Origin of the sequence: Microcoleus sp. ARI1-B5 (assembly GCF_036705795.1) — a bacterium.
In the GTDB taxonomy this organism is placed as follows: Bacteria; Cyanobacteriota; Cyanobacteriia; order Cyanobacteriales; family Microcoleaceae; genus Microcoleus.
This window is the reverse complement of record NZ_JAUBVK010000004.1, coordinates 230,634-345,976: the sequence shown is the minus strand read 5'-3', so window position 1 is coordinate 345,976 and position 115,343 is coordinate 230,634. Positions and strand designations below refer to the sequence as shown.

The following is a 115,343-nucleotide window of genomic DNA, read 5'->3' as shown; positions in this document are numbered from 1 at the left end:
ACATTCTCCTAAGTGATGAAAAGATTATTCACCTTTTCCAATAATCTAAATCATCAGGATAGAGTCATGTTGCCATTTTGGCAGGTTTCAAATTGAGCTAAGCGGACTCCAATAAGTTCTGGGTTGAAATCAGCCTGTAGATATCTGTATTAAACAAAGTGTGGTCTTAAAAATTTAAATAGATCAATACACTAAACGCCTCAGCAACCCGGTTTCTGCGAGCAATATTGGTGTGGAAGCGCTGTATTTAGGAAGAAACCGGGTTTCTCTCCCGCGTGTGTAAGTCCTAAAATATCAACAATTTGAGTTGGTAAATCAGCACCAACACCAAGATTCCTTGTCTTAGGCGAAATACGAAGCTAAGCAATCTCTTTGAGGCTGAGATTGTTTCGATCGCGCGGCTCGCCCAGTAGATATTTTGGTTAAAATGCGTCCAGGATTGTCAATAGCGGTTAAGTGGACTCTAGGGGAGCCATTGTCAGCCCCGCACGGCTCAATTGCATATGATAAAGTTCTGCTTGCTCTTGCGGGCCTACCCAGACGGTGGCCTGGCCTTCGTGGTGGATTTGGTTGGCTAGTTTCCAAGCTCGATCGCTCGTCATGCCTGGAATGTATTTTGTCAGACATTCCACAACGTGCTGAAACGTGTTGAAATCGTCGTTGAGGACTATTACCCGATAGTTAGGATAGGGCTTGCGGGTAACTTGACTCGATCGAACGGGTGCTATGGTTGGTGAAGAGGTCATCGCGCGAACAGCCACTGAAACTACAAAATTTGTAAAAGAGTTACCTATCGCACTATAACACAATTTCAGATTGTTTTAACCTGACTCGGCATTTCGAGATCCTGCGGGGATTTTCGATTTTCGATTTTCGATTCAAGAATTGGGAACACTACCGACAAAGAAACCGGGTTTTTTACCTGAATCTGCGGGCTAAAATGAAGGATTTCCGTCAAAAAACCCGGTTTCTGACCACCAGTGCGTCCAGGACTAAGCTGGTTAAACTACCGTTAACTCTCGATCGACCTCAGGCTCAGAAGTGTCGCCGTCAGAATACGCTTGCAGCAGAAGTTGCTTTAAATCTTCAATCAGCGGATAGCGGGGGTTAGCTCCGGTACACTGATCGTCAAAAGCACGATCGGCCATTTCCTCAACGCGAGCAAAAAAGAAATCATCGCTCATTCCCTGACTGGCAAGAGCCTCCTGAATCGTGGTAGGAATATCTACCTGACGCTTGAGAGCTTCCACCGCTGCGATCAACTTCTCAACTTTTTCATCTTCTGTATCGCCGCCCAAATTCAGATAGTCCGCAATTCGAGCATAACGCCACTTGCTGTTAGGATACTTGTTTTGAGAAAAAATCGCTTGTTTGAACGGAACATCCGTTGCATTGTAGCGAATTACATGGGAAATCATCAGCGCATTCGCTAAACCGTGAGGGACGTGGCAAGTTGCACCTAATTGGTGAGCCACTGAGTGACAAACCCCCAGAAAAGCGTTGGCAAATGCCATCCCGGCGATCGTAGCAGCATAATGTACTTTCTCCCGCGCTTTCGGATCGTTAGCACCATTTTTGTAAGCGCTGGGCAGGTATTTAAACAGCAAACGAATCGCTTCTAAAGCCAAACCATTTGTATACTCAGAAGCCAACACAGAAACATAAGCTTCTAAAGCGTGGGTCAGCGCATCAATGCCGCCGTAAGCAGTCAGTTTTCGGGGCATATTCAGCGTAAGTTCTGGATCGACGATCGCCATACTCGGAGTCAGAGCATAATCTGCAAGCGGATACTTAATCCCCGACCGTTCATCCGTAACAACCGCAAAAGGCGTGACTTCCGAACCCGTTCCCGAAGTAGTTGGAATTGCCACCATAATTGCCTTCGAGCCCAAAGGCGGCAGTTCGTATACCCGCTTGCGAACATCCATAAACCGCATCGCCAATCCTTCAAACTCAATTTCTGGATGCTCGTACATCAGCCACATTACTTTAGCAGCATCCATCGGCGAGCCACCACCAAAGGCAATAATCGCATCTGGATGGAAACTATTGCAGATTTCTAAACCTTTGCGAACAGTAGCCAGGGAAGGATCGGGTTCCACATCGTAAAATGTGTAGTGATCGATGCCGATTTCTTCCAAACTATCTGTGACTTCCTTAATCAATCCCAATTCAAACAAAGGTTTATCCGTCACGATCAAAGCACGTTTCTTACCTGCAAGATCCCTCAAAGCTACAGGAAGACAACCCGACTTAAAATAAATCTTGGGAGGAATGCGGAACCACAGCATATTCTCGCGGCGTTCTGCTACGGTTTTGATATTGAGCAGGTGATGGGGTGTCACGTTGACAGAAATGGAATTATCGCCCCAGCTACCGCAACCGAGGGTAAGGGAGGGATCGAGGCGGAAATTGTACAAATCGCCGATCGCACCTTGAGAAGAAGGGGTATTAATCAGCACCCGCGAAGTCTCTAGTTTGCTTTCAAAATAACGAATGTGGTTCTGATTGTGGGGAGCGGTGTAGAGTACAGAAGTATGTCCGTGTCCGCCAAAAATTATCAGCGCTTCGGCTTTTTCTACTGCTTCAGTAAAGTCCTTGGCGCGGTACATTGCGAGAACCGGCGAAAGTTTTTCACAAGCAAATGGTTCTTCTTTACCGACGGCCTCAACTTCTCCAATCAAAACCCTGATGTTTGACGGCACTGTCAAACCCGCAATCTGGGCCACTTTTTGCACCGATTGTCCGACAATTTCGGCATTCAATCGACCATCAATTAAGATTACCTGCCGCACTTTTTCCCGTTCTTCTGCATTGAGGAAATAAGCACCGCGCTTGATAAATTCCAGTTGCACTGCATCGTACACCTCATCCACAACAACCACCGATTGTTCCGAAGCACAAATCGTGCCGTTGTCGAAAGTTTTGCTGAGCAAAATTGAGCTGACAGCCATTTGGATGTGGGCGGTTTCATCGATGATGGCGGGAGTATTTCCCGCGCCGACACCGAGGGAGGGATGTCCTGAAGAGTAGGCAGCTTTTACCATTCCCGGCCCACCTGTTGCCAAAATTAGTTTGATATCGGGGTGCTGCATCAAAGCTTGGGAAAGCGGCACAGTTGGCTCATCAATCCACCCAATAATATCCGGTGGTGCTCCTGCTGCTACAGCAGCATCGAGGATGATTTTTGCCGCCGCAGCCGTACAGGATTTTGCCCGGGGATGGGGCGAAAATATAATGCCATTTCTCGTCTTGAGTACGATTAAAGACTTAAAGATGGTGGTGGAAGTCGGGTTAGTTACAGGAACGATTCCCGCCAGCACTCCCACGGGTTCGGCAATGCGTTCGTAGCCAAAATGCCGATCGGACTCGATGATACCGCAAGTCTTGTCGTTTTTGTATTTGTTGTAAATCATTTCCGAGGCAAAATGATTTTTGATTGCCTTATCTTCGATGACTCCCATTCCCGATTCTTTGACTGCTGCCTTGGCTAAGGGAATGCGGGCGGCATTAGCGGCTAAAGCTGCTTGCTTGAATATGCGATCGACTTGTTCTTGAGTGTAGGTGGCAAATTCAGCTTGGGCTGCTTTCACTTTTTGAATGAGCAATTCTAATTCATCTACATTGGTAACTTTCATGTTTTTTCTCCTCAGGTCTTTTTCGAGATAATTATTGCCTAACTTTGTGAGGGTAGGGGAACCGCAGATTAACCGCAGATTAACGCCGATCGACGCAGATATTTTCAAGATTGTTTGTGATTTTTGCACGAGGTATTTTCATTAATTAAATACCGCTAGCTCCGATCGCATTTACCCCGCGACTGCGAAAAATCTCAACTGTTTGTTGGACGAGCTCCGGTGAAGCTGGAGGTGTATCCTTGAGCTCGTAATCCAGTTTTAATTGTTCCCATTTGTATTCTCCCATTTTATGAAAGGGTAATACTTCGACTTTTTCCACATTGGCCAGATTGGCAATAAAATCCGCTAGTTTTTCTACGTTTTCGATGTCATCGGTGAGGTGAGGAACTAGAACGAATCGAATCCAGGTTGGCTTATCAATTTCGCTGAGATATTTTGCCATTGCTAAAGTAGGCTCGATGGAAACGTTCGTGACTTTGTAATACAGTTCGGGAATGTAGGATTTGATGTCCAATAAAACCATATCGGTCATTTCTAGAACTGGTTTAGCAACTTCTAAAAGACAGAATCCTGATGTGTCTAGAGCTGTATGCAAGCCCATTTGATGACAGCGGGTAAAGATTTCTCTGACAAAATCCGGCTGCATCAACGGTTCGCCGCCGCTGACGGTAACGCCTCCTTTCCGCAGGTAGGATTTACATTTTGTAATTTGATCGATTAAATAATCGACGGTTACTTCTTTACCGTCGTGGGAATTGCGACAGTCGGGATTGTGACAGTACAGACAGCGTAACGGACAGCCTTGGGTGAAGACGATAAACCGGATTCCGGGGCCGTCTACGGTACCAAATGTTTCGATTGAATGAATGCGACCAATTCCAGACATTTAATTTGCGGTTGATTGATATTTTGAGAGCGAGAGAGCGGTGTTAACAATAGCCTGAAAACTTTCGGATTTTTCGTTGTGTTGCTGAGGCTCGATCCCCCTAAATCCCCCTTCCCAAGGGGAGTAGGGGTCGACTTTGAGAAGTGGACGGTTGCCCTTTAATCCCCGGATAGTTGGGGTAATTCAAGAATACTCTTGTTCCCCCCTTCTTAAGGGGGGTTAGGGGGGATCTGGCCTCATGGTTCAAGCGAAACTAGAAGAAAAAAGACTTATGCAGAACCAATCATGTAGGCGCTTCTTGAGTCCGCGCAGACGGATTTCGTTTGACTCTCGACAGCGGTTTCAACCGCCGATTCCAATGGGATTTAGACCCGTTCGTGGAAAGTCCGTTTAATCACATCTAATTGCTGTTCCCGGGTAAGTTTGATGAAATTAACCGCATAACCGGAGACGCGAATTGTTAGCTGGGGATAGTTTTCTGGATGTTCCATCGCATCTAGTAATGTTTGCCGATCGAGCGCGTTAACATTGATGTGATGGCCGCCATCGTGGAAGTAACCGTCTAGGAGACCAACTAGGTTATTAGTCCGATCGTCCTCCATTCTGCCCAAGGCCTGCGGTAGAATCGAAAAAGTATTCGATATGCCATCTTGACAATCACTGTAAGGCAGTTTTGCCACAGAAGATAAGGATGCGATCGCCCCACAGGAATCTCGGCCGTGCATCGGGTTAGCACCGGGAGCAAAGGGTTCGCCGGCTTTACGTCCGTCGGGAGTGCTACCAGTTTTTTTGCCGTACACTACGTTAGAAGTAATCGTGAGTACCGATTGAGTCGCTACAGCGCCACGGTAGGTTTTGTGCTGGCGAATTTCGTTCATGAAGCTTTGCACAAGGTCGATCGCCACACTGTCTACGCGATCGTCATTATTGCCGTATTTTGGGTATTCTCCTTCGATCGAGTAATCTACGGCCAAACCTTGCTCGTTGCGAATCACCTTAACTTTAGCGTGTTTAATCGCCGAGAGCGAGTCCGCCACCACCGACAGTCCCGCAATTCCGCAGGCCATTGTCCGGTAAACATCGCGATCGTGCAATGCCATTTCCAGCCGTTCGTAGCAGTATTTGTCGTGCATATAGTGAATGACATTCAGCGTATTGATATACGTTTTTGCCAACCACGCCATCATTTCTTGGAACCGCGTTCTTACCTCGTCATAATCGAGATATTCGGTAGTAATCGGTGGGAACTGCGGCGCGATTTGGTCGCCGGACTTCTCATCTTTACCGCCGTTAATCGCATAGAGCAAAGTCTTGGCCAAGTTAACTCGCGCGCCGAAAAACTGCATTTGCTTGCCAATTCGCATCGCGGAGACACAACAGGCGATCGCATAATCATCGCCGTATTGAGGACGCATCAAGTCGTCGTTTTCGTACTGAATCGAACTCGTCTCGCTGGATACCTTCGCACAGAATTGTTTGAAGTTCTCCGGCAAGTTTTCCGACCACAACACGGTGAGGTTTGGTTCTGGTGCAGTACCGAGGTTTGAGAGAGTGTGCAAGAATCGGAAACTGTTACGAGTTACCAATGTTCTACCGTCCTTGCTGGTACCGCCGATCGCCTCTGTTACCCAAGTTGGATCGCCAGAAAACAGAGCGTTATAGTCGGGAGTTCGCAAAAACCGCACCATGCGGAGTTTCATTACAAAATGGTCGATCAGTTCTTGCAATTCTTGTTCGGAACTCGCGCCGCGAAGCAAATCGCGCTCGAAATAAATGTCTAAAAACGTCGATACGCGCCCGAGAGACATCGCTGCCCCGTTTTGTTCTTTCACTGCTCCCAAGTAGCCAAAATACACCCACTGGACAGCTTCTCGTGCGTTTGCCGCCGGACGGCCAATATCAAAGCCGTAGCTAGCAGCCATTTCTTTTAACTCAAACAATGCCCGAATTTGCTCGGATAACTCTTCGCGCAAACGAATTGTTGCCTCGTCCATCGCGTTTAGTTCGAGCGATTCTTGCTGTGTTTTTTTATCATCAATCAGGCGATCGACACCGTACAAAGCCACGCGCCGGTAGTCACCGATAATCCGCCCGCGTCCGTAGGCATCGGGCAAACCTGTGATGATACCCGAACGTCTCGCCAGACGCATCGAGCGCGTGTAAACATCGAATACACCATCGTTGTGAGTTTTGCGATATTTCGTAAATATTTCTTCTGTTTGCCGATCGAGCTGATAGCCGTAAGCTTCTAAACCTGCCTTAACAACGCGAATCCCGCCAAAGGGCATAATCGCGCGTTTCAAAGGTCGATCTGTTTGCAAACCTACTATTTGTTCTAAGTCGCGATCGATGTATCCTGCTGCATGAGCCGTGATGGATGTGGGAACTTTTGTATCAACATCCAATACACCTTTTTCGCGCTCTTGCTTCATTAGTTCCAGGACTTTGTGCCAAAGCTGCTGGGTTTTTTCTGTTGGTGCTGTGAGAAATTCTGCATTCCCTTCGTAGGGGGTGTAATTCTTTTGGATGAAGTCTCTAACGTTGACTTCCTTTGTCCAGTTGCCTTCAGTAAAGCCGTGCCATTCTACTAACATAGCTTGCTTTCACCTCTATTTTATGTTAGCGATCGATTTTTTCTCCTCCGACCGCTATATCTACTATATATTTAAATCTCAATATTTTAAATGCCCTGTTCGATCTTTGTTACAAAACTTTACTTCCTCATACCCTAGGAAGAATTAAGATAGATAGTATCCAGAAATTCCTCTTAAATTTGTGAGGAAGCTCTGACAAAATTGGCTCCCGAACTAACAGTTAGACAACGGAAATGTTGTTTAAGTGCGGGTCGGTTGGGAACGCGCAATGATTTTTTTTCTCAGGAACCGCGAACACCAGAAGAAGATGAATAAAAAGCAGAAAAATAGCAGAAAAATAGTTCGGATTTGATTCGAGAATTGTTATCGAAAGCAGAGCCAGATTAATTGCTGATTAATTGAAGTAGGGTATTATGCAGATAAATTCAAGAACTCAAAGCACTGCGAGCGATCCGGCTCACGATATTTGGAAAGAACAGCGTCATCCGCTCGATGGGATTTTTAGACCTCGCTCCGTGGCTGTAATCGGTGCAACAGAGAGAGAAGGAAGCGTCGGACGTACTCTCCTGTGGAACTTGATTCGGAATCCGTTTGGCGGAACAGTTTTTCCGGTGAATCCCCAGCGCCACAGCGTCTTGGGCCTCAAGTCTTATCCTGACATTGCTAGCGTCCCGGAAGTAGTGGATCTGGCGGTGATTGCTACGCCTGCTGCTGGGGTGCCGCAAGTGATCCGCGAATGTATCGCTGCTGGGGTGAAAGGAGCAATTATTGTTTCTGCTGGGTTTAAAGAGATTGGTGCGGCTGGGGAGGCTTTAGAACAGCAAGTTATGGCCGAGGCGCGTCGGGGCGGAATGCGGATTATCGGCCCAAATTGCCTCGGCGTGATGAATCCCGTGCTGGGGCTCAATGCTACTTTTGCAGGTACGATCGCCCGTCCGGGTAATGTCGCCTTCATCAGTCAAAGCGGCGCCCTCTGTACTTCGATCCTAGACTGGAGTTTGGGGGAAAATGTCGGTTTTAGCGCTTTTGTATCGATCGGCTCTATGCTCGATGTCGGTTGGGGCGATCTGATCGAGTATTTCGGGGACGATCCCCATACTCACAGTATCGTTTTGTACATGGAATCGATGGGTGATGCTCGTTCGTTCCTGTCCGCCGCCCGCCCAGTGGCGATCGACAAACCGATCATCATTCTCAAGGTAGGACGTACCGCCGCCGCCGCCCAAGCCGCCGCTTCCCATACGGGAGCTTTGACCGGTAGCGATGACGTGCTTAATGCTGCTTTCCGCCGCTGTGGCGCCTTGCGGGTACATACGATTTCCGATTTGTTCGACATGGCAGAAATTCTGGCCAAGCAACCGCGACCGCAGGGAAACCGCCTGTCGATCGTCACCAATGCAGGAGGCCCGGGGGCGATCGCCACTGATGCCTTAATTAGCGACGGCGGTGCGCTGGCAGATCTGGCACCGGAGACGGTGCAGCAGCTTGATGAGTTTTTGCCGCCTCAGTGGAGTCATCACAACCCGATCGATATTTTGGGCGATGCTAGTAGCGATCGTTACGCCAAAACTCTAGAAGTTGTCGCTCCCGATCCCAATAGTGACGGATTGCTGGTCATCCTGACGCCACAAGCGATGACAAATCCCACCCAAACCGCAGAAAAACTCAAGTCTTACAGCCAACTCGGAAAGCCCTTATTAGCAAGCTGGATGGGCGGTGTGGAAGTGTCAGCGGGAACGCAAATTCTCAATCAGGCAAATATTCCGACTTTCCCCTATCCCGATACCGCGGTCAGGTTATTCAACTATATGTGGCGGTACACATACAACCTGCGCGCTATCTACGAAACGCCTTCTCTCTCGGCTGATTGCGATGTCTGGTGTCCCGATCGATCGGCTGCTGCAAATATTGTGACTTCTGCACGCAAAAGCGATCGCACTTTGTTAACAGAATACGAATCAAAGCAGTTGCTCTCGGCTTACGGGATTCCCACCATCGCCACCTCCATAGCCACCAGCGATCGCGAAGCTGTAGAAATTGCCGAGAGCCTCGGTTATCCAGTGGTGCTAAAACTGCATTCTGAGACGATTACTCACAAAACCGATGTCGGGGGCGTAAAACTAAATTTAGGCGATGCTAACGCTGTAATTAGTGCCTTTGAGGCGATCGCCCAGCGGGTACGAGCGATCGATCCTGCAGGGTTTCTCGGCGTAACCGTGCAGCCGATGGTGCATTTGGAAGGCTATGAACTCATTTTGGGTAGCAGTATCGACCCACAATTTGGGCCGGTGATGCTATTTGGTTCCGGCGGACAATTAGTGGAAGTCTTTCAAGATCGATCGCTAGCACTTCCCCCTTTAAATACCACCCTAGCGCGGCGGATGATGGAGCAAACGCGCATCTATAAAGCTTTGCAAGGAGTGCGCGGCCGAGCGGCAATTGACCTGGTACAACTCGAACAGTTATTAGTTCGTTTCAGTCAACTGATTGTAGAGCAACCTCAAATTTCCGAGATTGATATTAATCCGCTGTTGGTTTCTCCTGAAGGTGCGATCGCTCTTGATGCCCGCGTTGTTCTCCAGACAACGGAAAACGCCATTTCACCCGCGATTCGCCCCTATCCTACGCAATACGTTCAAACATGGTCAACAAAGGGCGATCGTCCCATCACCATCCGTCCGATTCGCCCAGAAGATGAGCCGCTGATGGTGCTGTTCCACGAAGAACTTTCGGAAGAGAGCGTGTATTTGCGCTACGCTCACATGGTAAAGTTAAAGCACCGCATCGCTCACGAACGTTTGACCCGGATTTGTTTTATTGACTACGATCGGGAAATGGTGTTAGTAGCCGATCGTCTTGACCCGGAAACCTCAGAACACCGGATTTTGGGAGTAGCGCGTCTGAGCAAACTCCACGGCACAAACGAAGCCGAATTTGCCCTGATCGTTAGCGATAGGTATCAGCAGCGCGGTTTGGGAACAGAATTATTGAGGCGGATGCTGCAAATTGGTCGGGAAGAGAAATTACAGGCGATCGTTGGCTACATTCTCAATAGCAACTACAAGATGCAGAGCCTCTGTAAAAAACTAGGATTTGAACTCCAACCAGACCGAGGCGAAGGAATGTTGAAAGCTGTTTTTGTCTGCTAATAGCAAGTTAGGTTAAATCATATCAATTCCGGCGAAGCCGGAATAATATCAAATCCGCGCTTCATAGTCCCGATCGAGTTGAATCAAGCTGCCAAAAAATATTAGAGCAATTTTCAGTTTTTTGATTCACACTCAACACTCAACAGTCACGGACGGTGCAACCGGAATCGATATAATTCTCATTCATCACCGCTTTAGTCCTCACTACAAACCTATAAAGTTTGTAGTGAGGACTAAAGTCCTCAAACTCAGATGCTACTAAGCCGCAGCCAAATTTGCTGCTGCGAAATCCCAGTTAGCCAAATTATCCAAGAAATTAGCAATGTAATCGGGACGGCGATTTTGGAAATCCAAATAATAAGCGTGTTCCCACACATCCAAAGTCAGCAAAGGAGTTTGACCGTGTGCTACCGGAGTGTCAGCGTTAGCAGTTTTGGTAACTTTCAAAGTGCCGTTGTCCAAAACCAGCCAAGCCCAGCCGCTGCCGAACTGAGTTGTCGCAGCAGCCTTAAATTCTTCTTTGAATTTGTCGAAGCTGCCGAAGTCGGCATTTATTTTATCAGCTAAAGCTCCTGTCGGAGTGCCGCCGCCGCCCGGTTTGAGCGAATTCCAAAAGAAATTGTGGTTCCAAACTTGACCTGCATTGTTGAAAATGCCGGCTTTGGATGGATCTTTAGCAGATTCCATCACAATTTCTTCCAGGGATTTGCTGGCTAGTTCGGTGCCTTCAATCAGTTTGTTGAGATTGGTCACGTAAGCAGCGTGGTGCTTGTCGTGGTGGAACGAAAACGTGTTTGCCGACATATGACCTGACTCTAAGGCGTCAGCGGCGAAGGGTAACGGTGCAAGTTCAAATGCCATTGTGTTCAATCCTCTCTTGGTGGCTTTTTTTGGTTGACTTTCCGGCTTTTGTATGATTTGAGCCCTTAGTCGCTAGCTTGAGTTTATCAAGCTGTGGTAAATAATTCTTTACAATTTTCATATTTTATCTCAGTTGCAGCATTTTAGAATTTTGACTTCTGCTTTTCAACAGTCAAATCTCCCAATAGCAGCTCTCATTTACCACAAACCTTGGCGAAATGTCAACCCACCTGCGCGATAAATAAAAGTTTGTGGGAAATTGTCAACAGAGGGAAGTTTAATGATGGTTATAAATAAATTAAACCTGTTTTTTGTCACAGATAAGCTCAATTTAACTTAAGCTGTAAGCAAGTCCAACAGAGTCCAGGAGCAGTCAATGGAAAACCGTTCAAATAACCCGATTAATCACTCCCCGCAATGGCTGAATCTGAAACTAATAGTCAGCGGTCTGGAAACAGTTCAAGACTTAATTGTAATTTCTTTGTGTATCGGTTTGTTCTGCTTCATGGTGCTCGAACTGCGAGAAATGTTTTTCTCGCTGCTGCCTCCTTTGAATTTTCAGGAAGTGACGGCAGACATTCTATTTTTATTGGTTTTGGTGGAATTGTTTCGGCTGCTAATTATTTACTTGCAAGAGCAGCGCGTTTCGATTGGCGTGGCAGTGGAAGTTTGTATTGTATCTGTTCTGCGAGAAGTTATCGTGCGGGGAGTCCTGGAAACTCCCTGGGTTCAAATATTATCAACAGGCGCATTCTTGCTAGTTTTGGGAGTGTTGTTAGTAGTCCGAGTTTGGTTGCCGCCAACTTTCGAGGGAATTGACCCGGAACGCCGTTTTGCTAGCAGAAAGAGGAATCTGTCAGAGCCTGAATCTTCTGCCGAGCCTGTTGGACTCAATAGCAAGTTTAATTCTCACTGATTGTGGCGACACAGGCAATTTTAGATTGGCTCTACAGCTTGTCACTTTACCAGGGAACTGTTCCCGTAAAATAAACATGATAACGTTCGCAGCATCGGAATGCAAGTCCTCTGAAAATGCAGGGGAAGGACTTGCATTCCGAACGATCGAACCTATTTGATTGCGGGTTTTAGAGGTGACACAATATTAGCCGTTAGCCTGCAATTCGCCTAAACGAGCCAAGACTTCTTTCGAGTGAATCGCCGGATTGACTTTGACAAAGGTTTCCCGCAACACGCCTTCAGGGTCAATAATAAAACTGTGCCGCGCCGAGATGAAACTCATCCAAGAACCGTAAGCTTTACTCACTTGGCCGTCGGTATCGGCTAACAGCGGAAATTTCAAACCTTCAGAATCGCAAAATTCCGCGTGGGAGTTGACATCATCAGCGCTGATGCCGATAATTTCAGTATTTTTTGCCAAGTATTTCGGCAAGTCTTGCTGGAATCGGCGCGCTTCGATCGTACAACCGGATGTAAAATCTTTGGGATAGAAGTAGACTACCAGCCACTTACCGCGATAATCGGACAGGGAGACTTGTCCGCCGCCGCTGTTTGTCGGCAAACTAAAATCTGGGGCGGCTTGATTCACCGCCGGCAGCTTGCCGCCGAGGGCAAAGGCAGGAGTGGCAAAATTGAAACTCAGAAAGACTAGACAAATTGCCAATAAAGTGCTAAAAAACTTGCGCCGGGAAATCATAAATTTAGAAGTAGAACTGTACTTAACACAAGTTTACAGTTTTCTGATTAAATGGGTAAGGGCAATTCGCGGATTGCTTGCAATACTAAATCCGAGTTATTCACCCCTTTTATGATTCAGCGGTTAAAACCGCTTCTCGACAGACTTGCGCCCGCCGACGCGGGCTAAGAAATAAAGGGGATATTTAGCCAGGATTTGGTAGAAACCCCAAATATCACTCACTCAAATAGCAATTTACTTATGAGCGCTGCACTCCCGTTAACAGGCAAAGTTACAGTAGTCCAGGTAATTAATGGTCAACCCGTTACGATCGAAGTAGACGGCACTAATGCCCCGATTACTGGGGGAAATTTTGTTGATTTAGTTGAACGGGGCATCTACGACGGGGTGATGTTTCACCGAGTTGTGCGCCAGCCCGATCCTTTTGTGGTGCAAGGGGGCGATCCGCGCAGCAAGGATACTAGCATTCCGGCGGGTCAATTGGGAACGGGTAATTTTATAGACCCGGATACGAATCAGGCGCGTTTTATTCCTTTGGAAATTAAGCCACAAGGGGCGGCACAACCAGTTTACAACCAAATTGTGACCGAAAAGCCACAGTTGGCGCACACGAAAGGGGCTGTGGCAATGGCTCGTTCTACTGCTTTGAATTCGGCTTCTTCGCAGTTCTATTTTACTTTAGATGCTTTGCCGTTTTTGGATGGGAATTATGCTGTTTTTGGCAATGTAATTCAAGGTTTTGACACGGTTAATGCGGTGCAGCAGGGCGATCGCATTTCTAGCGCCAAAGTCGTTGCAGGGATTGTCCCCAGTCGGGTTTCGAGTATTATTACCAATACTGCTGTGTTGAATAGTTTTGTCAATAATACCAATTTTTTAAATCTGCCTTTGCGATCGCTCAACTTGCCTAATACCCCTAACAACTATCAAGTCACTGCCCAAGATTCTCAGCAAAACCCCAGCGGCGTGCGCGGAGGTAGCGCAAACGATCGCATCATCGGTTCACCGATTAATGATGCAATTAACGGCGGCAAAGGCAACGATACTCTCACCGGCGAAGCAGGCGACGACTTTCTCAGAGGTGGCAAAGGTAGCGACTCCATTAGTGGCGGTGTTGGTAACGATATTATCAACGGAAATTTCGGAGACGATACTCTCAATGGCGATGCTGGTAACGACTTTTTGCGAGGCGGTCAAGGGAATGATATCTTAAATGGTGGTGATGGCAATGATATTTTGATTGGAGATACAGGCAACAATACTCTCACAGGAGGTAGTGGTGCAGATACTTTTGTTTTGCTCGGAGTAGATCCTGCTTCTCTTCCTTTTATTACCCTACCCGTGACAATTCAGACAATAGTTGATTTTCGACCACAGGAAGGCGATCGCATTGCTTTGACAGGAAAATTATCGGATACCACATTCACTCAATCTGGCAGCGATACTTTAATTAACTTAGCTGGGTATCCTGCTCTTGTGAAAAATGCTACCGTCGATTCCGTCAAAAATGCAGTTTTTGCAATTCCTTTGTCTCCGATTATTCCTCGTCCTAATGACCTGCCCACTGGCGATGCAGCCTTAAGAATTGGGTAGTTTTAAGTGAATTGGGTTGAGTTCAAATCGACCCAATTTATAATGCTTTTCGGATCGATATCCATATTTTTTATTAGATGCCAGCCCCCGGTCATACAATCTATTTTCTATTGCTTCTTCCCTAATTCAACTAATAACATAGCTGTCTAAGTTTAGCAACCGCATCTTGATAATAATCCATTCTAGCCTGCTGCTTAAACAGCCCTGCCGCTTTCTGAAAATCCTCAAATGCTCCCTGAACCTCTCTCAATTTATATCGAGTCACTCCTCGGTTGAAGTAAGCTTTCCCAAAATTGCGATCGAGCCGAATTGCTGATTCAAAATCAGCTAGTGCAGCCAGGGAATTTTCCATTTGCAGGTGGATAGTGCCTCGGTTAAAGTAAGCTTGGGCTAAATTGGGGTTGAGCAGCAGTGCGGAGTTGTAATCTGCGATCGCCCCAGTATAATCTTTTAAACCAGCCAGCATAAACGCCCGATTGCTGTAATACTTGGCTCGGTAAGGATTGAGTTCGATGGCGGTAGTTAGATCTGCGATCGCAGACTGTTTGTCGCCTAATTTGTAGCGGGCAACACCGCGATCGTTGTAAGCTGGCGCGAAGTTCGGATTAATGTTAATTGTGGCGGTGAACTTTTTAATCGCAGCGTGCAAGTCTTGTTGTTCGAGATTTTTTAAACCCTGAGTGTAAACCTGTTTGGTGCTAACCTTTAAATTTGGCTCTTGTCGCGCTTGGGCTTGCTCGCCCGAAAATACTTTGCCTGCAATATTAGCGAATCCCAAAGATTCGATCGAATTGAAAATAGTTGTGACAGCTAATTGACTCGGGAGAATGGCGATAGTAGGCATGGGAGGGCGCGTGTTTAACTGTATGCTCTGATTTTCCTCAATACTTCAGCTACTGACGGTGATATCCGTACTCTCCGGCACGTGATAAGTTTGATGAGATTGGGTGATGCGCGGGCATTGACTGGTGTGATCTGAGTTGGGCTTAGTTAGTGATGCCGATCGCAACTGCGGGAAAATAGCGTCTATAACTGCCTAAATCGGCGATTTTCAGGGGATATGGGCGGTTTGGGACGAACCGTCTTCAGAAGTTCCTAGCGGGATTGTTTGGAGGTAAGCCTCTGCCGAATCGTCGCCGCTGCCCGCCACCAGCATTACCGTGTAGCGATATTCCATAAGTAAATCCCGATCGAACTTGGGGCCATCTAATACCCGGTTTTTACGAAAAATATGAGTTTGACAGCGAGGCATCTGTGAAACAACCGGGTTTCTCGGAAAAATCTGGTTGGGCGGCGTGAAATCTAGGAAGAAACCCGGTTTCTAACTCAAGTATTAGCGAGTTTCTCAAAGAAACCGGGTTTCTCGGAAAAATCTGGTTGGGCGGCGTGAAATCTAGGAAGAAACCCGGTTTCTAACTCAAGTATTAGGGCGTTTCTCAAAGAAACCGGGTTTGTAGCTCGATCGCCCGTGACAGCTTGAGTTAAGGTGGTGGCTGCGCCAACCCCGATCGACATTTCACTAATATTTTTGAGTAATATTGCCGGTGAAAGTTGCCGGTTCTTTGGTATGCTTTGATTACACATCAAGAATCTATTGTGCAAATTAGTGTCAATGAAAATAGTTCTGAGGTTAAAAACTTTCTTCGCGGCAGTATTGGCGATCGTCCTGTTCACTCTCTACTTAACTCCTCCTGTGATGGCCGCGAATGCCGAGGATGTGAGTCAGCTATTAAAAGATAATTGGTGCGTCAGCTTTCTGTGGAAGCAATGCGATTTGAGCGCTGCCGATTTGCGAGGAGCTAATCTCCAACAAGCCAACTTGAGCGGCGCCAATTTGTCCGGCGCCAACTTGTCCGGTGCTAATTTAAAAAATGCTGACCTTTCTGACGCCAATCTAAGCGGCGCAAATTTAGCAAATGCTGATATTTTGGGTACGGATCTCAGTCGAGCAAATTTGACCGAAGCTAATTTCAACCGCACCAAATTGTGGGATGCTAATCTGACTTTGGCAAATCTGAGCCGCGCTAATTTACAAGACGCTAATTTGTTGGATTCTCGACTTTGGGGAACCAATCTTACCGAAGCTAATTTAACTGATGCGACGCTGCACGGTGCTGACTTGCAATATGCTAATTTGGCAGACACTAATTTGACAAATGCTGACTTGCACAGCTTCTTTTTCCGAGGTTCCAAACAAGTCACAAATCTGAGCAATGCTAATTTAGAACGCGCTAATTTAACGGGAGCAAATCTCAGAGGTGCGGTGCTCTCTGGGGCAATAATGCCCGACGGCTCTATTAATAATGAAAAAATTGGCTTTAATTTAAAGTAAAGTCGGTCTGAATACAGTTGACAGTTGACAGTTGACAGTTGGCAGTTGACAGTTGACAGTTGACAGTTGACAGTTGACGGTTGACCGACTAATGACTGATGACTGATGACTCATGACTTCTTCCTTAATTCGATCGCCAAACTTCATCCCAAGGCCCGCCCCCAACTTCCAAACCGGACAAAGAACTTTGAGCCTCTAAGATAATTTTAGAACTCTGCTTGCCATTTTTTTCGACATTTTGGCCCAACAATTCTCGCAGTTGCAAGCGCAAGTTGCCGTGCGTCGTATCGCGGCAGCAAAAAGCCAAACCCTTGGCTGTAGGAGTTCGCACGTAAGTACCAGAACTATTTGTAGTGCCAATTAACTCAACTTCAAACTGACTGTTTCTCGCCTGCATTTTCCAGCTTCCCCAAGGTTCAATATTCCAACTAACTTGGGAATTCCAAGGCACAAATTCGTAGAATTTGCCTCGGTAATGCAGACAAATCATTGCCACCGATTCCATCCACCACAGCACGCCCCGCTTGCCGCCGCCAGCAGTTAAAGCTAAATCGCTTTCGCCTTGAAAAGAATTGCAATTAATCCAAAACCACTTCTGGGGAAAAGCACCGCCCCAGTTTTTTTCGGTGTAAGCGGGAGCATCTTTAAATTCGTAGCGTTCGCCGTTCCAATCAATCCAGCCTGTTGCTAAACCGTGAGCCATTAAAATTTGCCATCCAGGCTCAAATACGGGCAGAAAAGATAGCATTCCTGCCGTGGATTTCTGGAGTTCGTCAGAGTTTCCCCAGCCGTAAACTGGTTGAATTTCATATTGCCAAAAACAGTGAGTGCCGCTTCCGGGATCGTGCAGATAACCTTGATTTAAGGTAGCAGTAGCTTGATAGCCTTCTTCGACGCGGCTGTCGAATACTTGCGGTTGTAAATATTCGGGTTTAATCTGCAAATCTGTTTTGCGCCAATGTCCTAAACCCAATGTGTCTCGGTGCGCCCAAAACTTATTTACATCGGGGAAGGTGCGGCACAAATAGCTATCTTTTGGGCCGAGAATTTGGGCTGCACCGCCGCTGTATGGTTGACCGCCTCTGGGGTCTTCGATGGAATACATGAAGGCAAAGGATTGTCCGTGAATTGGTAATGTTATTCGATAGTACCAGCCTTCAAAAAAGCGCCTGGAACTGCCGTCCCAGTGGTAGCCGCTGTGGGGAGTTTCAATAGTTTTGATTTTTGAGGGTGAATTTGACATAAAATTACTAATAGCAGAAAAAAGAGTCATTAGTCATTGGTCATTAGTCATTAGTCATTGGTCATTGGTCATTGGTCATTAGCTAGAAGGAAGAAGCAGGCTCAGTACATTACCGATTACCGATTACCAATTACCGATTACCAATTACCAATTACCGATTTGCGATTACCGATTACCAATTACCAATTACCGATTTGCGATTACCGATTACCAATATAATAGGATATTAATTATGTCTTTAGCACTTTGGCGCTCGCCCTTAGCGCGATCGCTCCACCGCAACCGCAGTCTTGTTTATGCCCGCTACTTGCAACTAGCAACGGTTCGTCCTGACGGGCGTCCGGCCAACCGCACTGTGGTGTTTCGAGGCTTTTTGGAAAACACCAACCAGTTAAAGTTTATTACAGATATTCGCAGTCAAAAGGCAGAGGAAATTAATCTCTATCCTTGGGGGGAGATTTGCTGGTATTTCCCTAAAACTCGCGAACAATTTCGGATTGCTGGACAACTGATTTTGGCAGGGGCAGATTGTCCAGATGCAGAGTTGTGCGCCGCGCGCCGCACAGCTTGGCAGGAGATTTCTGAGGGAGCTCGCTCGCAGTTTGCTTGGCCTCATCCGGGGGAAGACTTGGCCCTGGCTACTGCTTTTGATTGTGCTTCCCCAGATGCGATCGCTCCGCTGCCTAATTTTTGCTTGCTGCTGTTGGAGGCGGAAACGGTGGATTTTTTGGAGTTGCGGGGGGAACCGCAGAACCGATCGCTTTATGCACGCGACGCGGAGGGAAATTGGTTTGTGCGATCGGTCAATCCGTGAAAAATTAAAAATTAAAAACACAGACTGGCATTTTTAATTTTTAATTTTCAATTCATCCCAATTTCCAAAAAGAATGCAACTGTATGCCCTTCCAAATATTATGCAGTCAATCATTCTCCATTCTTTAATCTTCAATGCTTCAATGCTTCAATGGTATCAAATGCCGGTGCCGTCGAAAAATTCTTGAATTGCTTTATCTTTTAACTGACAAGCGGTAGCAACAGCTAATTGGTTTGTTTCCGCTACAGCTACATGACTGCTTTGATTGAAAGTTGGGAATGCTGAATGGGAATTGGGAACAGAAGTTAAGGAGGCAGATGGTTGAGTCTGCAAAGTTTTTAGTTGCTGTTCCAGGGACTCGATGCGATCGACTAAAGAGCGAATTACCGCTGCTTCCGAATCCGGCAAACTGCCGTGTTCTAGGGGATTGACGCGCACTCCCGATCGGTAAACGATGCGGCCGGGAATCCCTACCACCGTGCAGTCAGACGGTACATCGCGGAGGACGACGGAACCTGCGCCGATGCGAACGTTGTTGCCAATTAGCAGGTTGCCGAGTACCTTGGCGCCGGCACCGACAACTACATTTTCGCCGACGGTAGGGTGACGCTTGCCGCTTTCCTTGCCTGTGCCGCCGAGGGTGACGCCTTGGTAAATGAGGGCAAAATCGCCGACGATCGCGGTTTCGCCGATCACAACCCCCATACCGTGGTCGATGAAGACGCTTTTGCCGATCGTTGCCCCCGGGTGAATTTCAATTCCGGTCAAAAAGCGAGCAATGTGGGAAATCAAGCGGGGGATGAAGGGAAGTCCCAGCACGTAAAGCCAGTGTGCGAGGCGGTGCAGCACTAGGGCCTGAAGACCTGGGTAACAAAACAAAACTTCCAGCCAGTTGCGAGCGGCAGGGTCGCGATCGAAAATTATACTGAAGTCAGCTCTAAGGGTCTTTAGCACTTTCGGAGTTACCAATTTTGGTTAAACACGGCACTTTCGATCTTACATTTTACTCGACGGGGGAAGTTAGCGACGGATCGGTCGATCCCGGGAGTGGGAGATTGGGGGAGTGTCCGAGGGGGAGATTGGGGGAGAATTTGAGGATATTCGATCGTTCGGTATCCAACAGCGCCGCTGCGTTCTATTCCTGTACTGAGATCGTATAGTTAGACTTGACTCCGGGTTCGAGAGTACCGACCCAAATTTTGTAAGAGCCTGCTTGCCAGTCTGAATCTACAATGCCGGCATCTTTATTCTGACCTGCATCGTCTCCGCAGCGCACGGCGTTACCGGGGCCTTGTACGAGTAAGGTTGTGTCGTTGCCTCCGCTGTTGACTTGGATGGTGAGTTTTGAAAAGTTTTGCTGCAAGACTATGATGTGGTCGGGAGTGGGAGTGGCAAAACCCAAACATTTGTTTTTGTGGCGATCGGCGTTGGCAATGGCAGAGAGAGAGTACGATCCGCCTGTGGAACCTCTCAAAACTGCTGTGGGTGACTCAAAACCTCGCGATAAAGTTAATGTGCCGAAATTGGCTGTTTCTGCTAAAACTGGTAGGGCGGCGATCGCGCAGGTGGTAGCCAAGATCGCACCGTTTTTGAAATGGGTTCGCGGATTAAACAACATGGCAATACTCCTGTCTCACAACTTAAAATCACAACTCACAATTTACCCATCGCAGCCCCAACAATCCCAACTAGGAGAGGATGAACATTTTTTTTTAATTAGTTCAAAACCTCTTGGCTTATGTTCCTTATTTCTATCAGGACAACACCTGCGCGATCGCCCGAGCTCGTGCCACTCCGAGTTCTGCCACACGCGATCGGCTCACATCCGCAATTGTACGGTGTCACTCGATTTTAGAGCCGGCCATTTTCGATTTTCGATTGACTCGCAGCGCAGTGAATCACCGGAGGTGGAACTTGGGTCTAAAATTTTGGGTGGCCCGATCCGAGTGTCGGAAACTTGTATCCGTTTTTGGGTGGGGGTCAAGATGCTCAATTTGATACTCCTAGCCTTGCTGTTGGCGATCGGTTCGGTATTGACACAGATTTTGGTATTGTTGCCTATGGGTCTCTCCGGCTGGTTCCACCTCCCTAGTTGGCTGAGCCTGACTTTGATTTTGCTGTTTATTTCTTGGTGTTTGGGCGATTAGTCAGCAGCAGTGGCTCATGAGTTATTAGTTATTTGTTAACCGCAAATTATTCATCATTCCGCTGCGTTTAAAAGTCAATGCCCGATCCCGGTCTCATGGTATATAGTTCATAATTGACAATCAGCACTCTAAAATCTAGGATTTGACATCTACCTATAGAATGATGCAACGAGAAATTTCTTGGCTATCTGAATTTCGCTCGAATGACAAAACTCTGCTGGAAACTCCTAAGAAACAGGATCGTCCGATACACCGGGCGATCGTGTTAATGCTGGTGGCAACCGGTTTGCTGAGCCTGCACGCTAGCCGGCTGGTGGAATTGCAACTGGTACAAGGCAAGCAAAACCGGGAACGAGCCGAAAACAATCGCGTTCGCCTAGTGCCAATGCCGGCGAATCGCGGACACATTGTCGATCGCAAAGGCAAGCTGCTAGCTGCAAACAATTTAGCTCGATCGGTATATTTGTGGCCGAAAGAACAAACGCCGGAAGAGTGGAAAGTGACAGCAGACAAGTTGAGTCCGCTGGTGAAAATCCCGGCCAAAGAAATTTTACAGAAATTAAAACAGGTCGATCCTCTATCCTACAGACCTGTGCGGATCAGGCAAGCGATGCCGCCAGAGGTGTTTGTGCCGCTAGCAGAACAGGTGGGACAAATGCGGGGAGTGGAAGTGCGGCCAGAAGCGAACCGCTACTATCCCGAAGGCAGTTTGGCGGCTCACGTTCTCGGATATATTGGCGAAGCTACCGCAGAAGACTTGAAAGCTCACCCGGAATATCCGATGGGGATGATTGTCGGTCAGATGGGCATAGAAGCGAGTTCTAACAAGGAAATTGCGGGAGTGTGGGGCGATCGGCTGATCGAGGTAAATGCCCAAAATCAAGAATTGCGGCTGATGGGAGAAACACCGCCCAAACCGGGCGAGGCGGTGCAGCTAACCATAGACTTGTCCATGCAAAAAGCAGCCGAAACAGCGCTCGGGAACCGGCGGGGAGCAGTAGTAGCCCTGGATGTCAAAACCGGCGGGGTATTAGTTTTGGCCAGCCACCCGACTTTTGACCCCAATCTGTTTACGCGAAAAATCACTAAGGATGACTGGGCAACTCTTCAAGACGAGGCAAATCCATTTTTGAATCGCGCGATGCAAGGCTATCCCCCCGGCAGCACTTTTAAAATTGTGACTTCCGTCGCGGGGATGGAGTCGGGCAAGTTTTCGCCGGACTCAATTCTTGGTACTTCGTCTTACATTACTGTGGGGGGAATTGATTTTAACGAACACAGCGGCGGTTACGGCGACATCGGCTTTCGGGATGCCTTGGCTTTCAGCAGCAATACGTTTTTTTATCAAATCGGGATGAGTACCGGGCCCGAGGAAATTGCTAAGTGGGGACACCGCTTGGGAATTGGCAAGGATACGGATTTGAAGCTTTTGGGGCTAGGCGGCGGCGATCACGGTCAAATGCCGACGCCGGCCGAGAAGGAAAAAATCTATAAAGAACCTTGGTATGCTGGTGATACGGTGACAATGGCGATCGGTCAGGGGTTCGTGTTGGTGACTCCTTTGGAGGCGGCGGTGATGGTGAGTTCGATCGCCAATGGTGGTAATCGCGTCAAGCCGCATCTTTTGACTTCTCTGACTGGCAAGCCTGAGACAAAACCAGTACCTACGGGGATTAAACCTTCGACGCTTAAGGTGATTAAGGAGGGACTCGTGGCAGTAGTTACCGAGGGTACGGGACGGGGGCTCAATGACGGTTCGATTCCGCTAACGGCGGGCAAAACGGGGACTTCGGAGGTGATCGGACAGAAGGATCACTCGCTGTATGTGGCCTATGGGCCTGCTGACAAGCCGGAAATTGCGATCGCCGTGGTTGTGGAAAATGGCGGTTTTGGTTCTATGGCCGCGGCCCCGATCGCCAAAGAGGTGTTTCAAGCTTATTTTGGCAAGCCTAAAACACCACCCAACCCCTTAGTAGTCACCCCTGAATAGTTAGTAGTCAGTAGTCATTAGTCAGTAGTCATTAGTCATTAGTCATTGGTAATTGGTAATTGGTAATTGGTAATTTGAACCAACTGTCAACTGTCAACTGTCAACTGTCAACTGTCAACTGACAACTGACTAATTCAGTCGCATAAATACTGTAGCTTTGCGAATTCCTGCGACTTCTCCCGTACTGGTGACGGTGAGCGATCGCAAGTGGTCGAAAAGTGGTCTGGCGGAAAGTTCAATTAACCTCAACAGCGGGATTTGTTTTTCCCAAATTGCTCTGCTTGAGGGCCAGTCTAAATACAAATAGCCGTCGTTAGCTGGCGGCAGCGGTTCGATGCTGGTTTGAAAGTCTTGATTTGCCACCAAAGAGCCTGTTTCGGCTGCTTTGAGCGCGCCGTCCATTGCTTCTACTGAGGTGGTGAAAATTTCGTATTTGCCGACTGTGGCTCGAACTCCTTTTGCCTCGGTTTCGATCGCACTTTTTCTATTATTTTTTTTATCGTAACTCTGGCTCGTTGTCAACTGCGTCCAAGCGGTAATTTTTTGGTTTCTGAGAGTGAAGCTGCCGATGCTGTATTCTTTGCTGCGGGCAATTTCATCGAGTTTGTCGATCGCATCAAGAGAATCAGCAGATTTCTCGGCTGCAAAAATCCAGTCTGGAGTGTTTGACGAACTCGGAACCACTGCTAAAGCGTATTCTCCTTGTACCCAGTTAAATATATCCTGCGGCAAATTGACGCCCCAATTTTGCTGAATATCTGCGATCGCGCGATCGACTAATTTTGAGACTTCTGCATTAGCGGACGCCGCCGATGACAAATCACCCCAAAAATTCCTTAAATCGGTGCTGGCAACGGCAAAAGGGCTGTCTGAGGGAATGTATTGCAAGGCTTTGACTGGTTCCGAGAGTGTTGGAGAAGCTGTGTTTTCTCCGGATGTCACTAAAGCAGTTTGAGCCAGCAATCCGCGGCGGTTGACTCCGACAGCAACTGCGAGGGAATTCGGGGAAACTTGCGGATTTTGCTCGGTTGCTGGCTGCGGGAGATTGACAAATCCTAAAGCTATTCTGCCTTGAGTTAGCTGCTGCAAAGCTTTTTGATAGTTGGGACTGTTGTTGAGATTCAAGTTGGCTGATTCTACGTTATTAATTGCATCTCGCAGCAGGTTCGGACTGTTGGCAAATAACACAAAACTCAGGTTATTTCCCGAATCCGAACTGCCGCCGATGGCTGCTGTTGCAAAGCTGGGAGGCAAACTTGAATTAGGCAGATACAGCGGATTGAAAGGCGAAAGCTGAGATGTTTTTTTCTTGGCTATTGGTGGTTTTTTATAATTGATTTTTACGCCTTTATATAGTTCCGACTGCACTGTTTTCTCCTTACGAGATTGTTTTTGCCAGTAGGAGTCGAGAAATTGTTGGCTGCGATCGGCATTTTGGGAGGAAACCGCCAGCAGAAATCCGGTTTGTTGGCCGTTGCTGCGATCGCGATCGTCGAAATCGGGATTTGTGAGAGCGAGGGTAATTTCGTCACCTATCCAAGGTTGGATATCTCGACTGTAATCCAGACCAGTATTGGCGAGGAGGCTTTTCTTGATTTGCTCGAATTCAGCGTGCGCGAGGCTTCTTTCTTCGGGAGTGGCAAAAACTTGTCGCAATGCTTCGAGGCGATCGGGATTTACCAGCATTGAAACTAACACAGGTGCTTGTTTCGAGACAAACACAGCCGCAGCCGGAGTAGTTGTCGGCCCGCCGGCGAGCAAATTTAGGGGAGTTTTGGTTGACAGCCAGTAAAAACCGCCTGCACCCAAGGCTAAGAGTGCCAAGACGCCAGCAATGAGGAAAGAAAAGAACGATCGCAGCTTCATACAACAAGGACTAATGACCACAGTCTACTATTAACTACAGTAGCGCATGACCGCAGCTATTGACATCTGCAAAATATAGAGGCGGTGTCTGTGAGAAACCGCCCCAATATTGAAAGGCTATTGCCCCTCAGTTTATTTTTTCTAACTCAATGATTGTGCCAATCTAGCTGTCAGTTCTTCAATCGACAATTGAGGTAAGTCTGCCAACAGCGATGATAAATTCTCTGGAGATAAATCCAGCAAATCATGGATAATACTAGCCGAAATTTGTGATAACTGTTCCGCTTGAGGGAAAGATTTTTTCAAAACAGTTTCAGCCAACAAATTTTGGACTTGTTGGTGTTCGTGTTCTCCCGCAGGCAGAGTAGATAATTGCACTAACAGCAAGGTGAAATCGGCAACAGGCAAACCCGAAATAGGTAGAATTAATGCGACCGTTCGTGGGTCTAACTCCCCAAATCTGACCTGCAAAAAACTCTCCAAAATCATCCGCTGTCCTTCTTCCTGACCTTGTTGTTTTGCTGCTTCTAAATGTTGTTGAAAAAGAGGTGCGATTGCCATAACTAACTCCTGATCTTCATCATCCCCTGCGGGAATAGTTGGTGTATTCGCTTGCAAATTTGCCTGCAAGATGTACAATAATTCTAGCGCGTTAGCTCGGAGTTGATTATTCACAGGCAATGCACTTAGTTCTGCGATCGCCTGCTGCTGCACCCGTCCGCGGCCCAACATCCGCAACCACATAGTCTCGGGACTTCTCGGTAGCTGGTGAATCGCGATTAGTCCGACTCTCCAAACCTCAGTTAAAAAATAAACTCCTTTCCCCCAGCCCTCAGACTCTTCGGGAGTCCTAAAACCAAAACTGTCCAGTAAAAGTTCCGAAGCAGTGGGAGTTAAAATCCACAACCTCGGCAATTGTCTTTCTTCTAAACGCTGGTCTTCTCGATTAGCCACCCGCCCCAGTTGGGCTCTACTATTTAATAGTTTTACCACACAACTAAAGATTCCCTCAGTATTAACCGGATTGCGAAACGGCTCAATCACAGCTACAGTAGCAGCCATCTTACCCAATAAACCCAAACTCTGGACATATTCGCCCTCAAAAGAAGTTGGTTGAAACCAGACATCAATTTCTCTGACTTCAGCGGTGACATCTTTGCTGGTTTCTACTTCTCCCAGAGGCGACAATAACTCTTGAAGATATTCTTTAGCAAACTGGTCGTGGGGAAACTTAGTCATAAAGTCAATGTTTTGCACTCTTTGCTATTTTACACAAACAAATAGTCACCCATACAAACCTAACTCAAATGTTAACAATATCAACGTCCCCTGAACAAAGAGTTTTACTACCAAATATCAGTTGGAAATTATATGAAGATTTGCTCGCGGAACTGGGAAACAAACGTGCCACCAGAATCGCTTATCATCGAGGTCAATTAGAAATTATGGTGCCGCTACCGGAACATGAAAATCGCAACAGGCTGATCGATCGCCTAATTGTAACTCTCATAGAAGAACTAAATCTTGAGTACAACCCCTTTGGCTCGATGACTATTAAGAAACGCAAAAAATCTGCGGGCAAAGAACCAGATTCATGCTATTATATCCAGAATGAAGCACTGGTCAGAGGCAGAACAGAATTAGACTTTGCTCGAGATCCGGCGCCTGATTTAGCACTGGAAATTGATATCACCAGCAGTTCCTTAAATCAATTCGATTTATATGCAGATTTAGGTGTACCCGAAATCTGGCGGTACGACGGACGAACCATCAAGTTTTATCAATTGCAAAATGGCGAATATGCCGAGTGCGATTTTTCCCTCGCATTCCCGATGCTACCGACGGCAAAAGTTGACGAATTTATCGATCGCGCTCAAACAGCAGGCGCAACCGCAGCAGTGCGAGAATTGCGGGAATGGGTGAAATTAACTATCGTTGGATGATGAAATCGCCCGACGATCGCGCACTCGCCTAGATGTGACAATCCACAACATGACGGTGGAGGACGCAGCGCCGTGTCCTAATTCCGGGAATGCTTCAACAGTTGACAGTTGACAGTTGACAGTTGACCTGTGGAGAGCGACCTCTACCTAGAAGTCCGAGGATTGGAGTAATGAATAGTCTGATTTTAATTTCTCCCTCACTCGTGAGAGGCTTTCAACCAATTATTTCTGGTAAAAAATCAATAATTGTGCAGCTTACCACGGCAAGCCTCGCGCATCGGAAAAATCTGCATCGAGAACCGCCCCCGGATCGAATACAGCACCAGTCAAATCAGCTTTTCTAAACGACGTTACCGACAATTTTTCGATTTCTTCAACAGCGATAAAAAAGCCGATCGCCGTTAACCCAAGAATTACCCCAGAAACCAAAAATAAGACAATTCCCCTGAGAGTATCCCCGCCCAAAAATGTCACAATACCGTTAGCCCCGATCGCAGCAGCAGCCCCAGCCACAGCCCCAGCCACAATTCCCGCCTCGCCCCGAGTCGCAGCAATCGCCGTAGCAGCCGTCCCCGCCACCGCCACAGCCCCCGCATCCGCCCCGCCAATCAGTCCAATTACAGCCCCAGCCGCCGTCACTATCACCGCTGTCACCCCAGCCCTAGCAATCAATTTTTTTACCCGCCGGCGGCTTTGTCCGGTTCTGACACCCTGAAAATTTGCTCCTCTCAAAATCGCCCCGGTGAAATTGCAGCCTCGAATGTCGCAACCGCTGAAGTTGGCCCCTGACAAGTCCAGCCCTTTAAATGAACGGTTCCGCAAGTTTTGGTTGGCAAAATTGAGATTTTGAGTCATAAGGAAGAAGGAAGAGGGAAGAGGGAAGTACGAACCGCGTTGGCGTAGCCTGCGCGTAGCGCTTAGACGCGAAGGACACGAAGGAAGAGGGAAGAGGGAATATGGAATCTTCCGCAAGGGTTTGAGGAATTAAGAACATTTTAACCGTCGGGTGCGGTTGCAATAGCAGAAAACAAGATATATGTCAATTATTATCCGATATTTGGTAACTTCTCAGTTTCCCTGTATAATCGATCGCGTGCTGAAAGCTACTCAAAGCCACAAAAAACTAATACTGCCTTTGATATTAAGTTGCCAATGAATGCTATTTAATCATTATCTGCGCAGCCGTAATCGATCTAGTCACTGGTTGGCTGACTTGGGAAAAATTCGGTTTGTTGGGGTTTCATTTGTTAGTGACATTAGTAATATGGACACTGCGCTAAAGATTAAAATTGCGAGGGAGGCGGATCTTGCTTCACTCGTGGGCCTCGCTGCCGCATTTCGCGATCGTCTGGGCCAATCAACTCCCTCGGATACTGACTTTCGCGAATCGATCGCCCGAATGTTGAATGACGCTAAAACTGAGTTTTTTCTCGCCTGCGACCTGCAGGAAAATAACATCGGTTACGTACAGTGTCGCTACCGATACTCGGCTTGGATCTCAGGCCTTGAGGCTGAACTCGAAGATGTCTTTGTAGTTCGGGAGGCGCGGCGGCGCGGGGTGGGGCGGCGGCTGGTAGAATTCGCGATCGATCGCGCGATCGAAAGAGGTTGTAGTGCGATCGGTCTCAATACAAACGAACGCAACGAAGATGCGATCGCCTTGTACCGACGGCTCGGCTTTCGCTCCTTGAGACCTCTGTGGGGAGGTCAGCAGTTATGGTTCGATCGGTCTCTCGAATAGTTCAAACATGGGGTAAAAAACAATGCAGCGCCCTCAATCCATACTAGAACTTAAAATCTCAACACTGCGTTATAAAAAAAACTCCCCGTCCTAGAAATTAGCATTAAAAAATCCCTAATAGGGGTGTAAAATCTACAAAACGATCGCAATTATTATGCCAAACCTCCCATTTTCCCCGGAACAGATTGCCGCCGAAAGACTCAAACCCGAAGAATATGAAGAAATCGTTCAGCGTCTCGGCCGCCATCCCAATAAAGCTGAATTGGGAATGTTCGGTGTCATGTGGAGCGAACACTGCTGCTACAAAAATTCGCGGCCGCTATTAAAACAGTTTCCCACAGAGGGAGCTCGCATTCTTGTCGGCCCTGGAGAAAATGCCGGTGTTGTAGACTTGGGAGACGGCTTGCAACTTGCTTTCAAAATTGAATCCCACAATCACCCCTCAGCAGTCGAACCCTTCCAAGGTGCCGCAACCGGTGTCGGCGGCATTCTCCGCGATATCTTCACAATGGGTGCTCGCCCGATCGCACTTTTGAATTCCCTCCGCTTTGGCAATTTAGATGATAGCAAAACTCAGAGATTGTTCAAAGGCGTAGTATCGGGAATTAGTCACTACGGAAATTGCATTGGGGTACCCACAGTTGGGGGGGAAGTTTATTTCGATGCTGCTTATTCCGGCAACCCGCTAGTTAACGTCATGGCCTTGGGTTTAATGGAAACTCAAGAAATCGTTAAATCCGGGGCATCCGGCATCGGAAATCCCGTGCTTTACGTCGGTTCAACTACTGGCAGAGATGGCATGGGAGGAGCAAGTTTTGCTAGTGCAGAATTGACCGACAAATCAATGGACGATCGCCCCGCAGTCCAAGTAGGAGACCCGTTTCTCGAAAAGTCCTTAATTGAAGCTTGTTTGGAAGCATTCAAAACCGGTGCAGTCGTCGCCGCGCAAGACATGGGCGCGGCCGGAATTACCTGTTCGACATCAGAAATGGCCGCCAAAGGTGGCGTCGGCATTGAATTTGATTTAGACAAAGTTCCGGTTCGAGAAAGCGGCATGGTTCCCTACGAATACCTGCTTTCGGAATCGCAAGAACGGATGCTGTTTGTTGCCCAAAAAGGACGGGAACAGGAATTAATTGATATTTTCCACCGCTGGGGATTGCACGCCGTAGTCGCGGGGACAGTTATTGAAGAGCCGATCGTCCGAATTCTCTTTAAAGGCGAAATCGCTGCTGAAATTACCGCGACTGCTTTGGCAGATAACACGCCAATTTATCACCGCGAATTGTTGACAGAAGCGCCAGAATATGCTATGAAAGCATGGGAATGGACGGCGGATAAGTTGCCGGAATGCACCGCGCTCGGTATCGATGTTCAAGGTAATTTCCAAACTTGGAATCAGATTTTGCTGACTCTTTTGGATACTCCCACGATCGCTTCTAAACGCTGGGTTTATCGCCAATACGACCATCAAGTGCAAAATAATACTGTGCTGTTACCGGGCGGTGCGGATGCTGCTGTTGTCAGATTGCGACCTCTAGAAACCTCCCAATCTTCCCTTGCTAAAGGGTTAGAAGAACCCCCCCAACCCCCCCAGGCTTCGGGGGGGCTACAGAGAGAAGATGGTGTTTCTCAAGCTTCTGAAACCAAACAGGAAGAAGAGGTAATTCCTCTATTTAAAAAGAGACAAGGTATGGAAACTCCAGAAATTTCTCCCCCCCTTACCAAGGCTATGCCGGGGGGGGTTATTCCCGGAGTGGCTGCAACGGTTGACTGCAATTCTCGCTATGTTTATCTCGACCCTTATGAAGGTGCAAAAGCGGTAGTGGCGGAAGCGGCGAGAAATTTGAGCTGTGTGGGTGCTGAACCTTTGGCGGTGACGGATAATCTCAATTTTGGCAGTCCTGAAAAGCCTGTGGGATATTGGCAGTTAGCGTCGGCTTGTCGCGGAATTGCTGATGCTTGTCGCGAGTTGGGAACTCCTGTTACTGGCGGCAATGTTTCTCTTTACAATGAAACGGTTGATGCTGAGGGGAATCCTCAACCAATTTATCCGACTCCGGTAATCGGAATGGTGGGGTTGATTCCGGATTTGACGAAGATTTGCGGCCAAGCTTGGCAAAAAGAGGGAGATTTAATTTATTTGTTGGGAATTGGTGCATCATCCCAAAATTCTGATGTGCAAACTTCTCCGACTTTGGGCGGTTCGGAATATTTGGCCGCGGTTCACGGTACGATCGCGGGTAAGCCTCCTGCGATCGATTTTGAGTTGGAAAGACAAGTGCAAAAAGCTTGTCGGGATGGCATTCGCAGCGGTTGGGTACGCTCTGCTCACGATTGCGCGGAGGGAGGAATTGCGATCGCCCTCGCGGAATCTTGTATTTCTGCTAAAATGGGTGCGGAAATTCATCTCAGTTTCAATTCGGAAAAGGTCGGCCGCTGGGATGAAATTTTGTTTGGTGAAATGGGCAATTGCATTGTAGTTTCAGTGGCACCGAAAAATCAAGAAATTTGGGAGTCTTACCTGCAAGAACATTTGACCAAAATGTGGCAGAAAATTGGTTTAGTTGGCGGGGCTGAATCACCTTTGCGGGTTGTGAGTGCTGACAATCAAGCGTTAATTGAGGTTGGGATGAGTGAGATGGGCGATCGGTTCTATAATGCGATCGAGCGTCGGATTGCATCTGTTTGACAACGTGAAGTTTCGCTCCCCCTAAATCCCCCTTAAAAAGGGGGACTTTAAATACTCTTGTCCCCCCCTTCTTAAGGGGGGCTAGGGGGGATCTCCGGGTTTAAAAACACGCCCAAGAACCCCGACTTCTTATAAAATTCACGACGATTTTGGCAAAAACTTATTACAGAAGTCGGGGTTATTGCACACTATAGCAATTCTTGCAGGAGTCGTAAATTTTTTACCCCACCCCAACCCTCCCCGAACCCGCGGGGAGGGAGTAAGAGATTCACAAATGATTTAGGATTGCTATATACAATATAAACAGTATCATTCATACAATAAATGATTTGCTGTATCAATCCCGACTGCCCCAATCCTCAAAACCCCGACGGGCAAACATATTGCATCAGTTGTGGTATTGAACTCGTACCCATCCTGCGAAATCGTTTCCACATGATCAAACTCCTCGGTCAAGGGGGCTTCGGCAGAACCTATTTAGCAGAAGATATTGATCGACTAAATCAACGCTGTGTCGTTAAACAATTAGCACCAAATGTCCAGAGCACTTGGGCGATTAGCAAAGCGGTAGAATTATTTCAGCAAGAAGCCAGACAACTGCAACAGCTAGGACAACATCCCCAAATTCCATCACTAGATGCCTATTTTCAACAAGACAAATACTGGTATCTCGTACAGCAGTTTGTGGATGGAGATAATTTGTTAAACCTTTTCCAAAAGCAGGGAATTTGGCAAGAAAGCCAAGTTAAGCAACTATTACTCGAACTTCTACCTGTTCTCAAGTTTATTCACGAACAAAAAATCATTCACCGAGATATCAAGCCTGACAATATTATGCGCCGTCGCAGCGACGGTGTGTTAATGCTGATTGATTTCGGAGTTTCCAAACAGTTGTCGGGAACAGTGATGTCGAGACTGGGAACGCAAATTGGTACGCCTGGTTATTCACCATTTGAACAAATGAAAGGGGGTGAAGCTTATCCAGCCAGCGATTTGTTTAGCTTGGGGGCGACGGCTTTTCATCTACTGACGGGGGTACATCCTTATGGTTTGTGGACGGAACACGGTTATAGTTGGACTGGAAATTGGCAGCAACATTTGAAAAATCCTATAGACAAGGGATTGGTATTGATTTTATCTAAGTTGTTGGCAAAAGATATCCAGCAGCGCTACCAATCAGCAGAGGAAGTTTTAATAGACTTTCAATGTCAGTCAACGCCAAATTTTATAGAGACTTTAAAAAGGTTTGACTTGGAAACGGTGACAGTTGATGTGCGGGGTAATATAACTAGCCGTCAACGCCGTCAAGCACAATTTTTTAGGGAGAATTTAGGTGGCGGTGCAACCTTAGACATGGTAGCAATTCCTGGTGGCCGTTTCGTGATGGGTTCTCCCAATACGGAAACAGGGCGATATGACAGTGAAGGGTCGCAGCGTACTGTTAATATCTCTCCTTTTTTTATGGGTAAATATCCCATTACTCAAGAACAGTGGGAAGTAGTGATGGGGAATAACCCTTCTGATATCAAAGGTTTGAAACGTCCTGTAGAACAACTAAGCTGGAATAATGCTCTGGAATTCTGCCAGAAAATTTCTCAAAAAACTGGCAAGATTTATCGCTTACCTTCGGAAGCAGAATGGGAATATGCTTGTCGCGCCGGAACTACAACGCCTTTCTATTTTGGCGAGACAATTACCCCGGATTTAGTCAATTATAACGGCAATTATCCCTACAGTAATGCACCAAAGGGACTTGACCGCAAACAAACAACCGATGTCGGCAGTTTTTCGCCGAATTCGTTTGGTTTATACGATATGCACGGCAATGTTTGGCAATGGTGCAGCGATAAGTGGCATGACAATTATAATGGCGCACCGAGTGATGGAAGTTCTTGGGAAACTGGAACAGGTCATCACCGGGTACTGCGTGGCGGTTCCTGGCGCAGCCTTGCGGTCGATTGCCGTTGTGCCTATCGGGGCGGGAACTCGGCGGACTACTGGTGGTGGGGCAGGGGTTTTCGCGTGGCGGTAGCTTCGGTTTCTTCCTCGTCCTAGTTTCCGCGTAGTAGTGGTAGGGTGCGTCGCTGTGAACAATCTACAAATCAAATCGACAATCTCGCAGCGACACACCGCGAGAGTCAGTCAATCGATTTTAGATTTTAGATTTTAGATTTTAGATTTTAGATTTTAGATTTCAAAGATCGACCCCACGGATGAATTCGGGGGCTTGTGAAGAGGATTCGGAGATGAGGCCGGGGCGGGTTTATTATGTTGTTGGTTCCGACATAGATGGTTGGTAAAACCCGCCCCTACCGCAGAATTAAGCCTACCGAGCTTGATAACTGATAGAGATATCGCCTTACAATATCAAATAGCTACACAATTCCTAAATCCCCAAATTTATATGACTATCGAAGAATTAGAAGTACAACTCCTGGCCTTAACGGCGATCGAAAAAGCTGAGGCGATCGGCATTTTAACTCAAAGCCTGAAAAACAGCGGCCGCCCGATTACCAAAACTCCCGGCGTGATGGGGGGTGATGCTTGTATTGACAAAACTCGCATTCCCGTTTGGTTGCTCGCCAGCTATCGCAATGACGGCGCTAGCGATGCTTTTATCCTAGACTGCTACCCCCATCTCAGTGCTGCTGATTTGGTAAATGTTTGGGCTTATACTGAAGCTTATCCTGAGGAAATTGAGTCAGCAATTCGACAGCAAGATGATGCTGACGAAATCTTAGATACACCTGAAAATATCAAATAAACCTATGGCACGTCTCTATGCAGACGAACAATTTCCCCGACAAGTTGTGCAAAATCTGCGGTCTTTGGGGCATGATGTGCAGACTGTTCAAGAAGCAGGAAATGCTGGACTACCTGATGAGGATGTATTAGCATTTGCGACCAGTGAAAATCGAGCTGTTTTGACCGTCAATCGGCGCGATTTCTTTCAACTGCACAAGCTGAAACCTGACCATTGCGGTATTATTGCCTGCACGCGAGATGACGATATGCCTAGACTGAGTGCGAATATTAATGATGCGATATCTACTGCTGAGATACTGACGGGAAAAGTGATTCGTGTCTATCGTTCTGGGCCGCCGTCCATATCTTAATTGAATTTAATAATTCTATGACTGCTACAGCCGATCGCCCTTTAAAACATTTTTGCATAGAAGACTTGAAAAGTGCCGACCTCGCAGGCATTACTCTAATCCCCCAACCTTTAACCTTGCGCTTAGACTTTACATTCGGAACCGGGATTTATGACACTTCCATCGAATTCTATCAACTCGTTCATCAGGTAATCTCTCAACCAGTCAACTCCGACTCCGAAGACTCTTGCTTCTGGGTGGGTAACGCAGAATTAAGACAATTGACAGAAGATAAGAGTCAAATTTTATCTACTTTGTCCTATCCTTTTCAAAATCAAGCAGGTTTGGTTGAGACAGGTTCGTCGCCCCTTTTCTACTTTCGGCTGGAAGGGGATATTTGTATCGAAGTAGTTTGCGGTAGTTACAAAATTTTTCAAGAATTGGAATCGGCGGTTGAAACCGCGTCTACACCAACGAAAACCTGATGGTGCGCGGGTTGCAGCTTTAGGGTGCGTCGCCATCTACAATCTTCAACTAAGATCGCAAATCTTATAGCGACGCACCTACAAAATACGACATTACTTAATACTCGATCGCGCCAAAAATGACTTTACATGGCCGCACAGATTCCCATGATAATATAGTATGTCAATTCCCTGAAAAAGTCAAGCTCGATCGCCCTTAAATCCTAATATTTGAAAAAGTCCATCAAGCAAGCTTCTAATTTATTTTCCATTGCACGATCGCCGATCTCTTCAGTCTCGCGTTGCGCCGACTTCGTTTGACAATCGCCGAATCCCTCGCCGAATCCCTCGAAAAATCTCGCCCCCCGTTAATCAAGGTTAGTATAGGATTTGGGGGCGATCGATACTACAATGCCATTAAACGCCGCATCGCTTCTGTCTGCAATGCTACACGAGTTGGAAATAATGACAGATCCGTGGCAAGATTAAGGGAATGTTAAGTTATGCGACGCTTTCGCAAACAAGATTTCCCGCTGAAACTGTCCCCCTAACCCACCTTCCCCATTAGGAACCCACCCATCTATGATTCCCAACCATTCCTTCGCGGCTGACGAGCATTCTAGCAAACCCGACAAGCCCGAGGAAGCTTGCGGCGTTTTCGGTATCTACGCACCGGGTGAAGATGTCGCCAAGTTGACCTACTTCGGCTTGTATGCTTTGCAGCACCGAGGTCAGGAATCCGCCGGAATTGCTACTTTTGAGGGTGAAACAGTCCACCTGCACAAGGATATGGGACTGGTTTCCCAAGTCTTCAACGAATCGAATTTAGGTCATTTGCCCGGTAACTTAGCCGTAGGGCACACTCGCTACTCTACTACGGGTTCGTCGCGGGTTGTCAACGCTCAACCCGTTGTCGTCGAAACCCGTTTGGGGAGTCTCGCCTTAGCACATAACGGGAATCTTGTCAATACTAAAGAATTGCGGGAAGAGTTGATGTCTCGCAACTGCGAGTTTGTCAGCACGACGGATTCAGAGGCGATCGCAGTGGCGATCGGTTGGGAGGTAGACCAGGGCAAAGACTGGCTGGAAGCTGCGATCGGTGCCTTTGCTATGTGCCAAGGAGCCTTTAGTTTGACGATCGCCACCCCAAAAGGCGTCATGGGAGTCCGCGACCCCCACGGCGTCCGCCCGCTGGTAATTGGCACGCTCCCCACAACTCCGCTACGGTACGTTTTAGCATCGGAAACTTGCGGCTTGGATATTATCGGGGCTGAATTTTTGCGGGATGTAGAACCGGGGGAATTGGTTTGGATTACAGAGGAAGGTATGGCTTCTTTCCACTGGAGCCAGCTGCAGAAGCGCAAACTTTGTATCTTTGAAATGATCTATTTTGCTCGACCAGACAGCATTATGGAAGGTGAAAATTTATATACCTATCGACTGCGGATCGGGCGTATGTTGGCAGCCGAATCCCCCATTGATGCTGATATAGTTATCGGCGTTCCCGATTCTGGAATCCCGGCAGCGATCGGCTTTTCTCAAGCTTCAGGCATTCCTTACGCCGAAGGATTAATTAAAAATCGCTACGTCGGACGCACTTTTATTCAACCGACTCAGACAATGCGCGAGTCAGGAATCCGCATGAAACTCAACCCTCTCAAAGATGTGTTGGAAGGAAAGCGGGTAATTATTATCGACGATTCGATCGTGCGCGGGACTACCAGCCGCAAAATTGTCAAAGCTTTGCGGGATGCGGGCGCGACGGAAGTTCACATGAGAATTTCCTCGCCGCCGGTGACTCACCCTTGTTTCTACGGTATCGACACCGACAATCAAGATCAGTTGATTGCTGCTACTAAGTCAGTCGCTGAAATCGGCGCTCAAATTGGGGTGGATTCCTTGGCTTTCTTGAGCAGGGAAGGAATGCTGAGTGCGACTAATGAAGACACGAAAAGTTTTTGTTCGGCGTGTTTCACCGGCGATTATCCGATCGAGATTCCGGCCACGGTAAAACGGGCGAAGCTCATATTAGAAAAGGCTGCAACCTAAAAAACCAAACAGCGAGAAAGCGATCGCCAGTCAGTCGATTTTAGATTAAAGACTTGAAGAATTTTAGATTTACTTGCAGCACAGTGAATCTGATATCTAAAACTTTAGTCTAAAATTTTGCTGTATCCACGACGATTGTTTAGCGCTTCTATCCGTTTTTGGGTAGATCGCTTTCCGCGATTTAGGGATTGAAAAAAATTTTCTGGTAAGTCATTGCCAGAGTGTGTGTAGAAATGTTAAATTAACTTAGCTCTAGCAACTCTGGCAGAATTTGTGAACTGTAGGGAGCGATCGGTTGGGTAGAACTTGCGTGAAACCCAACACTCCGATTTGAGATTTGGGATTGGAGAAAAAATCTAAAATCTCAAATCTAGAATCGATCGCCTCAACCTACACTCTCGTTGACAAGATCTGCTGGAAATGCTGTATGCTACCTGCGAACGGGAGGTAATTCCTCCAGAAAGTGCGATCTCAAATAGAAGTCGCATTTCGCACAAACAACGGACACATAGGATTTTTTCAGATAACAGGGTCGATCGCACAAATTTTCCCCACACAAGTATTCTACAAGCCAACTTGGTTGAGAATCGCGGGCGGGCTATTCATGCGGAACTAAAGAACTTTAGAAACCCTTGCAGAGTAAAAAATATGGCTCGCCCGGAGCCCAAAGTGAATGTTAAAAGGCGGAATGCGGTTTCTCAAGTCAGCTTAAATCGGAAACTTCGTGCAATCAAATACTGTTCTCAATCAGCCGAGCACTCAAGGCTCATCCTCTCGTACAACAGAGTTACCTTTTACTCTTGGTGATATCAAAGCCGCCATTCCAGCCCACTGTTTTGAGCCCTCGGTTTCGAGATCTCTAGCTTATTTCTTTTTGGATCTGGGGATGATCGCAGGTTTATACGCGATCGCCTACACCTTAGATTCCTGGTTGTTTTACCCAATCTTCTGGTTGATGCAGGGAACCATGTTTTGGGCATTGTTTGTAGTCGGCCACGACTGCGGGCACGGTTCATTTTCTAAGAGCAAATGGCTCAACAACCTGATCGGACACCTCTCCCACGCTCCCATTCTCGTACCCTTCCACGGTTGGCGGATCAGCCACAGAACTCACCACGCGAATACAGGCAGCTTGGACAACGATGAAAGCTGGTATCCCGTGTCGGAGAGCAAATACAATCAAATGCCCTGGTACGAGAAGCTGGGACGCTTTTATTTGATGTTATTTGCTTATCCAATTTATCTGTTTCGGCGATCGCCCGATCGAATCGGTTCTCACTTCATGCCCGGTAGCCCGATGTTCCGTCCTTCCGAAAAAGCGGACGTGTTGACGAGTTCCGCATCCTTAGTGTTGATGGTAGCCTTTTTAGGCGCGCTAACCTATCAATTTGGTTGGCTGTTTTTACTCAAATTCTATCTAGTTCCCTACGTAGTATTCGTAATCTGGCTGGATTTGGTAACATTCCTGCACCACACAGAAGCGGATATTCCCTGGTATCGCGGTAATGATTGGTATTTCTTGAAAGGTGCGCTATCTACGATCGATCGCGATTACGGAATCATCAATTCCATCCATCACGACATCGGCACTCACGTAGCCCACCACATTTTCTCGACGATGCCGCACTATCACTTGAAGGAAGCAACAGAAGCCATCAAGCCAGTGTTGGGCGATTATTATCGCAAATCAACCGATCCAATTTGGAAGAGCTTTATTCGCTCTTACTGGGATTGTCACTTTGTCTCCGATACAGGTTCTGGAGTTTACTACGAATCGCCTAACACTCGGCGATCTGAAGTTAAGTAACTTCAATAAATAATAGAATACGCAAAAACCCGGCTTCTTAAATAAACCGGGTTTTTCATTTTTGGGCGTGTTTGAAATTTAATATTATCTCCCGGAAAACAACCAATAATTGGTTCGATCGTTCGGAATGCAAGTCCTCTGGAAAAGAAGGACGCTCAGTCCGATGCGGAGAACCAAATTTATTGCGGTTGTTATACCAATTTTAAAAAAGAATGCAACAGTATTCTTGTTCCCCCCGCAATACAGCGGGGGGGCTAGGGGGGGTCGAAGAGTGTTGCACGATTTTAGAAAAATGGTATTGTAAAACTTCATTGAGTTTATAAGCAACCATGAACAACAATGGTATTATATTGTTGTGAGTGTTGAACCAGGAATACGCATAGCCCAAAAAAACGGAAGTCTCAAATGCAGCTAACAGAGAGGCACATCATTAAATCAACGGAACACCGTTTCGCCCAAATTGACGAACTAGCTTTCAAGTCCAAAAACCTCTACAATGCCGCCAATTACGTCATTCGTCAGAGCTTTATTTATGGATGGGGTTATGTCAGTTATAACGAAATGAACCGATTGATGAAGTCTCATGAAGCCTACAAGGCTTTGCCTGCTAAAGTAAGCCAGCAAATCTTAATGGTGTTAGACAAGAATTGGAAATCGTTTTTTGAAGCAGTTAAAGCTTACAAGGCTGATTCTTCAAAATTCATGGGTCGCCCGAAATTGCCAAAGTACAAAGACAAAACCAAAGGGCGAAACCTTCTCGTCTACACGATTCAAGCGATTAGTAGTAAACAGTTGAAGAAAGGAATCATTAAACTTTCGGGTACTGAACTTTTAATCAAAACCAAAGTCGCTCCCGCTCGGATTTGCCAAGTTAGGCTGGTTCCGAAATGTGATTCCTATGTAATTGAGGTAATTTATGATGAACCGGAGTCAACCCTTGGCAACGCTAATTCTGTAGCTAGTATTGATTTAGGACTGGATAATTTAGTGGCGTTAACTTCAAATCAACCGGGATTTATCCCTTTGTTGATCAACGGGCGACCATTGAAATCGATTAACCAGTTCTACAACAAACGCTCTTCACGATTACAGTCTCAGTTAAAAGGGAACCGCAAAACTTCACCCCGGATTCAGCGCTTAACTCGTTGTCGCCATCAAAAAGTTGATAATTATTTGCATCATGCTAGTCGCTTGATTGTTGCCATTTTAAATACAAAACAAATTGGGACGCTAGTAATTGGCAAGAATGCACAGTGGAAAACTGAAATTGATCTAGGGAAGCAAACCAACCAAAACTTTGTTAGTATTCCTCACTCTCGATTAATTGAAATGTTGGAGTACAAAGCTCGGTTGGCGGGAATCAATGTAATTGTGCAGGAAGAATCCTACACATCGCGGGCTAACTTCGTGGGTCTAGACCCAATCCCTGTCTACGGGAAAACAGAAAAAGAGCCGATGTTTACTGGTAAGCGTATCAAGCGAGGTTTGTACAAAACATCGACTGGTCAGTTAATTAATTCTGATATCAACGCTTCGTACAACATCCTCAGAAAAGCAATCCCAAATGCGTTCAGCAATGGGATAGAGAGCTGCGTAGTTCAGCCAAGGCGGGTTAATCCGCTTAAAGCAAAAGTGAAGGGGGAGGGGCTTAAAGCCTCCCATGTCTATAAATGACTATACTTTTGCCAGCTATTAGATCGAACATAATTCGTAGGGTGTTCTTCGGCGCACCTTACAAATTACCTTTAAGCCCGATCGCAGTTACAATCGTCCACGCATCCACCAACAGCAGCAGCAGCGTACATCCCAGCAAAATTAGATACATCCAAGGCTGCGACAAAGGGCGAACATCTCTAGTATCAATACCCGTTTTCGCTTCCACCAAACCGACTAATTTACCAAATCCAGCCACCCGCATCGGTAACAGATAACCTTCACCCGCATGACTCAGAAAATAGTACACTAAACCTCCTTGACCGGTCGATCGAGGTTTAAGAGCTTTCACCTCACTCCAAGGTAGATCCCAGCCCCTGCGAAACACGCGCGGAAACCAGTTGGGATAGGTGACTTGAATCCCTTCCTCGCTGAGGATTACCCTTTCGCTGAGGACGCCGTAGAGGCCCGCTGCGCCGATCGCAATTGCCGCCCAGAGTGCAGCCGGGGGAACCGGTGCTTTCGTTGCTTCCGACAAAAACGGTAACGGAATACTCAGGGCGAAGTACAAGCTCAACAGCGTGATTCTAATCAGGGGAGAAAGCCGGAATACAGCCGGCTCAAATACTGGGGGGGAAGATGGCGAAAGTGCGATCGGTTCTGCTGACATAACTGAAATTCGAGAAGCTGTTTAATGCTATTTTTGCACAGCTTTTTGACCTGTGAACAAAACTCATGTAAATATCAAAAACAGACTCATATCAATCCGGTTGCATCGCTAGCAACCGGATTGAATATAATTTTTGCGATTTTGAGTTTCGATCTAATATTCATTTCAGAAACTTTGATTCTTAAGTGTTGAGTTTTTACCGCTTTGCAGAAGTTGGAATTTTGAGCGCCGAGTTATCAATTTACTGACTATTTATAACTCAAAACTCACAACTCCCATTAATCGACGGCGGTTAGCGCGGGTACAGTCAAAGGTTCTGAGGTTTCTCGGGATTTGGGGCGGCCGGCAATTACTGCGCGATCGCCCTGAGCTTGCCCTCGGGATCTGCTAGGATTGACGTTTGAATAGGGGCCTTCGTTAATCTGCAAGCGATCGCAAGGAATTTTATCCGACAAAATTGCACTGGCCATCATCCCGGTGTGAATTTCCACTGCTGCCGCCCGCATCGCTTCAAACACTAAACGCTGTCCGGGAAACACAACTCGTTCAAAGTACCAATTAGGAATGTTAGAGATCCGAGCAATCTGAATCTGACTCGTGGCGTTGACGTAGCAGCAGAGAATCTTGCTGTCGGCGTTTGAGGGTACTGGGTCAAGAATTTGAGCCATAACTGCTGAGGGAGCCTTGCCTAAAAGTTTTAGTTATCTTCTCAGGCTAACACCTTGCGATCCCGACCTACTGTAAAGCCGACTACCAACTCAATAACACATTAGAGACCGATCGCACAAAATTTTCTCTTAATCCAAAAAAATATCTGATTTTTGACTCCCTGCTGCGATTTTCGGTCAATATATGCTGTATTTACTCAAAAAACACATTTTTTCTGCTGCGGTCGCCGATCTACACCCACCAGCTCCGCCTTAAGCCTCTTAGCAAAATTTAAAAATATTTAATATTAAATTGCGAAAATTAGAGATATTGTAAAGTTATATTAAAAGAATATTAACATAGCTGAAAAACTCCCAATTTAGGATATGGCAATCATGGAAAGCCGAGAAAACCGAGTTTTGTACGTTCGCCTCCCTTGCAATCCGATTTTCCCGATCGGAGTTGTGTACCTTTCCGATCACGTGCACAAGCTGTTTCCCGATGTCCAACAGCGCATTTTCGACTTAGGCGCAGTGCCCCCGCTGGATTACGCAAAAGGTTTGGATGCGATCGTAGACGAGTTTAAGCCGACGCTGCTGGTTTTCTCTTGGCGCGACATTCAAATTTACGCCCCCGTGGGCGGTAGAGGCGGAAATCCGCTGCAAAATGCCTTTGAGTTTTACTACGCCAAAAATCCCCTGACAAAGTTCCGGGGAGCACTCGGAGGATTGCGTTTGGCCGCGTCTTACTATACCGAACTCTGGCGCAATTTGGGACTGATTAAACGCGGATTGAAGCGGGCCCGGAAATACCGCCCGGAAGCGCGTGCAGTAGTCGGTGGCGGTGCTGTGAGCGTGTTTTACGAGCAGTTGGGCCGCAGTTTGCCGGCCGGGACTGTGGTTTCGGTGGGCGAAGGCGAAGCTTTGCTGGAGAAGTTGATTAGAGGCGAAGATTTGGCTCAGGAAAGGTGTTATGTAGTGGGGGAAACTGTACCGCGCGATCGGCTAATTCACGAAAAGCCAGCCAACATTGAGAAAACTGCCTGCAACTATAACTACATCGAGACCATTTGGCCGGAATTTTCCTATTATCTACAGGATATGGACTTCTACGTGGGAGTCCAAACCAAGCGCGGCTGTCCTCACAATTGCTGTTACTGCATATATACGGTGATTGAAGGGAAGCAAGTGCGGATCAATCCGGCGGATGAGGTGGTGGCGGAGATGCGACAATTGTACGATCGAGGTATCCGCAACTTCTGGTTTACCGACGCGCAATTTATCCCGGCGCGCAAATTCATCGACGACGCGATCGAATTATTGCAAAAAATCATCGCCGACGGCATGACAGACATCCACTGGGCGGCTTACATCCGTGCGGACAATCTCACACCCGAATTGTGCGATTTGATGGTAAAAACGGGGATGAATTACTTTGAAATCGGCATCACCAGCGGTTCCCAGGAACTGGTTCGCAAAATGCGGATGGGCTACAACTTGCGAGTAGTTTTGGAAAATTGCCGCGATTTAAAAGCCGCCGGTTACAACGATGTGGTTTCCGTCAATTACTCATTCAACGTCATTGACGAAACCTTTGAAACCATCCGACAAACTATTGCCTATCACCGGGAATTAGAGCGAATTTTCGGAGTCGATAAAGTTGAACCAGCGATTTTCTTTATCGGGTTGCAGCCGCACACAATTTTAGAAGAATACGCCTTCAAAAAAGATATTCTGCAACCCGATTACGATCCGATGAGTTTGATGCCTTGGACAGCGCGCAAATTGCTGTGGAATCCCGAACCTTTGGGTTCGTTTTTCGGACAAATTTGTTTAAAAGCTTGGCAGCAAAATTCCAATGATTTCGGCCGCGAAGTGATGGCAATTTTGGAGGAAAAACTCGGCTGTGCCGATTTGGAAGAAGCTTTGACTGCACCCGTAGAAACCAAAGACAAACAGTTAGCAGCAGTCAACTAATCCTGTTCGTAGTAAGGACTTCAGTCCTTCTTAATCAAAAGGGAAATGAGACAAAAAATGTATCATCTCTTTCCCTTTTTATTCAAAAATCCCAATCTCAGAAAGTCTTGCACGCAATCATCAATCTTATACCAGATTGCCCAAGTAGAAAACAATCTTAAAATTATCTGCGTTCATCTGTGTTAATCTGCCTTAAATCTGCGGTTTACCTATTAATACCCCGGAATAAAAAGGGTTCGATCGTTCGGAATGCGAGTCCTCCGATGGATGCTGACTAAAGTCATCACTACAAACCTATCAAGCAAAACAATAAGTCTATTAAAAATCGCAGTTCGAGCAAATATCGCTTAAGATGTAATTATATAGTTAAAATCAGGAGCTACGAGATGTTTGGTAAAAATACAGTTAAGGGAATTAAAGGATTAGGTCTAGTTATGGCTGGCATTAGCGCGATTCCCTTCGGGATAGCTTCGCTTCACGGCTTTTTGACGGCTTCAGCCGAAGCAACCGCACTAAATCAACCGATTGGCAAAGTTCGGGCGATCGCATTTTCCACTTTGCCGCATTCTCAACCGCTGCAAATTGCTCAAGTTGAGGGATGTCCGAGGGCCGAAATGGTGCAATCATTCGCAACGGCCAACTTTTCCGTATACATTTGCAAAACCCAGGAAGGCGCTATTTTTTACCGCGGCCTCAGCAAAAGAACTGGCAGCCAAATCAATGTAATGCAAGTAACTACAGGTGAGGACGGAACTTATGAAGCGACTAACGGCAATATTATCTATTCGATTAACCCCGAACGCCTGCAAGTGCGCCAGAATGGTAAGGTAATTTTGACCGAAGCTGTCATTAAGTAGCACTAAGTTTTATTCAACGATCGATCTGATTAATTCAGGGTACATTTTATTAGCTGAATTCAAACAAATTGCAGGTTCTTTCAAATTTAGGCATAATTATAAGAATAAAAGTCTGTATTATCAAAAGAGCTATCGGATTATGCCTTACAGTCAATTCACAATTACTAGAGCTAAAAAAGACTTTCAGTTAACTATCGTGGAGGAAACTCGATTTTTTCCAGAGGTAGAATCAATTAATCCCAGTCCGAGATTGAGTAGCGAATTAGAAGATTTGCCTTGGACGATCGCAGTTGGTTCAGAAAAAGCCAGATCGGAAGCCATTGTCTACCCAGTTTTGCAAGAAGTCCGGCGCTTGATGAACCGCCAAATCAGTTTATTTTCGGGACGGGAATTCAATGTTGACCCCAGTTGCGATCTCACCGGATACGTCGATTTTTTAATTAGCCGATCGCCCGAACAGCTTACCGTAGAAGCACCCGCGATCGTAGTTGTGGAAGCAAAAAAAGCCGATCTGAACGAAGGTATCGGTCAATGTATTGCTGAAATGGTAGCGGCACAGCGCTTTAACGAAGCAGCAGAACACCCGATAGCCACTATTTACGGTTGTATCAGCAGCGGCACTCAATGGCGTTTTCTCAAGCTTTCAGGAACCACAGTGACGATCGACCTTACTGATTATCCGCTGCTTCCGGTGGAAACCATTTTAGGATTCTTGGTGTGGATGGTTCAACAAGATTAGCTAGATTTAACTGATTCAGTAAAAAATAGGATTTCGCACGAAACTCAAAGTTTTTAGAACTTGCTTGAAAACCTCGCTGTCAACTGTCAACTGTCAACTGTTTGTTCAAATATCTTTCAATTAGGACGATCGCCACAAGATCATCTACAGGCCGCGGCGGTGTGCGCATCCCCTGGGGAATCAAGCGAGAAAGGCCCGTCGGAGGGTACATTTCCCAGTAACGATCCTTCGCTTCTAAGCTGCTGAACCTCTCGTCAACCCGAACAATTTCGAGCTCCGGCGACAAACTCTGCGTCAGTTTTTGTTTCCAACTTTTAGAAGTTGTTTGGTCTCCCATGACTAATAACTCAATCGGAAACTGTTTGCACAGTGATTGAATCGTCGATATTGCTTCGTCGGACAGCACTACTTGATGGTAGCAGACGTTCTTATCTCTACCCATCACAGCGATGCCGCACTTGTCTTTCCCCGGATCGAAACCTAAAATCATATTTATTAGTCCTGTGTTAATAAGTTTGTAGTTGCGCTTGAGCGCCGGCAAACCCGATCGCCAACCTATATCTAATCTGATACTTGCATTCTTGACTGTCTCAAAATCTTTGCGGGCGATCGCACTTATTTTACTTGACTTTTTTGTAGAATTGACATATTATATCATCATGGGAATCCGTGCGGCCATATAATGCCTAAAATCAGAAACCGGGTTTTTGCCACAATCTTTACTTCCCCGTTTTAATTTATCGAAAAAACCCGGTTTCTTTGACCCCCCGCAGCAATCAGAAACCGGGTTTTTGCCACAATCTTTGCTTTCCCGTTTTGATTTATCGAAAAAACCCGGTTTCTTTGACTCCCCGCGCAAAAACCCGGTTTCTCTCACCCCTGTGCAGGCGGTGCGTGGCTATGAAATTGTCGATTTGATTTGCAAATTGCTGATGGCGACGCACCCTACTATCTTGCATCTGATGCAAAGATGAGTGTCCTACAAAAAAATTAAAGCGCGCTGACGCACGCAAAAGGGGAAAGATGAAATAGTGCAAAGGGAAAAAGGGAAAAAGGATAAAGGGCAAAGAAGAGTGCTCACAGGGAAGAGGAGAAAACCGGAAGCCGTAGCAAAGCAGCAACGCGAAAACCCCAATTCCTGTTCGGGGCGCCCCCAAGAGTAGTGTAGGAGCGGTTGGCAGCACGGCAATCGACCGCATCGTAGTCCCACGAACCTCCACGACGCACATGATTATGAGAACCGCTTGTGTCCCAAGCGCTGCCGAAAGAGGGTGCGCCATTGTAGTTATCATGCCAGCGATCCTGACACAATTCCCAAACATTGCCGTGCATATCGTACAAGCCAAACCCATTTGGGGGAAAACTTCCCACCGGAGTAGTTTCTCGGCGGTCAATTCCTTTCGGCGCCGAAGCGTAAGGATAATAGCCCTGATAATTAACTAAATCTGGAGTAATAGTTTCCCCGAAGTGAAAAGCTGTTGTCGTACCGGCCCGACAAGCATATTCCCATTCGGCCTCACTCGGCAAGTTATAGTTTTTCCCTGTTTTCTCCGACAACTTCTGACAGAAAGATACCACACCCCCCCAACTTACTTGTTCTACAGGCCGTTTCGCACCTTTAAATTTCGATGGGTTAAGTCCCATCACTGCTTGCCACTGTTCTTGAGTGATGGGGTATTTTCCTAAATAAAAAGTTGGTACAGTTACTTGATGCTGCGGACGTTCGTGATGCCGGCTACCTGGCTCTGTTGCTGGCGAACCCATCATAAATGTGCCTCCGGGAATGTAAACCATTTCGAGCACAACTCCATTACCTAAGTCTTCTCTGAGGTAATGAGCAGAAGACTTTCTACGACTGTTTTCTTTTCCATAGGCATCGACTGTGATGACATCAAATTCAAATATAGGGATATAGTCTTGAAACGGAGGTTTAATCTTTAAGTCATCTCTATCTTTCAGCAGTAAATAGGCAGCAAATCTTACCTGCATCGATTCATCGTGCAATGCTTGAATTATCAAATCCAAACCGGCTTCTCCATATTTGAGTGCTTCGGAGAGTGCGGCGATTCTCACTTCGACAATGGGTGAGGCTAAGCGGCTTTTAACACCGGGAATGCCTCCGAGTACCACAGCATCTATGGGAGGAGGATTTTGACCGCCAAGGACGGCATCGTATTCTCTGGGTTGATTTTGATTCTCTGACATTACACCGCACGCTCCTGCATTTTAATTGAGCAAAATTTTGTTCTGTGATGTCAATATCTCAGGGATCGATTCTTAGTTTCTCTCTTTGCCCTTTTAGGGGTGCGGTGCGTCGCTGTGAGATTATTGGTGGTGCTTCCAGATTTTTGGTGGCGACACACTCTACTAATTGGGTGCGTCGATGTGAGATTGTGGGTGGTGCTTCCAGATTTTTGGTGGCGAGGCACCTACGAATGATGTTATATGACGGCACGGATTCCCATGATTTAATGATATGTCAAGGGGACGAAAAAGTCAAGCAAAATTGTAATTCGAACGCCCACAATTTTTGCTCCAATTCGATATATCGATCGCACTTATTGAATTTTAAAATCTCCTTGACCTTGAGTCTGTTGTCCGGTGCGGAAAACAACAACTCCCTTTTCAACGGCAACTAAATCGATTTTAAGCGGCCCGGCGATGTATGTGACCTCTGCGGCGATCGCCCGAACCTCTAGCTGTTTCTCGTACTGCTGCAGTCGATCGATAAAACCAGCCAAAGTTTCAATCCGATTGTCAGCAACTTGGACTCTACCGCCGACAACACCGATCAAGCGAGAGCGAAATTGACAAGCTTCGATCAATTGCTGCAACTGCTGTCGCACCTGTTCGTCAGTCAAAGTCACCGGATCGACAGCAACCCCTGCAATCACATCTCCAGCGCGGAACACAACTCGATTGATTTCTGCTTCTGCAAATACCTTAATTACTTTTTCTTCTCGCAGGTAATTAGCGCCGGCGACAATCCGCACCACGTAGTCTTGACCGTCTTTAATCTGACTGATTAATTGATCGATTTCTGCTTTAGTAATTTGAATAACCTGCTCTCTAACCTTAGTATTTTCCCGCTGCATCAGTCCGACGGTGGTTTTATTTGCTTCTTGCAACAGTCGATCGATCGCGCCACTTGCCATACCGGGTTCGATAATGCGAACGACGCCAGCAGCTAAAATTTGACCGCGCCTGATGGCAACTGTACCCTCGCGGATTGCCTGAAAATCGCGTTCCAAAACTTGCACTTGCTGCTGCAAGACAGTTTGCTGCTGTTCGAGTTGAGCTTGTTGCTGTGCGAGGGTTTCTAAAAGTGCTTCCCTCTCCGCAATTACTTTGTCGCGCTCGACAATTGTTCGATCGCGCGAGGCGAGATTTTCCGCGCGCTGGGCAATTTCTTTGTCCCGCTGGGCAATTAGCTCGTTGCGATCGACAATTGCGGCATCTCGCTTGGTAATTTCTCCCTCTCGCTGGGCAATTTCTGCGTCTCGCTTGGCAATTTCTCGATCGCGCTGAGCAATTTGAGTTTTTACCTGCTCTCGCTGCTCGATTAACTGTTGGCGTTCCGCTTGCAGTTGGGCAATTTCCGAGCTCAAAGTCGTTTTTTGACCTGAAACTGTTTTCAATTGGCTTTCAGTGCGATCGAGCTGAGCTCTGGTAGTCGATCGGGCTGTTTCAACCAGTTTCAATTGTTCTTCCGTGCGGGATTTAGCGGCTTCCACACTAGCAAGCTGTTCTTCTGTCTGGGATTTAGCCGCTTCTACCTGACTTAACTGCTGCTCAGTTTTAGACTTTGCTGCTTGCACGCTGTTGAGCTGAGCCCGCAGCGAGTTTAATTTTGCTTCTGTCTGGGCTTGCTCGGCATTAGCTGCTTGGAGCGATTGATTAATTTGCTCTAAATTGGCTCTAGCTTGCGCTTGAGCGGCTCTGGATCGAGCTAATTCAGTTTCAACTCGATTTTTTTCTTGAGTGGCTTGGTTGATTTCTCTGCGGGCGTTGTTGAGCCTTTTTTGAATCTCGTCTATGCTAAAAACTCCGGTTCGCAGCGGCTTGCTAGTAGCAAACAAAATGCCCAGAGTAATTGCTGACAGGATGCTGCCGGCCATCACTGTCACCACAACAGCAGTATCGCGGGGGCGAAGTTTGAACAAACTCAATCTGGCCTTGCCGACTTTCGTCCCAAGGCGATCGCTGACAGTAGCGATCACACCCCCCAACACTAAAATTACAAATACTAGGATGTATCCAGCAGTCATTCCGATTTTTTATTGTAGATTTTGGATTTTGGATTGAATCTAGAATCCAAAATCCAAAATCCCATACTTTCTCGGCTTCAAGTGAATTGCTGGCTTAAGGCCACCGGGTTGTGAACTGTGATCTTTTTCTTGTGGATCGAGATCATTGTTTCTTGTCTGAGATCCCCGAGCAAACGAGTCACAGTTACCCGCGTCGAGCCGATCGCCTCGGCGATCGCCTGGTGGGACAGCTTCAAATCAATCGTAATCCCCTCTGTACCGGGCACGCCAAAATCCCGGCACAGAATCAGCAAAAAGCTGACGAGTCTCGAACCCATATCTCGGTGTGCCAGCGTTTCGATCATCATCTCGGTTTGCAAAATCCGAGACGACAGTCCCCGGAGCATCACCATCGACAGTTCCGGGTCTTCCTTGAGCGCTTTCTCGACTTGTTCGATCGGCAGCGAGATCAATTCCACCGGCGTAAAGGCTACCGCATGGTAAAACCTATCCGATCGGTGTCCCGTAATCAGAGACAGCACCCCAAATACGCTGTTTTCGCGCAGGAGGGCGACTGTAATTTCTTCCCCTGCTTCGTACACCCTGGAGAGCTTGACAGCACCTCTAATGAGAACGTAGACGCGCTCAGCCGGGTCTCCAGGGAAAAAAATTGTCTTGCCCCGTTCAAAGTTTTCCACAATGGGCGGAAACGCCCCGCCGCTGATTTGGCGGAACACGGCTGCTAGCGGTCTATCATGTGTCACGACTAGATCCTTTCTACTAACCAATATTTTGTAACTTGCCGATTAACCTTATTGAGTAAATATACTGCCCAACCTCCAATCTCTAGGGATTCTGTTACTTCCATCTAATGTTAAGGTAAACACACGCTGTATGATTAAATCTAGCCCTTCTCTTAACTTTTTCAATTCCGCCTCCATGTAGCTCCACAGCAAAATTAATATCAATTGTGTCTCAATTGTGTCTCAATTGTGTCTCAATCAGTTAAATCTGAATCAGTTGTGTCTAAACTGGCGGGGTTGTCGCATACAGCCAACGAGAACGGTGCAAATTTCTTCTTGATAAACTACAGATGATAGATTTGACCGGAAAAAATGCTCTTGTTACGGGCATTGCCAACAATCGCTCGATCGCCTGGGGCATCGCCCAGCAGCTCCACAAAGCTGGGGCCAATCTCGGCATAACTTATTTGAAGGACGAGAAAGGCAAGCACGAGCGCAAAGTCGCCGAACTGGTAGAACCGCTCAATCCCAGTCTGTATTTGCCCTGCAATGTCCAAGACGAGAGCGAAATCGAGTCTACTTTTAAAACCATCGCCGACAAATGGGGCAAGTTAGATGTCCTGGTTCACTGTCTGGCTTTTGCCGGCAAGGACGAACTTTCGGGAGATTTCACCAACACCTCGCGTCAAGGCTTTTCCAATGCTTTGGATATTAGCGCTTACTCGCTGGTGCGGCTTTGTGCTGCTGCTAAACCGCTGATGGCCGAAGGCGGCAGTATTATCACCCTGACTTATTTGGGCGGCGTGCGGGTAGTTCCTAATTATAATGTCATGGGAATTGCTAAGGCTGCTTTGGAAATGAATGTTCGCTATCTGGCGGCGGAACTGGGCCCGTTAAATATTCGGGTAAATGCGATTTCTTCGGGCCCGATTAGGACTCTGGCTTCGTCAGCAGTTGGCGGCATTCTGGACATGATCCACCACGTTGAGGAAGTGGCGCCGCTGCGGCGGACTGTGACTCAGCAGGAAGTGGGAAATGCTGCGGCTTTTCTGTGCAGCAATCTCGCTAGCGGGATTACGGGTCAAGTTTTGTATGTCGATGCCGGTTACGAAATCATGGGAATGTAACAACAGTTGACAGTTGACAGTTGACAGTTGACAGTTGACAGTTGTCAGTTGACGGTTGACAGTTGACAGTTGACAGTTGTCAGTTGTCAGTTGACGGTTGACAGTTGACGGTTGTCAGTTGTCAGTTGAGAGACAATAGACTTTAACTTTAACAAGTAAGTTCTCTGCTCTCATCAGCCCCTTTCGAGACTTTTGAGTTGTGGAGAATTCTCTTAAGTAAAAAGTTGATCTCAAATCCACTCTTCATCGGAATTGTAAAATCTAGAAGGGTACTCAACAGTCAACCATCATTCAGTTTTTTCAGTCAACAGTCAACAGTCAACAGTCAACAGTCAACAGTCAACAGTCAACAGTCAACAGGTTATCAATAACTAATGAATGACCAATTGCGAATTATGGAGATAATCGATCGCCCTCCCGTGCCTCCTCCAAGTTCAGGTAACACGATCGCCAGGGCCGCCCTGGTGAAGCGCACGACACTGGAAACGGATGTCACTGTCAGCCTCAATCTCGACGGTTCGGGAACTTGCAAGGCTTCAACGGGAATTCCGTTTTTAGACCATATGTTGCAGCAGATTGCTTCTCACGGATTGATCGATTTGGACGTGCAGGCGATCGGCGATTTGGCGATTGACGACCACCACACGAACGAGGATGTGGGAATTACCTTAGGCCAAGCGCTGGCAAAAGCTGTCGGAGATCGATCGGGCATTTCTCGCTTCGGACACTTCATCGCCCCGCTGGATGAAGCATTAATTGAAGTAGTGCTAGATTTTTCGGGACGGCCTCACTTAAGTTACAGCTTGGAAATTCCCAACCAGCGGATCGGCACTTACGACACTGAATTAGTGAAAGAGTTTTTTTCAGCCGTGGTGAACCACAGTCAAATGACACTGCACGTTAGACAGTTGCAGGGGGGGAATTCTCATCACATTGTCGAAGCAGCGTTTAAGGCATTTGCGCGGGCTGTGCGGATGGCGGTGGCGATCGATCCCCGGCGCGCGAGTCGGATTCCCAGTTCTAAAGGGGTTTTGTAGTTTAGGGGTTCGTAGTAGCGCTGCGGCGCTACTACGAACCTGTAAATCAAAATATATCTGCTATATAGTTAAAAACGCCTTGACTTCCCTCGCCGTACTTTCCGATAAATTCAGCGATGATTCGATCGCTACACCTTTCTATAGCTTCATCAATAGAACTTTGTGCTAAAACTTGACTAGCCGACTGACGCAAAACTTCAAACAGATTGACAGTGAAATCAGTATCTTCACTGACAAAATCCCACAGTTATCGACCGATTAAAGTGATCATTTCCGAATTGGGCAAAATTTGCTTCAGTAAACCAAGTGTTACAGTTTTATTAGTTCTTTTCCCGTAAGCTATACCAATATAAGCGCGATCGCCTGCATTAATTTTTTCCTGAATTTTGTCAGCCCAATATACTATCTGGTCTTTATCCATATCATTCGGGCCGGTTTTGACCTGTATCCAACAGCGATCGCCATCACGGGTAGTTTTGATGGCATCCCATCCTGACTCTTCCGGTGGACTTTCTGCACTTTCAGAACAAGATATCAATAGTTTTTCAATAAAAAACCCCATTGAAGTAACAATAGACCTAGTAGCAGTCATATAAACATTAAGCCTGACAACTTCTTCGGGAGTGTCCAGATTTAACGCCCTGATTAAAAATGGGTTGGGATGAATTTTTCCTAAAGTCAGATTTTCAACCATAACTAGCTGTCGCCCAGTAAAATCCCGACAAATACTGGCTAAAAAATTTTCAGCGATAGTAAGTTGCAGCGAAAGCTTGCCTGAAGATATAAATGCTAAAATGCGTTCAATCTCATCGGGAGTAAATCTGAGCGCTCTTTTGCCAGAAATGCTGCTGATGCCGTTTCTGAGTGTTTCTGCTTGTAATTGAAAAAATTCTTCTAACTCCGCAAAATGACTGGCGAAAGAGCGAGACTTACTGGCAGGCAGTCCTACTTCTTTTTCTAAAACAAATGCTAATAATTCATGAAGTTGCTCTGACACTTTTATTTCTCCTAAACTATATTTTAAATATTAGTTAACTGAAAAGAGAAAGCTGTTTAATTATTTCTCGCCCTTGGACTCGATCGCCTTTCACGATCTGGTAAAGATATTCACCGATCGCCTTTCCCAATAATACAGGAACCGCATTCCCAATCTGTCGGTATTTAGAAGTTGTTGAGCCATGAAAAACCCACTCATCGGGAAATGTCTGAATTCGCGCGCACTCTCTGACACTCAAAGGACGTAATTCATCAGGGTGGCACATATCAGTAGCCTTTTGATGGGGGCTTGTTGTGACAGTAGGCGATGGTTTCTCCCACGCTAACCGTCGATAAAAACCCACTTTACCACCTTCAGATTTATATGCCCCTCCCATTGCTGCTGCTTTTAATTCGCTGGGTAAATCCCTCCAGTTTTGACCAGCGGTTAACAAACGCAAATACTTGAGGCGACTTTCTGAGTAAGGGACAAATTCGGGCTGAGGGTCAACTAAATCTTTTAATCCTTCTCTAAGTGTCAGCCATTTTGGTTTTTTACCAGTACCTTTTTGACTGTGAGTTGGCAGGGGCAAAGTAACTGGATCGTTACTTTTATAACCAATAAAAATAACTCTTTCTCTACATTGAGGAACGCCATAGTCAGCAGTATTGAGCAAATCATATACAACTTCATAACCAATTCGTTTCATCTCTGCCAAAATCACTTGTAAAGCTGCACCAGCCATCTCATCAGGTTCTAATTGCGGGCAACCTAAACCTCTGCGATCGTGAGGTCGATGTCGAATAGGAGCTGACAGCAACCCCTTAACATTTTCCATGATAAAAAAGCGGGGTTGAATTTCATCAACAATGCGTATGAAGTCCATAAATAAGCTACCGCGCGGATCGCCAACAGACCCGCGTTTTCCGGCTGTACTGAATGGTTGGCACGGGGGGCCACCAGTTACTAAATCTACTTCATTAGAGCGCAGAGGTCTATCTAAACCTAAGATTTTTCCCGCTTCTTGCAATAGGGTTTCGGCGTTAATTTGGCAAATATCTCTCGGTACAGCACATGGTGATAAGTGAGGACGATTTAGAGAGATAGTTTTGGTAGCATCTGGTTCGATTTCTACTAAACTTACTGTTTGAAAGCCTGCTTTTTCGAGTCCTAAATCTAAACCGTAGGCTCCAGCAAAGAGGCTAATAGTTATCGGTTTGTTGTCAATCAAAGGTTTTAGCCTCAAAATTAGGTATTGCTGGGATGAAAATTGTACTATACTAAAATCCCAAAGCAAGATCGTCAAGCATATGCTTACCCTTCTCCCGTCCGACTTCTTGATATATATCCAAAAGTTCTTCATAGGCAGTCTCTCCTCCTATGATATTCCAAAACTCATGTCCCATAATTACAGCTTGCTCAAAAGGCGTGTACTTCCTTGCCACTGACCATTTATAATCAGAACGATTTGGGCCGTAAGGATTGTAAGCCATAGCATAATAAGATTGAGTATCGGGGCGAGACTCACCGCACAGTAAATGAAATCTCAACAGCCGTTGAATTACCTCCAAGCATTGTCCTTTATTCGGTTTCGATCCTTTAATTTCAAAGAAAAACTTCCTGCCGTCACGGGCAAGCACGTACAAATCTGCTTTGACCGATCGCCTAACTAAATGATTGTTTTTTTGAGCATCAAGAACAGCTTGGATCATTTGGTCAAAACTAGGTTTATTTGCATTTTTGTCGGCTGACTGTTCAAATAGCGCTATCTGACGCTCAATTTCATTGATAGCCTCAATACTAACTTCGCCAGTAATTTCATAGCTTCTGTGTGCTTCTCTGTGATGTTCCAACGCAATGAGTTTTGCACATTCTTCATAGGTTGTGCCCAAGCTGCTAATGCCAAATCTTTCAAACTCGTTAATTCGCAGCAACTCTGACGGCATAATAGCAGCCTGAAAGGGTTTCAATTGAGCTTTGGAGGACTCGCATGATAGATATGCTGCTGGAATATCAAGTTTTGGTATTAGCCGTCCTCTGTATTCATTGACAAGATTTTCGATAAAAACTTCTAAGTAGGCTTTGATTATGACGCGGGTAGTTGAGCTAATAGCTGGCATTATTTTACTGCAAATATTCAGTTGACTAGACTTGTGGAAAAAGTGTAATAGGTTTGTAGTGAGGACTTTAGTCCTTGCAGGTTTGTAGTAAGGAATGCAAGTCCTTAGTGATGAGTTGGTAAAGAAAGGACTTCAGTCCTTACTACAAACGAAATCTATCCAAACGTCGTCAAGAATCGGAAAGCATCGAGCACGTGACTCGCACAAACATAAGGCGAAGTATTGTAAAAACCTTGCCACGCCGCCGCCTTATCTTCATCGTACCTGTCCGCTCTTTCCGGGTGTTTTCCCTGCCAATTCAGCCGCACCGCGTGACCGACTAATACATCTAAAACAATGTATTCTTCTACTTTTAATTCAGGATTGCGCTGGGCGATCGCAGCCAACTCCATCAGAGCCTCAATATTCACTTGCCGATATTCCGGCGCCACAATTTTGTTCAGCAAATGCTCGATTTGCAGCGCGAAATTCTTTTCCCCGGGCGTCATTTCCGATAAAATAACATCGCTGTCCAAGCGATTTCGGCGCTCTAATTTATCGCCAATAATCAAGCCTTTGCAGTGCCGCAGCAAACCCCAAACACTCGGATAAAAATCCTTCGGTACGCGATTGACCGCACCTTCCATTTGCCGTTTGCGGCGCCATCCTCCCGCAGGCATTTGTGGTTCTTCCAAAACTGGCGCGACTACCCATTCAATATCTTTTTCCGGCTGTTTGACGCGCAGGGATTCTTGCTCTTTGAGGATTTGATTCATTTCCTCGTATTCTGTCAAAACTTGGCGCAGGCGATTTTTAATTTCAAAGGGACTTAGCTGCATTAAATATTCGTAAGCTTCATTTTGCGTAACTCGCAACTCGCGGGCCAATTCGCTTGTTAACAGCAAAATGAAGTAGCTAACTCTCAGTGTCAGCAGACCTTTAAATAACTGCGGTTCGGCTTTAATTAGCAGGCCTAGGTAGATGAGAATTTCTTGAGTGAGAACTCGATCGCGAACATCTTCTCCGCAGAATTGGCGGATTTTGTCCATCACTTCCGTGTAAGAACCCGGCCGCGAAATCACCGAATCTTCGCTGTAGGCTTTCCCCACAGCAATCTGTTTTTGCCGCACCAAAATGTCTGTCACCGCATCCGACAAGCTGATATCAACCTTGTCCAGCAATCCAGCAGCGTGGCGGATGACTGCCCATTGGATTTTTGATTGCGAACTTTCTCCAGCTTTCGTATAAACTTCGTTGAGCAAATCAACTACTTTAACTGTTGCTTCTGCGCCTCCAAATCCTGTATCAAAGTTGAGTCCTTTGAGGCGAATTAACGTGTGCAGCAACTCAATTTGTTCGTACAAGTTCTCTGAACCGCGCAGGCTGGCGAGCAATAATTTAGTATTAGTTTCGCACTCTAATTTGAATTCTTGCGTGTGACCCAAAGGCCAAGTTTTTTCAGGATTGTAACCCAGATAGCTGCGGGTTTCTAGTGCACCTGTAACTGGAGATTCTGTGAACTCAAAGTCGTGCATGAAATCAATTCTTTCGGTGCCAGCGGTGAGCATTAACTGGTTGAGATTCCCGAGTTTAACTGGCGTGTTTTTGCAGTGTCCGTCCCGGAGTTCTTTCATCAAGTCTAACAACGCTTCCCGCCCGGTTTCCAGCATCGTGTGAGTCAGCATCAGCGTTACCGTAGGGCGTCCCAACTGATACCAGTGGCGGTGAATGTGAGCTATTTCGCTCTTGATTTGAGCTACTAAAAAATGGTAATCTAAAGTTAAGTAAAACTCTTGTCTGTTCAAAAATGAGGGGAGAAATACGATCGCCTCTCCGCGAATTTTAAACACCCGAGAAGTTGTTAAACTCCGCAGACGGCGGACGGGGCGACCGGTTAAGCCTAGTGGGTCGTTGCGTCCAATTTGCGTGTAAATAGCGGATAATTCTTTAGTCTGGCGGACTTGAATTGGTTCTACCTGTTTTGGGGTTTGGGCTGCAATGCCGTTAGCGGCTAATTCTGCTTGCAAATCTTCGTCTTCAGCTAACAGTGCAATTTGCACGCTTGGTTCTCTGTGCGGCCCGACTGACAAATGCCTTCCCAGCGGGTCGATATCGCCAACTGCTATTAATCCTTCATTTAGCAATTGACCGAGAAAATACAAACTTTGCGCCCAAACTAGGGGAACATTTTCGTTGGGCAAGCGCTGCTGGCTGCGGGGATTTAATTTTTCGGCTTCTATATTTTCGGCGGGGACGTAGTACAATTCTGGTAGGAGCGACAAACCCGAGCGATCGACTGCCAGAGATGCCAAACGCTGCTGGTACTCTTCTACTTGCGCTTGATTTCCCTCAAATATGCCGTCCAAGAGCAAATAAGTGAAAAATAGCGGCCACTCGCATTCTATATGCTCGAACTGCTTTAATTCTGTCGGCTCGTAGTGCAGGCGATCGGCATCTTCCAAAACTGTTTGATGCCCGTCCCGCAGAAACCGCTTGCAGCCGTAATTTCCCTGCAATTTGTCAATAATTTTATTTCGAGTCCGTGCTACTAATTCTTTATCTTCCACAGCAAAAGCGGGAAAACTAATCACGCTCAATAAAGCAGCATCTACTTCTTTTGAGCTAGATTCGCGAGGCAAAAGCGATTCTAAAGTTACGCGACTTCTGGCAATTTCATCCGGCAAAACGTGAATGACAGAGGCTTGAGAACCGTTAACTCCGAACAAATCCAACCCATTTATGGCTTCCAGCGCTGCTTTTGCCATGCCAACGGAACTGGCATTCAATTCGGCATTACCGCGATTGATTTTATGACCTCTTTCCCAAATTCCGTAATCGGGCGTGCGGTAAGCTCTACCGATGTAGTAAACTAAATTTTGTACGAAATTGACTTCATCGATTGTAAAAATTATATGCAATCCCGAAGCCGTCATTTGAGCAAGAATCAACAAAAATATAGATGTAGCATCTAACTGTAAATGTCCCCACTCGTCATCGCCGACAACAATACTGCCAGTTTGAGTATTGTATTTGGCGTGCAGGGCATCTAGCGGTAACTGAGTATTTTTAAAACGTTCGACTTTGTTTGCTTGCTGCATCATCGCAAACATCAAGCCGCGCATTAGTTTGACTGTGCTGTGTTCGAGTTCAAATGTTCTACCGCGATCGCCGTCTATTTTGCGGTAAGCTAAACCCAAACCCCAAACTGCCAGAATGCTGTACACGTTATCGCGCACCCAGGCATCGGTGTAGTCGCCGTGAGCGTTAACAGCCGTACTCGCCGGCAGCAAACCGGTAATTGGGTTTTGGCGCTTGAGGATGACGTTTTTGATTTGCTGGTAGTAATAATCTAACCGAGTTTGCCGCTGGGTTGTTGCGATCGCCATTTCGTTTTCCTTAGTTTTCCTGATGCGAGATCAATTGCGGTGAATAGACTTTTAAATATATCAGAGATTCTATCATTTCTCAAGTTCTGCAAACAAAACAAGGTAATTGCCATGTCTAGCCACAACAACAATAACAACAGCGTTCCTTTCGTAAAAATTGTCTACTCTACAGTGAAAATTAATGGTAAAATTGAGCTAGTACCGATGGAATGGTACGCTGACGGCTCTGTCAAGAAAATCGAACGCTAATGAGCGATCGCGATTTGTACCAAAAATCCGGTTTCTGGGCCATAGAATGATGACTTAACAGACTTTTGGTGGCAGAAACCGGGTTTTTTGCGTCCGAGACTTGTCTGAGGGCGATCGCCAATCTAAACTAATTTAACTAACTAAGTATACAGGAATCTCAAAGAAAGAAATATGGATCGATCGCGCCCGCAATTTTCAGTGCTGGGACTACCAGTTCACATATTAGACGATTATGCAGGTTGGCTGATAGAGCGCCTGCATCAAGGCTTAGGAAGTCACGTTGTGACGCTGAATGCTGAAATGGCGATGCAAGCCGAGCAAAATCAGGCTTTAGCCGATGTAATTCGCTCTGCGGAGCTCGTGATACCCGACGGTTCGGGAGTAGTGCTGTACTTGCGAATGCGCGGCAAACCGGCGCAGCGCTATCCGGGGATTGAATTAGCAGAATCGCTGCTGCAACAAGCTGGAAAATTGCCGAATTCCGAAGCGATATTTTTCTTTGGGGGTGCGCCCGGAGTGACGGCGAAGGCGGCGGAAAGTTGGCAGCAAAAAGTTAACGGGTTGTCGATTTCTTCTCAGCACGGCTATCTTTCCGCAGATGAAGAAAAAGACTTCCGCGACAGCCTCAAAAAAATGCAGCCAAAACTAATTTTTGTCGGCTTGGGAGTGCCTCGCCAAGAGTTTTGGATTGCCGAGAACCGACACCTTTGCCCTCAGTCTATTTGGGTGGGAGTTGGCGGCAGTTTCGATATTTGGGCGGGAACAAAAGACCGCGCGCCTGCTTGGTTTTGCGACAATCATTTAGAATGGTTGTACCGGCTTTATCAAGAACCTTGGCGCTGGCGCAGGATGTTGGCTTTGCCGCAGTTTGCATTGAGGGCTTTGGGGGATTTGCGAGGTTGAAAAAATAACACGAGATTGGCTCAATCTTTGATTAATACGAAAACCGCAGATTCAAGGCAGATGCAACACAGATAGACGCAGATGCTTTTCCTGATTGGAAAGTGACTTGGGCCAGAGGTTTATTCAGTCAATTAGCCACAATATTCGGGTTGGGGCGGGGCGGGTTTACGGGTTCTATGGCTGATATTATAGATGGTTGGTGAACCCGCCCCTACAATAATTGTGGTTAATTTATTGGCTAGACAATGTAGGGAGAATCGATCGCCTTTGCCCGATTAATTGCCACCAACGTCTGGTAAATCAAAGCCGAAATCTCGGCGCGGGTAATGTCCCGCTGCGGCGAAAGCCGATCGCGCGCCGGGTAATTTACTACAATCTTCAAAGCTGTTGCTGTGGCTGCGGCACTCAAAGCAAAATTAGGAATTTGAGCGCGATCGCTGTAAACTTTTAAAACATCGGGATTTCCGCCCTTAAGTTCCAAACCGTTAACCAAAGATACGATCGCCTCAGTCTTAGTCAAATTCTGATTCGGGCCGAACTTCAACCCCGGAAACCCCGACAAAAAGCCCGCCCGATTTGCGCGTTCGATCGCGCTTCTCGCCCAAAAACTAGCAGAAACATCAATAAAATTTGTCGCCGGCGCCTTCGGAATCGGACTAAACGCACTCACCAACAGCGCCGCATATTGAGCGCGATTTAAACTGCTGTCAGGCGCGAAAGAACCGTCAGGAAAACCGCTAATTATATTCGCCGCAGCCAAAGCTTCTATAAACTTTTCGGCCCAATGTCCAGAAATATCGCTAAACCTCGCACCGCCGATATTCGGATTGCCGCCAGCCTTTCTCACCGCAGCTTGCACGGCTTTAAAAGCATTCACTTTTCCGTAACCGAACCAATCGCTGCGGCGGCTGGTAGCATCGTAATTTCCCAGGCGATTTCCCAACTGCGGATCGGGATCGGGATCGACAATTTTGTCGGCAGTTTGTTCGAGAATTCCCCGCACTTCCCGCGCTGTCAAACGGGGGTTGGCCGAAAGCACCAAAGCTGCCACTCCAGCGACTACTGGAGTGGCGCTGGAAGTGCCGCCAAAAGTATTGGTGTAGTCCCCCGAGTCGTAGCCGACAACCCCGACTCGATCGGCAGTAAACACCCCCAAACCGGGCAAATACTGCGACACCTCCGGCGCAGTCGCAATAAATCCAGTTTCTGGCAACCAAGTTCCCGGCGGCGCGTTGTTGCTGGGGGCGCAAACTGAGATGCTGGTGCCCCAATTGCTGTAGGCTGCTTTTTTGTTCAGGGAAGTGGAAGCTGCCACGGCAATTACATCCGGGTGCACCGCAAATCCAGCCAGCCAATTAGTTCGATCGCCAAACATATTATTTGGCCAGCCTTTTTCGTCAACCGCGCCGTTAACTGGGCGGTTGGCGTTGCCCGCAGCAAACAGAATCACGCAGCCTCTGCCGCCCCGCCCTTGGGTTGCTGCTTTGGTGATGACGGCACTTTGTCGCAGGGAAAGCGGATAGTAAACTGCCCCTGGGCCCCAACTGCAAGAAATGACGGCGGCCCCTTTTTCCACTGCCCAATTGAATATTTTTTCGATCGACTCGTCATCGAGAAAACCGCTAGTACGGATGGGCATCAGGGCGCATCCGGGGGCGACGCCGACAGTCCCTTTGCCGTTTTCTTCCGCAGCGGCGACGCCGGCGCAACTTGTACCGTGGTTGTCGGATTCGGCAACTGGCATCGGCGAAGTGTCGCCGTCTTTGAAATCGATGGGCGAGACGATTTTGCCTTGGCCTTGAAAATCGGGGTGTGTCAGATCGACTGAATCGTCGGCGATCGCAATTACGATCGATCGCACGCCGCGAGTCATATCCCAAGCTGGTTCTGCATAAATTTGAGCGCCGCTGACAAGTTCGCTGCCGCCTTGGTTATTGAGATACCACTGTTTGGGATAAAGCGGATCGCGGGGTGTATAATGCTGCTGAGTCTCGATTAAAATATTGGGTTCTGCAATCAGAACTTCTGGATATCTTGTCAGGCGGTTGGCAATTTTGATCGGGTTTTCTGTTGCTTGTTTGGTCACGGAGCAGACGAAGGTGTTGGGAATGCCTTCGACTGGCCGGACTATTGTTAAATTTGCTGCATTGGCGATCGACTTTCGCGATTCTTCGTCTACTTGTTCGCCAAATTGAATAGTAATTTGGTCGGTTAAATAAAAGAATGTACTCGGATTGTTTGCGGGACAATAAACATGGCTAGCAAAAGCTACAGCATCGCTGGCGCGGGCTGCTTGCATTGCTGCATCTAGGCTTTCGGGCGCAACCAGATATTCTTCGAGATTGCTTTGGTCGACGCGGCGGTTGAGTTTTGCCTGATTTGTTGCAGCCCAATTGTTTGAGGCTGATGCTGTCGCCCAGGGACGGACTGTAAAGCGGTTAGGAACTTTTGACAGCAGCAATTCATCGCCGCCGCGCTGCAAAATCACTGCCAGACTTTCCTCGGGAACTCCGATACCTTGATAATTTTGGAGGGTGGTCGATGTGGGTTTGCTTGGTTGTACCATCAGAAATGTTCCTGTTTGATTTGGGAGAGAAAACCGGGCGGTTGAAACCGCGGCGACACAGACAAAACCCTTCTGGTGCGGGTTGAAGAGACTAGGCGGTTTCAACTACCGTCTTATCTTATCTCCATCAGTCGGCGTCCGGCGGACATAGTTTGTGTAGATGCGGTTTCAACCGCCATCTTATCTTCAACCTGCGTCGGCAGGTTTTGTCTTTGTAGACGCGGTTTCAACCGCCGTATTCGTTCTTATTACGATCTCTTCTCTCAAATAAACACGCTAGGATTAACATTAAAGAATTCTCCCAGCGCCTTAGCTTGCGCCTTGCTAATCGCCCGTTTCCCATTAACCACCTCAGAGACAACTCCTTTGGAACCAATCACGCCCACTAAATCGGCTTGTTTGAGTTCGCGAACTTCCATGAGATGCAATAGAACATCTTGGGGAGTCGCTTCTGGAATTGGGTAATATTTTGATTCGTATTCTTCGATCAACAGCCCCCAGAGACTCAGTAAAGTTTCTTCTTCTACTGTTAATTCTTCCTTAGACATCAGAAAATCGACTTCTGCGAGGGCAAGATCGTTATCTTCTTCGTTCAGGATGGGCTTAGGCTGAGATTTCGCCAGCAGTTGACCGTAGGCTGTTTTCTCAATTGTGATGCTCATGGTTCATTTCTTTGTTGAATTGGACATAGTTCTGAAGTATAAGGTGGGTGTTTGTTTCTCTGTCTCATGCTTTTAAACCTTGGGGTGAATGTTTGGTCTTTGTTGATTTTATCAGGGAATCTCCACGGATTCCCCGCTCTATTTAGCTGGATTTTAACTTATTTTAAGTTTGACTTCATCTTCATTTTCCCAGTTAATTTTGCTAGATTCCGCATGAGTTAAAAATTTCTTAAAATATATAATTTTGCTTTTATATTTAACTTGTACAATTAATCTATACCTATTGTGTTTAATATTAAATATGGTATATCCATAGACTTGATCGACAGATTTGGAATATTCCTGTCGCATATCTTCTAGTGATTCCCAATCGTTGTCTTTGATGAGCTTGTACCAGGATTCGATCGCACTCTGGGCATCTGCGTAGGGTTCGATCGCACTCAGAAGATTTTTTCGAGAAATTAGTCTCATTCGGCTACCGTTTTTTAAACGACACCTCTATGTTCTCACGACGAGAACAAACTGTCAAGTCTCTACTCTAATTTTTCCAAAAGAGCCTGTGGCCCGATCGCATCCTTTGACATTTGCACAAAATTGGTTTACACTTAGCCGGTTGCGATCGCCAATGGTAAGATCGGCTCAAGCTAAATATCTTTTTAAAGCGCCGAGGCGCAAAGTAATTTCATGGTACACTCTGGAACTGTTTGCTGGCTTCGCTTCACTGCCCGGATGACGATCGGGGCGATCGCAGTTTTGACCCTGTTGCAACCGCTCCAAGCCCAAGCACAACAACCTTCTCGGCCAGATAACCAACCGCAAGTCGAACCCGCCGACGACCCCACAGACCCCAACAACCTCCGCCCAGTGACGCAAGACAGCAGCTTGCTGAGCATTGCCGGAGGCCAGCGTTTGATGACAGAAGCCAGCGGTGCTATTTCCAATCAAAATTACACGCTGGCGGCTCAAAAGCTCCAAGAATCCCGCCAAATTTTCAATCAACTGTCCAACTTCTACCAGCAACTGGGCAGCAGTTTTGCCGGAATTGACATCCGCTTGGCCGACAGCAACCGCACCAAAGCTGTGGAAACAGCCCAAATGCGCGACGAAGCTACCTACCGGCTGGCGTTGGTACACCGCGCACAAAATAAGCCGGAACTGGCTGTTCCCCTACTGATTCAGATTATTCGATCGCAGCAGCCAACTCGCGACTTGGGTAAAAAAGCTTACCAGCAGTTACTGGAATTGGGTTTTGTGGATGCGCCCTATCCCCGGCCTGCTGCAACTCAACCGCGATCGTCTAACAAATAGTTCCACTAAAATACTCAATACAGCCCTTTATCACAAATACCAATGGTTACACCGTCTCAAGTAGCAGAAATGATTAAGGCAGAGTTGCCCGACGCTAAAATACAAGTTGACGATTTGACCGGCGGCGGCGACCACTACCAGGCGAGAGTAGTCTCTGCCGCCTTTGAAGGGAAAAGCCGAGTCAAGCAGCACCAACTGGTTTACGGAGCTCTCAAACAGGCAATGGCTAGTGAAGCTATCCACGCTTTGGCATTGGAAACCTTAACTCCGGCAGAATGGGCTGCCAAAAGTGAAGTTGCTTAGTTTTTCAGTTGCAATTGTCGATCGCACATTTGTGCTTGTGTCAATAGTTGCTTGTGAAACAGTTGCTAACCAAAAAAACCGGGTTTTTAACCGGAATCTATGGCTGTAACGAGAGATTTTCATTAAAAACCCGGTTTCTGTCTCATGAGAAACAACTGTCCACGTTTAAAAATTTTCAAACAATATTAGGAGCTACCATGAGTACAGCACATGAAAGAATTGACGAATTGGTTAAGCAAAACAAAATCATGGTGTTCATGAAGGGCAATAAGTTAATGCCCCAGTGCGGTTTCTCTAATACTGTGGTGCAAATTCTCAATACTTTGGGAGTGCCTTACGAAACAGTTGATGTTTTGGCAGACCAGGAAATTCGTCAAGGCGTTAAAGAGTATTCCAACTGGCCGACAATTCCCCAAGTTTATATCAACGGCGAGTTTATTGGCGGCTCGGATATTATGATCGAGATGTATCAAAAGGGCGAATTGCAAGAAGCTGTAGAAGTCGCTTTGGCTTCTTAAATCCAAGGAAGGGAAAGAAGAAAGAAAGTTTTGAGTTTTAAATTGTGAGTTTTAAATTGTGAGTTAAAGACTTAAAAATTCTGAGTTTTGAACTTAAAACTTTCTCAAATTTCTCACTATAACAGCAGTAGGGCGGACACGGTCCCGCCCTACTAAACTTCTATTTTGCAGCTACAGCTTACGACTTTCTGACTCTCATACCACAACCCGATTGTCTGACCCCTTCAATCATTCTGGTAATAGCTGTTGGTATCAGAAAAGGCAATTACCAATTACCAATTACCAATTACCGAATAATCAGCGGGTTTATTAAACCAAATTTGGTATTTAATAGTAGTCTGATTCAGCTTGTGTCTGTGTCTGTGGCATTTCAAAATTGGAAGGATCGTGAATGTAACGCGCTGCTTCTTCCTCTAATCTGTGAATCAGATAGGGTTCCAGGCTGTTACAATGTCGCAGGGCTGCGAGGTAGCCATCTAAGTAAAGCCGCAGGTCATCGAAACGATAACCTCTATTCCACATTTCGACGAGGGCGTCGGTGAGTTTTTGGTAGTGCCGGATTGTTTGGGTGTCTTGTAGCATGGTGTGAGTTTGAAATCCTTTGTGGTGTATAATGACGGCGGGATTTAGGAATGGCCCGGATTCATACTGAGCAAGCTCAGCGCCAGAGGCGATTGCTAAATAAAAGTTTTTACCCTGCTCAACAGGCTACCCTCCATAAAAAATTTCACTCGCTGCAATGCAGTTGCTCGAATCTTTCGCGCGCACCTAGATAATTCGCCGTGCGTTTAAGAGAGTCGGGATATTGCTGAATTTGGCGATCGAACTGAGTGAGTGTTCCGGCTACCGAGCGAACGGTTGGAGGAATTCTAGTTTCAGTTGCGCAATTTGTCAACCTCCTGAAAGTGGGGGCCCTGTCGGGGGGTGCGGTCAAAGCAGGTGGTTGGGTCATAGGGTCGATCGGCTGTAGACTGTCTTATTTTCATTGTAAGCTCACCGCCAGAATGATTTAACCTTTCTGCAGGCTGACGATCGCAACTTGACCAAATCTTTAAAATTCATCCCCTGGGTTTGTTGGCGGCTTTAAACGCAGCTTATGCTTGAGTAGCGATGGTTACAAAACCTTGACAAAAGCTCTGTTAACCTGGTAGCAATTAGTGATAAGGGAAGCTCGCCGTTGTGGGATCTGCAAGTATTTCAATTGTTGAAGGAAATCCGCACCTGCGATCGCTCTTGGGCTGGCATCTACAGCAAGTCGGTCACTGGGTGCACCAGTCAGCGGATATCAGTCATGCTAGGGAAATATTTTTCAGCCGCCAGCCAACCCTAGTGATTCTTGATGCCCAATTGCCTGATGGGGACGGTTTAGAATTTTGCCGCTGGCTCGGACAGCAGCAGCAATCGCTGATTTTGATGCTGTCGGCGCGGAATTCAGAAGCGGATATTGTGGAAGGTTTGAAGTCGGGCGCCGACGATTACCTGACTAAACCGTTTGGGATGCAAGAGTTTATGGCGAGAGTGGAAGCTCTGATGCGCCGCAACCGCACGATGGTACCGCCGGCGATGCTGGAATGCGGGCGGCTAAAAATTGACTTGGTACAGCGCCGAGTCAGGCTCCATGAAGAACACATCGAGCTGACTCCCCAGGAATTCAGCCTGCTGTACGTGCTGGCTCAAGCTGGAGGAGTGCCGCTGTCGCGATCGGATTTGCTGCGTCGGGCGTGGCCTGATGCGATTGACAACCCGCGCACGATCGACACTCACGTACTCTCTCTGCGCAAAAAAATTGAAATCGACCCGCGACAGCCGAGCCTGATTCAAACTGTGCGCAATGTCGGCTACCGGCTGAATCTGGAATTGTTGAATGCGAATCAACAGCATTCACCCGTATTCGGCGCTGCGACATCTGAAACTATCATCAGCCGATAAGTCAGATTTTAGGTTGGGAATTGATGTGCGATCGCATCAGTTTTTGCCGCCATAATAAAATCATTGCGGTGCAGTCCAGAAATCGCGTGAGTCCACCAAGTAACCGTAACTTTTCCCCACTCGGTTAACAGTGCGGGGTGATGCCCTTCAGTTTCTGCTGCTTCGCCGACGCTGTTTGTAAAGGCGATCGCACTTTTGAAATCCGGGAATTTGTAGGTACGTTCTAACTGGGGAATGCCATTTTTTTCGCTCAAATTCCAGTCGGGGATTTGAGGTTTGAGTTGGACAATTTCGTAAGCTGTCACGCGGGGAGAGTTTGGGTGGCAGGCGGCACAGCGTTCTTTTGCTAAAAGTTCCATAAATTGCGGTTTGGCGAGAAGATGCTAAAAGATAGTATAGACAGTTCTGAGCTTAATTATTTCGGACAGGGCAATTGTCCGTTAGGAGTTACAAAGACATTGTGATTGAAGTCGTTAATAAAACAGATCAGCAATCCGTCTCGGTGAACTTTGCGTTTCTCATTCCACTGTACGAGCTCAGTATTTGCCGTTGTGCGATATGGACGATCGTCAATTGATTCTAGTACACTGTGCCCGGGAGCGATCGCTGCATTGACGCCCACGGAGATTTTATCAACTTCTCCGGTTCGTTTGCCGAGTTCGTTGACTTTGTGGTCGCGGAGGACAAAGCTTTTGACATAAATAGGTTGAGTAGAAGTATTTGTTAACCGCAGCATTCCCTGTTTTACAGTTTCTACTCGCAGCACGTAGCTGGGTGGAACGTAACTTGCAAAAGACGCAGAGGCGATCGCTGGAACGGCAAGAAATGATAATATTTTTTTCACTTGAGATACTCAAAATCGCCTTTGAGTAGCGATTTTACTACAGCGAGAGTCTGCTTGTCAAGTGAATCAGACTTACGCAGGGTTGACCGTAAACCGGGTTTTTCAACGAAAATACAAAGGCTTTAAACGCTTGATTTTGGTTAGAAAAACCCGGTTTCTTGGTTCAACCGTGCGTAAGTCTTAAAAAAAAAATTTACCATTAACTGTTCAAGAATCGATCGGGATCGATGCCAGACTCCCGCAGTTTTTGCCTCAAAAATTCCAAGCGAGCTTCCGCAGTCTCTGCACGCTGTCTTTCCTGCTCGGCAAGCTCTTGTGCCTGAATGGCCCGCTTTTGTGCCTGAATGGCCCGCTCTTCGGGAGTCGGAATCCAATTGCCTTCACTATCGTACCAGCGCAACCACAGTCGATCGACTCCCAGATAATCTCCTTGCCACAAACCCAAACCTAAATCAATCTCAGGCATCCCCACCCGCGAGTCAGACAGTTCTAATTCTTCATAGCGAGCTCCTTTCAATTTAAAAGCTCTCAATCGATTAGTGTAGCGGCTGAAAACAACATAATAAGGAATCCGCAAAATCTGCTCGTAAACCTCCCATTTGCGCAGCGGTTTTTCCTGACTCTGTTCGCGGTTTATATTACCGTTACCTGCTATTTCCTCAGATGCAGGCGGCAATTTTTCCTCATCATTTTCTCCCAAATCTTCCTTCTCTGTTCCCGGCGACAGCAATTCTACAATCACAAAAGGATTAACACCCTCTTGCCAAATAACATAACTCAGCCGCATATCGACTTCATCGTACAATCGGGAAACTCCAACAACTCCAAACCAATCCGGGCGCTTGTACCAAAGCGGGTGACGCACGTCATAATAAAGATTCATGTCGCTCCCGGTAAATATTTGGGAAGCCGAATAGCTGGAAGGGCGGAAAGTATAGCTCAGCAACTGCGGTTGCAAGCCGTGAAATTCGTCGGGCTTCCCAGGTTCCTCCGGATTTTCGCTAGGTAGATCGTACATCGTGGGGAGCGTTTCTCTGGGCGATCGGGGGGGTTCTGTTTGAGGCACGGGATATTTAAGTGGAAACATAAGAATTTGGGGGAATAACTTACATTATTTTAACTCAACAGGATTTAAGTTCGGAGGCTGAGAAACCCGGTTTCTTTCTAGATACCTCGCCGTCAAACATAAGATTTATAGAAACCGGGTTTCTTTTCGGGGTTAGCTGCTACAGTCCTCGACGCATCAAGAATCAACATTAAGCAGGTGGCTGATTTCCCAGCAGACGTTCTGCTAATTCTAAAAACAGTTCTGCCTGGGCGATTAATTGATTTGCCTCCTCTTCGGGAATGGCTGGATCGATATTATAATCGCCTTTATTTCGTTGTTTTTGAGCATCAATTAAGTAACGGTGAAATTCCACAGGAACCCTGCCTGTCCGAGCAAATTCTCGACCAAATGCAGAAATCACAGCAGCATAACTGGATAAAATTAAACCCTCGCCCCGCAAGAAAGCTTCGGCAACATAAAACATGGTGTAATAAGCTCGTGACGCTGCAAAGTCAGGAAGTGCATTAGCTGCTAACAACTTAGCTGCCCGCAAGCTTTCACCTGCTTTTGTTAAAAGAGCAATTTGTTCGGGTATCAAATCGGTACTCCTTCTCTGCGAACATTTAGAAAGAAAGGGCTTTTCTCTTGCTGAAAACGTACTGCGGAAGCAAAAGCACTAGAAATTACTACAGTACGCTCTAAGCACAAAGCGGCAACAAATTCACTGGTGCGATGGATTTCTTTGCCAGCATTAACAGGCTCGTTCAAAACAACCAAAATATCTATATCCGAATCGGGTTTGGCTTCTCCTCTAGCTTGGGAACCGTAGAGAATTAACTGCACAAGTCGGTCGCCGTACAAATCGTTAAAGTAGTGGCGCAGTTCTGCTAAAATTTCCGGTAAATTCTCGTTCATAGTGGAATAACTCAACCGATAATATTGGAAAAATGGCGGGTTTATTTGGCTAAGCAAATCAGCTTTTAATTACATCTCAAAAAATAAACTATTGTGGGGTGGGCTTCTAGCCCGCCCCAAATTTACGTTGCTAAAGCCGCCAAACAAGTGCGCTCGTTCAACCGATAATTTTCTTAATCAAATCCAACTTTCCTAGATAGGGAGCATAGCGCCATTTTAAGTCAAGTAAAAACGACTTTTGCAGCACGCTTTTTTGATGTGAGAAAGTGTCAAAACTGGCTTTTCCGTGATAGCTACCGATACCGCTGTCGCCAACTCCCCCAAAAGGTAAAGTTGTAACTCCGACTTGCATAACTGTATCGTTGATGCAAACTCCGCCGGAAGAAGTTTCGCGCAAAACTCGCTCTTGTTTATCTTGATCTTTCGAGAACAAATACAAAGCTAGGGGTTTGGGGCGGGCGTTAATTTGGGCGATCGCATCTGAGAAGTCATCATACTCCAAAACGGGCAAAATCGGCCCAAAAATCTCATCCTGCATCACCGGCGAATCCCAGGAAACCTTGTCAATTACCGTCGGCGCAATATATCTATCTTCGGCGTTGGTTTTGCCGCCTGCGACAATTTCGCCGTCTTTGATAAACTCTGCCAAACGTCCTAAATGATGCTGATTGATAATTCGCGAATAGTCGGGACTTTGCTGCGGATCGTCGCCGTAAAATTCGTGAATTGATGTTTTAATTGCCTGCATCAAAGCGGGTTTAACTTTTTTATCAACTAACAGGTAATCGGGAGCGATGCAAGTTTGACCGGCATTGATGAATTTGCCCCACGCAATGCGTCTTGCAGTATATTCAACTTGAATGTCTGAGTCTACAATGCAAGGACTTTTGCCTCCCAATTCTAATGTTACAGGTGTCAGGTGTTTGGCGGCGGCTTCCATGACTATTTTGCCGATTTTTGTGCCTCCGGTAAAGAAGATGTGGTCGAATTTTTCGGCTAATAATTGTTTGCTGGTTTCGACTCCTCCTTCGATGGCTGCGATGTAGGCGGGATCGAAGGCTGTGAGAATCATATCCGCCACAACTTCGGAGGTGTGCGAGGCGATTTCTGAGGGTTTGAGGATGGCGCAGTTGCCGGCGGCGATCGCCCCGACTAATGGTGATATCATGAGCTGAAACGGGTAATTCCAAGGCCCGATGATTAAAACGACGCCCAAAGGTTCCGGGTAAATGCGGGCTGATGCGGGGAATTGATCGATCGATGTCGGCACTTTTTTCGGCTTGGCCCACGATTTCACGTTTTTGATGGCATAATTAACTTCTGCGATCGCAGCAATTTCAAAATAAGCCTCATACTCCGGCCTGTTCAAATCAGCCTTGACAGCATCGACAATCCGTGATTGATTGGAGGCGATCGCACTTTTGAGATTTTTGAGTTGTTCGATCCGAAAATCCACATCTTTAGTTTTCCCAGTAGCAAAAAATTGTCGCTGCTGGCGGATAATATCGCTGACACTGAATACCATATTTGGTCCTCTATCAATATATATAAATGTTACAATAAAAAAATGAAAATATCAAAAAGCCATTTTTTAACTTCCTGCTTATCATTGCTTTGCTTGTTCGCAGTGACAAGCTGCAATTCTCGTTCTCAAAAACAAGTTGTTATTTGCTCGAAAGACTTTAGCGAACAAGTCATTTTAGCAGAAATTTTAGCACAGCACATCGAAGCCAAAACCGATATTAAAGTAGAACGCGAACTCAACCTCGGAGGCTCGCTTTGCCATCAATCCCTAACAGCCGGTAAAATTGACTTGTACGTCGAATATACGGGTACAGGTTTCGCCAACATTCTCAAACAAAAGCCGATTTCTGACCCCAAAAAAGTCCTGAATTACCTCAAACAAAAATATCCCAAACAGTTTAAAGCCGAATGGACCCAACCGCTGGGATTTAATAACGGTTTTGCGATTATTGTGCGGGGAGAAGATGCCAAAAAACTTAACTTGCAAACACTCTCGCAACTAAGCAAGGCTGCACCAAAATTGCGCGCTGGTTTTGGGCCAGAATTCAAAGATAGAGAAGATGGATTTCCCGGTTTAGCTAAAACTTACGGGATTAAATTTGCGGGAGAACCGAAGGAGTTGCTGTTAGGATTGCTTTATCAAGCGCTGCAACAAAAAGAAGTTGATGTGATTGCTGGTAATACGACGGATGGTTTGATTCAAAGTTTGGGTTTAGTAGTCCTGAAAGATGATAAGAACTATTTCCCGCCCTACGAAGCTGTTCCGGTTGTGCGATCGCAAATTTTGGAGAAATACCCAGAATTGCGTCCAGTGCTCGCTGAGTTGGGCGGCAAAATCTCGGAGGAAGATATGCGGAACCTCAACTATCAAGTTGATGGGAAACAGCAGGATGCTGCACAAGTAGCGCGGCAGTTTTTGCAGCAAAAGTTGGGCGAGTCAAAGCCGGCGACTCCCGCGAAGTAAAGATGTAGGGTGCGCATTGCGCACCGAGAGCCATATAACATATACTTCTAGCGGATGCCGGCGTTAGCTTAATTTGCCAAGCTGCAAAACAGGAGCTTTTATTGATTCCATCTGGGACTCGGCAACTTCAACTGTAATTGCTTCGACATTGAAACCCTCTAAGCTATAACCGTCTTCTTGACCTTCGGGCATTGGGTAATGCTCAACAATAGTTGCTGTAGCACCTTTTTTTAGATTGTATTTGGGGATGTCTTCGCGCAATGCTACCTGTGAAAAAAGTGCAAATTTCATGGGGGCTTATACCATTTTCTATTTGAGATTTTGGATTGGGAACATAAGCCTTTTTGTGTGCAGAAGACCGGGCGGTTGAAACCGCTTCTCTACAAACAAAACCTGCCGACGCAAGTTAAAGAACGAACGGTTAAAATTACGTTATCTTCGACCGTCGGCGTCCGGCGGACTTCGTTAGTGTAAACCTGGTTTCAACCGCCGTCTTTCTTAAGTTCCTTCACTCAGCCGTCGCAAATTCAAAATATCGCTCATATTTTTAATCTGCATACAAGTCCGCTCGAACTGTTCTTTATCCTGGATATCCATGCACAAATCAATTAATGCCGGCAATCCGGGATATGTTTTGACTTGGGCGCTGCGGACGTTAACTTTGTTGTCCTTCAAATGCGATAAAACATCGTTGAGAACTCCGACTCTATCGAGGGCTTCTACTTGAATGTTAACCGGATAAGTATTGGGGCGAGATTCATTGCGGTTGGTGGAATTCCAACTCACAGGAACTAATCTATCGCCCGGTACGCTTTCAACATTTGAACATCCTTGTCGGTGAATCGAAATTCCGCGGGTGCGAGTCACAACTCCAATAATTGATTCGCCGGGAATCGGACAGCAACAGCCGGCTAAATGGTACAGCAATCCCTCTACACCTGCGATCGGCGATTTGCTGGGAGATGAACTCGGTACGGGTTTGGGTGCCGCTGATGCAGGTATTTGCACGGGCGATTCCTGGATTCCTGCGGGTGCAGATTCTATTTTTTGCTGCACTTTTACTAAATCTCGCAGGCGGTTTACTACGAGATTTAGAGTCACTTCGCCGTAGCCCAAACCGGCGATTAAATCTTCGACGCTGTGGTAGTTGCACCGCTGAGCTACCGATTGCATTGGCCCTGATTTGAGCAAAGATTCTAAGCCGTTTTTGCCTAATTCTTTTTCCAGCAATTCCCGCCCGCGAGCGAGGTTTTCATCTCGGTGCGATCGCTTTAACCACTGGCGAATTCGGTTTTTTGCTCCGTTTGTCTTGACAAAATTCAGCCAGTCGGAACTCGGATGACCGTTTTTTTGGTTCAAGATTTCTACAATGTCGCCGTTCTTTAATACCTTGTCTAGTGTCACCATCCGCCCGTTGACTCTGGCGCCGGTGCAGCGATTGCCTATTTCTGTGTGAATGCGGTAGGCAAAATCTACGGGTGTTGAGCCGCTGTTGAGTGCAATCACGTCTCCGTTAGGAGTGAAAACGTAGATATCTTCGTCGAATAAGTTGTCTTTAATGCTTTGTAAATATTCGCGATCGTCCTTGAGATCGGTTTGCCATTCTAGCAGTTGTCGCAGCCAGGTAAATTTTTCGTCGTCGCCGGTGACTGTGGTATTGGAACCGCCAGTTTCTTTGTATTTCCAGTGGGCTGCAATGCCGTATTCGGCAATGTGGTGCATTGCTACGGTGCGAATTTGTACTTCGATCGGGCGGCCGCTGGTGCCGATGACTCCGGTGTGCAAAGATTGATAGCGGTTGGCTTTTGGTAAACCGATATAGTCTTTGAAGCGGCCGGGGATCGGGCGGAATGAATCGTGGACGATCGCCAATGCGCGATAACAGTCATCATTGGTTTCTACTATGATCCGCACCGCAGCAATATCGTACACTTGGTTAAAGCCTTTTTGCCGGCGCTGCATCTTCCCATAAATCCCGTACAAATGTTTGGGACGGCCGCTGACTTCATAGCATTTAATGCCTAAATTGTCAAGCCTTTCTCGCAAACAATCTGTGACTTCTGCGAGTTGGGTTTCTCGATCGCCCCGCTTGACCGCCACCAAGTCCTGAATTTCGCGGTAAGCTTCCGGTTCCAGGTATTTAAACGCTAAATCTTCCAATTCCCACTTAAAGCGCCCGATACCCAAACGGTTGGCCAGGGGAGCAAAAATCTCTCGGGTTTCTAGGGCAATGGTGCGCTGCTTTTCTTCGGACAAATGCTCCAAAGTCCTCATGTTGTGCAGTCTGTCTGCTAGTTTGACGACAATGACGCGAATATCTTTAGCCATTGCCAGGAACATTCGGCGGAAATTTTCGGCAAGGCGCTCTGTTTTGCTGGAAAAATTAAACTTAGAAAGTTTGGTGACACCTTCGACCAACTGTCGCACTTCCGCGCCGAACCGCTGTTCTATTTCTTCGAGAGTAATATCTGTATCTTCAACTATGTCATGCAGGAAACCGGCGGCAATCATGGCGCTGTTTCCGCCCATATACCGGAGTATTCCAGCTACAGCTACCGGATGGCAAATGTAAGGTTCTCCAGATTTGCGGTACTGTCCTTCGTGCAAGTCGCGGGCAAATTCAAAGGCCCGACAAATTAAGCCGTTGTCAGTGGTGCAATTCGGGTTAGGGGCCTCGTCAGGTTGCGATCGAGCGTTCAGGCATTCTTGCAGCCAATCGGGAACTACAGCAGGATCGATCGCGTTCGAGGGAGTCAGAGTATTCGCGTTCATGGGGTACACCTTTAAAAATTAGAAATACAAATGGTTAAAAGCCGGTTTTCGGTTGAATTGCCGAATTTCTGTGTTTAGCTATACTAAACTAATTGAATGCCACAATTTGCAATCCCAAAAAATAGTCGATTTTTCTGTTAACTATACCTATCTAATTGCGAGCTGCCCCCCCTCTGGGGTAGGAAAATATAGTGGCTTCACGGCCGCCGGTGGGGTCGGTCGCTCGGGTAAGATCAGAATATTTTGGCGGCAGCAGTGGACGTAGCGGGCGATCGGCATTTACAGGCAACGCTAAACTCAAAGCAGAAGCCAGAGCGATCGAGTGACGCCCCCCAGTGATGAAATTTTCTCGAAAAACAGGGAATTTCTGCAAAAAGGCACGGCTTTCCTTAATCTGAGCCAACCTTAAGCAAGAATCTACTTTGATTATAAAGACAAATTTGTTTACAAAATCATGATATTGTCCGAAGACCGCCGCCATTGCTACGAAGAATTACAGCAAGCACTCGAACAGCTACAAAGAACTGTTGCACAGGATAATCTCGATCGGGCAGCGCTGGCGATCGAATACAAAAAAGTGCAACAATTTTTCGGAAACCAAATTATGAGAGCCCCCAGCGGTGAGTTAGACGCCTCACAACCCCCCCCAGAACAGTCATATTTGACGGAAATTCACAAGCAACTGCGGTTATTGGGGACAGATGTCACGTTTTTGCAAGTCGCGAAGCAGCCCGCGACAGCACAGACGAGGCAAACTGCGGCTGCGGAGCGGCTGAACACGCTAATTGGCTACTGTGGCGCGGTGCTGAAAAAAAATTCTGGTTCTGAGCGGGCCCGCCCAGATGCAGAATTAATAACTGAATTAAAAGGGAATTGAGAAGGCAAGGAGAAATAAAGCGGTGGAATGTCCAAAATGTAAACATCCCAACTTAGACGGCGGCACCTTAGCCGGCAGCATGTCGGTGCAGTGGTGTTCCAACTGTTACGGTATCTGGATTCCAGGCAAAGAATACGAAGCTTGGCAGAAAGAGCACAGCCAGTGGTACAACAAATCCCAGAAGCCAGATGCGACAGGCACTCTCGGCATAGAATTCACGCCGTCTCCCTACGACAGCAAAGCAGCGCTGTGTCCCGAAGACGGTCACTATCTGTCGCGGGCGAAAGTTCCTTTCAGCAGAGTGCCCTTTTACATAGAGCGCTGTATGTTGTGCGGGGGCATTTGGTGCGATAACGGCGAGTGGGATATTCTCGAAAGTCTGGGATTCCACACCGAGATTGACAAGATGTTTTCTCCCAACTGGCAAGCTAAGGCCCGCGTGCAAGAGCTCGCCGCTCGGGAGCGTCAAGTGCTCACCGAGAAGCTGGGCCCGGACATCGCCGGATATGTGTTGGAACTGGCGGAAGTTTTAGCAGACCATCCCCACGCAGATTGTGCGGCTACTTACATACTGCGGAGAGCTGAGTTGAAGCGAAAGGAAATTTAGTCAGTTGGCTGTTGACAGTTGACTGTTGACTGTTAACGGTTGACTGTTGTTAGTAAGCGGTTGGTCGGTTAATGAGGTAGTGATAAAATCTTTGTTTGTAGCACTTTATATTGGTATTTACAAACAGCATATCGGTCTATTACCAATAACTAATAAGTCCTGAACAATACTAATAACTAACAACTAACCGCCAGTATATTGAGCGATAATAAATAACAACAGACAACAGTTAACAGTTAACAGTTAACAGACAACAGACAACAGACAACAGACTAAGGACTAATGACTAATGACTAATGACTATTCTTTGTTTTCCGTTGAAAATCTGCGAGTAGCTTATCCTCAGCGGCCAGGCGTATCCGGTTGGGCAGTTGATGGGGTTTCCCTGGCGCTAGAACCGGGGGAAAAACTGGGATTAGTTGGCGAGTCTGGCTGCGGTAAGTCAACTTTGGGAAGGGCGGCGATGCGGTTGCTGCCGGATTCGACTTTGGTTGAGGGGCGGGTTGGTTTTGCTGGAGAGTCGGTGTTTTCCATGGATGCTTCGCGGCTGAGACGGTTTCGGGGCGAAGCTGTGGCGTTGATTTTTCAAGATCCGATGACTCGTCTCGATCCTTTGATGACTGTTGGGGAACACTGTATCGAGACTTTGCAGGCTCACAGACCGAATTTGGATCGCAAGGAAGCTAAGAAACGGGCGATCGAGATTTTGGATGCTGTGAAAATTCCGGCGTCTCGCTGGTCGCAATTTCCTCACGAATTTAGCGGCGGAATGCGCCAAAGAGTGGCAATTGCTTTGGCTCTTTTGCTCGATCCGAAGTTAATTGTGGCCGACGAACCGACGACGAGTTTGGATGTCACTGTGGCTGCTCAGATTTTGCAGGAATTGACGAGACTTTGCGCTTCAAGGGGAACGGCTATTTTGCTGATTTCTCACGATTTGGCGATGGTGGCTGAGTATTGCGATCGCATTGCGGTGATGTACGGCGGCAAAGTCGTGGAAACAGGGCCGGTACAACAGGTTTTTGAACAGCCGCAGCACGAATATACTCGATCGCTCCTCAAAGCAGCTTTGCACATTCAAGCCGATTCCGAGACGGGGAAGATAGAAGGAACCCGGGAGAAGGAAAATTATCGGCTTAAGTCCCAGTCAAATTCACCTCTTTTGACTGTGACGAATTTGCAGCAGCACTACAGCTTAGAAAGCAATTTATTAGATCAATTATTTTCGCGGAACCGCCAGGTAATTAAAGCCGTAGACGGCGTTAGTTTAGAGCTAGAACGGGGGGAAATCCTCGGGCTGGTAGGGGAGTCCGGCTGCGGCAAAAGTACGTTGTCGCGCACGATTTTGCGGCTAATTCCTCCGACGGGTGGCAAAGTTGAATTTCAAGGAATAGATATCACTGCCCTGAGCCGCGATGCTGTCAGGAAACACCGCCGCCAAATGCAAATGGTATTTCAAGATCCCCACGCTTGCTTGAATCCGATGATGACTGTCGGGCAAAGTATTGCCGATCCTTTGTTGATTCACAAATTAGCTAAGGCAGAGGAAGCTAAAAAACAAGTAATCCAAATGTTAGAGCGGGTGGGTTTGACTCCTGGGGAGGATTTCTTTCGCCGCTATCCGGGAGAACTGTCGGGGGGACAACAGCAGCGGGTTTCCATCGCCAGAGCTTTGATTACTCGGCCGCAACTGATTATTTGCGACGAACCGGTGAGTATGCTGGATGCCAGCGTGCAGACTCAAGTATTAGAGCTGATGCTGGAGTTGAAGCAGGAATTTAATTTGACTTATCTGTTTATTACTCACGATTTGTGGGTGGCGAGGTTTTTTTGCTCGCGCATTGCGGTAATGAATGCGGGAAAAATTGTGGAAATCGGCAAGACTAGGGATATTTTTACTAATCCGCAGCACCCTTACACTCAGCAGTTATTGCAGGCAGCTCCTTTACTGGCTCGGACGCAATAAAAAGGTATAAAATTGGGGCGCTTTGATATCGGCCACTAATATCAGTCACGAGCTTCTAGATGGATTTCGGAAATTTCTGATTAAATTGGTTAAAGTGAAGGGATAGTTTTCAAATCATCCCACGGACACCAAGCACTATATGGCAGAATCTGACCTAGGCAGTTTTGCGGTGGCATCCGAAGCCTCACTCGCAATCGCAGAGGATGAGGACACCGAGATCGATCGTCCGACGGTAACTAGATCGTCAGCATACAACAGTTGGTCTGCCGACGATCCCGTGGGAGCTTTGTTCAAAGAAATGGCTCGCTACCCTCTACTGAGTGCCACCGAAGAGGTAGAGTTGGCGCGCCGCGTTCAAGAATTGGTAGCCCTTCAGGAACTAGAACAGCGTTTAAAGCAGGAATTGGACAGAGTGCCAACAAAAGCTGAAATCGCGGCGGCTTTGGGGGTGAGCGAAACTCAACTGCAACAGATGCGCTACCAGTGTCAGTCGGCGAAACGGAAAATGATCAGCTCGAATTTGCGCTTGGTGGTTTCCATTGCCAAACGCTATCTCAACCGGGGCGTGCCTTTTCTTGATTTAATTCAGGAAGGATCTTTGGGTTTGAACCGAGCAGCAGAAAAGTTCGATCCTGAGAAGGGTTACAAATTTTCTACCTATGCCTATTGGTGGATTCGCCAAGGAATTACCCGCACAATTGCCAATCAAGGGCGGACAATTCGGTTGCCGGTTCACATTGTCGAACAGTTAAATAAACTCAAAAGAGTTTATCGGGAGCTGAGGCGTTCTCTTCAACGCAATCCCACTGAAGCTGAACTTGCTAAAGAAATGGAAGTTACTGCCGAACAGCTTCGCTACCTGCAGCAAGTGCGCCGCCAATCTTTGTCTCTCAACCACCGCATCGGCACGGAAGAAAGTTCGGAACTTTTGGATGTTATTGAAGATAGCGCGACGCAATCTCCCGAAGCTCAGATGAATGAGATGATGATGCGCCAAGATATTTTGGAGGTGTTGGACAGTATTTTGACCGATCGCGAAAAAGAGATTGTTGCTATGCGTTACGGTTTGATAACTGGCGAACCTTACACTTTAGAAGAAGTCAGCAGTTTGTTCAATTTGTCCCGCGAACGAGTCCGTCAAATTCAAAATAAGGCAATGCGAAAGCTGCGCCGCCCTCAAGTGACGGAACGGTTGAAGGGCTGGTTGAAATAAGCTCGAAAACATTGAGTTTGCATTTTGAAAAGTCTTAAATATCGGACGGCGAATGGAATTCGCGTCTATACAAACAAAACCCGCCTCCGCGGGTTTAACTGGTTTAACTGGTTCCAAGGAAGAGCCTCGGAACAGATATTCAGAGGCTCTTCCTCGGCTGGGAAAAAAGGAGGCTCTTCCTGCGGATCTGCGTTACCAGGCACTGCTGGTAACGAGTAGAATGACTGCTGACTACTGACTACTGACTACTGACGGCAGGACTAATGACGGCAGGACTAATGACTACTGACTACTGACTACTGACTACTGACTACTGTTATATTTAATTGTTGATTGTCGCTTACTACTGATTGATTTATGTCTGATGAGGTGATTTTGCGTCCGGCTACCCGCGCCGATGTGCCGGTGCTGTTTGATTTGATTAAGGCTTTAGCTGAGTACGAAAAGTTATCTCACGCGGTAACAGGTAATGCGGTTGATTTGGAAAATCATTTGTTTGGCGATCGCCCTTTTGCTGAAGCAATTCTAGCAGAATGCGAAGATCGGATTGTAGGCTGGGCGCTATTTTTTTACAATTATTCTACTTTTTTGACTCAGCCGGGGATTTATTTGGAGGATTTGTTCGTGCTCCCTGAGTTTCGAGGGCGGGGAATTGGTAAGTCTTTGATTGTTTATTTGGCGCGGTTGACTGTGGAAAGGGGCTGCGGGCGTTTGGAGTGGACTGTGTTGGATTGGAATGAATTGGCGATCGGATTTTACAAGGGTATCGGTGCTGATGTGATGCCCGACTGGCGGATTTGCCGGGTGGCGGGCGAGTCTTTGGCGAGTTTGGCCTCGAAGTGATTTTATCAGTTGGCGATCGCGCTCCGACTCTCATAAACGACTCTCAGAAACCGGGTTTTTTGCTGAATCTGCCGTCTGTAACGGGTCTTTTCGCGAAAAACCCGGTTTCTGGGCACCTCGTGGGTCAATTTTTTGTTGCGTAAATCCTAGTAAATAATTGGCAAAAATATAGGAAAATTTAACTAACAGTAGATTTTGATTGAGAGAGTAGAGCGTGATTATTTGGGTAAACGAGCAAATCGATCCGTCAGGTATTCTTTATGCTTGCATTGCTTGTGGCGATGAGACTCAAGCACAGGAATGCCACGCATCTTTTGAGCAGAATTTGACGGCCGAGCAAAAACAACAGGGCTGGGTTGCTACATTGCGAACTGTTAGTTCTTGGGATGAGGTGCCTGTTAATGCTTTGAAATTGAATTGATGAGCGCAAGCTAATCAGCAGATTTAGTATAGCCGTGTTTCGGTGTCAAGGAAAGGACAGGAAAACACTGCACATAAGTTAGGAAAATGTAAGACAAATCGTTAGCCCAGCACGCCCCTACGGGGGCTGGGCTAACGACAAATCGCATTTTTCAAACTGGTTTTAGCCTTACTATTAATCGATAGAGGCATTTCAAATTGTCAAGTTAAGTTTTTATGATTGAAACCTTATTTCATGCTTATACGCCTCTAGTTATCTGGACGGGCTTGGGACTGGTGGTATTTCGGTACATCCCAGTTGATTTTCCTAAGCTGTTGAGCCGCTTTCTGTTCTGGATTGGGATACCGCTGCAAATTGCAGTTTTAGCCCGTCAGAGCGATTTTTCCGGTGCTGTGGGATTCACGCCCGCGATCGCCATATTCGTGTTATTTCTGAGTACAAGTTTAGCTTGGTTGACTTGGGTGTTATTGCGGCGGCTGAGTGCGGCCCACGTCAAAAAGCCCTATTTTCAGGGCAAACATTCTCTAGTTAATTTATTTCTAATAAATGTAAATTCCCTGAAGCGATCGAGCCAAGGCAGTTTTATCCTAGCTGCAATGTTAGGGAATACCGGCTTTGTCGGATTAGCAATCACCCCCGCTATCATCAGCAGCGATAACAACAACTGGGCCGTCTTGTACAGCGTCACCAACAACGTGATCGGAAGCTACGGTTTTGGTGTATTTATTGCCAGCTATTTCGGGCATTCCGATGAAAAAAATCACTGGTGGATTCAGCTTCGCGACGTGCTGACAGTTCCCGCTCTCTGGGCATTTATCATAGGTTTTTTTACGAGAAGTATCCCCCTACCCGAGACAGTAGAATCGGGATTGCAGGCGGCAGTTTTTGGGGTAATTGCTAGTGCTTTGCTGCTGGTTGGTATCCGCCTGAGATCTATTAAAACATGGCAAAGTTTTGAACTAGCATTAATCCCGTCGCTGTTAAAAGTGGTAATTGTGCCGGTGCTGATCGGATTGGGTGCTGGTTTTTTTGGATTGAGCGGCGATCCGAGGTTCGTGTTGGTGTTGATGTCGGGAACGCCCACGGCTCTTTCGGTGCTAATTTTAGCAGAAATATATGAACTCGATCGCGATATGTTAGCTAGCAGCATCGCCCTCACTTCTGTCGGTTTGCTGTTGATGCTTCCCTTGTGGTTAGCTGGGTTTAGTTGACTGTTGGACGATCGCGTGGGGCGCGTGGGAGTTAGAAACCGGGTTTCTTTTCAAAATCTCGGTAAGGATGCGTAAATTATCGCTCTAACCCGGTTTCTTCGAGTCTGTGAGAAGTCAGAAACCGGGTGGGGCGCCGCCCTTAAATCCTCAATGAAAATCGACAATCGATGAGCGACGCACCTTACTCTCAGGGTGAGCGCAAACAAACCAAAAACCAATGATTGTGGCAAGACTTTTGATAATTATTATAATATAGAAATAACTTCTAGGAGGTTAGAGGCATGACCAGCATATCCGACGAACAAACAGCTATCATCCGTACAGAAAGAGGACTGACGATCGCAGGTACGCGCATCACCCTCTACGACATCATGGACTATGTGACGGCTCAATATCCGCCTAAGTTTATCAGAGGATTGTTTGACCTTACAGAAGAACAAATTAACGCGGCTTTAGCTTATATTGAGGCAAATCGCGCTGATGTTGAAGCCGAGTATCAAATGGTGCTTAAGGAAGCTGAGGAACTGCGGCTGTATTATGAAGAAAAAAATCGCGATATCATTGCCAGAATTGCCGCCGGGCCACCAAGACCAGGAACCGAAGCTGCTTGGGAAAAGCTTCGAGCCGCGAAGGCCAAACTTGATGCTAAAGCATAATTTTTTTGAGCGATCGTAATCTCAACGGACACCCCCTAATTTTGTTTGGCTCTATTGCTAATCAAGGTGGGCTTGATATCATCCCAATTCGTTTTGTCACCTTAAAGGAGATTGCTTTAATATGTTAACTAAATACATCCAAGCTGCCATGAAGCAAGCTAAGTATGAAATTTTCCCTGATGATGGGACTTTCTACGGAGAAATTCCTATCTGTGAGGGAGTCTATGCAAATGCTGTAACTCTCGAAGCTTGTCGAGAAGAATTGCAAGAGGTATTGGAAGACTGGATCTTACTTAGTCTCACAATGAATCTTTCTTTACCTGTCCTTGATAATATCGACCTTACAGTTACCAAGGAAGTTGCCTGATGCCTCCTTTAAAACCAGTCAAACGTCGAGACTTAATTTATTACCTGAAACAACTGGGATTTGACGGCCCCTATTCGGGAAAAAGGCATCAATTCATGTTGAAATATAACCTTCGCATTACCATCCCCAATCCTCATCAAGGTGATATCAGTGCCAACTTTTTAGCTAAAATTTTGCGACAGGCTAAAGTTGATATTAGTGATTGGGAGAACCTCTAAAGTTGAGAGGGTTTTGTCAATTATATTAAATAAAAGGATCGCGCTTCTTCTGCTATTGTGTGTGGTAGGGGAAGGGGCGATGATCGCAATTGGATGATCGACAGATGTAGGGTGCGTCACCTGCGATAATAGATACTCTTGGCAAAAAATTGTAAAGTGACCCACCCTACTACTTGATTTTCCGTCATGAATTTTTTGATTGTGCTTAAGTAACCACGCAAAATTAATTACATAAAGACTCTGAACGCTGTAAGGCTTTCAGGCGAGATGCAAGTGTAATTGATTCGGAACTACTACTTAATTAGAGGCGTACTAACTTATCACAATTTTATCCCACCAGCAGCACCGCAATCAAAATAATAAACTTTTAACAAAGCTATTCACCTTTCTGTATCTTGGTTTAATCAAAGGTGTGACTAAGAGCTAATTGAAAGAACCTTTGCAAGTGCAATTGTTCGTTCGCAATAAGCTGGATTAACTGTATAATTTCCTTGTTCATCACGGAGAGCCAATGCTGGGCACATCTTACATATTGACTTAGCAGAACAATTCGGATTACATCCACTTATAACTAAACCTTCCTGTGGTTTTATGTTATTAACTAACTGATGCCAAGCATCAGCAAACGAAAGTTCCATTAGATTGAACCGCTGATTCCGAATGTCTGAACATGGAGAAAGATTAGCATCATAGTTAATGTAAGCGCCTACTTTACCAACCCCGCAGTTAAAAACACGGGACGGCTCTCTATTTTGTGTTTTGGTAGGGGGTGTTGGGTTTTTCACTAACTTAAGCCTAAACTTTTCTGCTGAGTAATAGTCTTCACCTTTTAGTGCAAAATGCGCTAAATTATCACCATCAAGACCATTTTGAATACTTGGAGATACAAAATACTCCAAGTTACGATTCGTACACCAGTTATATATCCACTCAATAGAATTATGTGTCAGAGTAGTGATAGGTGTTTTACAAAAAAGATTAAAGCCATAGGTGCGAAGAAGCTCTATGTTTTGGAGTACCTTCTCAAAAGCTCGCCGTCCAGTTACTTTTTCGTAACTATCTTCATCGTGACCGTAAATGCTAATCTCAATCATATAAGGTGGATAACGTTTAAATATTTCGATATGCTGGGCTGTTAACAATTCCAAATTGGTGTATACCGACACAATAATACCTGCCAAACGGAGTTTTTCATAAATGGCTGTAAAATTTGGATGGATTAGGCACTCTCCGCCAGTTAAAATCACTTGAACAACCCCCGCATCAACAAACTCATCAATAAGTTCAAAAGCACGCTCCGATGAGAATATTGTCTTTGGCGTGTGTCCTACAATATAACAAAAGCCGCATTTAAAATTGCACACTGAAAGCAACTCCCATTCGAGAGTAGCAGGTATTCTCGCTCCGGCCAAAACCCAATTAACAAAAGCGTTAACATTGGCAAAGCTCAAGTTAGAATCTTCAGTATTTTTTAAGAAAATGCCAACAGGCTGAGAGGGATCAACTGCGAAATCTACATTGCCAACGTGCCGATGAACTAACATATATTTTTCCTCCATTTATTTGTCATTCATTGAGGACGCGACATAGTATCGCGTTATCGCGCCCCATATCAAACTTGTGCAATCTTTAGTAATTTGCTTTTAGTTTCTTGCCTCGTTACACCTCGAACTAGCACCGCAAGTCATAACATTTGCTCGTTCTGTTCCTACCTCAACTTGATACCATTCGCTGTGGTTTTCTGGACGAGCGATATACTTAGACTGAGTGATTGCACTGTTATTTTGTGGAGCAGTGACCGGAGTCTCTGCTATTTTGCTTTGTAACATAGTAACCTCACTGTATGAAACTTTGGCAGAAAGTACACTCTAGTTAGTTAGAAAGTCTTTCCTTGTATCTCTCCTTACTTTAATATGCCTATTTATTTTTGCCTAGTCATAAAAGTGGTGTTTAATGGGAAATTTACAATTCTTTACATAATCAAAATTGTGGCAAAAAGTGGGTTTGAGTTGAGCGAGTGGCAAAAAGTGTGATAAAGTGGGATAGTGAATGAATAACCCCACTTTTACCTATGGATATTCAGCAAGTTTTAACATGGACTGACCAACAGATATTAGCTAACACAGGAAAACATCTTGATTCCCTACAAAAGGCTATATTAGAAGGAGTTTGGCAACATCAAAATTATGAAGAAATTGCTAAAAATCATCAGCGTAGTTACGATCACATCAAAAAAGAGGCATGGAAATTATGGAAGCTTCTATCTAATGTAATTGGCGAAGACATTAAACAATCTAATGTTTGTTCTATTTTAGAAACAAAAGCATTATCTAATATTTACAACAATAATGGTTCACAGATTGTTGGTTACATTAATAGTCATATCAATATTTGTGGCGAAAAACGGCAAGATCCAGAAGATACTAAAGAGCGATCGCCCTCACCCCCAGACTCTCCCCAAAACAAAAGTCAATCCCCAATCATCGATTTAACAGACGCACCCGAATTAACCAGCTTTTACGATCGCACCTCCGAACTCTCCACCCTCAAACAATGGATATTACAAGCCCACACCCGCTTAATCACCGTCTACGGCTTAAGTGGAATTGGCAAAAGCGATCTCGCCCTCAAACTCATCGAACAAATTCAAACTCAATTTGATTATATTATTTGGTTAAGCCTCGCTGACACACCCACACTTTCAACCCTCCAAACCGAACTCAAGCAATTTTTTGGGCGATCGCCACAACCCCCATTACCCACAGTCATCGATTATTTTCGATCTTCTCGCTGTTTAGTAATCCTTGATGACGTACAGAATATTTTTAAAAGCAGTCAATTAGCAGGTCAATATTTAGCAGGCTATGAAGACTATGGCAAATTTTTTAAACAAATTGCCACATCCTCTCATCAGAGTTGTTTAATCCTCCTCAGTTGGGAAAAACCCAGAGAAATTACTGCTTTAGAAGCACTAAACCGACCCGCACGAACCTTACACCTCAAAGGGTTAGGGGAACAAGCGGCAGAAATTATCAGAGAAAAAGAATTGACAGATGAGGAAAAATGGTCAGACTTAATCGCCCTTTATCAAGGTCATCCTTTCTGGTTAAATATCATAGCTTCAACAATTTTAGAATTATTTGACGGTAGCGCTTCCCGGTTTTTAGCAGATCAAAATGATATCTATTTAGGTGATTTAGAGCCACTTTTAGAATCTCACTTAGAGCGTTTATCGGAGTCAGAAAAAAAGGTAGGCTACTGGTTGGCCACTCAAGATGAAGCTGTAGATATTTCACAACAACCTGCTGACAGTGAATTATCCAAATCTGAATTTTGGCAAGCCATACAATCTTTAGCCCGACGCGGCTTAGTGGAAAAAGTGTTAGTAGGAGTGCGATCGAAGTTTCAGATTAATCCTGTATTTAAAGCATATATTCAATCTCATGCCAATTTAATATGAAGTAGCATATATTTCGATCCCCCTAAATCCCCCTTAATAAGGGAGACTTTGACCACCCTCTTGTCCCACCCCCTACTCCCCTTATTAAGGGGGGTTAGGGGGGATCGGATTCGGGAGCAGCCTCATAAAAGATTGGTATAAATAACATTCCACCCCTTTATTTCTTAGTCCGCGGAGGCGGACGAAAGTTTGTATAGACGCGGTTTCAACCGCCGGGTTTATATAGTAGCAGTTTCAACTACATCATCGATCGCATAAAAGCATTCACCGCATCATATTGGTCGGCCATCCGCGAATAAAACTCGATCGATCGCAAATCCAAATCCGGCAAAAGTTCGCTCTTACTCACCAACTCATATCCCGTTGGACGCAAACAATAAACCGAAATTACCCCATCCTCCCAAAACCAAACCTCCTGCACTCCCACACGACGATAGATTTCCAGCGTATCAATTCCACCACTCGTCACTGTTATTTCGATCGCCAAATCGGGAACCGACTTGCGCGTACCCAAACAATAAGACTCATCTGGTTCCTTCCGTGCACCCAACTCCTTCATCCCGATAGTTGTACTACCGCGCCCGTAGAAACGAATGTCCTTCGTCCGCATATAAATCTCTAAAACCTGACCTAAAGTATTTTTAGGTTCTTCATGAGCATCAGATAAAGGGGCCATAATTTCTAAATACCCATCCAAATAAGTTAAGCGCGCCCCAGTTTGGGCCAAATCTGCATCCAACTTTTCCAGAGTCTCCCATGTCACGTTTGACAGGAAAGCCGCACCTGTACCCAATCCTGCTTTAGAAATTGCGACAACCATCTGACTTACCTTTTACGATCGCTTTTCCATATTAGCGAATATTAGCTAAAGTTTCAAATTAGATTGCTCTAAAATTTCGCAGTACAATGAACAATAACTGCACGGGAAACGACGATGGACGAGACAATAACTGCTACAGGTTTGCCTCCTGCATTCCCCGATCATACCCAACTGCCAGAGGAAGACGGTACATTTGTGAAGAATTTTCAGGAGCATCCGCAGAGTATCATTCTGACTGATTCGATCGGACCGGTGGTAGAGCGGCTGCATCCAGATGGACAATATGCGATCGGGCTCTTCTTGCGGGATTTACTGGCGAGAAACTGACCCGCCAGAGCGAGGCGCAGAAGCACCGGATTGGTTTTATATACCCAATGTACCGCCAACACTGGACGGTTTTCGCCGTTCTTATGTACTTTGGCGGGAACACATGGCTCCGTTCATTGCTTTAGAGTTTGCTAGCGGTAATGGAGATGAGGAGCGCGATTCCCTTCGGGATAGCTTCGCTTCACGCACTCCTCTTGCTGTGGCCGCTGACGGTACAACGACTAAACCGGGTAAGTTTTGGGTTTACGAAAGAATTATCCGCATTCCTTACTACGGCATTTATGAAATTAAAACTGGCAATTTAGAAGTCTATCACCTGATTGATTTTGTCTATCGCAGGATCGAGCCAAACGAACGCGGTCACTATCCCATTCCTTTATTAGATGTAGAATTGGGACTTTGGCAGGGAAGTTATCAAAATCAAGAAATGCTTTGGCTGCGGTGGTGGGATTCCCAGGGGAATTTGCTGTTAATTGGCTCTGAGCAAGTTGAAATTGAGCGGGCTAGAGTCGAGCAAGCAGAGCGAAAAGCCGAACAAGCAGAGCGAAAAGCCGCCCAGTTAGCCGATCGACTGCGAGCAATGGGCATCGATCCGGATGCTGAGGATTGATCTCAAAGTCCGAGTTTAATACCTAGACTGCGATTTTTGTAGGCGGCGGCAAGAGCTCCCGCCCTGCTAAAAGGGTTTCACACCTGTATAGTCGATCGGAAATAACTGGTTCCCAGGCTCTTCCTAACTCGTTTTTAGGTAGAAGAATCTGGGAACCCAGATCGCTCTTGAAGAGCCTCGGCCCGAAAAAAGGAGGCTCTTCCTCGCCCCAGAAGCGTTACCGGGCGAGCGCGAAAGTAACGAGTAATTATCAACGATCGATCGACTGTAGGTTGGGTTGAGGTAGGCAACGCAATGGGTTTAAAATTCCCGATGCCCCTGGAATTTCAACCCACTATGTCCCGGTATAATTGTTGCGGTAATTGTTTGATAACTCGCCGAAAAGGAGCCAAATCATTCAACCCGTGCGACAGAATCAGAGCACCTTGAACTGCGATCGCGGCATCTTCCCCGCGCTGATGAGCCAATATTTCATCCAATCCTGCTGTCATCAAAACCTCTGCGATCGCATCAATCAAAGTCCGCAATAGGTGTTGTACTTGAGGATGAAAAATCTCGCGTGCCGAACCCATCAATAGAATGGCAAATAAGCAAGGTTGTTCCCCTCCTTCATATAACTCGCTAATGCGATCGCACATTCTCTGGAGTTGCGTCAAAGTATCTCCCTCGCTGCGAAGGGCTTGCAGAATGTGTTGCTCCAGCCCTGCTTCGAGGTGATCCAACACAGCTCTTACCATCTCCTCCTTACCACCGGGAAAGTGATGGTACAGGCTTGCTTTGCCCAAACCTGTGGCTTCAGAAATTTTAGATAGGGTTGCTCCGTCGTAGCCATGCTGTCGAAACAGTTGCAGCAGGCATGGAATATAGGTTTCTTGTGGCATTGACAGCTATTTTGAGTTGACCTCTTGACATTATACCAAACGGTCGGTACAGTAATGATACCGAACGAACAGTACAAACGTTGAGTAATTCACAACACCTGCAAAGTGTTGTCTATCATCTATTGTTCTCTCTTCTCCAATCAGAAGGTATCACCCATGATTAAGCTTTACGGTCACGAAGTGTCTGGCAACAGCTACAAAGTCAGACTTTTACTTTCACTCCTGAATCTTGAATACGAATGGATCAAAGTCGATTTGTTGAAGGGCGAACACAAATCACCAGAATTTCTTGCTCTCAATCCCTTCGGTCAAGTTCCCCTGTTAGTCGATGGTGACACCATCCTTGCTGATGCTCAATCGATTTTAGTATATCTAGCTCGTCAGTACGGTGGCGACCAATGGCTACCCTTAGATACTATACCTCTGAGTCGAGTTGTGCGTTGGTTGTCAACAACTGCGGGTGAAATTCGTCAAGGGCCCGAACACGCTCGTCTTTACTATCTGTTTGGTGCAGCAACCAACATCAACATTGAGCGGGCAACTCAAAAAGCAGAGTTGATTCTCGCTCAACTAAATCAACATTTGAGCGATCGCACATGGCTAGAATTTGAACATCCGACAATCGCAGATGTGGCAGTCTTTCCCTATGTGTATTTGGCTCCCGATGGCAAGATTTCCCTTGCTCCCTATCCCCACGTTCAACACTGGATTACACAAATCAAACAACTTCCTGGGTTCATCGAGATGTCAGGAATTGAGGCTCCTGCAACGGTATAGCGATGCAGAACTTTGGAGGAGAAGGTTCATTCAGTTGACAGTTGACAGTTGACAGTTGACAGTTGAGAGAGACCTCTACCTGGAAGGAAGAGGATTGGAGTAATGAATAGTCGGATTTTAATTTCTCCCTAAAAGGGAGAGGCTTTAAACCAATTCTTTCGGGTAAATAATCTTTTCGCTTCTCCCGTTCAAATAAAACAGTCCCAGACGCAAAAAAAACCAATTAAGAGTCAAAATGACAGGTTTTCATCGCTCATCGACGTTAACGCAGAAACCGGATTTTTGACCCCGCCTGCGTTGAGGAATATCAAAATTATCAAGAGGACAGTGCCATGCCTCGTAAATTTACCAAAATTGCCTTCACTCCCGCTGTCAAAGCTGCCCAAGCACAACGTGGATCGCGAGAAACTTACGCTCGGTTTGAACTCTTTGGGCCTGAGAACGATGCGGTAACACCTGACATTGAAGAGTTCATTGCTCAAATCGATGGATTTTATCTGGGAACTGTTAGTTCTAATGGCTATCCCTATATTCAGTTTCGCGGTGGTCATCCAGGTTTTTTGCAAGTTCTGGATGAGAAAACATTGGGTTTTGCCGACTTCAAAGGAAATGTTCAGTATGTAACGGTTGGTAATCTTTCAGACAACGACAAAGCTTTTATATTTATCATGGATTACCGTCACCGTAAACGACTGAAAATTTGGGGGAGAGCCAGATATGTAGAGGGCGATCGCGAACTAATTGAGCGATTGAGAATACCTGAAGATGACTCGGAAGTTGAACGAGTTATACTCTTTCAAGTCGAAGCCTGGAACTGGAATTGTCCGCAACATATTCCCCTTCGCTATTCCGAACAGGAAGTTGCGGCACTGCAAGCCAGAATTGCTGAGCTGGAAATGCTGCTGGGCGATCGCTAATCTGAAAACCTTTTACAGTCACAAACCACAAAACTACTTATGGAAACCAAACCACCTCTACCGCCCTTTACGCTGGAAACAGCTAAAGCCAAAGTTCAAGCCGCCGAAGATGCCTGGAATACCCGCGATCCAGAACGAGTAGCCTTAGCTTATACCGAAGATTCTCAGTGGCGAAACCGCGCCGAATTCTTCAGCGGACGGGAACAAATCAAGGCTTTCTTAACACGAAAATGGGCAAAGGAACTAGATTACCGTTTACAGAAAGAACTCTGGAGTTTTACAGACAATCGGATTTCTGTTCGCTTCGAGTATGAGTGGCACGATGATTCCGGCTACTGGTATCGCGCCTACGGAAACGAACAGTGGGAATTTGCAGAAAATGGGTTAATGCGAAGACGTGAAGCCAGCATTAATGATGTTCCCATTAAAGAGTCTGAACGGAAGTTTCGATAGGAGTTATCTGTGAGTTGCTTAATGGGCCTTAGACATTTTCTCCCCCCTTTAGGGGCTGAACACCTCTGGCTTGCCAGGGAAAGAGGTTGATGACCTAAAAATGCCTGAAACCCTTGTAAATATTAGATTCATGCCCATTAGAGGTAAAAGTCTTTCTCTATCTAGGTTTTAAGCCATTTTGGCTTCACTTTTTGTCTAAGCCGGTTAGCGTAACTTTCGGAATTACTGCTGATTTCTTCCCTGCAACTGAAAACGGCTATACGATCGATTCAGCCCCATCAGTTACCTAGACCATAGATACCGCGAAATTGGTTGCTGTACAGATAGTCGGCATCTCAATAATAAACTGCGTTCCCTGCTCTGGCGTAGAAATACAGTGCAATTGAGCGCAGTGTTTTTCTAGTAAAATTTTTCGGCTGATTGACAATCCCATCCCTGTACCTTTTCCGATTGGCTTAGTAGTAAAAAAGGGACTGAAAAGTTTAGAAATAACTTTCTCATTCATGCCAATACCATTATCAGCAATTGTTACCCTAATGCCTGAACCATTGCTAATGTTGTCATGCGAATTCCCCGGTACGAATTCAGTACGAATCAAAATTTGGGGATGAAAAACTGTACCATTTTCTCTACTTCCCCGCTCTTCCAAAGCATCTATAGCATTCGCTAAAAGGTTCATAAACACCTGATTAAGCTGACCTGCATAACAGGTCACAAGTGGCAAGGCGCCATAGTCTTTAATCACGTTAATAGCAGGACGATCTGACTTAGCCTTGAGGCGATGCTGTAAAATCATCAAGGTGCTATTAATACCTTCGTGGATATCTACTGATTTGATTTCTGTTTCATCTAAGCGCGAAAAATTTCGCAGAGAATCCACAATAATGCGAATGCGTTCGATGCCTAACTGCATGGAAGAAAGCAATTTTGGTAAATCATCTATGATAAATGGCAACTCTCTATCTTCTATTTCATGAATAATTTCTGCTTCAGGTTGCGGGTAATACCGTTGGTAAAGATTCAACACATAGATGAGTTCTTTAATATAGTCGTGGGCGTGCGAGAGGTTGCCGTAAATAAAGTTAACCGGATTGTTAATTTCATGAGCTACACCTGCAACTAATTGACCGAGACTAGACATTTTTTCACTTTGAACTAGCTGGAGTTGTGTTTCTTGCAGCTCTTTGACAAAATGCTCTAAGGCAAGAGCTTTTTGGTGTTCTTTTTCTTGACTGATACGGAGTGCTTTCTCTACTTGTTCGCGCCGCTCTATTTCCGACTGCAATTTATGACCGAGACAAAAACTTCTCAAAGCTGTTAGCATCGTAGTGTATAGCTTTGTTGTCGTTAATTCAGTTTTAGTTTTATAGTCATTAATATCGTAATTGATAATAACGCTTTTTTCTGGTACTTGTCCGGGTTGGCCCGTGCGTAAAATAATTCGCACTAACTGATTGCCTAACTCTTGGCGGACATATTTAACAAACTCTAAGCCAGCATCATCCGTTTCCATGATTACATCAAGCAGGATGATGGCTACATCAGGATGTTCTTGGATTAACTGTCTAGCTTCAGTAGCGGAATAAGCACTAATAAACTTTAAGGATTTATTTTCAAACACAAACTTTCTTAAGGCAATATCGGTAGCTGTGTGAACTTGAGCCTCATCATCTACAATCAAAATTTTCCAGCTTTCAGTCGGACTATCTTCAGATACTTCATCTGCAAAAAGTAACTCCTCATATGAGTTAACTTCTTCAGCCAATAGTATTTTTTGAGATGATTCTTTAGTTAAAAAACCGTAAATATTGTCCATTGTTGCTCACCTTTATTTGTTACTGATGCTTTGAGTTAGAAAACTACGGTTGTGAATCGATTTGTAGGGGCAACTTAATAATAAATTTCGTTCCCACTCCCACCTCACTTTTACATTGTAGTTCACCCAGAAGTTTTTGGGTAACTAAATTGTAGACAATATGCAATCCCAATCCGCTACCTCCCTGGCAGCGTTTGGTAGTAAAGAATGGCTCAAAAATTTTACTTAAATTTTCTGGAGGAATGCCTTTACCATCATCGGAATATTCAAAGCTAAGTCGAGATCCATCTTGTTGCCAATCAAAAACGAGCTGACCAGATTCGCCCGGTTCGTAAGCATGAATCAGAGAGTTCATCAGTAAGTTTGTGACAACTTGGGATAATGCACCTGGATAAGAATCTAGGGCAATTTGGGTATCTCCCTTAATTTCGATCGAATGTTTGCTATTTCTCAATTTTGGTTTTAATTGGATTAAAATTTCATCCAGATAATCTCTTACTATGAAAGTTCGTCGTTCTTCGCTAGAGCGATCGACTGCCACTTCTTTAAAGCTCTGAATCAATGCTGCTGCCTGATTTAGATTAGTTAGAAGGGTGTTGCTGCTTTGGGTGGCTATATCCAAAAATTCTTCTAATTCGGAGCGTTTCATTTTGCCACTCTTATAAGTAGAAGCAAATTCTGTGGTATGTTCTGCCAAAGCTGACGCAACGGTAACGCCCACGCCGATGGGAGTATTAATTTCGTGGGCGACGCCTGCAACTAATCCTCCTAGGGATGCCATTTTTTCAGATTCCACTAGCTGACTTTGAGTCGCTTTTAAAGCATCCAGCGTGTTGGATAATTCGTGGGTGCGATCGCCTACTAATTGCTCTAAGTTTTGATTGAACTCCTGCAAGTTATTGTAGAGTTGGGCATTTTCAATGGAAATGGCAATTTGGGCAGATAACAATTTTAACAGCTCCAGCCTATCTGTAGTAAAAGCTCCTTCTGTTAGGTTATTTTCCAGGTAAAGAATGCCTGTCAGTTTGCCTTGGTGTACCAGAGTGGTGCAGAGAATCGATTTCGGTTGAGTTGCTGCAATATAAGGATCGCGGGTAAATTGTCCCTCTTGCGTGGCGTTATTTAAAAGCACATTTTCCTGGGTGCGGATGACGTAGTGGACGATCGCACTTGCCAGTTTGGGCATTTCCCCAGAATCAGCTTTTGCATTCAGAGGAAGCGATCGCAACACGCTAACTTCATCCCCCTTCACCGAACCTTCAGCCTCAATCGCCCAGTTTCCCGCTTTTTCTAAAATCAAAAAGCCTTTTTGGGCGCCAGCATTTTCGATCGCAATCTTCATCAACCTTTCCAGCAACTTACTCAAAACGATTTCACCCGAAATCGCTTGGGAAGCTTTCATTACTGTGGCTAAATCTAAGGTTTCTCCCAAATTAGTGCTAGTGGTAGTAGGCGTGGTAGTTTTTCGGTTAACTTTTGTTTGAGTTGTTGTCTTGGCTGATATTCTAGCTAGGAATTGGGGGTATTTTTCTTCTAAATCCTCAACTTTAGCTATAGCGCCCCAGACTTGGTAGCTATAATGAGCGTTTTGCATATAAACTTGGGCGATCGTTTCTTTGCCCCATAACATATAAAATTTGGCTGCCAGTTCGTAAGCAAGTGCTTCTTCGTTGATGTATTGGTTTTCTTTGGCAAGGGCAATAGCCTTGTCGTACATTTCCATTGCCTCTACTTTTTGACCTAAAACTCGATATCGTTCTGCTTCCACTAGATAGAATTTGTGTAGATGATTCATTGGAGCATAATGCGCCCATTTCTGCATTTTTTCTTGATTAGCTTGTACTCTGTCAAGAATGCTTTGCTGCTCTGAATGTGGAGTATCAGAATACACCGCCAACCACACCAAAGAATCGTACAAATGAAAAACTGGAATAACGGGCAATCCTACTAGGGAATCTAAATACTTTTCTGCTATAGTAGTATTTTCAATGCCTTCTGAGTAATTTTCAAACCAATAACAAAGTAAAATTTTATTCAAATATATGTATGCCACTCCCACTTTGTCGTTTGCCTGGTAGTAAAATGGCAACTTCAACTCCTCATCACAGGCTTTACCCTTTAGAATGCAGGAGTTTTCGCTTTTTCCCAGCAAATTTAAGGTAGCCTGCCAATAGGTTTCTATATAATTAAGGGCTGTTTGTTGCTTGATTTTATGAGCAGCATCTCTGTAAGTTGCCATCTCTCTTTCAAGAACCGTCAGTTCTTTGCCGATAAAGTAAGCGAAATAGGAGTACATTAGTAAACCATAGCCTGAATATTCTAAATCTCCCGTCTCTAGTCCGCTAGAGTAAACTGATACCAAAGGTTCTAATGTTTCTCTCAGATGCTCTTTCCAATGTCGGATAAATACATTCACTATGACAACTGTCTTGGCTTTGATTTCTGGAGCATTTAACTTTGACAATAGATTTAAAGCCAATTGACCGAATTGATAACCTGAATCAATATCTCCCACCACTCCGCAAAGCAGAAAACCATAATTAGCATAAGCAAAGGGAGAAGCGGAAGCATTACCATATTGGACGGATAAATCTACTTGTTTACACAATGTCAAGGGCAACAGCGCAGGAGCAGCCATGTATGCAGGAGAAAAGATACTTGATAAAAGTTTCATGGCTGCTAGTTTATAGGGATCGCTCATTTGAGGCAGGTCAATTAAATCCTCAATTCGCAAGTGATTCAAAATTGTCGCAGTTTCTGTCAATGCTTGCCCAATATCTGATGGGTTCGGCTGAGAGGGAAACTCCACTCCGAACCGCTTTAAAACTTGTAGAGCTGTATTAACCGCTTCTAGCAGCCTGTTCTGTCCCATGTAAGCTTGGATCTGGACTTCATACACTTTTACTGTGTCCAGTAGCGTTTTAGCGCAGTTTTGTACTATCTCAACGAAGCTCTGCATTCCTTCAAAATCACCGCTCAAAAAAGCTGCCTCTGCTGCTTCCTCATACAGCGCTAACGTCAGTTCGTAATGATTAGTCCAGCTATCTTCTACTAACAGTCTCAGCCCTGCTTGCAAATATTCGGTAGCCGCAGCATAAGCCGTTGCAGCTTTGGCTTTTTGACCAGCAATTAAATTTAGTTTGGCGATTTCAGTTCGTTCGGATTCGTCGCTAACCAGTTCAATTCCTAAATTCAAATGATCGACGAGCGCAAATATTTCTTCCGTTCGCGTCTCTGTCGAGGTATTTTGCCAAAGCAGGCGACCAATTTGCAAGTGAACTATTTTTTTAGAACTTTCCTCAATCAGAGCATAAGCTGCTTGTTGCACGCGATCGTGCAAAAACTTGTAAGTAGTAATGACCAGATGAGACTGAACAATTTCTTCTTCTGTTACCCCGAGTTCAGAAGTGGCTAAAATTAATCCATCTTGGATTGCGGGCACTAGCTCTGTAAAAGTTTCGGCGGTAGATTTTTCGTTGACTATGGAGAGAGTATTTAAGTCAAAACTATTGCCCACACAAGCGGCTAACCGTAAAACCTGCTGAGTGGAATCTGGCATTTTTCTCAATTTACCGACCATCAACTCAACCACATTATCGGTAATTCCTACTGCTTCGATTTTTGAAATATTCCAATCCCAGTTTCTTTGATCAGAATTAAAATTCAGGAGGTTTTCTTCATAGAGAGTTCTGAGAAACTGATTGACAAAAAAAGGATTGCCTTGAGTTTTACCGACGACTAACTCAGCTAGGAGGATGACTGAGCCTCTATCCCTCCGCACAGTATCAGCTATCAAGTTAGTAATATGTTCGATATCTAAGGGAGTTAAGGTAATGTGGTTAATAGTCGCGCCTTGATTTTGCAGCCCCTCCAGAGTCATGATTAAGGGATGCGTGGGGCTAACTTCGTTATCTCGATAAGCACCCATTAGAAATAAGTATTTTGTTTCCTCATCTGCCATCATTACTTGCAGCAGTTTCAAAGTAGCGGAGTCAGCCCATTGCAAATCGTCCAGAAAGATGACTAAGGGGTGATCGACACAACAAAACACCCGGATAAATTTTTGGAAGACTAAATTAAAACGGTTTTGCGATTCTGTAGCACCTAACTCTTGGACGGGTGGCTGTTTGCCAACAATGAATTCTACGTCGGGAATGACATCTATAATGATTTGACCGTTATCACCAAACGCCGCTAAAAGTTTTTCTTTCCAGGCGCCCAGTTGCGTTTCGCTCTCAGTTAAAAGTTGCTTGACTAAGGACCCAAAAGCTTTAACAACAGCCGCATAAGGAATATTGCGTTGAAATTGGTCGAATTTCCCGGCAATAAAATAACCGCTTGCCTTAGTAATCGGTTTATAAACTTCTTGCACTAAGGCAGATTTGCCAATGCCAGAGTAACCCGACACTAACATAATTTCTGTTGTGCCATTGCTGACGCGCTCGAAAGCAGCTAATAAGGTTTCTACTTCTCGTTCTCTCCCGTAGAGTTTTTGAGGGATTTGAAACTTATCTGTAATATCTTTTTGGGCGATCGCAAAATCAGCAATCGTTCCTTTTGCCTGTAGTTGTTCCAGGCATTCTTCTAAATCTGCGATGATTCCCCAAGCACTTTGGTATCTTTTTTCAGCCGTTTTTTCTAACAGCTTCATTACTAGATCAGAAACGGCTTTAGGAATTTTTATTTCGGGATTGATTTCATGGGGCGGGACTGCTTGTTTAGCAATGTGACAGTGGACTAATTCCATCGCATCGCTGTAATCCCATGGCAGTTGCCCCGTTAGCAGTTCGTAAAAAGTGACTCCTAATGAGTAAAAATCCGTGCGGTAGTCGATCGATCTGTTCATTCTGCCTGTTTGTTCCGGCGATATATAGCTCAGAGTGCCTTCTAAAACATTAGGATTTTTTAGGGTAGGATTCTCACGAGTTAAAACAGTAGAGATGCCAAAATCTATAATTTGAACTAGCCCTGTTGTCGAGTTAATAATAATATTGCTGGGGTTGATATCTTTATGAATAATGTTATGTTGATGAATTTGACCTAAAGCTCTGGTTATTTTAATAGCTGTTAACAAAAACTCTTCTAAGGTAAGTTTTTGAGAAGTCAACCACAGCTTTAATGATTTTCCACCACTATCCTCGAAAATGATAACCAAACTGTTCTGGTATCTTTCTAAGCTGTAGGTTTTAGGCACACTTTCTAGGTTAAGATTGCGTGTAATTTCGTATTCCTGCTTGTACCTGACTAACGAAGCTGGCATCGGATAATCTTGCTTGAGAAATTTGAGAATGACTGGTTGGTTGTCTTGCTTTCTCAGTCCTCGGCAAACTAAAGAATTGTTACTTTCTTGAATTTGGTTGGTAATCTCGTAGCCAGCTAAGTTAATCATTCTTGCAGCCTTTTTTAAGTATTAATACTCATTTTATCAAGTGTCAATTTATAAGTAGATGTATGCTCTGATACCTAATTCTACTCTGCACTTTAAGCAAAACTAAAGCTTTACTTAAAAATTTATTTTTTAACATTTCTTAAAAAAAATAAAAATAAAAATTCATGTTAGGAGTGCGATCGCTCTACAGTTTCCTCCAAAAGCAGGCAGAAAAGAGTGAAGGGCGATCGGCGTTGGTCTTCAGAGGAGATTTGTACGGCTTGTTAGAGTTACTAGATCGATCGTCAGATAGGCCTAGACCCGCTCATATCTAGAACTTACGCATTGATAAATTAACTCAAATGTGTATAAGGTGCAAAAATAAGGTAATCCCGACGGCGGATTAAGGTTGTGCCATTACAAACAGTTGTAAAAAGCACGGATATTTGTTGAGCTGCGACAAGTCCAATTAATCGTGCACTTAGGGAGCTGTTAATATTCAGTTTTTAGAGATACTTGTTGATTCAGATAATTGAGAATGAAATCACGGGCTACCTGAAGAGAAAAATTCCGTTGAATTTCGTACCAATTATCAATCAGTTGTTCTGCTCTCTTTAACGGGACTTAGGCAAAAACTAAAGCTAAAATGGCTTCAAACCCAAATCGAGAAAGACTTTTAGCTTGCATGGGCATGAATTTAGTTAGAGCGAGGGTTTTAGGCATTTTTAGATCGTAGATCTCTTTCCCTTGCGAGCGAGGAAGTTTCAGCTCCTAAAGTGGCTAGAAAATGTTTAAGTCCCTTTAGCAAAGCTTATATATATATCTAGTAGCGAGCGGGGAGGCTCGCGCTCATATAAAAGCTCTCACGCTTGATGCTCCCCGCCCAATTTTCCAACTCCTCAATCGCAAAGCAAACTCGGAGAAGTCAGCACAAAGACATCCCTGGTTCCCACCCCTTCAGATTCCGGTTTAATCGGTGTAGTAAAGTGGAAAAACTCGTGGTCGTTAACTAACAGCAATTCTCCCGGATGCAGAATTTTATTAAAAACAGGCTTCTCTTTTTTAGCCAAGTACAAATGCGTTTCCCCGCCTACAATATTAGTTCTGTCAACCGAGAAGATGCCGATAAAATCAGTACCGTCTTGGTGAATGCCTTCCGGTGCGGGGTTGCCGAAATTGTGCGGCGAACAACTCGTCCTGATTTGATGGATGCCGATTTCAGCTTCCGGGTGAATTTTGCAAGAATCGAAAAAAGCAAAAATCAGTTGTTTGAAGTTATCGAGGGCAATTAGCCGATCGTCCAATTCGGCAAATTCGCGCCGGATGTCCCCCACCACCGGATTGTACTCTTTACTTTGAAACAAGTAGCCGTGAGGTAACTTAACTAACTCATTCCCGTTCACTGCAAACCGCGACAATCTTCTGGAACGATACTTGCCTTTAATATAAGGATCGACTGGCATATCGTTAAAAAATGGCTTGAAACCTTCTAGCTTAATCGAGTTTACTTTTTTGAAAGTAAACATGAAAGCATAGTCCAATTGAATGGATTCTAATACGGTTTTCATTGATTATTCTCCGTTAAGCCTTGCTCCCCTTCTAAGTTTTGCCTTAAGAAGGTTTATACTTCTACTCTAGCTCAGGTTTTTTGAATGTGTCGTCAAAAACACTACAAAATTTGCAAAGATATCGTAAAGATGACGGCTAAGCTCAACAAAATGGATAAATTGAGGCAAAAACAATCGGCTTCTGCCGTTCCTGCGCGACAGTTTTGACTTTCCGAGTGGAATGCGAGTTCTTAAGCTCGCTAGCGAGCTCGGAATCATTCGGCTCTAACCGGATTTGGTATATTAAGTAAATTCACCTAATTAAACGTAAAATACGGCTCGCTCAAAAGCTTGCTGTGTATGTCTTCTTCTTTCTTCCTTATTCCTTTCTTACTTTCTTCCTTCGGACGACTTCACGCTTGACGAATTCCTTCTTCTTAATTCCGCACCGCTTTCACCAGCGACTGACAGGCCCGCAGGAAGACGGCAACATCCACCCCAAGGGCGACATACTGAACGCCAGCATCCATCCACTGCTTGGCGATTTCGGGGTTTTCGGCAAAAGTACCTGCTGCTTTGCCTGCTTTGCGGATGGTTTGCACTGCTTCGTGCATCATGTCGATGACTCGCCGATCGCGAACTTGGCCCGGAATGCCGATCGACTGTGACAGATCGTAAGGCCCGAGAAAAATCACGTCAACCTGCGGCACAGTCACAATTTCCGCCAGATTGTCGATGCCGCCTTTACCTTCGACATGAATCACAACTAAAGATTCTTCGTTGAGTTTGTCGGTGATATTTGTACCTGCGGCGGTGTAAAGTCCCGCCCGCGTAGCGAAAGAAAGGCCCCGCGCGCCCAAAGGACTGTATTTAGCGCTTCTGACAGCGGTTTCGGCATCGATTTTGCTTTCAATTTGAGGTACTTGAACGCCTGCGCTGCCGATGTCGAGAGCTCGTTGAATTTGCGGCCCGTCGTTTTTGCGGACGCGGACGATGGGTGCAATGCCGGTGCAGTCGGCGGCGCGGCACAAATCTTCAGCAGCAAGTGGATGTAAGGGGCCGTGTTCCATGTCGATGACGGCGAAATCAAATCCAGCATGACCGCAGATTTCGATGAATGCGGGATAGGCGCAGTTCATAAATAAGCCGAGGACTGTTTCGCCTTGTTTGATTTTTTGTTTTAGTGTGTTTTGACGCATAAATTTTGAGTTTTTTTTTACCGCAGATGAACGCGGATTAACGCGGATTATTTTACATTTTATAGCTCACAATTTTCCGCCATAAGTTACTTTATGTTAAGAGGATTGAGAGAAATTTTGTAGCTGCTTTTGCTTCTATTCTAAAGGGAATCAAGCACAAAAGCCAGCCGAATAAAAACATTCCTAGGATGGGGACAAATATTGGCCCCACTGATGGTTCTACGAACCAAGCAAATAAAGAAAACATTCCAATACTTCCTGTTGTCCACAGCCAAAGAATCATAAATGCTATGACTATTTTATGTAAACTCATCCTAATTTTGATGGAACAACCAAACGGTTGAGAATGGATATCTCCTTTGATAATGGGGAAAAATGAATTGCGGCCGATGATGATGCGATTTATTTTGAAGGTATTGCCAGAAATTGTTCCTTCATAAGGTTTGGCAGGTGGCGGGCCGAAGGGTAGAGTTATTCTAAAAAGTTTGGGAGGAGTGACAACTTCGTCCAACCTGTGCAAAACTTCCGAAAAAGTTAAACTGGTCGTAATTGTTAAACTCTCAAAAGGAATCAACGAGCTAAAAAATTTGACGATTTTGAGCATAAGGTTTATCCTGCTTTTATATAGTTGTTGATGGTATTAATGCCTCTTATATAAAAAAAAGTTTGCCCTGACAGCACGGCGAAATACCAGTATACTGCAAAATAAACATTTGGATGCGATGAGTGTTTTTCACTGCTATGTCTAAATTGATTCCACAATCTCCGATGAAACTGCGACGGTATCTATTTTCGCTCAAAGGTCGATCGCTCGTCACCTTCACCCTCAGCCTAATTACCTCGATCTGGGCTATTACCCCAGCGTTTGCCGCGCTTCCTCGCAATCCCGACAAAGAGGAAACTTGCGACATTCTCGTAGCAGGCGGCGGGCTCGCAGGTGCTGCTACCGCTTACGAAGGTTTGCTCGCCGGGCGCACCGTTTGCATCACGGAAATTACTGACTGGCTGGGCGGTCAAATTTCCTCCCAGGGAACTTCCGCACTAGACGAAAGAGAAACTCAGCGATCGCTCTTATTTTACCCCCGCGGCTACCTAGAATTGCGGCGGCGAATTAAGGAACATTACGGGAGGCTAAATCCCGGCGGCTGTTGGGTTAGCTATTCCTGTTTCATGCCCTACGACGGCCACAAAATTTTATTTGACATCTTGCAAGATGCGGCCGAAAGAGGCAATGGCAAGCTGAAATGGTTTCCCAATACGGTGATTAAAGAACTAGCAATTACTCGGGCTGTGGCGGAGAATGCGGTTGGGGGCCAACAAATTAAAAGTGCGATCGCCATTCAACACAAACCGGCCGCCAACACCGGGCCAATCAACACCGAAACTCTGTCTCAAACTATCGAAGATGCCTATCGCTACGAAAATTCCGCGCGATTTAACAAAACTATTATTCGGTTTATTCCTAAAGCATCAGGCACCCCTTATAACCCCAGAACAGGGGGAAATTCCACAAGTTCCCCCCCTTTACAAGGAGGGGCTGCTGAAAGTTCCCCCCCTTTACAAGGGGGGGCTAGGGGGGGTGCTGATTGGTACGTGGTAGATGCCACTGAAACAGGCGAATTGATCGGACTTGCCGATGTTCCCTACCGCCTCGGAATTGACCCGCGTTCCCCTCTCGAACCTTCTTCTGCCAGCCCCACCGGCGACGCTTACTGCACTCAAGGTTTTACCTACACCTTTGCGATGGAGGCAACGAAGGAACCGCAGCAGCATCAAGTGCCGTCTTTCTATCAACAATACGCTCCTTACTACAGTTACGAATTGGCTAGATTGGCGAGTTTTCCGCTCGTTTTCAGCTACCGCCAAATTAGGAGTATGAGACCGGATGAGCCGCGCCCTTCTGACCCGAAGCAATTCCCGATTTATCCTGGGGATATTTCCATGCAAAACTGGACTTGGGGCAATGACTACCGTCCCGGTTCTGCTGAGGATAATTTAATTTATTCTCGATCGCAATTGGAAGCAAACGGTCAACTGCAACCGGGCGGCTGGATGGGCGGTTTGCGAACGGAAACTTTGCGCCGCGGCGAAGAAAATGCCAAAGGATATTTCTACTGGTTGGTAGCAGGAACGACTGACTCGCAATTAGGTAATGGAGTGAAAAAGCCTTATCCCAACAATCGTTTTTTGAGCGGGTTGGATTCGCCGATGGGGACGGTACACGGACTTTCTAAATATCCTTATATGCGGGAGGGCAGGCGCATTATTGGTCGCCCGAGTTTCAATCAGCCTCAAGGTTTTACGGTGTGGGAAGTTGATATGTCTCGGACTGATTTTAAGGCTGATTTTTACCGCCAGAATTTGTCGGAACAAGAGTATCGCAATTTGTGGTTGGCTGTGGGTGGTTTGAATGCGCCGGCTTTGGCGGTGGGAAGTCAGTCTGTTGATGAGACAAAATCTCGATCGCGCGCGACGATTTATCCAGATGCTGTGGGTATCGGTCATTACGCGATCGACTTTCACCCCTGCATGACCAACAGCCCCCCGGAAGCACCGGGAAATACCGAACGCGAAGGCACTCGCAAAGGTCAAGGACAAGCTTATCCGTTCCAAATTCCGCTGCGGGCAATGATTCCTCAAAAGATTGACAATATGTTAGTGGCGGGTAAAAGTATTGCTGTCAGTCATACGGCAGCGGCTGCTTATCGAGTGCATTCTTTTGAATGGTCTGCCGGTGCGGCGGCGGGAGTTACGGCTGCTTTTTCCCTAGAAAAGGGGATTATACCTTATGAATTGGTGGACGAATTGCCGTCCCGCGAGCCGAATTTGGAGGCGTTGCAGTTGCGGTTGCAGCAAAATAAGAATCCGATCGCATTTCCGGGTACTTCTATCTTCAATAGTTCGTGGCAAAATTGGAAATAATCGCAGTTGGTAATCTGTAGGGTGCTATAAAGCCGCGCACCTTACCCTACAAACTGCCGCCGGATATCGGAAGCCACAGGCGCACTCCGGGCTTCCGACTTTCCCAATGGTTTAACAAGGTTTTTTGACTTACCTGTTGTGTCTCCAATTACTCCAGACTCCAATTTGACACCTCAAGAGGGTAATTGCAATAGCCGACTTTTTGTAATCCGGGGGAAGGGAAGCTTTTTATGCGATCGTACATCAAAGCTCTTGTGGAGTAAGCATCCTGTAGCGCTTGACTTTATTTTCGCTCCAGGTCTAATGTCAAACCCATACCATAATAAACACCAATTTGTCATCCATCCTTTGACAGAAGCAATCTACCACTAATTTAGTCAGATAATAGCAATACCATCCCCAAAAACTCATGAGAGCTAGGGTTGCAGCAGCCTCAACCCGCACTGCCAACCAGATGTCTTGCACCATCAACGCACTCAGCAGCGGGAAACCCCTTCAAACTCCCCAAAGGTAACGGTCATGTCAACTGCACAGATAACAGCCAATCCCAATAATATTTATGCCAAACAGTTACTCAGAACCTTAGTAGCTGTCAAAAAAGGGGACTTTTCAGTTCGGATGCCCATAGACCAGACCGGTCTAGCGGGGAAAATTGCTGACGAACTTAACGACATTATCGAGCTCAATGAGAGAATGGCAGCCGAACTCGATCGGATCGGCACAGTTGTCGGTAAAGAAGGCAAAATTGCCCAGCGGGCCACCATCGGCAGCGCCGAGGGGTCATGGGCCGCTAGCGTCAACTCTGTCAATACCCTAATTACAGATTTAGTGCAACCAACCTCTGAAACCGCCAGAGTAATTCGGGCCGTAGCAAAAGGAGATTTATCGCAAACCATCGCCTTAGAAATAGAAGACAGACCCCTCAAAGGAGAATTCCTCCAAACAGCCCAAATTGTCAACACAATGGTAGACCAGTTGAGCTCCTTTGCGTCGGAAGTAACGCGGGTGGCTAGGGAAGTAGGAACCGAAGGAAAATTAGGCGTGCAAGCTGAAGTACGGGGAGTTGCAGGAACCTGGAAAGATTTAACGGATTCAGTTAACTCGATGGCGGGGAATTTAACAGCCCAAGTCCGCAACATTGCTGACGTGACAACCGCTGTGGCAAATGGCGATTTATCCAAAAAAATTACAGTAGATGTTAAAGGGGAAATTCTCGAACTGAAAAACACGATTAACATCATGGTGGATCAGTTGAGTTCCTTCGCATCTGAAGTAACGCGGGTGGCGAGAGAAGTAGGAACGGAAGGCAAATTAGGGGTGCAAGCTGAAGTGCGGGGAGTGGCAGGAACATGGAAAGATTTAACGGATTCAGTTAACTCAATGGCCGGCAATCTTACCGCACAAGTACGGAACATTGCCGACGTGACGACTGCTGTGGCAAATGGCGATTTATCCAAGAAAATTACAGTAGATGTTAAAGGGGAAATTCTCGAACTGAAAAACACGATTAACATCATGGTGGATCAGTTAAATTCCTTCGCATCTGAAGTAACGCGGGTGGCGAGAGAAGTAGGTTCCGAAGGCAAACTCGGCGGTCAAGCTGAGGTGAAAGGAGTTGCCGGAACTTGGAAGGATTTAACTGATAGCGTTAACTTCATGGCAGGCAGTTTGACAGCACAAGTCCGCAACATTGCTGAAGTAACAACCGCTGTGGCAAAGGGCGATTTATCCAAAAAAATTACAGTAGATGTTAAAGGGGAAATTCTCGAACTAAAAAATACCGTCAACACGATGGTAGACCAGTTAAATTCCTTCGCATCTGAAGTAACCAGGGTTGCTAGGGAAGTGGGAAATGAGGGGAAATTAGGCGTACAAGCAGACGTGCAGGAAGTAGCAGGAACCTGGAAAGATTTAACGGATTCAGTTAACTCAATGGCCGGGAATTTAACAGCACAAGTCCGCAACATTGCTGAGGTGACGACGGCGGTTGCTAACGGTGACTTATCTAAAAAAATTACGGTACAGGTTAAAGGCGAAATTTTAGAACTTAAAAACACCATTAACGTGATGGTGGATCAGCTTAATTCCTTTGCATCTGAAGTAACCAGGGTTGCTAGGGAAGTGGGTTCCGAAGGTAAACTCGGCGGTCAAGCGGATGTGCGAGGCGTAGCAGGAACTTGGAAGGATTTAACTGATTCAGTTAATTTTATGGCGGGTAGTTTGACAGAACAAGTACGAAATATTGCTGCTGTTACGACTGCTGTGGCTAATGGCGATTTATCTAAAAAAATTACTGTCGATGTTAAAGGTGAAATTCTGGAGTTAAAAAATACCGTCAACACGATGGTGGATCAGTTAAACTCCTTTGCTTCGGAAGTAACTAGGGTTGCTAGGGAAGTGGGAACGGAAGGGAAATTAGGCGTGCAAGCTGAAGTTAAAGGAGTTGCAGGAACCTGGAAAGATTTAACGGATTCAGTTAACTCGATGGCGGGCAATCTTACCGCCCAAGTGCGGAACATTGCGGAAGTGACAACGGCGGTAGCAAATGGCGACTTGTCGAAGAAAATTACAGTAGATGTTAAAGGTGAAATTCTCGAACTGAAAAACACGATTAACATCATGGTGGATCAGTTGAGTTCCTTCGCATCTGAAGTAACCCGAGTTGCGAGAGAAGTAGGAACGGAAGGTAAATTAGGCGTGCAAGCTTACGTGCGGGGTGTAGGGGGAACTTGGAAAGATTTAACTGATAATGTTAACTTGATGGCTGGGAATTTGACGGCGCAGGTGCGGAATATTGCGGAAGTGACGAAAGCGGTGGCAAATGGCGATTTGTCTAAGAAAATTACCGTCGATGTCAAAGGCGAAATTCTCGAACTGAAAGACACTATTAACGTGATGGTGGATCAGCTTAATTCTTTTGCTTCTGAGGTAACGCGGGTGGCGCGGGAGGTGGGAACTGAGGGTAAATTGGGCGGTCAAGCTGAGGTGAAAGGAGTTGCGGGAACTTGGAAAGATTTAACCGACAACGTAAACTCGATGGCGGGAAATTTGACAGCGCAAGTGCGGGGTATTGCTAAGGTTGTGACGGCGGTGGCGAATGGCGATTTGAAGCGCAAATTAATGCTGGAAGCTAAGGGAGAAATTGCGACTCTGGCAGATACGATTAATGAGATGATTGATACGCTGGCGACGTTTGCCGATCAAGTTACTACTGTGGCGCGGGAGGTGGGAATTGAAGGGAAATTGGGCGGCCAGGCGAAGGTTCCGGGCGCGGCGGGGACGTGGCGAGATTTGACGGATAATGTGAATGAATTGGCGGCGAATTTGACTACTCAACTGCGGGCGATCGCAGAAGTGGCAATTGCTGTTACCAGAGGCGATTTAACGAGGTCAATTTCCGTCGCCACTGAAGGAGAAGTTGCCATTGTTAAGGACAACATTAACCAGATGATCGCCAATCTCCGGGAGACCACGCAGAAGAATACAGAGCAAGATTGGCTGAAAACAAACCTCGCTAAGTTTACTCGAATGCTACAAGGTCAGCGGGATTTAGAAACTGTTTCTAAACTAATTCTCTCAGAATTGACACCGCTGGTTTCTGCTCAGCACGGCGTCTTCTTTATGATGGAAGCTGTCGAGCACGATCCGTTTCTCAAACTGTTAAGTACCTACGCCTACCGGGAACGCAAACAGTTAGGAAATAGATTCAATTTAGGCGAAGGTTTGGTAGGACAGTGCGCCCTGGAAAAGGAACGAATCCTGTTGACAGAAGTGCCGGAAAACTACGTTAAAATTGGCTCGGGACTGGGAGAATCTACGCCGCTGAATGTGGTGGTTTTACCCGTACTATTTGAGGGACAAGTGACGGCAGTAATTGAGTTAGCTTCGTTCCGCCGCTTCAGCGAAATACACTTGACATTTCTCGACCAACTTACAGAAAGTATCGCCATTGTTTTAAATACAATTGCGGCGAGTATGCGGACGGAAGAGTTGCTGAAACAGTCGCAGTCTTTGGCAGAAGAGTTGCAAACTCAGCAAAAGGAACTAACGGAAACTAACAAGCGTCTCGAACAACAAGCGCAGTCTCTCCGCACTTCTGAGGAACTGTTAAAGAGGCAGCAGGAAGAGTTGCAGCAGACGAATGAAGAACTAGAAGAACAAGCTGAATTGCTAGCGCTGCAAAATAAGGAAGTTGAGCGGAAAAACCGAGATATCGAACAGGCGAGGGGGTTGTTGGAAGAAAGAGCCGAACAGTTGGCTCTAACTTCTAAGTATAAGTCGGAGTTTCTGGCAAATATGTCTCACGAGTTGCGAACTCCGCTGAATTCGCTGTTGATTCTGGCTCGATTGCTTTCTGACAATACTGAAGGCAATTTGACTCTCAAGCAAGTTGAATACACGCGCACAATTTACTCGGCGGGAAATGATTTGCTGGGGCTGATTAATGACATCTTGGATCTCGCTAAGATTGAATCAGGCACGATGTCGGTGGAAATTGAGCAAGTGTTGTTTCCGGACTTGCGAGATCATTTGGATCGAACTTTCCGCCAAATCGCCCAGGATAAGAAGTTGAGTTTTAAAATCGAGCTTGAGGTTGGGTTGCCAAAAGGTCTCTATACTGATTCTAAACGGCTGCAACAAGTTTTGAAGAATCTCCTCTCTAATGCGTTTAAGTTTACAGAGCGGGGTGAGGTGAAATTGCGTGTCGAAGTAGCGCGGGAAGGGTGGAGTTTAGAGATAGACAGTTTAACGAGTTCCGCTACTGTTTTGGCTTTCTCAGTTAGCGATACGGGAATTGGGATTTCTGCTGAAAAACACAGGGTTATTTTTGAGGCTTTCCAACAAGCTGATGGTAGCACTAGCCGCAAATACGGGGGCACGGGTTTGGGTTTGTCAATTAGTAGAGAAATCGCTAATCTGTTAGGCGGAGAAATTAAATTGACAAGTCGCCCTGGTGAGGGTAGTAAGTTCACGCTTTATCTGCCCCAAACTTACCAAGAATCGCGAAAAATGAATGATAAGGAATCGGGAATGGGCAAGCAAACGGCTCAATTGCCGGCTGCTATTTCTTCCCCACTTCCGGCGCCGAATTTCCACTTGCCGATCGCCCCTTATCCATCACCTATTATCGCTGATGACCGGGAAAATGTCGAGCCCGGCGATCGCGTGCTGTTGATTGTTGAAGATGACGTGAACTTCGCTCGTATTCTTTTGGATCTGGCGCGGGAACAGGGTTTTAAAGGTTTAGTTGCTTTGCGGAGCGATATCGGTTTGGCGATGGCGCGAGAGTTCAAGCCAACTGCGATTATGCTGGATCTAAATTTGCCTGTGATGGATGGCTGGACAGTGCTCGATCGCTTGAAGCACGACCCAAGTACGCGCCACATTCCGGTTCACATTGTATCAGTTGAAGAAGGGCGGCAGCGCAGTTTGCAGTTAGGGGCGATCGCGTACTTACAAAAGCCTGTCAGTCGCGAAGCTTTGAGCAAAGCTTTGACTGATATTAAGGGTTTTGTGGAGCGCCCAGTGAAGAATTTGCTAGTTGTGGAAGACAACGAAACGCAGCGTCTTAGCATTGTGGATTTAATCGGCAATCACGATGTTTCTACAACGGCTGTGGGGAGCGGTGCAGAGGCGCTAGCAACTTTGAGGTCAGGGTCTTTTGACTGCGTTGTACTCGATTTGGGACTGCCAGATATGACTGGTTTTGAACTGATCGAGCAGATCAAGCAAGAGGCAAGTTTGAAAAGTCTGCCGATTATTATTTATACGGGCAAAGAGCTGACGAGAGCTGAAGAAACTCAACTCAAGCGCATGGCGGAAACCATCATTGTTAAAGATGTGCGATCGCCTGAACGTTTGTTAGATGAAACAGCTTTGTTCTTGCACCGAGTCCAAGCAGATTTGCCGGAACAGAAGCGCCAAATGCTAGAGCAATTGTATCAAACAGATGCGACGCTCGCGGGCAAAAAAGTCTTGATTGTTGACGACGATATGCGGAATATTTTCGCGCTGACGAGTCTGCTGGAGCGCCATAAAATGCAAATTGTGTTTGCTGAAAACGGCAGACAGGGCATTACTACATTGCAAGATACGCCTGGCATAAATATTGTGTTGATGGACGTGATGATGCCAGAAATGGACGGTTACGAAACAATGCAAGCAATTCGCAAGATGCCTCAATTCGCTTCGCTGCCGATGATTGCTCTGACTGCGAAGGCTATGAAGGGCGATCGGGAAAAATGTATCGAAGCTGGGGCGTCTGACTACATTACTAAACCTGTTGATACGGAACAGTTGCTCTCGCTGCTGCGTGTTTGGCTTTATCGATAATCGAAAGAAGGAAGAAGTCCGATGGAAGTCGGAAGAAGGAAGAAGTCAGTTGTCAGTTGTCAGTTGTCAGTAGTGATTTGTTAGGTGCTACCAATGCCCTGCGCAGGCCTTCTTCCCAATTCCCAATTCCCAATGCCCTGCGCAGGCCAATGCCCTGCGCAGGCCAATTCCCAATTACCAATGACCAATTACCAATTAGTAATTAAAAATGTCCGAAAGCCATGAACTTGAAACAATCGAAATTCAACTCCTAGTAGAGGGAATATTTCGCTATTACGGATTTGATTTTCGCAATTATGCTCTTGCCTCTCTCAAGCGCCGCATTTGGAACACTATTCGCTCGGAACGGCTCACCACTGTCTCTGGACTTCAGGACAAGCTACTCCACAATCCTGCCTACCTAGACCGTTTCCTGGTGGACATTTCTGTCAATGTAACGGCGATGTTTCGCGATCCCAGCTTTTACCTGAGTTTCAGAAATAAAGTGGTGCCAATGCTGCGTACTTATCCTTTTATTCGGATTTGGCACGCTGGATGTTCAACGGGAGAAGAAGTCTATTCTATGGCAATATTGCTGCAAGAAGAAGGACTTTATGACCGCTGTAGGATTTACGCTACTGACATGAATGAATTAGTTTTGAAAACAGCAAAAAATGGTATTTTCCCGCTGAAAGCAATGCAAGAATATACGCAACTTTACCACCAAGCCGGGGGCAAAAAAGCGTTTTCTGAGTATTACACTGCTGCCTATGAAAATGCAATTTTTCGAGCTTCTCTTAAAGATAATATTGTCTTTGCTCACCACAACTTGGCTACGGATACTTCTTTTAATGAGTTTAATGTAATCTTGTGCCGGAATGTGCTGATTTATTTCAATTCATCCCTCCAAGATCGGGTACACAAGCTTTTTTATGACAGCCTGGCAATGTTTGGAGTTTTAGGGCTGGGACATCAGGAGTCTCTGAATTTTACACTTTATGAAAAACACTATGAACCAATTGAACGTAGTGATAAACTCTACCGCAGAGTTAAATAAAAAAAATTTTGAAATAGTGGTTATTGGCACGTCTTTGGGAGGGCTACAGGCTCTGACTGTGCTGCTGGCAAATTTGCCGAAAAGCTTTCCTTTGCCTGTAGTTATTGTCCAACACCGCCATAAGAGTTCTCAGGATAGGCTTAGTGATTTTTTACAACAGCAAAGTTCTCTCCCAATCACAGACGCAGAAGACAAAGAGCCGATCGCCCCAGGACGGGTTTATTTGGCTCCTGCTGACTATCACTTGCTCATAGAGTCGCCCCGCGAGTGGGAGCAGAGCTTGTCTGAAAACGACTTTACAAGGTGGGGGAGGATTCCAGTGGAGCCAATCCACAATTCAAAATCCCCAATCGTCTGTCGCACAACTCCTACATTTGCATTATCAACTGAGGCTCCTGTCTGCTACGCGCGGCCCTCAATCGATGTGCTGTTTGAGTCTGCTGCGGATGCCTTTGGGGAGAAAGCGATCGGGATAATTTTAACGGGAGCTAATTCTGATGGCAGTGAAGGGCTGGCAAAAATTAAGGCTGAGGGAGGATTGACATTTGTGGAGGAACCGGCTTCGGCTCTATGCGGGACAATGCCCGCGTCCGCAATCGCAAATGTTGAAGTAGACTGGATTTTACCCCTCTCTAAAATCGCTCCCTGTTTAGTCAACCTGCTAACAATTAAAAATTAAAAAATTTATGAACGTGCAGCACTCCGATCGAGTAAATGTCCTTCTGGTGGACGATCGCCCAGAAAATTTGGTGGCTCTGGAAGCTATTTTGAACAAGCCGTATTACAATTTAGTCAAAGCAAATTCGGGCGCGGAGGCTCTGAGATGTCTGCTTAATGAAGATTTTGCGGTAATTTTACTTGACGTGCAGATGCCGGGAATGGATGGATTTGAGACGGCAACCATGATTCGCTCTAGAGATCGATCGCGATCGACTCCGATTATTTTTATCACAGCATTCAGCAGTAATGACACCCACGTGTTTAAAGGTTATTCTCTGGGTGCGGTGGATTACCTATTCAAACCGTTGGAACCGGAAATATTGACATCGAAGGTGGCGGTATTTGTGGAATTGTTCCAAAAAACAGTCGAGGTGAAGCGGCAAGCAACACAGTTAGCTGCTGTTAATCATGAACTAAGTAAAAGTGAAGAGCGGTTTCGCACTTTGTGTGCTTGTTCGCCGCTGGGAATTTACTTGGCTGACGTTGCAGGCCGCTGTACTTACATGAATCCCCGCTGTCAAGCGATTTCCGGGTTAATTTTGGAGGAAAGTTTGGCGTCAGCTTGGCAGCGGTGGGTTCATCCTGAAGATCGCGATCGGGTAGTAGCAGATTGGTTAGCTTGGATTAAAGAAGGTCAGGAATATTCAAACGAGTTTCGATTAGTTTCTAACGAGGAAACTGTGCGTTGGATTAACGTGCAGTCGTCGCCAATGTTTTCGGATTTGGGAAAACTGATCGGTCACGTTGGCACGGTTAGAGATGTCACAGACCGCAAGCAAGCAGAGTCAGAACGCGGCCGACTAATTCGCGAACAAGTGGCGCGGCAAGAAGCTGAGAGAGCTAACCAGATGAAGGATGAATTTTTAGCTATTCTCTCCCACGAACTCCGTACTCCTTTAAATGCAATTCTCGGCTGGTCTAGGCTGCTTCTGTCCAAGAAGTTTGACCAAGAAACTATTGATAAAGCCCTAGAAACAATTGAGCGCAATGCTAAATCTCAAGCGCAGCTCATTGAAGATATTTTAGATGTTTCGCGGATTCTGCGCGGGAAACTAAGTTTAAATATGCATCCGATTCAGTTGGAATATGTGATTGAGATGGCAATTGATTCTCTGCGACCTCTGGCAAGCGCAAAATCAATTGTCATAGAATGGGAATGCAGCCCAAATGTCGGTAGAGTTCTAGGCGATATCGCTCGCTTGCAGCAAGTTGTCTGGAATTTGCTTTCAAATGCGATTAAGTTTACGGACGAAGAGGGTAAAGTAGAGGTGCGGTTGGAGTTAGTGGGCGATGAGGCCCAAATTCAGATAATTGATAGCGGAATTGGTATCGATCCAGATTTTCTGCCTTATGTTTTCGATCGCTTCCGCCAAGCTGATAGCAGCACAACTAGGTCTTACGGGGGTTTGGGGCTGGGATTGGCGATCGTCCGTCACTTGGTGGAACAGCACGGCGGTAAGGTGGGCGCAGAGAATAATGCGGGCGAGGGTGCGAAATTTACGGTTTCTCTGCCAGTTGCTCAGGAACCCTGCTCCGGCGATCTTGATGATTTCTCTGCACTCAATGACGCGGCAGAGGCTCTCCCAGCTCTGGCTAATTTGCAATTGCTGGTGGTGGATGATGACGAGGACACGCGGAAGTTTATGATTGCTTTATTGGAACATGAAGGAGCTGTGGTGCGATCGGCGGCATCGGTGGCCGGGGCTCTAGCTGCACTGGAGAGTTTTTGGCCGGATGTGCTGCTGAGCGACATTGGAATGCCGGAAGCAGACGGCTATGAGTTGATCGCGCGGGTGAGAGAAATGGAAGTGCACCGCGGTGGAAAGATGCCTGCGATCGCCCTGACGGCTTACGCGAGAGAGTCGGAGCGCCTACAATCGCTGGAAGCTGGTTTCCAGATGCACTTATCTAAACCTGTTGAGGTAAGTCAGTTAATTGCAGGAATTGCTAATCTCGCAGGAATGCTCAGAAATCCAGTGAGGCTAAAAGCTGTTGAACCAATCAACTTAGGAGGCCAGAGCTCGGAGGCTCGCCCGGACTCGGCGGTGGAAACTGCTTAGCGAGTCAAACTTTCGTCTGGCTGCGGGGGCGATCGAGATCGAGGGGGTATTTAAGCCGGATTTGATAAGTTGTACAGCATTTAAATTGTATTTTTCGATCGCATATCAAAAATCCTCTCCCCCCGTCTCCCCCTCTCCCCTCTCCCGTGCCGATTACCAAGAAAAATATTAAGCTAGCTAAAGGACGAGCGATCGACAGTTCGGAACAAGACACCCGTTTTTCCCCAAAAAGCCGGATATTTGCGGTTTTTTGCTTCTACCTGCCGTCAAATTACCAAATTACCTGACAGTCAATACATGAATATTTTTAGCAGTCTGCTTTCTGGTCCAACTAAACAACCCCAAGTCACAAAACAGCGTCGAGGCATTGAAATTAAGTCGGAACGCGAAATCGAAATTATGCGGCAGGCATCGAAAATAGTCGCAACGGTACTGAAAGAAATTTCCCAAATTGTGAAACCGGGAATGACTACTGCTGATTTGGATGTTTATGCTGA

96 protein-coding genes and 1 pseudogene (1 of these 97 only partly in view) are annotated in these 115,343 nt (G+C 46.1%); 51 read left to right on the top strand and 46 right to left on the bottom strand.

Features of this window, described 5'->3' with window-relative positions; genetic code table 11:
- Nucleotides 1–452: 452 nt before the first annotated feature.
- From clpS to pflB, 4 genes are all read right to left on the bottom strand, one after another.
- Nucleotides 453–746, bottom strand: a complete 294-nt coding sequence (clpS, locus tag QUB63_RS09125; RefSeq protein ID WP_172185659.1) for an ATP-dependent Clp protease adapter ClpS — start codon at nucleotides 744–746, stop codon at nucleotides 453–455.
- A gap of 255 nt (nucleotides 747–1,001) precedes the next feature.
- Nucleotides 1,002–3,638: a bifunctional acetaldehyde-CoA/alcohol dehydrogenase gene (gene adhE, locus QUB63_RS09120; RefSeq protein ID WP_332944781.1), complete on the bottom strand. Its 2,637-nt coding sequence runs from the start codon at nucleotides 3,636–3,638 to the stop codon at nucleotides 1,002–1,004.
- Nucleotides 3,639–3,783: 145 nt separating this feature from the next.
- Nucleotides 3,784–4,524 (bottom strand): pyruvate formate-lyase-activating protein, encoded by a 741-nt coding sequence (gene pflA, locus QUB63_RS09115; RefSeq protein WP_332944602.1) that lies wholly within the window; start codon nucleotides 4,522–4,524, stop codon nucleotides 3,784–3,786.
- 365 nt (nucleotides 4,525–4,889) lie between these two features.
- Entirely contained in the window at nucleotides 4,890–7,118 is a 2,229-nt protein-coding gene (pflB, locus tag QUB63_RS09110) for a formate C-acetyltransferase (protein WP_332944600.1), read from the bottom strand.
- 413 nt (nucleotides 7,119–7,531) lie between these two features.
- On the opposite strand from pflB, the gene QUB63_RS09105 reads away from it, so the two are divergent.
- Nucleotides 7,532–10,267, top strand: a complete 2,736-nt coding sequence (locus QUB63_RS09105) for a bifunctional acetate--CoA ligase family protein/GNAT family N-acetyltransferase (RefSeq protein WP_332944599.1) — start codon at nucleotides 7,532–7,534, stop codon at nucleotides 10,265–10,267.
- A gap of 258 nt (nucleotides 10,268–10,525) precedes the next feature.
- On the opposite strand, the gene QUB63_RS09100 is transcribed toward QUB63_RS09105, so the two are convergent.
- Nucleotides 10,526–11,128 (bottom strand): superoxide dismutase, encoded by a 603-nt coding sequence (locus tag QUB63_RS09100; RefSeq protein ID WP_332944598.1) that lies wholly within the window; start codon nucleotides 11,126–11,128, stop codon nucleotides 10,526–10,528.
- A 376-nt stretch (nucleotides 11,129–11,504) separates the two neighbouring features.
- On the opposite strand from QUB63_RS09100, the gene QUB63_RS09095 reads away from it, so the two are divergent.
- On the top strand, nucleotides 11,505–12,044 hold the full coding sequence (locus QUB63_RS09095; RefSeq protein WP_332944597.1) for a phosphate-starvation-inducible PsiE family protein: 540 nt from the start codon (nucleotides 11,505–11,507) through the stop codon (nucleotides 12,042–12,044).
- 186 nt (nucleotides 12,045–12,230) lie between these two features.
- Here QUB63_RS09095 and QUB63_RS09090 read toward each other — a convergent pair whose 3' ends face one another.
- Nucleotides 12,231–12,782: a peroxiredoxin gene (locus QUB63_RS09090; protein WP_332944596.1), complete on the bottom strand. Its 552-nt coding sequence runs from the start codon at nucleotides 12,780–12,782 to the stop codon at nucleotides 12,231–12,233.
- A gap of 240 nt (nucleotides 12,783–13,022) precedes the next feature.
- On the opposite strand from QUB63_RS09090, the gene QUB63_RS09085 reads away from it, so the two are divergent.
- The gene (locus tag QUB63_RS09085; RefSeq protein ID WP_332944595.1) at nucleotides 13,023–14,375 is read left to right on the top strand and encodes a peptidylprolyl isomerase; all 1,353 of its coding nucleotides are present in this window, start codon (nucleotides 13,023–13,025) and stop codon (nucleotides 14,373–14,375) included.
- A 130-nt stretch (nucleotides 14,376–14,505) separates the two neighbouring features.
- On the opposite strand, the gene QUB63_RS09080 is transcribed toward QUB63_RS09085, so the two are convergent.
- From QUB63_RS09080 to QUB63_RS09070, 3 genes are all read right to left on the bottom strand, one after another.
- A complete protein-coding gene (locus QUB63_RS09080) occupies nucleotides 14,506–15,219 on the bottom strand; it encodes a tetratricopeptide repeat protein (protein ID WP_332944594.1) in 714 nt (237 codons plus the stop codon).
- Between the two features lie 207 nt (nucleotides 15,220–15,426).
- The gene (locus QUB63_RS09075; protein ID WP_332944592.1) at nucleotides 15,427–15,552 is read right to left on the bottom strand and encodes a hypothetical protein; all 126 of its coding nucleotides are present in this window, start codon (nucleotides 15,550–15,552) and stop codon (nucleotides 15,427–15,429) included.
- Between the two features lie 149 nt (nucleotides 15,553–15,701).
- Entirely contained in the window at nucleotides 15,702–15,959 is a 258-nt protein-coding gene (locus tag QUB63_RS09070) for a hypothetical protein (RefSeq protein ID WP_332944591.1), read from the bottom strand.
- Between the two features lie 28 nt (nucleotides 15,960–15,987).
- On the opposite strand from QUB63_RS09070, the gene QUB63_RS09065 reads away from it, so the two are divergent.
- A complete protein-coding gene (locus QUB63_RS09065) occupies nucleotides 15,988–16,707 on the top strand; it encodes a pentapeptide repeat-containing protein (RefSeq protein ID WP_332944589.1) in 720 nt (239 codons plus the stop codon).
- Nucleotides 16,708–16,831: 124 nt separating this feature from the next.
- On the opposite strand, the gene QUB63_RS09060 is transcribed toward QUB63_RS09065, so the two are convergent.
- Nucleotides 16,832–17,950 carry a tocopherol cyclase family protein gene (locus tag QUB63_RS09060; RefSeq protein ID WP_332944588.1) on the bottom strand — a complete coding sequence of 373 codons (1,119 nt, stop codon included), beginning with the start codon at nucleotides 17,948–17,950 and terminating at the stop codon, nucleotides 16,832–16,834.
- A 232-nt stretch (nucleotides 17,951–18,182) separates the two neighbouring features.
- Here QUB63_RS09060 and QUB63_RS09055 point away from each other — a divergent pair, with 232 nt between their 5' ends.
- Entirely contained in the window at nucleotides 18,183–18,764 is a 582-nt protein-coding gene (locus tag QUB63_RS09055; RefSeq protein WP_332944586.1) for an Npun_F5749 family FMN-dependent PPOX-type flavoprotein, read from the top strand.
- Between the two features lie 156 nt (nucleotides 18,765–18,920).
- Here the strand turns inward: QUB63_RS09055 and cysE are convergent, their stop codons facing one another.
- Together cysE and QUB63_RS09045 are read right to left on the bottom strand one after the other, a co-directional pair.
- Nucleotides 18,921–19,718, bottom strand: coding sequence for a serine O-acetyltransferase (gene cysE, locus QUB63_RS09050; RefSeq protein ID WP_332944585.1), 798 nt, complete (start codon nucleotides 19,716–19,718; stop codon nucleotides 18,921–18,923).
- Between the two features lie 181 nt (nucleotides 19,719–19,899).
- Nucleotides 19,900–20,382, bottom strand: a complete 483-nt coding sequence (locus tag QUB63_RS09045; protein ID WP_332944584.1) for a hypothetical protein — start codon at nucleotides 20,380–20,382, stop codon at nucleotides 19,900–19,902.
- A 367-nt stretch (nucleotides 20,383–20,749) separates the two neighbouring features.
- Here QUB63_RS09045 and QUB63_RS09040 point away from each other — a divergent pair, with 367 nt between their 5' ends.
- Both QUB63_RS09040 and mrdA read left to right on the top strand, forming a co-directional pair.
- Nucleotides 20,750–20,911, top strand: a complete 162-nt coding sequence (locus QUB63_RS09040) for a hypothetical protein (protein WP_332944582.1) — start codon at nucleotides 20,750–20,752, stop codon at nucleotides 20,909–20,911.
- 163 nt (nucleotides 20,912–21,074) lie between these two features.
- The gene (gene mrdA, locus QUB63_RS09035; protein ID WP_332944779.1) at nucleotides 21,075–22,901 is read left to right on the top strand and encodes a penicillin-binding protein 2; all 1,827 of its coding nucleotides are present in this window, start codon (nucleotides 21,075–21,077) and stop codon (nucleotides 22,899–22,901) included.
- Nucleotides 22,902–23,030: 129 nt separating this feature from the next.
- On the opposite strand, the gene QUB63_RS09030 is transcribed toward mrdA, so the two are convergent.
- Nucleotides 23,031–24,767: a DUF3352 domain-containing protein gene (locus QUB63_RS09030; RefSeq protein ID WP_332944580.1), complete on the bottom strand. Its 1,737-nt coding sequence runs from the start codon at nucleotides 24,765–24,767 to the stop codon at nucleotides 23,031–23,033.
- 141 nt (nucleotides 24,768–24,908) lie between these two features.
- The gene (locus QUB63_RS09025) at nucleotides 24,909–26,006 is read right to left on the bottom strand and encodes a flagellar assembly protein H (protein ID WP_332944579.1); all 1,098 of its coding nucleotides are present in this window, start codon (nucleotides 26,004–26,006) and stop codon (nucleotides 24,909–24,911) included.
- 68 nt (nucleotides 26,007–26,074) lie between these two features.
- Between QUB63_RS09025 and QUB63_RS09020 the strand changes: the two genes are divergently transcribed.
- Entirely contained in the window at nucleotides 26,075–26,710 is a 636-nt protein-coding gene (locus tag QUB63_RS09020) for a Uma2 family endonuclease (protein ID WP_332944577.1), read from the top strand.
- A 255-nt stretch (nucleotides 26,711–26,965) separates the two neighbouring features.
- Here the strand turns inward: QUB63_RS09020 and QUB63_RS09015 are convergent, their stop codons facing one another.
- Nucleotides 26,966–27,565 carry a pentapeptide repeat-containing protein gene (locus QUB63_RS09015; protein WP_332944575.1) on the bottom strand — a complete coding sequence of 200 codons (600 nt, stop codon included), beginning with the start codon at nucleotides 27,563–27,565 and terminating at the stop codon, nucleotides 26,966–26,968.
- Nucleotides 27,566–27,974: 409 nt separating this feature from the next.
- Here QUB63_RS09015 and QUB63_RS09010 point away from each other — a divergent pair, with 409 nt between their 5' ends.
- The 9 genes from QUB63_RS09010 to QUB63_RS08970 all read left to right on the top strand — a co-directional run bounded on the left by QUB63_RS09010 (nucleotide 27,975) and on the right by QUB63_RS08970 (nucleotide 40,232).
- The gene (locus QUB63_RS09010; protein ID WP_332944573.1) at nucleotides 27,975–28,451 is read left to right on the top strand and encodes a GNAT family N-acetyltransferase; all 477 of its coding nucleotides are present in this window, start codon (nucleotides 27,975–27,977) and stop codon (nucleotides 28,449–28,451) included.
- Nucleotides 28,452–28,605: 154 nt separating this feature from the next.
- Nucleotides 28,606–31,143, top strand: a complete 2,538-nt coding sequence (gene purL, locus QUB63_RS09005; RefSeq protein ID WP_332944571.1) for a phosphoribosylformylglycinamidine synthase subunit PurL — start codon at nucleotides 28,606–28,608, stop codon at nucleotides 31,141–31,143.
- Nucleotides 31,144–31,467: 324 nt separating this feature from the next.
- Nucleotides 31,468–33,198, top strand: a complete 1,731-nt coding sequence (locus QUB63_RS09000) for a bifunctional serine/threonine-protein kinase/formylglycine-generating enzyme family protein (protein ID WP_332944570.1) — start codon at nucleotides 31,468–31,470, stop codon at nucleotides 33,196–33,198.
- Between the two features lie 349 nt (nucleotides 33,199–33,547).
- Complete coding sequence (locus tag QUB63_RS08995; protein ID WP_332944569.1) at nucleotides 33,548–33,907, top strand: DUF433 domain-containing protein; 360 nt, start codon at nucleotides 33,548–33,550, stop codon at nucleotides 33,905–33,907.
- Between the two features lie 4 nt (nucleotides 33,908–33,911).
- Nucleotides 33,912–34,259 carry a DUF5615 family PIN-like protein gene (locus QUB63_RS08990; protein ID WP_332944567.1) on the top strand — a complete coding sequence of 116 codons (348 nt, stop codon included), beginning with the start codon at nucleotides 33,912–33,914 and terminating at the stop codon, nucleotides 34,257–34,259.
- 17 nt (nucleotides 34,260–34,276) lie between these two features.
- The gene (locus tag QUB63_RS08985) at nucleotides 34,277–34,723 is read left to right on the top strand and encodes a hypothetical protein (protein WP_332944566.1); all 447 of its coding nucleotides are present in this window, start codon (nucleotides 34,277–34,279) and stop codon (nucleotides 34,721–34,723) included.
- A gap of 561 nt (nucleotides 34,724–35,284) precedes the next feature.
- Complete coding sequence (purF, locus tag QUB63_RS08980) at nucleotides 35,285–36,751, top strand: amidophosphoribosyltransferase (RefSeq protein ID WP_332944565.1); 1,467 nt, start codon at nucleotides 35,285–35,287, stop codon at nucleotides 36,749–36,751.
- Nucleotides 36,752–37,475: 724 nt separating this feature from the next.
- Complete coding sequence (locus QUB63_RS08975; protein WP_332944563.1) at nucleotides 37,476–38,558, top strand: fatty acid desaturase; 1,083 nt, start codon at nucleotides 37,476–37,478, stop codon at nucleotides 38,556–38,558.
- Between the two features lie 405 nt (nucleotides 38,559–38,963).
- Entirely contained in the window at nucleotides 38,964–40,232 is a 1,269-nt protein-coding gene (locus QUB63_RS08970; RefSeq protein ID WP_332944562.1) for an RNA-guided endonuclease InsQ/TnpB family protein, read from the top strand.
- 58 nt (nucleotides 40,233–40,290) lie between these two features.
- Here the strand turns inward: QUB63_RS08970 and QUB63_RS08965 are convergent, their stop codons facing one another.
- Nucleotides 40,291–40,881 (bottom strand): hypothetical protein, encoded by a 591-nt coding sequence (locus QUB63_RS08965; RefSeq protein WP_332944561.1) that lies wholly within the window; start codon nucleotides 40,879–40,881, stop codon nucleotides 40,291–40,293.
- A gap of 278 nt (nucleotides 40,882–41,159) precedes the next feature.
- Nucleotides 41,160–41,549: a DUF1830 domain-containing protein gene (locus QUB63_RS08960; protein ID WP_332944560.1), complete on the bottom strand. Its 390-nt coding sequence runs from the start codon at nucleotides 41,547–41,549 to the stop codon at nucleotides 41,160–41,162.
- 375 nt (nucleotides 41,550–41,924) lie between these two features.
- Between QUB63_RS08960 and QUB63_RS08955 the strand changes: the two genes are divergently transcribed.
- The 3 genes from QUB63_RS08955 to QUB63_RS08945 all read left to right on the top strand — a co-directional run bounded on the left by QUB63_RS08955 (nucleotide 41,925) and on the right by QUB63_RS08945 (nucleotide 45,101).
- On the top strand, nucleotides 41,925–43,505 hold the full coding sequence (locus QUB63_RS08955; RefSeq protein WP_332944559.1) for a photosystem II high light acclimation radical SAM protein: 1,581 nt from the start codon (nucleotides 41,925–41,927) through the stop codon (nucleotides 43,503–43,505).
- Between the two features lie 386 nt (nucleotides 43,506–43,891).
- Nucleotides 43,892–44,362, top strand: a complete 471-nt coding sequence (locus QUB63_RS08950; RefSeq protein WP_332944557.1) for a hypothetical protein — start codon at nucleotides 43,892–43,894, stop codon at nucleotides 44,360–44,362.
- A gap of 139 nt (nucleotides 44,363–44,501) precedes the next feature.
- The gene (locus tag QUB63_RS08945) at nucleotides 44,502–45,101 is read left to right on the top strand and encodes a hypothetical protein (RefSeq protein WP_332944556.1); all 600 of its coding nucleotides are present in this window, start codon (nucleotides 44,502–44,504) and stop codon (nucleotides 45,099–45,101) included.
- A gap of 79 nt (nucleotides 45,102–45,180) precedes the next feature.
- Here QUB63_RS08945 and QUB63_RS08940 read toward each other — a convergent pair whose 3' ends face one another.
- From QUB63_RS08940 to ntcA, 4 genes are all read right to left on the bottom strand, one after another.
- The gene (locus QUB63_RS08940) at nucleotides 45,181–45,591 is read right to left on the bottom strand and encodes a pre-16S rRNA-processing nuclease YqgF (protein WP_332944554.1); all 411 of its coding nucleotides are present in this window, start codon (nucleotides 45,589–45,591) and stop codon (nucleotides 45,181–45,183) included.
- Between the two features lie 587 nt (nucleotides 45,592–46,178).
- Complete coding sequence (locus QUB63_RS08935; RefSeq protein WP_332944552.1) at nucleotides 46,179–47,306, bottom strand: SUMF1/EgtB/PvdO family nonheme iron enzyme; 1,128 nt, start codon at nucleotides 47,304–47,306, stop codon at nucleotides 46,179–46,181.
- Nucleotides 47,307–47,659: 353 nt separating this feature from the next.
- Complete coding sequence (locus QUB63_RS08930) at nucleotides 47,660–49,369, bottom strand: DUF3084 domain-containing protein (RefSeq protein WP_332944551.1); 1,710 nt, start codon at nucleotides 49,367–49,369, stop codon at nucleotides 47,660–47,662.
- 77 nt (nucleotides 49,370–49,446) lie between these two features.
- A complete protein-coding gene (gene ntcA, locus QUB63_RS08925) occupies nucleotides 49,447–50,112 on the bottom strand; it encodes a global nitrogen regulator NtcA (protein WP_332944550.1) in 666 nt (221 codons plus the stop codon).
- A gap of 329 nt (nucleotides 50,113–50,441) precedes the next feature.
- Here ntcA and fabI point away from each other — a divergent pair, with 329 nt between their 5' ends.
- Complete coding sequence (gene fabI / locus QUB63_RS08920; protein ID WP_332944549.1) at nucleotides 50,442–51,218, top strand: enoyl-ACP reductase FabI; 777 nt, start codon at nucleotides 50,442–50,444, stop codon at nucleotides 51,216–51,218.
- 395 nt (nucleotides 51,219–51,613) lie between these two features.
- On the top strand, nucleotides 51,614–52,255 hold the full coding sequence (gene hisB / locus QUB63_RS08915; protein WP_442921771.1) for an imidazoleglycerol-phosphate dehydratase HisB: 642 nt from the start codon (nucleotides 51,614–51,616) through the stop codon (nucleotides 52,253–52,255).
- Nucleotides 52,256–52,502: 247 nt separating this feature from the next.
- Here the strand turns inward: hisB and QUB63_RS08910 are convergent, their stop codons facing one another.
- The 4 genes from QUB63_RS08910 to QUB63_RS08895 all read right to left on the bottom strand — a co-directional run bounded on the left by QUB63_RS08910 (nucleotide 52,503) and on the right by QUB63_RS08895 (nucleotide 58,716).
- Nucleotides 52,503–53,252 (bottom strand): PmeII family type II restriction endonuclease, encoded by a 750-nt coding sequence (locus QUB63_RS08910; protein ID WP_332944546.1) that lies wholly within the window; start codon nucleotides 53,250–53,252, stop codon nucleotides 52,503–52,505.
- Between the two features lie 34 nt (nucleotides 53,253–53,286).
- Entirely contained in the window at nucleotides 53,287–54,477 is a 1,191-nt protein-coding gene (locus QUB63_RS08905; RefSeq protein ID WP_332944545.1) for a DNA cytosine methyltransferase, read from the bottom strand.
- Nucleotides 54,478–54,511: 34 nt separating this feature from the next.
- Nucleotides 54,512–55,351 carry a TdeIII family type II restriction endonuclease gene (locus QUB63_RS08900; protein ID WP_332944543.1) on the bottom strand — a complete coding sequence of 280 codons (840 nt, stop codon included), beginning with the start codon at nucleotides 55,349–55,351 and terminating at the stop codon, nucleotides 54,512–54,514.
- Nucleotides 55,352–55,506: 155 nt separating this feature from the next.
- On the bottom strand, nucleotides 55,507–58,716 hold the full coding sequence (locus tag QUB63_RS08895) for a glycoside hydrolase family 15 protein (RefSeq protein ID WP_332944541.1): 3,210 nt from the start codon (nucleotides 58,714–58,716) through the stop codon (nucleotides 55,507–55,509).
- Between the two features lie 111 nt (nucleotides 58,717–58,827).
- On the opposite strand from QUB63_RS08895, the gene QUB63_RS08890 reads away from it, so the two are divergent.
- Entirely contained in the window at nucleotides 58,828–58,965 is a 138-nt protein-coding gene (locus QUB63_RS08890) for a hypothetical protein (protein ID WP_332944540.1), read from the top strand.
- 171 nt (nucleotides 58,966–59,136) lie between these two features.
- Nucleotides 59,137–59,868: a WecB/TagA/CpsF family glycosyltransferase gene (locus tag QUB63_RS08885; protein ID WP_332944539.1), complete on the top strand. Its 732-nt coding sequence runs from the start codon at nucleotides 59,137–59,139 to the stop codon at nucleotides 59,866–59,868.
- A 238-nt stretch (nucleotides 59,869–60,106) separates the two neighbouring features.
- Here QUB63_RS08885 and QUB63_RS08880 read toward each other — a convergent pair whose 3' ends face one another.
- From QUB63_RS08880 to QUB63_RS08870, 3 genes are all read right to left on the bottom strand, one after another.
- A complete protein-coding gene (locus QUB63_RS08880; RefSeq protein ID WP_332944538.1) occupies nucleotides 60,107–62,434 on the bottom strand; it encodes a S8 family serine peptidase in 2,328 nt (775 codons plus the stop codon).
- A 263-nt stretch (nucleotides 62,435–62,697) separates the two neighbouring features.
- Nucleotides 62,698–63,096, bottom strand: coding sequence for a helix-turn-helix domain-containing protein (locus tag QUB63_RS08875; protein ID WP_332944537.1), 399 nt, complete (start codon nucleotides 63,094–63,096; stop codon nucleotides 62,698–62,700).
- Between the two features lie 153 nt (nucleotides 63,097–63,249).
- Nucleotides 63,250–63,567, bottom strand: a complete 318-nt coding sequence (locus QUB63_RS08870) for a type II toxin-antitoxin system HigB family toxin (RefSeq protein WP_332944536.1) — start codon at nucleotides 63,565–63,567, stop codon at nucleotides 63,250–63,252.
- 213 nt (nucleotides 63,568–63,780) lie between these two features.
- Here QUB63_RS08870 and QUB63_RS08865 point away from each other — a divergent pair, with 213 nt between their 5' ends.
- The 3 genes from QUB63_RS08865 (at nucleotide 63,781) to grxD (ending at nucleotide 65,225) form a co-directional block, all read left to right on the top strand.
- Nucleotides 63,781–64,404, top strand: coding sequence for a hypothetical protein (locus QUB63_RS08865; RefSeq protein ID WP_332944534.1), 624 nt, complete (start codon nucleotides 63,781–63,783; stop codon nucleotides 64,402–64,404).
- A 42-nt stretch (nucleotides 64,405–64,446) separates the two neighbouring features.
- Nucleotides 64,447–64,707: a BolA family protein gene (locus tag QUB63_RS08860; RefSeq protein WP_293150780.1), complete on the top strand. Its 261-nt coding sequence runs from the start codon at nucleotides 64,447–64,449 to the stop codon at nucleotides 64,705–64,707.
- 197 nt (nucleotides 64,708–64,904) lie between these two features.
- Nucleotides 64,905–65,225: a Grx4 family monothiol glutaredoxin gene (grxD, locus tag QUB63_RS08855; RefSeq protein ID WP_332944533.1), complete on the top strand. Its 321-nt coding sequence runs from the start codon at nucleotides 64,905–64,907 to the stop codon at nucleotides 65,223–65,225.
- A gap of 327 nt (nucleotides 65,226–65,552) precedes the next feature.
- On the opposite strand, the gene QUB63_RS08850 is transcribed toward grxD, so the two are convergent.
- Entirely contained in the window at nucleotides 65,553–65,807 is a 255-nt protein-coding gene (locus QUB63_RS08850) for a DUF6761 family protein (RefSeq protein WP_293250926.1), read from the bottom strand.
- 145 nt (nucleotides 65,808–65,952) lie between these two features.
- The gene (locus QUB63_RS08845; protein WP_332944532.1) at nucleotides 65,953–66,177 is read right to left on the bottom strand and encodes a hypothetical protein; all 225 of its coding nucleotides are present in this window, start codon (nucleotides 66,175–66,177) and stop codon (nucleotides 65,953–65,955) included.
- 227 nt (nucleotides 66,178–66,404) lie between these two features.
- Between QUB63_RS08845 and QUB63_RS08840 the strand changes: the two genes are divergently transcribed.
- Nucleotides 66,405–67,154 carry a response regulator transcription factor gene (locus tag QUB63_RS08840; protein WP_332944531.1) on the top strand — a complete coding sequence of 250 codons (750 nt, stop codon included), beginning with the start codon at nucleotides 66,405–66,407 and terminating at the stop codon, nucleotides 67,152–67,154.
- 8 nt (nucleotides 67,155–67,162) lie between these two features.
- Here QUB63_RS08840 and QUB63_RS08835 read toward each other — a convergent pair whose 3' ends face one another.
- The 6 genes from QUB63_RS08835 to QUB63_RS08810 all read right to left on the bottom strand — a co-directional run bounded on the left by QUB63_RS08835 (nucleotide 67,163) and on the right by QUB63_RS08810 (nucleotide 71,486).
- Nucleotides 67,163–67,513, bottom strand: coding sequence for a 4a-hydroxytetrahydrobiopterin dehydratase (locus tag QUB63_RS08835; RefSeq protein ID WP_332944530.1), 351 nt, complete (start codon nucleotides 67,511–67,513; stop codon nucleotides 67,163–67,165).
- A 56-nt stretch (nucleotides 67,514–67,569) separates the two neighbouring features.
- Nucleotides 67,570–67,998: a hypothetical protein gene (locus tag QUB63_RS08830; protein WP_332944529.1), complete on the bottom strand. Its 429-nt coding sequence runs from the start codon at nucleotides 67,996–67,998 to the stop codon at nucleotides 67,570–67,572.
- A gap of 199 nt (nucleotides 67,999–68,197) precedes the next feature.
- Nucleotides 68,198–69,085: a Uma2 family endonuclease gene (locus tag QUB63_RS08825; RefSeq protein ID WP_332944528.1), complete on the bottom strand. Its 888-nt coding sequence runs from the start codon at nucleotides 69,083–69,085 to the stop codon at nucleotides 68,198–68,200.
- A gap of 169 nt (nucleotides 69,086–69,254) precedes the next feature.
- Entirely contained in the window at nucleotides 69,255–69,644 is a 390-nt protein-coding gene (locus tag QUB63_RS08820) for a HEPN domain-containing protein (RefSeq protein WP_332944527.1), read from the bottom strand.
- The gene (locus tag QUB63_RS08815; protein ID WP_332944526.1) at nucleotides 69,641–69,961 is read right to left on the bottom strand and encodes a nucleotidyltransferase domain-containing protein; all 321 of its coding nucleotides are present in this window, start codon (nucleotides 69,959–69,961) and stop codon (nucleotides 69,641–69,643) included. The genes QUB63_RS08820 and QUB63_RS08815 overlap by 4 nt, the downstream gene beginning before the upstream one ends.
- Before the next feature lie 157 nt (nucleotides 69,962–70,118).
- Complete coding sequence (locus QUB63_RS08810) at nucleotides 70,119–71,486, bottom strand: aldehyde dehydrogenase (RefSeq protein WP_332944525.1); 1,368 nt, start codon at nucleotides 71,484–71,486, stop codon at nucleotides 70,119–70,121.
- Between the two features lie 42 nt (nucleotides 71,487–71,528).
- Here QUB63_RS08810 and QUB63_RS08805 point away from each other — a divergent pair, with 42 nt between their 5' ends.
- The gene (locus QUB63_RS08805) at nucleotides 71,529–72,449 is read left to right on the top strand and encodes a glycine betaine ABC transporter substrate-binding protein (protein ID WP_332944524.1); all 921 of its coding nucleotides are present in this window, start codon (nucleotides 71,529–71,531) and stop codon (nucleotides 72,447–72,449) included.
- Nucleotides 72,450–72,512: 63 nt separating this feature from the next.
- Here QUB63_RS08805 and QUB63_RS08800 read toward each other — a convergent pair whose 3' ends face one another.
- A complete protein-coding gene (locus tag QUB63_RS08800) occupies nucleotides 72,513–72,740 on the bottom strand; it encodes a DUF4926 domain-containing protein (protein ID WP_332944523.1) in 228 nt (75 codons plus the stop codon).
- Between the two features lie 207 nt (nucleotides 72,741–72,947).
- On the bottom strand, nucleotides 72,948–75,221 hold the full coding sequence (locus QUB63_RS08795) for a RelA/SpoT family protein (protein ID WP_332944522.1): 2,274 nt from the start codon (nucleotides 75,219–75,221) through the stop codon (nucleotides 72,948–72,950).
- A 191-nt stretch (nucleotides 75,222–75,412) separates the two neighbouring features.
- Between QUB63_RS08795 and QUB63_RS08790 the strand changes: the two genes are divergently transcribed.
- The 11 genes from QUB63_RS08790 (at nucleotide 75,413) to QUB63_RS08740 (ending at nucleotide 83,600) form a co-directional block, all read left to right on the top strand.
- Nucleotides 75,413–75,547 (top strand): hypothetical protein, encoded by a 135-nt coding sequence (locus QUB63_RS08790; RefSeq protein WP_332944521.1) that lies wholly within the window; start codon nucleotides 75,413–75,415, stop codon nucleotides 75,545–75,547.
- Between the two features lie 128 nt (nucleotides 75,548–75,675).
- Complete coding sequence (patD, locus tag QUB63_RS08785) at nucleotides 75,676–76,098, top strand: heterocyst frequency control protein PatD (RefSeq protein ID WP_332944520.1); 423 nt, start codon at nucleotides 75,676–75,678, stop codon at nucleotides 76,096–76,098.
- 22 nt (nucleotides 76,099–76,120) lie between these two features.
- Nucleotides 76,121–76,705: a TFIIB-type zinc ribbon-containing protein gene (locus QUB63_RS08780; protein WP_332944518.1), complete on the top strand. Its 585-nt coding sequence runs from the start codon at nucleotides 76,121–76,123 to the stop codon at nucleotides 76,703–76,705.
- 289 nt (nucleotides 76,706–76,994) lie between these two features.
- Complete coding sequence (locus tag QUB63_RS08775) at nucleotides 76,995–78,671, top strand: ABC transporter ATP-binding protein (protein ID WP_332944517.1); 1,677 nt, start codon at nucleotides 76,995–76,997, stop codon at nucleotides 78,669–78,671.
- A 139-nt stretch (nucleotides 78,672–78,810) separates the two neighbouring features.
- Nucleotides 78,811–79,884, top strand: a complete 1,074-nt coding sequence (locus tag QUB63_RS08770; RefSeq protein ID WP_332944515.1) for an RNA polymerase sigma factor, RpoD/SigA family — start codon at nucleotides 78,811–78,813, stop codon at nucleotides 79,882–79,884.
- Between the two features lie 357 nt (nucleotides 79,885–80,241).
- Entirely contained in the window at nucleotides 80,242–80,727 is a 486-nt protein-coding gene (locus QUB63_RS08765) for a GNAT family N-acetyltransferase (RefSeq protein ID WP_332944514.1), read from the top strand.
- A 214-nt stretch (nucleotides 80,728–80,941) separates the two neighbouring features.
- Complete coding sequence (locus tag QUB63_RS08760; RefSeq protein WP_332944513.1) at nucleotides 80,942–81,148, top strand: glycogen debranching protein; 207 nt, start codon at nucleotides 80,942–80,944, stop codon at nucleotides 81,146–81,148.
- 215 nt (nucleotides 81,149–81,363) lie between these two features.
- Nucleotides 81,364–82,359 (top strand): AEC family transporter, encoded by a 996-nt coding sequence (locus QUB63_RS08755; protein WP_332944512.1) that lies wholly within the window; start codon nucleotides 81,364–81,366, stop codon nucleotides 82,357–82,359.
- 281 nt (nucleotides 82,360–82,640) lie between these two features.
- Entirely contained in the window at nucleotides 82,641–83,015 is a 375-nt protein-coding gene (locus tag QUB63_RS08750; RefSeq protein WP_332944511.1) for a DUF433 domain-containing protein, read from the top strand.
- A gap of 121 nt (nucleotides 83,016–83,136) precedes the next feature.
- Entirely contained in the window at nucleotides 83,137–83,382 is a 246-nt protein-coding gene (locus QUB63_RS08745) for a type II toxin-antitoxin system HicB family antitoxin (protein ID WP_293250492.1), read from the top strand.
- Nucleotides 83,382–83,600, top strand: coding sequence for a type II toxin-antitoxin system HicA family toxin (locus QUB63_RS08740; RefSeq protein ID WP_332944509.1), 219 nt, complete (start codon nucleotides 83,382–83,384; stop codon nucleotides 83,598–83,600). Before QUB63_RS08745 ends, QUB63_RS08740 begins: the two co-directional genes overlap by 1 nt.
- 416 nt (nucleotides 83,601–84,016) lie before the next feature.
- Here the strand turns inward: QUB63_RS08740 and QUB63_RS08735 are convergent, their stop codons facing one another.
- Nucleotides 84,017–85,159 carry a radical SAM protein gene (locus QUB63_RS08735; protein WP_332944508.1) on the bottom strand — a complete coding sequence of 381 codons (1,143 nt, stop codon included), beginning with the start codon at nucleotides 85,157–85,159 and terminating at the stop codon, nucleotides 84,017–84,019.
- A gap of 512 nt (nucleotides 85,160–85,671) precedes the next feature.
- On the opposite strand from QUB63_RS08735, the gene QUB63_RS08730 reads away from it, so the two are divergent.
- On the top strand, nucleotides 85,672–87,060 hold the full coding sequence (locus QUB63_RS08730) for an NB-ARC domain-containing protein (protein ID WP_332944507.1): 1,389 nt from the start codon (nucleotides 85,672–85,674) through the stop codon (nucleotides 87,058–87,060).
- A 238-nt stretch (nucleotides 87,061–87,298) separates the two neighbouring features.
- On the opposite strand, the gene QUB63_RS08725 is transcribed toward QUB63_RS08730, so the two are convergent.
- Nucleotides 87,299–87,880 carry a Uma2 family endonuclease gene (locus QUB63_RS08725; protein ID WP_332944506.1) on the bottom strand — a complete coding sequence of 194 codons (582 nt, stop codon included), beginning with the start codon at nucleotides 87,878–87,880 and terminating at the stop codon, nucleotides 87,299–87,301.
- Between the two features lie 114 nt (nucleotides 87,881–87,994).
- Between QUB63_RS08725 and QUB63_RS08720 the strand changes: the two are divergent.
- A pseudogene (locus QUB63_RS08720) lies at nucleotides 87,995–88,817 on the top strand (Uma2 family endonuclease).
- A gap of 326 nt (nucleotides 88,818–89,143) precedes the next feature.
- Here QUB63_RS08720 and QUB63_RS08715 read toward each other — a convergent pair.
- A complete protein-coding gene (locus tag QUB63_RS08715) occupies nucleotides 89,144–89,698 on the bottom strand; it encodes a TetR/AcrR family transcriptional regulator (RefSeq protein ID WP_332944505.1) in 555 nt (184 codons plus the stop codon).
- 156 nt (nucleotides 89,699–89,854) lie between these two features.
- Between QUB63_RS08715 and QUB63_RS08710 the strand changes: the two genes are divergently transcribed.
- From QUB63_RS08710 to QUB63_RS08700, 3 genes are all read left to right on the top strand, one after another.
- Nucleotides 89,855–90,475 carry a glutathione S-transferase family protein gene (locus QUB63_RS08710; protein WP_332944504.1) on the top strand — a complete coding sequence of 207 codons (621 nt, stop codon included), beginning with the start codon at nucleotides 89,855–89,857 and terminating at the stop codon, nucleotides 90,473–90,475.
- A 332-nt stretch (nucleotides 90,476–90,807) separates the two neighbouring features.
- The gene (locus tag QUB63_RS08705) at nucleotides 90,808–91,392 is read left to right on the top strand and encodes a pyridoxamine 5'-phosphate oxidase family protein (protein ID WP_332944503.1); all 585 of its coding nucleotides are present in this window, start codon (nucleotides 90,808–90,810) and stop codon (nucleotides 91,390–91,392) included.
- A gap of 39 nt (nucleotides 91,393–91,431) precedes the next feature.
- A complete protein-coding gene (locus tag QUB63_RS08700) occupies nucleotides 91,432–91,845 on the top strand; it encodes a nuclear transport factor 2 family protein (protein ID WP_332944501.1) in 414 nt (137 codons plus the stop codon).
- Nucleotides 91,846–92,131: 286 nt separating this feature from the next.
- Here the strand turns inward: QUB63_RS08700 and QUB63_RS08695 are convergent, their stop codons facing one another.
- From QUB63_RS08695 to QUB63_RS08675, 5 genes are all read right to left on the bottom strand, one after another.
- Nucleotides 92,132–93,661 carry an ATP-binding protein gene (locus QUB63_RS08695; protein WP_332944499.1) on the bottom strand — a complete coding sequence of 510 codons (1,530 nt, stop codon included), beginning with the start codon at nucleotides 93,659–93,661 and terminating at the stop codon, nucleotides 92,132–92,134.
- 43 nt (nucleotides 93,662–93,704) lie between these two features.
- Entirely contained in the window at nucleotides 93,705–99,050 is a 5,346-nt protein-coding gene (locus QUB63_RS08690; protein WP_332944497.1) for a trifunctional serine/threonine-protein kinase/ATP-binding protein/sensor histidine kinase, read from the bottom strand.
- A gap of 878 nt (nucleotides 99,051–99,928) precedes the next feature.
- Complete coding sequence (locus QUB63_RS08685; RefSeq protein WP_332944496.1) at nucleotides 99,929–100,597, bottom strand: 2OG-Fe dioxygenase family protein; 669 nt, start codon at nucleotides 100,595–100,597, stop codon at nucleotides 99,929–99,931.
- Nucleotides 100,598–101,013: 416 nt separating this feature from the next.
- Complete coding sequence (locus tag QUB63_RS08680; protein WP_332944494.1) at nucleotides 101,014–101,775, bottom strand: HpcH/HpaI aldolase family protein; 762 nt, start codon at nucleotides 101,773–101,775, stop codon at nucleotides 101,014–101,016.
- A gap of 91 nt (nucleotides 101,776–101,866) precedes the next feature.
- On the bottom strand, nucleotides 101,867–102,379 hold the full coding sequence (locus QUB63_RS08675) for a hypothetical protein (protein WP_332944492.1): 513 nt from the start codon (nucleotides 102,377–102,379) through the stop codon (nucleotides 101,867–101,869).
- 137 nt (nucleotides 102,380–102,516) lie between these two features.
- Here QUB63_RS08675 and QUB63_RS08670 point away from each other — a divergent pair, with 137 nt between their 5' ends.
- The 6 genes from QUB63_RS08670 to map all read left to right on the top strand — a co-directional run.
- The gene (locus tag QUB63_RS08670) at nucleotides 102,517–104,697 is read left to right on the top strand and encodes an FAD-dependent oxidoreductase (protein ID WP_442921769.1); all 2,181 of its coding nucleotides are present in this window, start codon (nucleotides 102,517–102,519) and stop codon (nucleotides 104,695–104,697) included.
- Nucleotides 104,698–105,216: 519 nt separating this feature from the next.
- Nucleotides 105,217–111,030: a HAMP domain-containing protein gene (locus tag QUB63_RS08665; RefSeq protein ID WP_332944490.1), complete on the top strand. Its 5,814-nt coding sequence runs from the start codon at nucleotides 105,217–105,219 to the stop codon at nucleotides 111,028–111,030.
- Between the two features lie 208 nt (nucleotides 111,031–111,238).
- On the top strand, nucleotides 111,239–112,066 hold the full coding sequence (locus QUB63_RS08660) for a CheR family methyltransferase (protein ID WP_332944488.1): 828 nt from the start codon (nucleotides 111,239–111,241) through the stop codon (nucleotides 112,064–112,066).
- Complete coding sequence (locus tag QUB63_RS08655; protein ID WP_332944486.1) at nucleotides 112,020–112,745, top strand: chemotaxis protein CheB; 726 nt, start codon at nucleotides 112,020–112,022, stop codon at nucleotides 112,743–112,745. The genes QUB63_RS08660 and QUB63_RS08655 overlap by 47 nt, the downstream gene beginning before the upstream one ends.
- Before the next feature lie 7 nt (nucleotides 112,746–112,752).
- Nucleotides 112,753–114,846 (top strand): hybrid sensor histidine kinase/response regulator, encoded by a 2,094-nt coding sequence (locus QUB63_RS08650; protein ID WP_332944484.1) that lies wholly within the window; start codon nucleotides 112,753–112,755, stop codon nucleotides 114,844–114,846.
- Between the two features lie 297 nt (nucleotides 114,847–115,143).
- Nucleotides 115,144–115,343 carry the beginning of a type I methionyl aminopeptidase gene (gene map, locus QUB63_RS08645; RefSeq protein WP_332944483.1) on the top strand. Its footprint extends 628 nt past the window's final position, so the window shows 200 of its 828 coding nt (coding positions 1–200); it begins with the start codon at nucleotides 115,144–115,146; its stop codon lies off the right edge, out of view.

Bases quoted from the DNA above. Each gene is read 5' to 3' on its own strand.
- clpS (WP_172185659.1), bottom strand. From the start codon at position 746: ATGACCTCTTCACCAACCATAGCACCCGTTCGATCGAGTCAAGTTACC.
- adhE (WP_332944781.1), bottom strand. From the start codon at position 3,638: ATGAAAGTTACCAATGTAGATGAATTAGAATTGCTCATTCAAAAAGTG.
- pflA (WP_332944602.1), bottom strand. From the start codon at position 4,524: ATGTCTGGAATTGGTCGCATTCATTCAATCGAAACATTTGGTACCGTA.
- pflB (WP_332944600.1), bottom strand. From the start codon at position 7,118: ATGTTAGTAGAATGGCACGGCTTTACTGAAGGCAACTGGACAAAGGAA.
- QUB63_RS09105 (WP_332944599.1), top strand. From the start codon at position 7,532: ATGCAGATAAATTCAAGAACTCAAAGCACTGCGAGCGATCCGGCTCAC.
- QUB63_RS09100 (WP_332944598.1), bottom strand. From the start codon at position 11,128: ATGGCATTTGAACTTGCACCGTTACCCTTCGCCGCTGACGCCTTAGAG.
- QUB63_RS09095 (WP_332944597.1), top strand. From the start codon at position 11,505: ATGGAAAACCGTTCAAATAACCCGATTAATCACTCCCCGCAATGGCTG.
- QUB63_RS09090 (WP_332944596.1), bottom strand. From the start codon at position 12,782: ATGATTTCCCGGCGCAAGTTTTTTAGCACTTTATTGGCAATTTGTCTA.
- QUB63_RS09085 (WP_332944595.1), top strand. From the start codon at position 13,023: ATGAGCGCTGCACTCCCGTTAACAGGCAAAGTTACAGTAGTCCAGGTA.
- QUB63_RS09080 (WP_332944594.1), bottom strand. From the start codon at position 15,219: ATGCCTACTATCGCCATTCTCCCGAGTCAATTAGCTGTCACAACTATT.
- QUB63_RS09075 (WP_332944592.1), bottom strand. From the start codon at position 15,552: ATGGAATATCGCTACACGGTAATGCTGGTGGCGGGCAGCGGCGACGAT.
- QUB63_RS09070 (WP_332944591.1), bottom strand. From the start codon at position 15,959: ATGTGTAATCAAAGCATACCAAAGAACCGGCAACTTTCACCGGCAATA.
- QUB63_RS09065 (WP_332944589.1), top strand. From the start codon at position 15,988: ATGAAAATAGTTCTGAGGTTAAAAACTTTCTTCGCGGCAGTATTGGCG.
- QUB63_RS09060 (WP_332944588.1), bottom strand. From the start codon at position 17,950: ATGTCAAATTCACCCTCAAAAATCAAAACTATTGAAACTCCCCACAGC.
- QUB63_RS09055 (WP_332944586.1), top strand. From the start codon at position 18,183: ATGTCTTTAGCACTTTGGCGCTCGCCCTTAGCGCGATCGCTCCACCGC.
- QUB63_RS09045 (WP_332944584.1), bottom strand. From the start codon at position 20,382: ATGTTGTTTAATCCGCGAACCCATTTCAAAAACGGTGCGATCTTGGCT.
- QUB63_RS09040 (WP_332944582.1), top strand. From the start codon at position 20,750: ATGCTCAATTTGATACTCCTAGCCTTGCTGTTGGCGATCGGTTCGGTA.
- mrdA (WP_332944779.1), top strand. From the start codon at position 21,075: ATGCAACGAGAAATTTCTTGGCTATCTGAATTTCGCTCGAATGACAAA.
- QUB63_RS09030 (WP_332944580.1), bottom strand. From the start codon at position 24,767: ATGAAGCTGCGATCGTTCTTTTCTTTCCTCATTGCTGGCGTCTTGGCA.
- QUB63_RS09025 (WP_332944579.1), bottom strand. From the start codon at position 26,006: ATGACTAAGTTTCCCCACGACCAGTTTGCTAAAGAATATCTTCAAGAG.
- QUB63_RS09020 (WP_332944577.1), top strand. From the start codon at position 26,075: ATGTTAACAATATCAACGTCCCCTGAACAAAGAGTTTTACTACCAAAT.
- QUB63_RS09015 (WP_332944575.1), bottom strand. From the start codon at position 27,565: ATGACTCAAAATCTCAATTTTGCCAACCAAAACTTGCGGAACCGTTCA.
- QUB63_RS09010 (WP_332944573.1), top strand. From the start codon at position 27,975: ATGGACACTGCGCTAAAGATTAAAATTGCGAGGGAGGCGGATCTTGCT.
- purL (WP_332944571.1), top strand. From the start codon at position 28,606: ATGCCAAACCTCCCATTTTCCCCGGAACAGATTGCCGCCGAAAGACTC.
- QUB63_RS09000 (WP_332944570.1), top strand. From the start codon at position 31,468: ATGATTTGCTGTATCAATCCCGACTGCCCCAATCCTCAAAACCCCGAC.
- QUB63_RS08995 (WP_332944569.1), top strand. From the start codon at position 33,548: ATGACTATCGAAGAATTAGAAGTACAACTCCTGGCCTTAACGGCGATC.
- QUB63_RS08990 (WP_332944567.1), top strand. From the start codon at position 33,912: ATGGCACGTCTCTATGCAGACGAACAATTTCCCCGACAAGTTGTGCAA.
- QUB63_RS08985 (WP_332944566.1), top strand. From the start codon at position 34,277: ATGACTGCTACAGCCGATCGCCCTTTAAAACATTTTTGCATAGAAGAC.
- purF (WP_332944565.1), top strand. From the start codon at position 35,285: ATGATTCCCAACCATTCCTTCGCGGCTGACGAGCATTCTAGCAAACCC.
- QUB63_RS08970 (WP_332944562.1), top strand. From the start codon at position 38,964: ATGCAGCTAACAGAGAGGCACATCATTAAATCAACGGAACACCGTTTC.
- QUB63_RS08965 (WP_332944561.1), bottom strand. From the start codon at position 40,881: ATGTCAGCAGAACCGATCGCACTTTCGCCATCTTCCCCCCCAGTATTT.
- QUB63_RS08960 (WP_332944560.1), bottom strand. From the start codon at position 41,549: ATGGCTCAAATTCTTGACCCAGTACCCTCAAACGCCGACAGCAAGATT.
- QUB63_RS08955 (WP_332944559.1), top strand. From the start codon at position 41,925: ATGGAAAGCCGAGAAAACCGAGTTTTGTACGTTCGCCTCCCTTGCAAT.
- QUB63_RS08950 (WP_332944557.1), top strand. From the start codon at position 43,892: ATGTTTGGTAAAAATACAGTTAAGGGAATTAAAGGATTAGGTCTAGTT.
- QUB63_RS08945 (WP_332944556.1), top strand. From the start codon at position 44,502: ATGCCTTACAGTCAATTCACAATTACTAGAGCTAAAAAAGACTTTCAG.
- QUB63_RS08940 (WP_332944554.1), bottom strand. From the start codon at position 45,591: ATGATTTTAGGTTTCGATCCGGGGAAAGACAAGTGCGGCATCGCTGTG.
- QUB63_RS08935 (WP_332944552.1), bottom strand. From the start codon at position 47,306: ATGTCAGAGAATCAAAATCAACCCAGAGAATACGATGCCGTCCTTGGC.
- QUB63_RS08930 (WP_332944551.1), bottom strand. From the start codon at position 49,369: ATGACTGCTGGATACATCCTAGTATTTGTAATTTTAGTGTTGGGGGGT.
- fabI (WP_332944549.1), top strand. From the start codon at position 50,442: ATGATAGATTTGACCGGAAAAAATGCTCTTGTTACGGGCATTGCCAAC.
- hisB (WP_442921771.1), top strand. From the start codon at position 51,614: ATGGAGATAATCGATCGCCCTCCCGTGCCTCCTCCAAGTTCAGGTAAC.
- QUB63_RS08900 (WP_332944543.1), bottom strand. From the start codon at position 55,351: ATGCCAGCTATTAGCTCAACTACCCGCGTCATAATCAAAGCCTACTTA.
- QUB63_RS08895 (WP_332944541.1), bottom strand. From the start codon at position 58,716: ATGGCGATCGCAACAACCCAGCGGCAAACTCGGTTAGATTATTACTAC.
- QUB63_RS08890 (WP_332944540.1), top strand. From the start codon at position 58,828: ATGTCTAGCCACAACAACAATAACAACAGCGTTCCTTTCGTAAAAATT.
- QUB63_RS08885 (WP_332944539.1), top strand. From the start codon at position 59,137: ATGGATCGATCGCGCCCGCAATTTTCAGTGCTGGGACTACCAGTTCAC.
- QUB63_RS08880 (WP_332944538.1), bottom strand. From the start codon at position 62,434: ATGGTACAACCAAGCAAACCCACATCGACCACCCTCCAAAATTATCAA.
- QUB63_RS08875 (WP_332944537.1), bottom strand. From the start codon at position 63,096: ATGAGCATCACAATTGAGAAAACAGCCTACGGTCAACTGCTGGCGAAA.
- QUB63_RS08870 (WP_332944536.1), bottom strand. From the start codon at position 63,567: ATGAGACTAATTTCTCGAAAAAATCTTCTGAGTGCGATCGAACCCTAC.
- QUB63_RS08865 (WP_332944534.1), top strand. From the start codon at position 63,781: ATGGTACACTCTGGAACTGTTTGCTGGCTTCGCTTCACTGCCCGGATG.
- QUB63_RS08860 (WP_293150780.1), top strand. From the start codon at position 64,447: ATGGTTACACCGTCTCAAGTAGCAGAAATGATTAAGGCAGAGTTGCCC.
- grxD (WP_332944533.1), top strand. From the start codon at position 64,905: ATGAGTACAGCACATGAAAGAATTGACGAATTGGTTAAGCAAAACAAA.
- QUB63_RS08850 (WP_293250926.1), bottom strand. From the start codon at position 65,807: ATGCTACAAGACACCCAAACAATCCGGCACTACCAAAAACTCACCGAC.
- QUB63_RS08845 (WP_332944532.1), bottom strand. From the start codon at position 66,177: ATGACCCAACCACCTGCTTTGACCGCACCCCCCGACAGGGCCCCCACT.
- QUB63_RS08835 (WP_332944530.1), bottom strand. From the start codon at position 67,513: ATGGAACTTTTAGCAAAAGAACGCTGTGCCGCCTGCCACCCAAACTCT.
- QUB63_RS08825 (WP_332944528.1), bottom strand. From the start codon at position 69,085: ATGTTTCCACTTAAATATCCCGTGCCTCAAACAGAACCCCCCCGATCG.
- QUB63_RS08815 (WP_332944526.1), bottom strand. From the start codon at position 69,961: ATGAACGAGAATTTACCGGAAATTTTAGCAGAACTGCGCCACTACTTT.
- QUB63_RS08810 (WP_332944525.1), bottom strand. From the start codon at position 71,486: ATGGTATTCAGTGTCAGCGATATTATCCGCCAGCAGCGACAATTTTTT.
- QUB63_RS08805 (WP_332944524.1), top strand. From the start codon at position 71,529: ATGAAAATATCAAAAAGCCATTTTTTAACTTCCTGCTTATCATTGCTT.
- QUB63_RS08800 (WP_332944523.1), bottom strand. From the start codon at position 72,740: ATGAAATTTGCACTTTTTTCACAGGTAGCATTGCGCGAAGACATCCCC.
- QUB63_RS08795 (WP_332944522.1), bottom strand. From the start codon at position 75,221: ATGAACGCGAATACTCTGACTCCCTCGAACGCGATCGATCCTGCTGTA.
- patD (WP_332944520.1), top strand. From the start codon at position 75,676: ATGATATTGTCCGAAGACCGCCGCCATTGCTACGAAGAATTACAGCAA.
- QUB63_RS08775 (WP_332944517.1), top strand. From the start codon at position 76,995: ATGACTAATGACTATTCTTTGTTTTCCGTTGAAAATCTGCGAGTAGCT.
- QUB63_RS08770 (WP_332944515.1), top strand. From the start codon at position 78,811: ATGGCAGAATCTGACCTAGGCAGTTTTGCGGTGGCATCCGAAGCCTCA.
- QUB63_RS08765 (WP_332944514.1), top strand. From the start codon at position 80,242: ATGTCTGATGAGGTGATTTTGCGTCCGGCTACCCGCGCCGATGTGCCG.
- QUB63_RS08755 (WP_332944512.1), top strand. From the start codon at position 81,364: ATGATTGAAACCTTATTTCATGCTTATACGCCTCTAGTTATCTGGACG.
- QUB63_RS08750 (WP_332944511.1), top strand. From the start codon at position 82,641: ATGACCAGCATATCCGACGAACAAACAGCTATCATCCGTACAGAAAGA.
- QUB63_RS08745 (WP_293250492.1), top strand. From the start codon at position 83,137: ATGTTAACTAAATACATCCAAGCTGCCATGAAGCAAGCTAAGTATGAA.
- QUB63_RS08740 (WP_332944509.1), top strand. From the start codon at position 83,382: ATGCCTCCTTTAAAACCAGTCAAACGTCGAGACTTAATTTATTACCTG.
- QUB63_RS08735 (WP_332944508.1), bottom strand. From the start codon at position 85,159: ATGGAGGAAAAATATATGTTAGTTCATCGGCACGTTGGCAATGTAGAT.
- QUB63_RS08730 (WP_332944507.1), top strand. From the start codon at position 85,672: ATGGATATTCAGCAAGTTTTAACATGGACTGACCAACAGATATTAGCT.
- QUB63_RS08725 (WP_332944506.1), bottom strand. From the start codon at position 87,880: ATGGTTGTCGCAATTTCTAAAGCAGGATTGGGTACAGGTGCGGCTTTC.
- QUB63_RS08715 (WP_332944505.1), bottom strand. From the start codon at position 89,698: ATGCCACAAGAAACCTATATTCCATGCCTGCTGCAACTGTTTCGACAG.
- QUB63_RS08710 (WP_332944504.1), top strand. From the start codon at position 89,855: ATGATTAAGCTTTACGGTCACGAAGTGTCTGGCAACAGCTACAAAGTC.
- QUB63_RS08705 (WP_332944503.1), top strand. From the start codon at position 90,808: ATGCCTCGTAAATTTACCAAAATTGCCTTCACTCCCGCTGTCAAAGCT.
- QUB63_RS08700 (WP_332944501.1), top strand. From the start codon at position 91,432: ATGGAAACCAAACCACCTCTACCGCCCTTTACGCTGGAAACAGCTAAA.
- QUB63_RS08695 (WP_332944499.1), bottom strand. From the start codon at position 93,661: ATGGACAATATTTACGGTTTTTTAACTAAAGAATCATCTCAAAAAATA.
- QUB63_RS08690 (WP_332944497.1), bottom strand. From the start codon at position 99,050: ATGATTAACTTAGCTGGCTACGAGATTACCAACCAAATTCAAGAAAGT.
- QUB63_RS08685 (WP_332944496.1), bottom strand. From the start codon at position 100,597: ATGAAAACCGTATTAGAATCCATTCAATTGGACTATGCTTTCATGTTT.
- QUB63_RS08680 (WP_332944494.1), bottom strand. From the start codon at position 101,775: ATGCGTCAAAACACACTAAAACAAAAAATCAAACAAGGCGAAACAGTC.
- QUB63_RS08675 (WP_332944492.1), bottom strand. From the start codon at position 102,379: ATGCTCAAAATCGTCAAATTTTTTAGCTCGTTGATTCCTTTTGAGAGT.
- QUB63_RS08670 (WP_442921769.1), top strand. From the start codon at position 102,517: ATGTCTAAATTGATTCCACAATCTCCGATGAAACTGCGACGGTATCTA.
- QUB63_RS08665 (WP_332944490.1), top strand. From the start codon at position 105,217: ATGTCAACTGCACAGATAACAGCCAATCCCAATAATATTTATGCCAAA.
- QUB63_RS08660 (WP_332944488.1), top strand. From the start codon at position 111,239: ATGTCCGAAAGCCATGAACTTGAAACAATCGAAATTCAACTCCTAGTA.
- QUB63_RS08655 (WP_332944486.1), top strand. From the start codon at position 112,020: ATGAACCAATTGAACGTAGTGATAAACTCTACCGCAGAGTTAAATAAA.
- QUB63_RS08650 (WP_332944484.1), top strand. From the start codon at position 112,753: ATGAACGTGCAGCACTCCGATCGAGTAAATGTCCTTCTGGTGGACGAT.